The sequence below is a fragment of the Mesorhizobium sp. ES1-1 genome, assembly GCF_020164785.1.
Taxonomy (GTDB): Bacteria; Pseudomonadota; Alphaproteobacteria; order Rhizobiales; family Rhizobiaceae; genus Mesorhizobium.
Window position 1 is genome coordinate 112343 of record NZ_JAIUGX010000009.1, and the last position, 113681, is coordinate 226023.

At 63.4% G+C, this 113681-nt stretch carries 108 protein-coding genes, 1 tRNA gene and 1 pseudogene (2 of these 110 running past the window's edge); 53 read left to right on the top strand and 57 right to left on the bottom strand.

Features of this window, described 5'->3' with window-relative positions; translation table 11 throughout:
- The 4 genes from lptB to ptsN form a co-directional block, all read left to right on the top strand.
- On the top strand, nt 1–319 hold the 3' portion of the coding sequence (lptB, locus tag LB513_RS16830; RefSeq protein ID WP_224664628.1) for an LPS export ABC transporter ATP-binding protein. 500 nt of this gene lie to the left of the window's left edge; 319 of the gene's 819 nt are visible here — the last part of the coding sequence; its start codon lies beyond the left edge, outside the window; the stop codon is at nt 317–319.
- A gap of 190 nt (nt 320–509) precedes the next feature.
- Nucleotides 510–2036 (top strand): RNA polymerase factor sigma-54, encoded by a 1527-nt coding sequence (gene rpoN, locus LB513_RS16835; RefSeq protein WP_224664629.1) that lies wholly within the window; start codon nt 510–512, stop codon nt 2034–2036.
- Between the two features lie 243 nt (nt 2037–2279).
- On the top strand, nt 2280–2864 hold the full coding sequence (hpf, locus tag LB513_RS16840; RefSeq protein WP_224664630.1) for a ribosome hibernation-promoting factor, HPF/YfiA family: 585 nt from the start codon (nt 2280–2282) through the stop codon (nt 2862–2864).
- A 60-nt stretch (nt 2865–2924) separates the two neighbouring features.
- Complete coding sequence (gene ptsN / locus LB513_RS16845) at nt 2925–3389, top strand: PTS IIA-like nitrogen regulatory protein PtsN (RefSeq protein WP_006200387.1); 465 nt, start codon at nt 2925–2927, stop codon at nt 3387–3389.
- 112 nt (nt 3390–3501) lie between these two features.
- Here the strand turns inward: ptsN and LB513_RS16850 are convergent, their stop codons facing one another.
- Both LB513_RS16850 and LB513_RS16855 read right to left on the bottom strand, forming a co-directional pair.
- Nucleotides 3502–3756 carry a DUF1150 family protein gene (locus LB513_RS16850; protein WP_224664631.1) on the bottom strand — a complete coding sequence of 85 codons (255 nt, stop codon included), beginning with the start codon at nt 3754–3756 and terminating at the stop codon, nt 3502–3504.
- Nucleotides 3757–3820: 64 nt separating this feature from the next.
- Nucleotides 3821–4246 (bottom strand): Hsp20 family protein, encoded by a 426-nt coding sequence (locus tag LB513_RS16855; RefSeq protein WP_224664632.1) that lies wholly within the window; start codon nt 4244–4246, stop codon nt 3821–3823.
- A gap of 143 nt (nt 4247–4389) precedes the next feature.
- On the opposite strand from LB513_RS16855, the gene LB513_RS16860 reads away from it, so the two are divergent.
- Nucleotides 4390–5331, top strand: a complete 942-nt coding sequence (locus tag LB513_RS16860) for a nucleoside hydrolase (RefSeq protein WP_224664633.1) — start codon at nt 4390–4392, stop codon at nt 5329–5331.
- A 60-nt stretch (nt 5332–5391) separates the two neighbouring features.
- Here LB513_RS16860 and LB513_RS16865 read toward each other — a convergent pair whose 3' ends face one another.
- The 6 genes from LB513_RS16865 to LB513_RS16890 all read right to left on the bottom strand — a co-directional run bounded on the left by LB513_RS16865 (nt 5392) and on the right by LB513_RS16890 (nt 9239).
- Nucleotides 5392–5766: a hypothetical protein gene (locus tag LB513_RS16865; RefSeq protein ID WP_224664634.1), complete on the bottom strand. Its 375-nt coding sequence runs from the start codon at nt 5764–5766 to the stop codon at nt 5392–5394.
- A 3-nt stretch (nt 5767–5769) separates the two neighbouring features.
- Entirely contained in the window at nt 5770–6174 is a 405-nt protein-coding gene (locus tag LB513_RS16870; protein WP_224664635.1) for a hypothetical protein, read from the bottom strand.
- Nucleotides 6175–6252: 78 nt separating this feature from the next.
- The gene (locus LB513_RS16875) at nt 6253–6537 is read right to left on the bottom strand and encodes a hypothetical protein (protein WP_224664636.1); all 285 of its coding nucleotides are present in this window, start codon (nt 6535–6537) and stop codon (nt 6253–6255) included.
- An 86-nt stretch (nt 6538–6623) separates the two neighbouring features.
- The gene (locus LB513_RS16880) at nt 6624–7529 is read right to left on the bottom strand and encodes a ribokinase (protein ID WP_224664637.1); all 906 of its coding nucleotides are present in this window, start codon (nt 7527–7529) and stop codon (nt 6624–6626) included.
- Nucleotides 7530–7681: 152 nt separating this feature from the next.
- On the bottom strand, nt 7682–8560 hold the full coding sequence (locus LB513_RS16885) for a methylated-DNA--[protein]-cysteine S-methyltransferase (RefSeq protein ID WP_224664638.1): 879 nt from the start codon (nt 8558–8560) through the stop codon (nt 7682–7684).
- A 184-nt stretch (nt 8561–8744) separates the two neighbouring features.
- A complete protein-coding gene (locus LB513_RS16890; protein ID WP_224664639.1) occupies nt 8745–9239 on the bottom strand; it encodes a DUF2244 domain-containing protein in 495 nt (164 codons plus the stop codon).
- A 22-nt stretch (nt 9240–9261) separates the two neighbouring features.
- Here LB513_RS16890 and nth point away from each other — a divergent pair, with 22 nt between their 5' ends.
- Together nth and LB513_RS16900 are read left to right on the top strand one after the other, a co-directional pair.
- Nucleotides 9262–10068: an endonuclease III gene (gene nth / locus LB513_RS16895; RefSeq protein WP_224664640.1), complete on the top strand. Its 807-nt coding sequence runs from the start codon at nt 9262–9264 to the stop codon at nt 10066–10068.
- A gap of 146 nt (nt 10069–10214) precedes the next feature.
- The gene (locus tag LB513_RS16900; protein WP_224664641.1) at nt 10215–10778 is read left to right on the top strand and encodes a GNAT family N-acetyltransferase; all 564 of its coding nucleotides are present in this window, start codon (nt 10215–10217) and stop codon (nt 10776–10778) included.
- Between the two features lie 87 nt (nt 10779–10865).
- Here LB513_RS16900 and LB513_RS16905 read toward each other — a convergent pair whose 3' ends face one another.
- On the bottom strand, nt 10866–11636 hold the full coding sequence (locus tag LB513_RS16905; protein WP_224664642.1) for an IclR family transcriptional regulator: 771 nt from the start codon (nt 11634–11636) through the stop codon (nt 10866–10868).
- A gap of 187 nt (nt 11637–11823) precedes the next feature.
- On the opposite strand from LB513_RS16905, the gene LB513_RS16910 reads away from it, so the two are divergent.
- The 5 genes from LB513_RS16910 (at nt 11824) to LB513_RS16930 (ending at nt 17001) form a co-directional block, all read left to right on the top strand.
- A complete protein-coding gene (locus tag LB513_RS16910) occupies nt 11824–12801 on the top strand; it encodes a Bug family tripartite tricarboxylate transporter substrate binding protein (RefSeq protein ID WP_224664643.1) in 978 nt (325 codons plus the stop codon).
- A gap of 90 nt (nt 12802–12891) precedes the next feature.
- Nucleotides 12892–13428, top strand: coding sequence for a tripartite tricarboxylate transporter TctB family protein (locus LB513_RS16915; protein WP_224664644.1), 537 nt, complete (start codon nt 12892–12894; stop codon nt 13426–13428).
- A 4-nt stretch (nt 13429–13432) separates the two neighbouring features.
- A complete protein-coding gene (locus LB513_RS16920) occupies nt 13433–14956 on the top strand; it encodes a tripartite tricarboxylate transporter permease (RefSeq protein ID WP_224664645.1) in 1524 nt (507 codons plus the stop codon).
- 12 nt (nt 14957–14968) lie between these two features.
- Nucleotides 14969–16153, top strand: coding sequence for a CaiB/BaiF CoA transferase family protein (locus tag LB513_RS16925; RefSeq protein WP_224664646.1), 1185 nt, complete (start codon nt 14969–14971; stop codon nt 16151–16153).
- Nucleotides 16150–17001: a citryl-CoA lyase gene (locus LB513_RS16930; protein WP_224664647.1), complete on the top strand. Its 852-nt coding sequence runs from the start codon at nt 16150–16152 to the stop codon at nt 16999–17001. The genes LB513_RS16925 and LB513_RS16930 overlap by 4 nt, the downstream gene beginning before the upstream one ends.
- A gap of 2 nt (nt 17002–17003) precedes the next feature.
- On the opposite strand, the gene LB513_RS16935 is transcribed toward LB513_RS16930, so the two are convergent.
- Together LB513_RS16935 and LB513_RS16940 are read right to left on the bottom strand one after the other, a co-directional pair.
- Nucleotides 17004–17480, bottom strand: coding sequence for an NUDIX hydrolase (locus LB513_RS16935; protein WP_224664648.1), 477 nt, complete (start codon nt 17478–17480; stop codon nt 17004–17006).
- A gap of 145 nt (nt 17481–17625) precedes the next feature.
- Complete coding sequence (locus tag LB513_RS16940) at nt 17626–18018, bottom strand: hypothetical protein (RefSeq protein ID WP_224664649.1); 393 nt, start codon at nt 18016–18018, stop codon at nt 17626–17628.
- A gap of 463 nt (nt 18019–18481) precedes the next feature.
- Here LB513_RS16940 and LB513_RS16950 point away from each other — a divergent pair, with 463 nt between their 5' ends.
- Entirely contained in the window at nt 18482–26668 is an 8187-nt protein-coding gene (locus LB513_RS16950) for an autotransporter outer membrane beta-barrel domain-containing protein (protein WP_263482147.1), read from the top strand.
- A 32-nt stretch (nt 26669–26700) separates the two neighbouring features.
- Nucleotides 26701–27279: an invasion associated locus B family protein gene (locus LB513_RS16955; RefSeq protein ID WP_224664652.1), complete on the top strand. Its 579-nt coding sequence runs from the start codon at nt 26701–26703 to the stop codon at nt 27277–27279.
- A 66-nt stretch (nt 27280–27345) separates the two neighbouring features.
- On the opposite strand, the gene coaBC is transcribed toward LB513_RS16955, so the two are convergent.
- The 3 genes from coaBC to ubiE all read right to left on the bottom strand — a co-directional run bounded on the left by coaBC (nt 27346) and on the right by ubiE (nt 31319).
- Nucleotides 27346–28815 (bottom strand): bifunctional phosphopantothenoylcysteine decarboxylase/phosphopantothenate--cysteine ligase CoaBC, encoded by a 1470-nt coding sequence (gene coaBC, locus LB513_RS16960; RefSeq protein ID WP_224664653.1) that lies wholly within the window; start codon nt 28813–28815, stop codon nt 27346–27348.
- 82 nt (nt 28816–28897) lie between these two features.
- Nucleotides 28898–30472 carry a 2-polyprenylphenol 6-hydroxylase gene (gene ubiB, locus LB513_RS16965; RefSeq protein WP_224664654.1) on the bottom strand — a complete coding sequence of 525 codons (1575 nt, stop codon included), beginning with the start codon at nt 30470–30472 and terminating at the stop codon, nt 28898–28900.
- A 70-nt stretch (nt 30473–30542) separates the two neighbouring features.
- Nucleotides 30543–31319: a bifunctional demethylmenaquinone methyltransferase/2-methoxy-6-polyprenyl-1,4-benzoquinol methylase UbiE gene (gene ubiE, locus LB513_RS16970; protein WP_224664655.1), complete on the bottom strand. Its 777-nt coding sequence runs from the start codon at nt 31317–31319 to the stop codon at nt 30543–30545.
- Nucleotides 31320–31452: 133 nt separating this feature from the next.
- Here ubiE and LB513_RS16975 point away from each other — a divergent pair, with 133 nt between their 5' ends.
- The 3 genes from LB513_RS16975 to LB513_RS16985 all read left to right on the top strand — a co-directional run bounded on the left by LB513_RS16975 (nt 31453) and on the right by LB513_RS16985 (nt 33862).
- Nucleotides 31453–32427, top strand: coding sequence for an adenosine deaminase (locus LB513_RS16975; RefSeq protein WP_224664656.1), 975 nt, complete (start codon nt 31453–31455; stop codon nt 32425–32427).
- Between the two features lie 123 nt (nt 32428–32550).
- Nucleotides 32551–33180 carry a uracil phosphoribosyltransferase gene (gene upp / locus LB513_RS16980; protein ID WP_224664657.1) on the top strand — a complete coding sequence of 210 codons (630 nt, stop codon included), beginning with the start codon at nt 32551–32553 and terminating at the stop codon, nt 33178–33180.
- A 118-nt stretch (nt 33181–33298) separates the two neighbouring features.
- On the top strand, nt 33299–33862 hold the full coding sequence (locus LB513_RS16985) for a TIGR02281 family clan AA aspartic protease (protein ID WP_224664658.1): 564 nt from the start codon (nt 33299–33301) through the stop codon (nt 33860–33862).
- 69 nt (nt 33863–33931) lie between these two features.
- Here LB513_RS16985 and deoA read toward each other — a convergent pair whose 3' ends face one another.
- From deoA to LB513_RS17015, 6 genes are read right to left on the bottom strand one after another with little or no spacing between them, the layout of a single operon-like run.
- Nucleotides 33932–35251: a thymidine phosphorylase gene (deoA, locus tag LB513_RS16990; RefSeq protein ID WP_224664659.1), complete on the bottom strand. Its 1320-nt coding sequence runs from the start codon at nt 35249–35251 to the stop codon at nt 33932–33934.
- Nucleotides 35251–36060, bottom strand: coding sequence for a purine-nucleoside phosphorylase (locus LB513_RS16995; protein ID WP_224664660.1), 810 nt, complete (start codon nt 36058–36060; stop codon nt 35251–35253). The genes deoA and LB513_RS16995 overlap by 1 nt, the downstream gene beginning before the upstream one ends.
- Before the next feature lie 13 nt (nt 36061–36073).
- The gene (gene cdd, locus LB513_RS17000) at nt 36074–36466 is read right to left on the bottom strand and encodes a cytidine deaminase (RefSeq protein WP_224664661.1); all 393 of its coding nucleotides are present in this window, start codon (nt 36464–36466) and stop codon (nt 36074–36076) included.
- Nucleotides 36467–36525: 59 nt separating this feature from the next.
- Nucleotides 36526–37497 carry an ABC transporter permease gene (locus LB513_RS17005; RefSeq protein ID WP_224664662.1) on the bottom strand — a complete coding sequence of 324 codons (972 nt, stop codon included), beginning with the start codon at nt 37495–37497 and terminating at the stop codon, nt 36526–36528.
- 1 nt (nt 37498) lies between these two features.
- Nucleotides 37499–38638, bottom strand: coding sequence for an ABC transporter permease (locus tag LB513_RS17010; protein WP_224664663.1), 1140 nt, complete (start codon nt 38636–38638; stop codon nt 37499–37501).
- Nucleotides 38635–40167 carry an ABC transporter ATP-binding protein gene (locus LB513_RS17015; protein WP_224664664.1) on the bottom strand — a complete coding sequence of 511 codons (1533 nt, stop codon included), beginning with the start codon at nt 40165–40167 and terminating at the stop codon, nt 38635–38637. Before LB513_RS17015 ends, LB513_RS17010 begins: the two co-directional genes overlap by 4 nt.
- Before the next feature lie 197 nt (nt 40168–40364).
- Between LB513_RS17015 and LB513_RS17020 the strand changes: the two genes are divergently transcribed.
- Nucleotides 40365–40574, top strand: coding sequence for a SlyX family protein (locus LB513_RS17020; protein WP_224664665.1), 210 nt, complete (start codon nt 40365–40367; stop codon nt 40572–40574).
- A gap of 103 nt (nt 40575–40677) precedes the next feature.
- Here the strand turns inward: LB513_RS17020 and LB513_RS17025 are convergent, their stop codons facing one another.
- The 4 genes from LB513_RS17025 to LB513_RS17040 all read right to left on the bottom strand — a co-directional run bounded on the left by LB513_RS17025 (nt 40678) and on the right by LB513_RS17040 (nt 43744).
- Complete coding sequence (locus LB513_RS17025) at nt 40678–41667, bottom strand: BMP family protein (RefSeq protein WP_224664666.1); 990 nt, start codon at nt 41665–41667, stop codon at nt 40678–40680.
- Nucleotides 41668–41878: 211 nt separating this feature from the next.
- The gene (msrA, locus tag LB513_RS17030) at nt 41879–42541 is read right to left on the bottom strand and encodes a peptide-methionine (S)-S-oxide reductase MsrA (RefSeq protein ID WP_224664667.1); all 663 of its coding nucleotides are present in this window, start codon (nt 42539–42541) and stop codon (nt 41879–41881) included.
- 34 nt (nt 42542–42575) lie between these two features.
- Nucleotides 42576–42896: a hypothetical protein gene (locus LB513_RS17035; RefSeq protein WP_224664668.1), complete on the bottom strand. Its 321-nt coding sequence runs from the start codon at nt 42894–42896 to the stop codon at nt 42576–42578.
- A gap of 137 nt (nt 42897–43033) precedes the next feature.
- Nucleotides 43034–43744 (bottom strand): hypothetical protein, encoded by a 711-nt coding sequence (locus LB513_RS17040; protein ID WP_411962714.1) that lies wholly within the window; start codon nt 43742–43744, stop codon nt 43034–43036.
- Between the two features lie 361 nt (nt 43745–44105).
- Here LB513_RS17040 and LB513_RS17045 point away from each other — a divergent pair.
- The 4 genes from LB513_RS17045 (at nt 44106) to LB513_RS17060 (ending at nt 47172) form a co-directional block, all read left to right on the top strand.
- Nucleotides 44106–44195: transfer RNA gene (locus LB513_RS17045), tRNA-Ser, on the top strand.
- 147 nt (nt 44196–44342) lie between these two features.
- A complete protein-coding gene (locus tag LB513_RS17050) occupies nt 44343–45416 on the top strand; it encodes a hypothetical protein (protein WP_224664670.1) in 1074 nt (357 codons plus the stop codon).
- A gap of 336 nt (nt 45417–45752) precedes the next feature.
- Nucleotides 45753–46055, top strand: a complete 303-nt coding sequence (locus tag LB513_RS17055) for a DUF982 domain-containing protein (RefSeq protein WP_224664671.1) — start codon at nt 45753–45755, stop codon at nt 46053–46055.
- Between the two features lie 397 nt (nt 46056–46452).
- Nucleotides 46453–47172, top strand: a complete 720-nt coding sequence (locus LB513_RS17060; RefSeq protein WP_224664672.1) for a Crp/Fnr family transcriptional regulator — start codon at nt 46453–46455, stop codon at nt 47170–47172.
- A gap of 51 nt (nt 47173–47223) precedes the next feature.
- Here LB513_RS17060 and LB513_RS17065 read toward each other — a convergent pair whose 3' ends face one another.
- The 8 genes and pseudogenes from LB513_RS17065 to LB513_RS17100 all read right to left on the bottom strand — a co-directional run bounded on the left by LB513_RS17065 (nt 47224) and on the right by LB513_RS17100 (nt 53599).
- Nucleotides 47224–47721, bottom strand: coding sequence for a ferritin-like domain-containing protein (locus tag LB513_RS17065; RefSeq protein ID WP_224664673.1), 498 nt, complete (start codon nt 47719–47721; stop codon nt 47224–47226).
- A 184-nt stretch (nt 47722–47905) separates the two neighbouring features.
- On the bottom strand, nt 47906–49339 hold the full coding sequence (locus LB513_RS17070) for an MFS transporter (RefSeq protein WP_224664674.1): 1434 nt from the start codon (nt 49337–49339) through the stop codon (nt 47906–47908).
- Between the two features lie 246 nt (nt 49340–49585).
- The gene (locus LB513_RS17075) at nt 49586–50065 is read right to left on the bottom strand and encodes a DUF992 domain-containing protein (protein ID WP_224664675.1); all 480 of its coding nucleotides are present in this window, start codon (nt 50063–50065) and stop codon (nt 49586–49588) included.
- A gap of 132 nt (nt 50066–50197) precedes the next feature.
- The gene (locus LB513_RS17080) at nt 50198–50674 is read right to left on the bottom strand and encodes a DUF992 domain-containing protein (protein ID WP_224664676.1); all 477 of its coding nucleotides are present in this window, start codon (nt 50672–50674) and stop codon (nt 50198–50200) included.
- Nucleotides 50675–50909: 235 nt separating this feature from the next.
- Nucleotides 50910–51752 carry a tetratricopeptide repeat protein gene (locus LB513_RS17085; RefSeq protein ID WP_224664677.1) on the bottom strand — a complete coding sequence of 281 codons (843 nt, stop codon included), beginning with the start codon at nt 51750–51752 and terminating at the stop codon, nt 50910–50912.
- A 136-nt stretch (nt 51753–51888) separates the two neighbouring features.
- A complete protein-coding gene (gene rpsU / locus LB513_RS17090) occupies nt 51889–52167 on the bottom strand; it encodes a 30S ribosomal protein S21 (RefSeq protein WP_023671138.1) in 279 nt (92 codons plus the stop codon).
- Nucleotides 52168–52337: 170 nt separating this feature from the next.
- A complete protein-coding gene (locus LB513_RS17095) occupies nt 52338–52724 on the bottom strand; it encodes an SET domain-containing protein (RefSeq protein ID WP_224664678.1) in 387 nt (128 codons plus the stop codon).
- Nucleotides 52725–52841: 117 nt separating this feature from the next.
- Nucleotides 52842–53599, bottom strand: a pseudogene (locus LB513_RS17100) (SDR family oxidoreductase).
- A gap of 301 nt (nt 53600–53900) precedes the next feature.
- Here LB513_RS17100 and LB513_RS17105 point away from each other — a divergent pair.
- The 6 genes from LB513_RS17105 to LB513_RS17130 are packed head-to-tail and all read left to right on the top strand — an operon-like array spanning nt 53901 to nt 59787.
- Nucleotides 53901–55154, top strand: a complete 1254-nt coding sequence (locus LB513_RS17105) for a sarcosine oxidase subunit beta (protein WP_224664679.1) — start codon at nt 53901–53903, stop codon at nt 55152–55154.
- 2 nt (nt 55155–55156) lie between these two features.
- A complete protein-coding gene (locus tag LB513_RS17110; protein ID WP_224664769.1) occupies nt 55157–55582 on the top strand; it encodes a hypothetical protein in 426 nt (141 codons plus the stop codon).
- Nucleotides 55583–55594: 12 nt separating this feature from the next.
- The gene (locus LB513_RS17115) at nt 55595–55906 is read left to right on the top strand and encodes a sarcosine oxidase subunit delta (RefSeq protein ID WP_224664680.1); all 312 of its coding nucleotides are present in this window, start codon (nt 55595–55597) and stop codon (nt 55904–55906) included.
- Nucleotides 55903–58911: a sarcosine oxidase subunit alpha gene (locus LB513_RS17120; RefSeq protein ID WP_224664681.1), complete on the top strand. Its 3009-nt coding sequence runs from the start codon at nt 55903–55905 to the stop codon at nt 58909–58911. The genes LB513_RS17115 and LB513_RS17120 overlap by 4 nt, the downstream gene beginning before the upstream one ends.
- A complete protein-coding gene (locus LB513_RS17125) occupies nt 58904–59488 on the top strand; it encodes a sarcosine oxidase subunit gamma (RefSeq protein WP_224664682.1) in 585 nt (194 codons plus the stop codon). The genes LB513_RS17120 and LB513_RS17125 overlap by 8 nt, the downstream gene beginning before the upstream one ends.
- 59 nt (nt 59489–59547) lie before the next feature.
- Entirely contained in the window at nt 59548–59787 is a 240-nt protein-coding gene (locus LB513_RS17130; RefSeq protein ID WP_224664770.1) for a hypothetical protein, read from the top strand.
- A 31-nt stretch (nt 59788–59818) separates the two neighbouring features.
- Here the strand turns inward: LB513_RS17130 and LB513_RS17135 are convergent, their stop codons facing one another.
- Together LB513_RS17135 and LB513_RS17140 are read right to left on the bottom strand one after the other, a co-directional pair.
- Complete coding sequence (locus tag LB513_RS17135; RefSeq protein ID WP_224664683.1) at nt 59819–60064, bottom strand: DUF680 domain-containing protein; 246 nt, start codon at nt 60062–60064, stop codon at nt 59819–59821.
- 180 nt (nt 60065–60244) lie between these two features.
- Complete coding sequence (locus LB513_RS17140; RefSeq protein ID WP_224664684.1) at nt 60245–60928, bottom strand: TetR/AcrR family transcriptional regulator; 684 nt, start codon at nt 60926–60928, stop codon at nt 60245–60247.
- A gap of 174 nt (nt 60929–61102) precedes the next feature.
- Here LB513_RS17140 and LB513_RS17145 point away from each other — a divergent pair, with 174 nt between their 5' ends.
- A complete protein-coding gene (locus tag LB513_RS17145) occupies nt 61103–61804 on the top strand; it encodes a hypothetical protein (protein ID WP_224664685.1) in 702 nt (233 codons plus the stop codon).
- Between the two features lie 4 nt (nt 61805–61808).
- Here the strand turns inward: LB513_RS17145 and LB513_RS17150 are convergent, their stop codons facing one another.
- The 3 genes from LB513_RS17150 to LB513_RS17160 are packed head-to-tail and all read right to left on the bottom strand — an operon-like array spanning nt 61809 to nt 64191.
- A complete protein-coding gene (locus LB513_RS17150) occupies nt 61809–62843 on the bottom strand; it encodes a phosphotransferase family protein (RefSeq protein WP_224664686.1) in 1035 nt (344 codons plus the stop codon).
- On the bottom strand, nt 62840–63337 hold the full coding sequence (locus LB513_RS17155) for a MaoC family dehydratase (protein ID WP_263482148.1): 498 nt from the start codon (nt 63335–63337) through the stop codon (nt 62840–62842). The genes LB513_RS17150 and LB513_RS17155 overlap by 4 nt, the downstream gene beginning before the upstream one ends.
- Before the next feature lie 38 nt (nt 63338–63375).
- Nucleotides 63376–64191, bottom strand: coding sequence for an SDR family oxidoreductase (locus LB513_RS17160; protein ID WP_224664688.1), 816 nt, complete (start codon nt 64189–64191; stop codon nt 63376–63378).
- 114 nt (nt 64192–64305) lie between these two features.
- On the opposite strand from LB513_RS17160, the gene LB513_RS17165 reads away from it, so the two are divergent.
- The 6 genes from LB513_RS17165 (at nt 64306) to LB513_RS17190 (ending at nt 70175) form a co-directional block, all read left to right on the top strand.
- A complete protein-coding gene (locus LB513_RS17165) occupies nt 64306–65547 on the top strand; it encodes an acyl-CoA dehydrogenase family protein (RefSeq protein ID WP_224664689.1) in 1242 nt (413 codons plus the stop codon).
- Between the two features lie 52 nt (nt 65548–65599).
- Nucleotides 65600–66637, top strand: coding sequence for a zinc-binding dehydrogenase (locus tag LB513_RS17170; RefSeq protein ID WP_224664690.1), 1038 nt, complete (start codon nt 65600–65602; stop codon nt 66635–66637).
- Nucleotides 66638–66807: 170 nt separating this feature from the next.
- Nucleotides 66808–67974, top strand: coding sequence for a glycosyltransferase family 87 protein (locus tag LB513_RS17175; protein ID WP_224664691.1), 1167 nt, complete (start codon nt 66808–66810; stop codon nt 67972–67974).
- Nucleotides 67967–68956: a glycosyltransferase family 2 protein gene (locus tag LB513_RS17180; protein ID WP_224664692.1), complete on the top strand. Its 990-nt coding sequence runs from the start codon at nt 67967–67969 to the stop codon at nt 68954–68956. Before LB513_RS17175 ends, LB513_RS17180 begins: the two co-directional genes overlap by 8 nt.
- Complete coding sequence (locus tag LB513_RS17185) at nt 68953–69771, top strand: ChbG/HpnK family deacetylase (protein ID WP_224664693.1); 819 nt, start codon at nt 68953–68955, stop codon at nt 69769–69771. The genes LB513_RS17180 and LB513_RS17185 overlap by 4 nt, the downstream gene beginning before the upstream one ends.
- A complete protein-coding gene (locus LB513_RS17190) occupies nt 69768–70175 on the top strand; it encodes a GtrA family protein (RefSeq protein ID WP_224664694.1) in 408 nt (135 codons plus the stop codon). The genes LB513_RS17185 and LB513_RS17190 overlap by 4 nt, the downstream gene beginning before the upstream one ends.
- Nucleotides 70176–70181: 6 nt before the next feature.
- On the opposite strand, the gene LB513_RS17195 is transcribed toward LB513_RS17190, so the two are convergent.
- The 3 genes from LB513_RS17195 to LB513_RS17205 all read right to left on the bottom strand — a co-directional run bounded on the left by LB513_RS17195 (nt 70182) and on the right by LB513_RS17205 (nt 75489).
- Nucleotides 70182–73313, bottom strand: a complete 3132-nt coding sequence (locus LB513_RS17195; protein ID WP_224664695.1) for an efflux RND transporter permease subunit — start codon at nt 73311–73313, stop codon at nt 70182–70184.
- Nucleotides 73310–74461: an efflux RND transporter periplasmic adaptor subunit gene (locus tag LB513_RS17200; protein WP_224664696.1), complete on the bottom strand. Its 1152-nt coding sequence runs from the start codon at nt 74459–74461 to the stop codon at nt 73310–73312. The genes LB513_RS17195 and LB513_RS17200 overlap by 4 nt, the downstream gene beginning before the upstream one ends.
- Before the next feature lie 200 nt (nt 74462–74661).
- Complete coding sequence (locus LB513_RS17205) at nt 74662–75489, bottom strand: MurR/RpiR family transcriptional regulator (protein WP_224664697.1); 828 nt, start codon at nt 75487–75489, stop codon at nt 74662–74664.
- 142 nt (nt 75490–75631) lie between these two features.
- On the opposite strand from LB513_RS17205, the gene LB513_RS17210 reads away from it, so the two are divergent.
- From LB513_RS17210 to LB513_RS17250, 9 genes are all read left to right on the top strand, one after another.
- Nucleotides 75632–76444 (top strand): N-formylglutamate amidohydrolase, encoded by an 813-nt coding sequence (locus LB513_RS17210; RefSeq protein ID WP_224664698.1) that lies wholly within the window; start codon nt 75632–75634, stop codon nt 76442–76444.
- Nucleotides 76445–76464: 20 nt separating this feature from the next.
- Nucleotides 76465–78021, top strand: coding sequence for an amino acid permease (locus tag LB513_RS17215; protein WP_224664699.1), 1557 nt, complete (start codon nt 76465–76467; stop codon nt 78019–78021).
- Nucleotides 78022–78109: 88 nt separating this feature from the next.
- Entirely contained in the window at nt 78110–79480 is a 1371-nt protein-coding gene (locus tag LB513_RS17220; protein WP_224664700.1) for a glutamine synthetase family protein, read from the top strand.
- A gap of 184 nt (nt 79481–79664) precedes the next feature.
- Nucleotides 79665–81053: an aldehyde dehydrogenase family protein gene (locus LB513_RS17225; RefSeq protein WP_224664701.1), complete on the top strand. Its 1389-nt coding sequence runs from the start codon at nt 79665–79667 to the stop codon at nt 81051–81053.
- Nucleotides 81054–81070: 17 nt separating this feature from the next.
- Entirely contained in the window at nt 81071–82243 is a 1173-nt protein-coding gene (locus tag LB513_RS17230; protein ID WP_224664702.1) for an iron-containing alcohol dehydrogenase, read from the top strand.
- A gap of 241 nt (nt 82244–82484) precedes the next feature.
- Nucleotides 82485–83591 (top strand): ABC transporter substrate-binding protein, encoded by a 1107-nt coding sequence (locus LB513_RS17235; protein ID WP_224664703.1) that lies wholly within the window; start codon nt 82485–82487, stop codon nt 83589–83591.
- 69 nt (nt 83592–83660) lie between these two features.
- Complete coding sequence (locus LB513_RS17240; RefSeq protein ID WP_224664704.1) at nt 83661–84575, top strand: ABC transporter permease; 915 nt, start codon at nt 83661–83663, stop codon at nt 84573–84575.
- On the top strand, nt 84572–85363 hold the full coding sequence (locus LB513_RS17245) for an ABC transporter permease (protein ID WP_224664705.1): 792 nt from the start codon (nt 84572–84574) through the stop codon (nt 85361–85363). The genes LB513_RS17240 and LB513_RS17245 overlap by 4 nt, the downstream gene beginning before the upstream one ends.
- Nucleotides 85364–85393: 30 nt before the next feature.
- Entirely contained in the window at nt 85394–86458 is a 1065-nt protein-coding gene (locus LB513_RS17250) for an ABC transporter ATP-binding protein (protein ID WP_224664706.1), read from the top strand.
- A 52-nt stretch (nt 86459–86510) separates the two neighbouring features.
- Here the strand turns inward: LB513_RS17250 and LB513_RS17255 are convergent, their stop codons facing one another.
- From LB513_RS17255 to LB513_RS17270, 4 genes are all read right to left on the bottom strand, one after another.
- On the bottom strand, nt 86511–87128 hold the full coding sequence (locus LB513_RS17255) for a cysteine hydrolase family protein (RefSeq protein WP_224664707.1): 618 nt from the start codon (nt 87126–87128) through the stop codon (nt 86511–86513).
- A gap of 21 nt (nt 87129–87149) precedes the next feature.
- On the bottom strand, nt 87150–87368 hold the full coding sequence (locus LB513_RS17260; RefSeq protein WP_224664708.1) for a hypothetical protein: 219 nt from the start codon (nt 87366–87368) through the stop codon (nt 87150–87152).
- 346 nt (nt 87369–87714) lie between these two features.
- On the bottom strand, nt 87715–88437 hold the full coding sequence (locus LB513_RS17265) for a Crp/Fnr family transcriptional regulator (protein ID WP_224664709.1): 723 nt from the start codon (nt 88435–88437) through the stop codon (nt 87715–87717).
- A 159-nt stretch (nt 88438–88596) separates the two neighbouring features.
- Nucleotides 88597–88863, bottom strand: coding sequence for a DUF6894 family protein (locus LB513_RS17270; RefSeq protein ID WP_224664710.1), 267 nt, complete (start codon nt 88861–88863; stop codon nt 88597–88599).
- Between the two features lie 136 nt (nt 88864–88999).
- On the opposite strand from LB513_RS17270, the gene LB513_RS17275 reads away from it, so the two are divergent.
- From LB513_RS17275 to LB513_RS17290, 4 genes are all read left to right on the top strand, one after another.
- Nucleotides 89000–89290 (top strand): hypothetical protein, encoded by a 291-nt coding sequence (locus LB513_RS17275; RefSeq protein WP_224664711.1) that lies wholly within the window; start codon nt 89000–89002, stop codon nt 89288–89290.
- Between the two features lie 348 nt (nt 89291–89638).
- A complete protein-coding gene (locus LB513_RS17280; RefSeq protein WP_224664712.1) occupies nt 89639–91189 on the top strand; it encodes a cation:proton antiporter in 1551 nt (516 codons plus the stop codon).
- Nucleotides 91190–91297: 108 nt separating this feature from the next.
- Nucleotides 91298–92209 carry an endonuclease/exonuclease/phosphatase family protein gene (locus LB513_RS17285; RefSeq protein WP_224664713.1) on the top strand — a complete coding sequence of 304 codons (912 nt, stop codon included), beginning with the start codon at nt 91298–91300 and terminating at the stop codon, nt 92207–92209.
- Nucleotides 92210–92216: 7 nt separating this feature from the next.
- On the top strand, nt 92217–93062 hold the full coding sequence (locus LB513_RS17290) for an EamA family transporter (RefSeq protein WP_224664714.1): 846 nt from the start codon (nt 92217–92219) through the stop codon (nt 93060–93062).
- 89 nt (nt 93063–93151) lie between these two features.
- On the opposite strand, the gene LB513_RS17295 is transcribed toward LB513_RS17290, so the two are convergent.
- The 13 genes from LB513_RS17295 to LB513_RS17355 all read right to left on the bottom strand — a co-directional run bounded on the left by LB513_RS17295 (nt 93152) and on the right by LB513_RS17355 (nt 107858).
- The gene (locus LB513_RS17295; RefSeq protein WP_224664715.1) at nt 93152–93469 is read right to left on the bottom strand and encodes a Dabb family protein; all 318 of its coding nucleotides are present in this window, start codon (nt 93467–93469) and stop codon (nt 93152–93154) included.
- Nucleotides 93470–93486: 17 nt separating this feature from the next.
- On the bottom strand, nt 93487–95115 hold the full coding sequence (locus LB513_RS17300; RefSeq protein ID WP_224664716.1) for a GMC family oxidoreductase: 1629 nt from the start codon (nt 95113–95115) through the stop codon (nt 93487–93489).
- Between the two features lie 12 nt (nt 95116–95127).
- Nucleotides 95128–95889, bottom strand: a complete 762-nt coding sequence (locus LB513_RS17305) for a 3-ketoacyl-ACP reductase (RefSeq protein WP_224664717.1) — start codon at nt 95887–95889, stop codon at nt 95128–95130.
- Nucleotides 95886–97388, bottom strand: a complete 1503-nt coding sequence (locus tag LB513_RS17310) for an FAD-dependent oxidoreductase (RefSeq protein ID WP_224664718.1) — start codon at nt 97386–97388, stop codon at nt 95886–95888. Before LB513_RS17310 ends, LB513_RS17305 begins: the two co-directional genes overlap by 4 nt.
- Nucleotides 97389–97390: 2 nt before the next feature.
- Nucleotides 97391–98506, bottom strand: a complete 1116-nt coding sequence (locus tag LB513_RS17315) for an ABC transporter ATP-binding protein (protein WP_224664719.1) — start codon at nt 98504–98506, stop codon at nt 97391–97393.
- A gap of 4 nt (nt 98507–98510) precedes the next feature.
- Entirely contained in the window at nt 98511–99455 is a 945-nt protein-coding gene (locus LB513_RS17320) for a carbohydrate ABC transporter permease (RefSeq protein ID WP_224664720.1), read from the bottom strand.
- Complete coding sequence (locus LB513_RS17325; protein WP_224664721.1) at nt 99452–100408, bottom strand: carbohydrate ABC transporter permease; 957 nt, start codon at nt 100406–100408, stop codon at nt 99452–99454. Before LB513_RS17325 ends, LB513_RS17320 begins: the two co-directional genes overlap by 4 nt.
- Before the next feature lie 190 nt (nt 100409–100598).
- Nucleotides 100599–101852 (bottom strand): ABC transporter substrate-binding protein, encoded by a 1254-nt coding sequence (locus LB513_RS17330; protein ID WP_224664722.1) that lies wholly within the window; start codon nt 101850–101852, stop codon nt 100599–100601.
- 57 nt (nt 101853–101909) lie between these two features.
- Entirely contained in the window at nt 101910–103421 is a 1512-nt protein-coding gene (locus tag LB513_RS17335) for an aldehyde dehydrogenase family protein (protein WP_224664723.1), read from the bottom strand.
- A 13-nt stretch (nt 103422–103434) separates the two neighbouring features.
- Nucleotides 103435–104211 (bottom strand): enoyl-CoA hydratase/isomerase family protein, encoded by a 777-nt coding sequence (locus tag LB513_RS17340; RefSeq protein WP_224664724.1) that lies wholly within the window; start codon nt 104209–104211, stop codon nt 103435–103437.
- Nucleotides 104204–105805 carry an acyl CoA:acetate/3-ketoacid CoA transferase gene (locus tag LB513_RS17345; RefSeq protein ID WP_224664725.1) on the bottom strand — a complete coding sequence of 534 codons (1602 nt, stop codon included), beginning with the start codon at nt 105803–105805 and terminating at the stop codon, nt 104204–104206. Before LB513_RS17345 ends, LB513_RS17340 begins: the two co-directional genes overlap by 8 nt.
- Nucleotides 105802–106818, bottom strand: coding sequence for a Gfo/Idh/MocA family protein (locus LB513_RS17350; protein WP_224664726.1), 1017 nt, complete (start codon nt 106816–106818; stop codon nt 105802–105804). The genes LB513_RS17345 and LB513_RS17350 overlap by 4 nt, the downstream gene beginning before the upstream one ends.
- On the bottom strand, nt 106815–107858 hold the full coding sequence (locus LB513_RS17355; protein WP_224664727.1) for a LacI family DNA-binding transcriptional regulator: 1044 nt from the start codon (nt 107856–107858) through the stop codon (nt 106815–106817). Before LB513_RS17355 ends, LB513_RS17350 begins: the two co-directional genes overlap by 4 nt.
- A gap of 240 nt (nt 107859–108098) precedes the next feature.
- Between LB513_RS17355 and LB513_RS17360 the strand changes: the two genes are divergently transcribed.
- The 5 genes from LB513_RS17360 to LB513_RS17380 all read left to right on the top strand — a co-directional run.
- Nucleotides 108099–109253, top strand: a complete 1155-nt coding sequence (locus LB513_RS17360) for a dihydrodipicolinate synthase family protein (RefSeq protein WP_224664728.1) — start codon at nt 108099–108101, stop codon at nt 109251–109253.
- Nucleotides 109254–109350: 97 nt separating this feature from the next.
- The gene (gmd, locus tag LB513_RS17365) at nt 109351–110421 is read left to right on the top strand and encodes a GDP-mannose 4,6-dehydratase (protein ID WP_224664729.1); all 1071 of its coding nucleotides are present in this window, start codon (nt 109351–109353) and stop codon (nt 110419–110421) included.
- Nucleotides 110422–110428: 7 nt separating this feature from the next.
- A complete protein-coding gene (gene fcl, locus LB513_RS17370) occupies nt 110429–111397 on the top strand; it encodes a GDP-L-fucose synthase (RefSeq protein ID WP_224664730.1) in 969 nt (322 codons plus the stop codon).
- On the top strand, nt 111342–112823 hold the full coding sequence (locus LB513_RS17375) for a hypothetical protein (RefSeq protein ID WP_224664731.1): 1482 nt from the start codon (nt 111342–111344) through the stop codon (nt 112821–112823). Before fcl ends, LB513_RS17375 begins: the two co-directional genes overlap by 56 nt.
- A 535-nt stretch (nt 112824–113358) precedes the next feature.
- On the top strand, nt 113359–113681 hold the 5' portion of the coding sequence (locus LB513_RS17380; RefSeq protein WP_224664732.1) for a host attachment family protein. Its footprint extends 82 nt past the window's final position; 323 of the gene's 405 nt are visible here — the first part of the coding sequence; its start codon is at nt 113359–113361; the stop codon falls past the right edge of the window.

Genomic DNA, 113681 nt, shown 5'->3' on the forward strand with positions numbered 1-113681 from the left:
GTCGCTCTCCGGCGGTGAGCGGCGTCGCCTGGAGATTGCGCGCGCGCTGGCGACCCGTCCGGCCTATATGCTGCTCGACGAGCCCTTTGCGGGCATCGACCCGATCGCCGTAGCCGACATCCAGCAATTGGTGCGCCACTTGACGGCCCGCGGCATCGGCGTCCTCATCACCGACCATAATGTGCGCGAGACGCTCGGCCTGATCGACCGCGCCTATATCATCCATGCCGGCCAGGTGCTGACGCATGGCCGCGCGGACGAAGTGGTGGCAAACCCCGACGTGCGCCGGCTTTACCTTGGAGAGGGTTTCACGCTCTAGGCGCGAAGCACGACGCCCCACACTGTTTCGCCCGTTGGACGGGATTTTCCGCCGATTTTGCTCCTAGATCGTAGCGCGTATACGCGTTCTGCTCGCCTTTGCCTTGACAAGCAAAAGCTGGGCCAGTTTGTATGGCGCGTTGAAAGAGTTTCCCGTGCGGATGCGTAGACAAGGCGTTTGAAACCGAACCATGGCGTTGGCGGCGAAATTACAGCTACGACAGTCACAGTCGCTGGTGATGACGCCGCAACTGATGCAATCGATAAGGCTGCTGCAGTTCACCCATGTCGAACTCGAGCATTTCATCGACGAGGAAATCGAGCGCAACCCGCTGCTGGAGCGGGCCGAACCGCAGGACGACGCGGCAAGCGACCAGGCGCAGAAGACGGAGGCGGAGCCGCGCGCCACCGAGGATGGCGACTGGTTCGACAACGAAGCCCAGTGGAGCTCCGAAGCGATCTCCGAAAAGCTCGACACGTCGCTGGAGAACCTTTTTCCAGACGATCCCGGGACAAGCGAGCGGCTCGGGCCCGACCTTACGGCGCAATGGAAATCGGCGTCCGGCAATGGCGCGGCCTCCTCGTCGGAGGGCTTCGAGGCCGGCGACATGGCGGCAGCGTCAATCACCTTGCGCGACCATGTCGGAGAACAGGTGGCGCTTGCCTTCGCCGATCCGGCGGAGCGCCTGATCGCCGCCGATCTGGCCGACAGCCTCGATGAAACCGGCTATCTGCGCGCCGACCTGGCCGAGATCGCCGCTCGCCTCGGCACCGATGCCGCTACGGTGGGCAAGGTGCTGGATGTATGCCAGACCTTCGAGCCGGCCGGCCTGTTCGCACGCGACCTGGCCGAATGCCTGTCTCTCCAGCTTGCCGTGCGTGACCGGCTCGACCCGGCCATGAAGGCTCTTGTCGCCAATCTGGAACTGTTGGCGCGGCGCGATTTCCATACGTTGAAACGGATTTGCGGTGTCGACGAAGAGGATCTGCTGGACATGTTGGCCGAGATCCGGGCGCTCGATCCCCGGCCGGGCATGGCGTTCTCGGCGGGCGCCAGCGATGCGATCGTCGCCGATGTCGAGGTGCGCGCGGCCAATGACGGCAGCTGGACGGTCGAGCTCAATGCCGAAACGCTGCCGCGCGTGTTGGTCGACCATATCTATTTCGCCCAGGTCACGCCCCAGGCGAAGAATCAGGCGGAGAAGGATTTCCTGGCCGAGTGCCTGCAGAACGCCAATTGGTTGACGCGCAGCCTCGACCAGCGGGCAAAGACCATCCTCAAGGTCGCCTCGGAGATCGTGCGCCAGCAGGACGCCTTCCTCGTCCATGGCGTGCGCCAGTTGAAGCCGCTCAACTTGCGCACGGTAGCCGACGCCATCGGCATGCACGAATCGACGGTCAGCCGGGTCACCGCCAACAAATACATGCTCACGCCGCGCGGCGTGTTCGAACTGCGCTATTTTTTCACCGCTTCGATCGCCGCGTCGGGCGGTGGCGATGCGCATTCCTCGGAAGCCGTGCGCGACCGCATCAAGCAGATGATCGACGAGGAGAAATCCGCCGACGTGCTTTCCGACGATGCTATCGTCGACATGCTGCGCGAGAGTGGGATCGACATCGCCAGGCGCACGGTCGCCAAGTACCGGGAAGGCATGAATATTCCCTCATCGGTGCAGCGCAGGCGCGAGAAACGGGCGCTCGCCAGCGCCGGTCGGTGACGCCGCTGGATTTTCCGCCGGCCCGGCGCTTCATTGACAAGCCATGGTGAAGTGGCTAGAAGCCCGCCCGCATGAGATCGGCCAGATACCTGCGTGCGGATGGTCCGTCACAAAAGCGGCTTTTAATCAACCGGAAAGTTCGGATTTAAATCGGCGTGATTGACGCCGCGAAGCTTGTGCGCACGGACCACGAGTATAAACTCCGGCCAGTTTGAAGCCTGAGCAAGGAAGGTCAGTTTTCAGATGAATCTGCGCATATCGGGAAAACACATGGATATCGGTGATGCGTTCCGGACACGCATCAACGATCGTGTCGGCGAGGCGATCGGAAAATATTTCGATCGCGGCTTTGCCGGGCACGTCACTGTCGTCAAATCGGGTTCGCGCTATTCGGCCGATTGCATGATCCGGCTCGATTCCGGCGCTTCCCTGCAGGCCACCGGCGACGCCCAGGAACCCACGCTTGCCTTCGAGGCAGCGGCCGATCGCCTGGAGACCCGGCTTCGCCGCTACAAGCGCCGACTGAAATCTCACAATTCCGGTGCCGCCAATAGCGAGCCGACCGATATTGCCTACACGGTGATGGCGCCGCTGGCGGATGACGACGAGGAGATCCCGGAGGATTTCGCGCCGGCCATCGTCGCCGAATCAACCATGGTTCTGAAGACCATGTCGGTGGCGTCGGCGGTCATCGAACTCGACACCAAGGACAGCCCTGTCCTGGTCTTCCGCAACGCCGGAAACGAGCATCTCAACATCGTCTATCGCCGGCCCGATGGAAACATCGGCTGGATCGACCCGTCGACGACGAAGGTCGCGCAAGGCTAAAACCCGGCCGCACACGAGGGTGAGGACTGGTGGCGGCAGGCGAACAAGGAATTTTCAAGCATGGATCTGAGCGATCTGATCAACGTTCCGGCGATAATGCCGGCGTTGAAGGCGAACTCCAAGAAGCAGCTCCTGCAATTGCTGTCGGAACGGGCAGCGGCGATTTCGGGCATTCCGGAACGCGAGGTGTTCGACACCATCTTGCAGCGTGAGCGGCTAGGCTCGACCGGTGTCGGCAACGGCATCGCCATACCGCATGGCAAGCTGGCCGGCGTGAAGCGCATCGCGGGGGTGTTCGCCCGGCTTGAAACTCCGGTCGATTTCGAAGCACTGGACGACCAGCCTGTCGACTTGGTGTTTCTGTTGCTGGCGCCGGAAGGCGCAGGCGCGGACCATCTCAAGGCGCTGTCGCGCATCGCGCGGGTGCTGCGCGATGCCGACACAGTGGCCAAGATCAGGGGTACGCGCGACGCCGTGGCTATCCACGCGCTTTTGTCGGACACGCAGGCCTCGCACGCGGCCTGACATCCTCCTTAATTGCGGGCGGTGCGGGGCCGCCATGGGCGGCCCTATTCATTTTAGCTGGCAGTCGGGATCTACGCCCAATCGCTCGATGGGCGTCGAGGCTGGCAGGAGCTTAGTGAATGGCGACCGTGATCAGGTCGTTTTCCATGGCGCCGGCCAATGCGCGGTCGCGCGCGTCGGAGAGCAGGATCGGCTGGCCGTTGGCGGCAAACAGCGCCCACAATTGCATGCCGGGCGCGATTTCGCCGAGATTGGGGAACCGGCCGAGCAGTTCGTCGCTCGTAACCTTGCGTAGATAAGCGACGGAGCCTTCGCCGAGATGTGCGAATTCGCCATTGGTCATGGTGATGTTTTCAGTTCTGGTCATTTCAAGCCTCCTTGACGCGAGGACGCCGCTCAGGGCCATCCCGCATTAGAGCCATCGGCAAAGCTCAGTCTTTCACCGATATGTTTATTTTCCGTACCAGCCGTTCGGACTCCGGCCGATCGAGATCGATCGACAAAAGGCCGTTCTTCAGCTCCGCCGCGATCACCCGCATGCCGTCTGCCAGCACGAAACAGCGCTGGAACTGGCGCGCGGCGATGCCGCGGTGAAGAAATTCGCGCTCGGTATCGTCGGTCTGGCGACCTCGCACGACCAGCTGGTTTTCCTCCGTGGTGACATCGAGATCGCTTTCGGCGAAACCGGCGACGGCCAGCGTGATGCGCAGCCTTTCACTGTTGCCGTCGACGCCGCTGAGGCGTTCGATGTTGTAGGGAGGATAGCTGTCGCCGGACTTCGCCAGGCGTTCCAGCGTCTTTTCCATGGCATCGAAACCAAGGAGAAGCGGACTGGAAAAGGGCGTCATTCGGCTCATGTTACACTGTCCTCTCAAGAGCGACATAAAGTGGAAAAACCCAGATGGCATTTTTCCCGATGGCCCTGATATGGTCCGCCCCGCGACCAAGTTCAAGCCGTCAGAACACCCGCCCAAAAAGACTCGCCCAGCAAGGAAATGAAATGCCCCAACCTCGCAAGATCATCATCGACACGGACCCCGGCCAGGATGACGCCGTCGCCATTCTGCTGGCGCTCGGCAGCGCCGAACTGGACATTGTCGGCATATCGGTCGTCGCCGGCAACGTGCCTTTGAAACTGACCGAGAAGAATGCCCGCAAGATCTGCGAACTGGCCGGCCGGCCGGATATCGATGTCTATGCAGGAGCCATCCGGCCGCTGATACGCGAATTGGTCACCGCCGAGGAAGTGCATGGCAAAACAGGTCTGAACGGGCCGCAACTGCCCGAGCCGACGATGAAGCTGCAGGAGCAGTATGCGGTCGATTTCATCGTCGAGACGTTGATGAAGGAAGAGAGTGGCACCATCACGCTCTGCGCGCTCGGGCCGCTCACCAATGTCGCGCTGGCGATGATCCGCGAACCGCGGATCGCATCGCGCATCAAGGAAATCGTTTTGATGGGCGGAGGTTTCTTCGAAGGCGGCAACGTTACGCCGGCTGCCGAATTCAACATCTATGTCGATCCGCATGCCGCCGATATCGTGCTGAAATCCGGCGTTCCGATCGTGATGATGCCGCTCGACGTCACCCACAAGGCGCTGACCACCGCCAAACGCACGCAGGCGTTTCGGGCGCTGGGCACCAAGGTGGGCCTGGCGACCGCCGATATGCTGGAATTCTTCGAGCGTTTCGACGAGGAAAAATACGGCACCGATGGCGGGCCGCTGCACGACCCCTGCGTCATCGCCTATCTGCTGAAGCCCGACTTGTTCAAGGGTCGTAGCTGCAATGTCAGCGTGGAAACCGCCTCGGAACTGACCATGGGCATGACGGTGATCGACTGGTGGGGCGTGACCAAGCGGCCGAAGAACGCGATGGTGATGCGCGACATCGACCATGACGGGTTCTTCGCCCTGCTGGTGGAGAGGCTGGGGCGGCTTTAGTTTTTGCTTCGATGCGGACTGTCCACTGCTGTGCTGTCTGGATGGCCCGCACTCAGCTGTTCAATCGAGGGCCAGTCGAAAGGTGTCGGTTCCGTTCTTGTGGTGTTGCCGTTCGATCGTCACTTCCGATCCGATGACGTGCGGTGTATCCAGTTCGCCGTCGACAAAAATCAGGGCATTGTCGTTAAGACGGATACCATACTGGTAATAAAGCCCGCGGCCGGAAACGGCCCTGGGGGCCACGGGCATAGGCGTAGCGTTTTCAACGATGCCCTCAATGCGTTGGGTGCCGACAACGGGATTGTTCTGGTCCATCACAATCGGGATCAGTGCCGCCAGAGGCAGTGCGCAGAAAAGGGCGACGCCTACAACCGCCTCGCGATATTCGGCTTGAATCAGCAACAAGCGGCTTTTGACAGAAAATCCTGTCGCCATATCTCACTCGGGAAACCTGTAAAAGACGAAGCCGTTGTCGCGTGTGACGCGTTCGATGGTAACGTCTGAGCCGATTATATGCGGCCGGTCGTCGCCGATGACTACAGACGAGCCATCATGGAGAAAAACCACATAGAGCATGTACTTACCGTCTCTCGATTGGGCACTTTTGACGGTTGCGCTCATGGCACTGACGGACCGGATAGGAATCGCGTCGTTGGTCGAGCTGTTTGCGGCCAACATGAGCATGATCACAACCGCACCGACGAACAGGATTACGCCAGGCGCATCCCTCTTGCATCCATCCCAAGTCCAATAACCAGGCATCATCCCCTCAATGCCGATCATGTGGTGCGAGGAAACTTGGGTTTCAAGAAAGGAAGGGTAGCTACGGAACCGCGAAACCAATTTGTACGTCCCCGCCCACCTTGGACGTGTGGCCCACCACGGGATTTCCGGCTCCGCGCGCAGCAGTCGGAATGGCTCTTACCGCTCTCTCGGTTGATAGAGAGACGCACGGTGCTCCATGACCTGCTTGTAAACCGGGGCAATGTCCAGCGGGCCGAACACCGTCTCGCTCGCCTTGATCCATGGTTGTCTGCCTTGATGGACATCCATGTTGTCGACGGCGAAGATCACCGCATCCTCCAGTTTCCACCAGGGTTGCGCGTGCAGTTCAGGCGCGTCAAAACTCTCGAGGGTCGACGGGTGGACATCGCTTGGCAACCAAACCAGGACGGCCGCTGCTTGCAGCGGAATGTCTTGCGGCATCGAAAACTCCCTTAACTCTACGCCTTCCAGTTACGAAGTCGAAGCGACGCTTGCAAGGTTGGGCGGCATCCGAGCATCGGGCGTCCTCAGCGGGCTTGCGAAAGGGCCTGATCGACATCCTTGGCCAGCGGAATGGCTGGCTGGGCGCCGGGTTTCAGGCAGGCCAGCGACCCCGCGGTGGCGGCGCGCGCGAGCGCGTCCTCGAGCGCGAGCCCCGACGCCAGACCGGCGGCGAAATAACCACAGAACGTATCGCCGGCGCCGACCGTGTCGACTGGGGTGATCTGCATCGCCGCAGCAGTCAGGAAATCGTCCGGCGTCGCCGCCATTACACCATCGCCGCCGAGTGTGACGACGATCGTGCGTCCGGTCCGCCCGGCGTAATCGCGCATCCGCGCCGCACGGTCGCTGCCCTTCAGCGACATCGCCTCGGCATAGAGGTCGAACTCGGTTTCGTTAGCGACCGCGTAGTCGGCCTTGCCGAGGAAGCCAGCCGCGTCGCCTTGGAAAGGCGCCGTGTTGAGCACGGTGATCGCGCCGGCCTCTCTAGCCTGGTCGAGCGCGGCCTCGACGGTCGCCATTGGAATTTCGTGCTGCAGGAGCACGACGTCGCCCTTCTTCAAGAAGGTCTTGGAAAGGTCGCCGGGCACGACGGACGCGTTGGAGCCGGGGACCACGGCGATGATGTTCTCCCCGTCGGCACCGACCATGATCAACGCCGTACCGGTCGAGGCGAAAGTCTCGCCGACGCCCGACAGGTCGACCTTGGCCTCGCGCAGCAATGCCAGCGCTTCATTGGCGAAGCTATCGCGGCCGACCGCGCCGACCATGCGGACGGGTACGTCGGCGCGTGCCGCCGCCAGCGCCTGGTTGGCGCCCTTGCCGCCGGGCGCGGTGGCGAAGCTCGAGCCGCCCACTGTCTCGCCGGGACTCGGCAAGCGGTCGACATTGGCGATGAGGTCGAGGTTGATCGAGCCGATGACAATGATCAAGGAATGCCTCCCGTGGAACAGACAGGGAAGCTATCCTGTAAGGTCTTCGGGTTCCAGAGCGGTCTGTTTGATCAAATGCCGCGTTCGGGCCAGGCGGCATCATTTGGTGCCGATGGGGAAGCGCCGGCGAAGAGCTTCGCCGTACCGAGCCATCAGGAGGCGACTTGCCCCGCTTCCCAGCCCAGTATGGCGCGCTTGCGTGTCAGGCCCCAATGATAGCCGGTGAGGTCGCCGGACTTGCCGATGGCGCGATGGCAGGGAACGACGAAGGACAGCGGGTTGGCACCGTTGGCGGCGCCGACAGCGCGGCTGGCACCGGGCGCTCCGATGCTGGCGGCGATCGAGGAATAGGTGCGAGCCTTGCCCATAGGAATTTCGAGCAATGCCTCCCAGACGCGGACCTGGAAGTCCGTGCCGATCATGACGACATGCAGCGGCTGGTCGTGGCGCCACAAGGCCGGATTGAAAATGCGCGCGGCATGCGGCCCTGTCGCCGCCATGTCCTCGACATAGCGGGCGTTCGGCCAGCGGCTCGACATGTCGGCAAAGGCATCGCGCTCCTCGCCCGGGTCGCTGAAGGCAAGGCCGGCGAGTCCACGGTCGGTGGCCATGATCAGGGCGGTGCCGAAGGGCGAAGGATGGTACCCGTAGCGGATGGTAAGGCCCGCACCGCGCGTCTTGTAGTCGCCGGGCGACATCGCCTCGTGGGTGACGAACAGGTCATGCAACCGGCCGGGGCCGGACATGCCCAATTCGAGGGAGGTTTCGAGCAGCGGCAAGCCGGAATCGAGCAGCCTTCGCGCATGGTCGAGCGTCACTGCCTGCAGGAACGCCTTGGGCGACAGGCCGGCCCAGCGGGTGAACAGCTTCTGAAGGCCGGTCGGCGTCTCGCCGACCTCTTCGGCCAGATCTTCCAGGGACGGCTGATCGCGATAGTCGAGGCTGATCTTTTCGATGGCTCGGCGCACGATCTCGTAGTCGCTGCCTTGCGGCGTGATGTCCTTCTTGAGGACTGCGGTCTGTGGGCTCATGGGATTGTCTCCTTGGCCGCAATATCGTCCCTTCGAGCGGCCGTCGCCACCCGAAACTTACCTTTATGCGGCGTATTCCCGGGGAGCTGGGTTGCCAGCCGAGGAGCCGGGTGCCGAGGCCAATCCGACGTGTTCAGCCGGCGATCGCTGGCCGCCAACGGTCAGGGCTTGCGACGGGGACGACTCAGCGCGCCTTCGCCGTCGCCAACGCTCGCGAAAAGGCGGTGGCGAAGCTCTCGCGAGACTCCGGGTCGAGGAAAGTCCCGATCGGCACATTGCGGCCTTGGCCCTCTACCGTCATCCTGGTGATGCCGATCTCGGCGTGGCGGGCCACCGAGAATTTCGTCCAGAAAGGATTGAAGCGATGCGCTTCCGATTTCCCGGACGGAGCTGTCTTGCGGATATCCAGGCTGGTTCGCGACACCGACACTTCCTCGCGGGCGCGGGCAGCGCGATAGTTGGCGCGGAAGGCGATGTAGACCGCGATTACGTCCAGGCCGAAGAACCCGAATACCGGCCAGGCGCCACGTGACAGGAAAAACGCGCCCGTCACCAGCCAGCCGAACAGCAGCGCACCCATCAACAGGGCAAAGCCGGTCCTGCCCAGCGACCGGTGCGGCGTCAGCAACGCCTGGAAGAAAGGTTCGTCGGCCTGGAAAGAGGCGTTTGTGTCGCTCATGAGGGGATATTATAGGAAGGAAATGGCGCCCCCCAAGTCCAAAGAGTCCCCCGATCGAGAAAATGAGACGCCGCCCGGGCGGCGCGACGGCTCCAATGCCAAGCCGCGTCCACGGCCGGTTCGTCGCTCGCCGCGCTACAGCCGGGCTGAGGTGCACGAGATATTCCGGCGGTTTTCCGTCCAGCGACCGGAGCCGAAAGGCGAGCTTGAGCATGTCAACGCCTTCACGCTGCTGGTGGCGGTGGTGTTGTCGGCCCAGGCCACGGACGCCGGCGTCAACAAGGCGACGCGGGCCTTGTTCAAGGCGGCCGACACGCCACAGGCGATGCTGGAGTTGGGTGAGCCCAGGGTCGGCGACTACATCCGCACAATCGGGCTTTGGCGCAACAAGGCCAAGAACGTCATCGCACTGTCGCAGGTGCTGATCCGTGATTATGGCGGACAGGTGCCTGACGACCGCGAGGAGTTGATCAAGCTGCCGGGCGTCGGGCGCAAGACCGCCAATGTCGTGCTCAACATGGCCTTCGGCCAGCACACGATGGCGGTCGATACGCACATTTTCCGCATCGGCAACCGCCTTGGTCTGGCCCCCGGCAAGACGCCGGAGCAGGTCGAGCAGGGGCTGTTGAAGATCATCCCGGACGACTATATGCGCCACGCGCACCACTGGCTGATCCTGCACGGGCGATATGTCTGCAAGGCGCGCAAACCCGATTGCCCGGCCTGCGTGATCGCCGACATCTGCAAGGCCGATGTGAAAACGACCAGCATTCCCGCACCCCTGGTGCCAATCGCTCCACCCCAAACGGCGGTGGCCGAAACTCAATAGTCAGAGCGGAGCGCGCTATCGCGGCATGACCGCCGGGCTGTCGAGGATATTGCGAGCCGGGTTCTGGATGGCCGCGTGCCTCCTACTGGCCCTTGCCTCGCATCTGTTACTCGTTAGAGGCTGCTCCCTCATCAAAGCAGGGTCCCATGGACAATTCACACGGCGTTCCGGTCATCGAAACAGCGCGGGTCCTGCTGCGGCCGCACCGGATCCAGGATTTCGATGCCTATGCCGCCATGTGGAGCGATCCGGTCGTCACCCGCTTCATCGGCGGCAAGCCGCGCACAAGGGAAGAAAGCTGGATGCGCTTCCTGCGCCATGCCGGCCTTTGGTCGCTGCTCGGCTACGGGTTCTGGGCCATCGAGGAGAAGGCGACGGGCAGGTTCGTCGGCGAGGCCGGATTTCACGACCTGAAGCGCGACATGGCACCGTCGATAGAGGGGGTTCCAGAGGCCGGCTGGGCGCTGGCCCCGGCGGTGCACGGGGCCGGCTTGGCCACCGAGATCGTGCGCCGTGTGCATGAGTGGGGGGACTTGCAGTTCGGACATGCGCGCACCGTCTGCATCATCGATCCCGGCAATACCGCTTCCCTGGGCGTTGCCATCAAATGCGGTTACAGCGAGGTGGTGCGGACGCTCTATCACGATGCTCCAACCATTCTGCTGGAGCGACGGCCAAGAGCGGCTGCGGAGGACGTCGCTGAAACCTAGCCAAACAGCGGACCTGCTCGCGCCAGTGCCGGCCTTGCTGTTTAAGAACACCACTTGGCTCAGCCGATCGCTGCCGCAAGCCCGCTGTTAAGGCACCGCTTCCGCCTCGAGGCCCGCCCGCTCAAGCATTGACGCGTCTTCGCCGAAGGCGCGGGTCGCACGGGCAGCGGCCTCGAGCAGGGGCCGCCGCATGCGCCCAAGGAAAGCCGCGTCGACGCGTGTGCTGGGGCCGGCCAGAGTCAACGCGCCGATAAGGGCATGTCCCGGCCCCAAGACCGGGGCCGAGAGCCCCGCTGTATCCGGGTCGCGATCGCCGACACCGAGAAAAGTGCAGGTCCTGCGGATCGTCTCGTAAGGTTCGCCCTGCTGGCCGGAGAATGCCGCGAGCACGCGCCCGCCCGAGCCGGCCAGCAGAGGCAGCACGTCGCCCTCACGGACCGTGTAGCGGATCGGATGCTTGGATTCGACCCGATAGAGGCAGGTGCGAACGTCGCCGGAGCGGACATAGAAGGCAACGCTTTCCAGGCTTCGCTCGGAAAGATCGCGCATGATCGGCAGCAGTATATCGACAGCCACGACCGAGCGCTGATAGAGCGCGCCGAGGCGGAAAGCCCCGGCGCCGACACGGTAGCGTCCATCGTCGAGACGCTCGAGCAGCCTGCCGCGCAAAAGAGAGTTCGCCAACCGCAGGATCGTGCTCTTGTAGAGGCCGGTGCGCATCGCGATCTCGGCAAGGCTGAGCGAGCGGTCGGCGGTGGTGAAGGCATCCAGAATGGCCATCGCGCGATCGAGAGCGGCAACGCCTTCGGCAGGCGCGCGCCGGATTATCGCGTTCGTCGATTTGCCTGGAGAGTCCATCGAGGGTCTCGAATTTAAGATGGGTGGTTCGCAGCACCCGTGTCGCGCCGCCACGTCGTTCTGTCCAGCAGAATATCGTTCCCGTTGACAGAACTCGGTAACATCTGATTGAACTCGGGGTCACGTGCCTCGATGCAGGCGCGTTTTGGCAGGCACCGGAGGAGGTGTCGTGATTTGGAGGAATCCCATGCTGAACAGACGCAGGTTTTTGACCGGCACGGCGGTGGCGGGTGTCGCCGGCATTGCGGGGCTTCGCTTGTCACCCGCTTTCGCTCAAAGCGCTCCGCAGCTGCAGATCTTCGTGCCGGCGGCGCCCGGTGGCGGCTGGGACCAGACGGGGCGCACCATGGACCAGGTGATGCACACGGAAAAGCTCATCTCGGGCTCGCAGATCACCAATGTCGGCGGCGCCGGGGGCACGGTCGGGCTCCCGCAATTCATCAGCCAATGGAACGGCAAGGGCAACTCGCTAATGGTTGCCGGCATGGTGATGGTTGGCGCCATCATCGCCAACAAGGCAGCCAACAACCTGACGCAGGTCACGCCGATCGCTCGGCTCACCGGTGAATTCGAAGCCCTGGTAGTGCCGGCAGAATCGCCGTTCAAGACAGCGGCCGATTTCGTCGCGGCACTGAAGGCGGACGCGACAAAGGTGCCTGTCGCCGGCGGCTCGGCCGGCGGTTCGGACCATATTCTCTTCGGGCTGATCGCGAAGACGGTCGGCGTTGCGGCAACCAACCTGTCCTACGTACCGTTTGCAGGCGGCGGCGAGGCGCTTTCGGCGCTGCTGGGCAACCAGGTGGCTGCCGGCATCTCCGGCTACGGCGAGTTCTCCGAGCAGGTCAAGGCGGGGGCGCTCAGGCTGCTCGCCATCTCGGCCGACAAGCGCCAGGATGGCATCGACGCGCCGACGTTGAAGGAAGCCGGCATTGATGTCGAACTGTTCAACTGGCGCGGTGTCTTCGCGCCTCCCGGTATTTCGGATGCGGACAAGGCGGCGATGATCGCGCTGGTCGAGACCATGGCCAAGAGCGAGGCCTGGGCGAGCGAATGCAAGAACCGCAACTGGACGCAAATCCTGCTCACCGGCGACGATTATGCGAAATTCGTCGCCGAGGATTCGGCGCGCATCGAAGCCATCCTGAAGGATCTTGGCCTCGCCTGATTTCCCCAAGGGGCGGTCCGATCCGCCCCTTTTCGCCATGCTCGGTAATCACGTCTGTATTCTTGGTCGACTATCCTGGGGAGGACGTCCATGAGCACCACTAGCCAGCCATCGCCGCCACCTCGCCTTGCCGTGCCGGAATTGCTGGTCGGTATCGGGCTGCTGGTCTGCGCCGGGGCCGTGGCCTGGCAGACGCTGGCGATCCCGGTGTCACCACTCTACTCCAAGGTCGGTCCCACCGTTTTTCCCTATCTGACCATGGTGGGCCTGGCGGTTCTTTCCCTGCTGCTGATCCTCGCAGCGTTCCGTGGCGGCTGGCAGCCCGAAGAGGAGAAGGAAACGCCGACCGACTGGAAGGCGATGGGCATCGTCGTCCTCGGCCTGATCGCCAATTTGCTGCTGATCCGGCCGCTCGGCTTCACCGCCGCATCGGTCGTCATGTTCGTTCTCGTCTGTTTCGGTTTCGGCTCAAGGCGCACAGTGCGTGACGCGTTGCTTGGCCTAATCCTGGCGCTTGCCGCTTATTTCGGCTTTGCCCGGGCGCTGGGGGTCAATATCGGCGCCGGCTTCATCGAGAATCAGCTCAACACGGTGGTCGACGCGATCATCGGCGCGGTCGGAGGCTGACGCCATGGACACGCTGGGCCATCTCGCGCACGGCTTTGCCGTCGCTTTAACCCCGATCAACCTCATGTGGTGCCTGGTCGGCACGACGCTCGGCACGGCAATCGGCGTGCTGCCCGGGCTGGGGCCTGCATTGACCATCGCGCTCCTCCTGCCGATCACCTACCAGGTGGCTCCAGAGGCGTCGTTCATCCTGTTCGCGGGAATCTATTACGGCGCCATGTATGGCGGCTCGACGACGTCGATCCTGCTCAACACGCCGGGCGAAAGCGCCACCATCGTCACGGCGCTGGAAGGCAACAAGATGGCCCGATCGGGCCGAGGTGGCGCCGCACTTGCAACCTCTGCGATCGGCTCTTTCGTCGCCGGCACGATCGGCACGATGGGCGTCGCCTTCCTGGCGCCGGTCGTGGTCAAGTTTGCGCTGGCCTTCGGACCGGCCGAGTATTTCTCGCTGATGGTGCTGGCCTTCATCACCGTTTCGGCCGTGCTCGGTTCGTCCTCGGTGCGTGGCCTGACCAGCCTGTTTGGCGGTTTCGTCATCGGCTTGATCGGTGTCGATCTGCAGACCGGGCAACCGCGCTTCACCTTCGGCTCAACCGAGCTGCTCGACGGCGTCGACGTCATCATCGCCGCCGTTGGCCTGTTCGCCGTCGGCGAGACCCTCTACATGGCCTCGCGCCGTTATGCCGGCCGTGACGAGATCGTGCCGCTGAGGGGCTCGCTTTACATGACGGGCGCCGAATGGAGGCGTTCCTGGAAACCCTGGCTGCGGGGCGCCGCGATCGGCTTTCCGATCGGCGCCATGCCGGCCGGTGGGGCCGAAATCCCGACCTTCCTGTCCTATGCCATCGAGAAGAAGCTGTCGAAGCACAAGCATGAATTCGGCACGGTCGGCGCCATCGAAGGCGTCGCGGGTCCCGAAGCCGCCAACAATGCCTCGGCCGCCGGCGTGCTGGTGCCGATGCTGACGCTGGGCCTGCCGACCTCGGCGACGGCCGCGATCATGCTGTCGGCATTCCAGAGCTACGGCATCAATCCGGGACCGCTGCTTCTCACGACCCAGGGCGATCTGGTCTGGGGGCTGATCGCCAGCCTGTTCATCGCCAACATCATCCTGGTCGTGCTCAACCTGCCGCTGATCGGCCTTTGGGTGCGGCTGCTGAAAATCCCGGCGCCGCAGCTCTACGCCGGCATTTTGGTGTTCGCGACCGTCGGCACCTATGGCATCTCGCAATCGCCTATCGACCTCGTCATCCTCTATCTGCTCGGCGCAGCCGGCTTCCTGATGCGGCGCTTCGATTTCCCGACGGCCCCGGTCATCATCGGCATGATCCTGGGGCCGCTCGCCGAAACCCAGTTCAGGCGGGCGATGACCATCTCCAATGGCGACTGGTCCGTGTTCTACAAGCATCCGCTGTCGCTGACACTGCTGACGCTGGCCTTCATCGGCCTCGTCGGGCCGCATATCTGGGCCTATGTCGAGCATCGCAGGCGCGGCGGTCCGGAACATGTGCCCGGCGATGCCTGACCGACCAGCGAAATGACAGATTTGCTTTCCGGCATCCGCGTCCTCGACCTGACAAACGTCCTGGCCGGGCCCTATTGCGCCTATCAGCTGGCCCTTCTCGGGGCCGACGTGATCAAGGTCGAGGGGCCGAAGGGCGGCGACCTGGCGCGCCAGCTCGGCGGGTCGGAGAGGTTGAACAGCGCCGGCATGGGCGCCTCGTTCCTGGCGCAGAACGCCGGCAAACGGTCCGTCGTGCTCGATCTCAAGAACCCGGCCGACCGCGAACGCTTCCTCGATCTGGTGGCCAGCGCCGATGCTCTGGTGGAGAATTTCCGTCCCGGCGTGATGGGCCGGCTGGGCCTTGGGTTCGAGGCGCTGAAGGCGGTCCGTCCCCAACTTGTCTATTGCGCGATATCGGGTTTCGGCCAGACCGGGCCGATGCGCGACAACCCCGCCTATGACCAGATCATCCAGGGCCTTTCGGGCATCATGAGCATCACCGGCACGCCGGAAACGGCGCCGCTGCGCGTCGGCTATCCCGTCGCGGACACGCTCGGCGGGCTGGTGGGGGCGTTCGCAATCGCCTCGGCGCTGGTCCGGCAAAAGACGAGCGCAGAAGGCGCCTTTATCGATGTCTCAATGCTCGAATGCACGCTTTCGGCACTCGGCTGGCCGGTCTCCAACTATCTGACGGCCGGCATTGATCCACGGCCGATGGGCAATGAGAACATGACGGCAGCCCCGTCCGGCGCCTTCCGGACCGGAGATGGACTGCTCAACATCGCCGCCAACAAGCAGGAGCAGTTCGTGACATTGTGCAGACTGATCGGACGGCCGGACCTCGCCGCCGACATCCGTTTTGCGGGGCGCGAAGTGCGCAAGCTCAACCGGGCTGCGCTTACGCTCGAGATCGAGGCGGCGCTAGCGGGTGCATCGGCGGCGGCCTGGGAGGATATTTTCAATCGTGCCGGCGTGCCTGCTGGCAGGGTGCTTACGATCCCGGAAGTGCTGGCCGAGCCACAAGTGCTTGAACGTCAGGTAACCCAGAGTTTCAGCGGCGTGCCAGACATGGACGGGCCGCTGACCGTCTTGCGCGGCGGGTTCATGGTCGACGGCCAGGCGCCGCTGCCGAGACTGCCGCCGCCGGCGCTGGGCGAACATATGGAAGAGGTGTTCGGTGGCCTGCCTCGCCGAGCTCAGGCAAAGGCACGGCCATGACCGACACGAAGACCGGACGTGAGCGAGGCGAGGAATGGTGGCGCACCGATATCATCGAGATGCGGCCCGGCGTCATCCGGCTGCGCGGCTACGAGATCCAAGACCTCATCGGCCGCGCCAGCTTTCCGGCCGTCATCTGGCTGATGCTGCGTGGCGAACTGCCCAGCGAGGACCAGGCGGCGCTGCTCGGCATCGCCTTGGGCGCGGCCGTCGACCACGGCCCGCAGGCGCCATCGATCGCCATAGCGCGCATGGCAGCGACTTGCGGCGTCGGCATCAACAGCGCCATGGCATCGGCCATCAACGTCCTTGGCGATATCCATGGCGGCGCCGGTGAACAGGCGCTCTCCTTTTACGGCGATGTCGCCGTGATGCTCGACGCCGGGGTGGCGCTCGGCGATGCGGTATCGGCACGGCTCGACCGCTTTTTCGCCGAGGAGCAGGGCTATGTGCCCGGGCTTGGCCATCGCTTCCACCCGGTCGATCCGCGCGCGCCGCGGCTGTTGGAACTGACCCGGGAGTTTGCGGCGCGCGGCGTGGTCGCGGGACGCTTTGCCGACATCGCCGAGGCGATCGAAGCCGACATGGCGCGGCGCAAGGGCAAGAGAATACCCCTCAACATCGATGGCGCCACAGCCGTGATCTACGGCGAACTCGGCTTTCCACCGCCGCTGACCCGCGGACTGTTCGTCCTGTCGCGCTCGGTGGGGATCCTTGCTCACGCCTGGGAACAGTCGCAGCAGTCCGACCGCAACAAAGGCCCGTTGCCGCGCGAATGGCTATGGGCCTATGGCGGCGTGCCGGTGCGTCCGTTTCCCGGCGCTGATGACGCTGACAGAGGAGGCTGATCTCACTTGGAGGCTGTGGGCGCGGGCCGCTCGATGGACAATGTCCGCACCAGCGTGGAAAGATCGGGTTCGTCGATGAGGATGGCTGCGTCAGCCGGTGCAAGCCAGGCCCGCTGGCGACGGTTGCCTTCCTGCCAGTTCTCCAGTTCCTCGCTGACCTCGAGCAGGTAAACGATGACGTCGACACGGGCAAAGCGGCTGGCCAGCCGTTTCCAGTAGGAGTAGGTGCCCGCCGGCTCCTTCAGCGTCTTGCCGAGCACGCCGGCTTCCTCCCGCGCCTCGATAGCGGCGGCCTTGTGGCCGCTTTTGCCCTTCATCGGCCAACCCTTGGGCACGATGAAACGCCTGGTCGTTCGGGACGTAACCAGCATCACCTCGATATCGCCGCGCGCGTTCAGCCGGAAGGGAACGGCCGCCACTTGGCGGATCCTCTCGCCCTTCTTCGCCTTGCGCACCGCCTTTTTCTTGGTCACGGCCATTCAATGATCCAGTCGACGGAGGGCGCATAGCGCGCCGCGCCATCGTTGCAAAACCAAAACTTTCGCGTGTGCCGAAACAGACGCAATTCCATAAGTCGGCTAATAAATCAAAAATGCCGGATTGTCAGCCGCAATGTGCCCGATGTCAGCGGCAATTGGTGACGGCGGTAGTGCCGATTATCTGCGTCTGGCAACTTGGCTTCAGCGTCGGCACCTCCGGCCGGGCAGGCTGCGCGACCTGGCGGTCCTGCGCCCGATATTGTTGCTGTTGCTGCTGGTATTGCTGCCGCTGTACCCGGTTCTGAAGGATCTGCAGGTCATTCTGACGGATCAGCGCGTTATCGGTTGGGGTATTGAGGATCTGCGCGGAAGCGGGCAGGCATCCGCCCGCCAGGCCGGTCATGGCCAGCAATGCCGTTGCTGAAATCGTTATCCGTCGAAGGAATGACATCGTCTGCTCGCGCTGTGGAAAACTATACAGCACGATATAGGGCGTCTGACTGGCGATGCCATGGGGCAAAGGCGTGAATTGCGTCAAGAATGGGCTCCGGCAGGGCCCCGTCACGGCTTCGCGCCGCTTATTACCGTCATATGACGACTATCAAACATTATTGGGTTTGCTAGGTCTCGTCGCGTAAGTTTTCTGTTCCATCCAAAATAGGTTGATGTATTCTCATTGAGTCAGCTCTCCAAACTGGAGATTCCGATCCGCTGGCACCAATGCATTGAGCTTATTTAGGAAGTGCAGACCGTCTTGTTGCGTGGGGCAGACAATAGCGGTGGCGCCAACTCAAGGAGCGATTGAGGGCGGCCACCGAAGGGGGTATGGCATGGCTTCATCGTCAGAGCGCAATGCTGGGCGCGGGACTTCTGGATCGGCTGGCCGAAATTCGGACGGATTGGATCGGGGACTGCGTCGTTGCGAGCCCCTGCTGCAAGAGGGAACGCCTGCGGGCGCGGGCAACCATCTCGCCATTCTGCCGAAAAGACTAGCCCTCCTGTTGGGTGCGACGGCTCTGTTCGGGCTCGTCTCCCTTCACGCTCAATCCCCGGCCCATGCGCAGCAATTGTCGATCAACACGGATGGTGCGCCGGGCCCTAATGGTGATGACGGGATCGGCAGTGCCGATGCCGGAAACGGCCACTCGCCCGTGGCGCCGGCCACGGGTACGAACACGATTGGCCGCACAACATCCGGGCAGGCCGCGTTCGTCGGCAGTTCGCGTGGCGGGCGCGGCGGAGACGGCGGATCGGCTATCCATGGCACGCTCACCCCGCCTTTTGTGGAGATCAAGGGCGGCAAGGGCGGTGATGGCGCTACGGGCGGAACCGTCGATATAACAAACAGTGCGTCCGGCGCTCTGGAGACATCGGGGGATAATGCGCCCGGCATAGCGGCCGACGCCGGCGGTGGCGATGGCGGCAACGGCGCGTGGGCATTCGCCGTCGCGGTCGGCGGCGAGGGTGGCGTCGGCGGCCGGGGCGGCGATGGCGGCACTGCGACCGTGACCACCACGATCGACAGCAATATCATCACCCATGGCAACAATTCCAACGGCATCACAGTCAATTCAAGTGGCGGCCGCGGCGGCAATGGCGGCCTGGGTGCTGCGATTGGTGCCGGGGAGGGCGGCAATGGCGGCAATGGCGGGTTCGGCGGCACCGCGAAGGGCGATAATGCCGGCACAATATCCACCGACGGCACGTTCTCGAAGGGCATGCTCGTGCGCTCGGCGGGCGGCGTGGCGGGCGATGGCGCAAGCGGTTTCGGCATCGTCGGAGATGGCGGCAATGGCGGCCTGCCGACGATCGGGGGCAATGCCGAGGGGATAAATTCGGGCAACATCACGACCCGAGGCGATTTTGCCAGCGGTATGGTCGTTCAGTCTGTGGGCGGCGGCGGCGGGGACGGCGGCGGCGGCCTGGGGCTGTTCGGCGGAGGTGGCGCAGGTACGGATGGCAATGATGGCCAGGCCGCCACGGGCACCAACACAGGTAACATCACCACCAATGGCGTGGGCGCAATCGGCATGTTGGTGGAATCTGTGGGCGGCGGCGGCGGCGATGGCGGCGGTGCCGCGGGTCTCGTTTCAATCGGTGGCAAGGCTAGCGGCGGCGGCAAGGGTGGGACGGCAACCGGCAATATCGGCGGCATCATCAAAACCGGGGCCGATGGCAGCGGTGACGGCGCGCATGGCATATTGATCCAGTCGGTCGGCGGTGGCGGCGGCAATGGTGGCTATGCGCTCGGTGTGGCGCCAATGATCTCGGTCGCCATCGGTGGTGGTGGCGGTACCGGCGGCAACGGTGGCTTGGTGAACGTCAACCAGGCCGGTGACGGTGTGACTGTCGAAACGAACGGCAATTCTGCCAGCGGCATCATCGCACAATCGGTCGGTGGCGGCGGCGGCAATGGCGGCGGCGCCATTGCCATTGGCGGCTTGGTGGGGGTGTCGGTAGGCGGGTCTGGGGACGCGGCCGGCAACGGCGAAGGGGTGAACTACAACGTTGCGAACGCGAAGGTCACCACGCTGGGCGACGATTCCATCGGCGTGCTTGTGCAATCGGTCGGCGGCGGCGGCGGCAACGGCGGGTTTGCGCTTTCCGGCTCGACTGTCGCAGCGGTGAGCGTTGGCGGCAGTGCCGGCAAGGCGGGAGAAGGCGGCGTGGTCGACGCGACTGTCGGCGGCACTGTCAACACCTTCGGGGATCGGTCAACCGGCATGGTTGCCCAGTCCATCGGCGGCGGCGGCGGCAATGGTGGCTTTTCCGGCGCAGCCAGTTTCGGCGCCAGCGTGGGCGTCGGCGGCAGTGGCGCGGGCGGCGGCGATGCCGATACCGTCACTCTGCGTACGGCCGAGGGCGTTACACAATCGATCACGACGGACGGAGCGGATTCCGCTGGCCTGATCGTGCAGTCGGTCGGTGGCGGCGGTGGCAATGGCGGGTTTTCCGGGACCCTGTCGGCGCTTGCCGGCTTCGGCATGGGCGGAACAGGCGGCGGCGCCGGCAAAGGAGTCGCGACGGAAGCCACGTATAACGGCTCGGTCGAAACCTTTCGCGAAAGGTCGGCCGGTATCATCGTGCAGTCGATCGGCGGCGGCGGCGGCAACGGCGGCGGCCAGTTCGGTTTGAGCCTCAATGCCAGCGTAGGCATCGGTGGTTCGGGCGCCGGCGGCGGCGAATCCGGGACGGCCAAGTTCTTTTCGACCACGGGCCTTAACGTTACGACGCATCGAGAGGATTCCGCCGGCGTCATCGTGCAGTCGGTCGGCGGCGGCGGCGGCAATGGCGGCTTCTCGCTGAACGGCGCGGGGTTCGTGGCTGCGGTCAGCATCGGCGGCAAGGCCGGCACGGCCAGCGATGCCAAGGCGGTGACGGTCGGCATCAATTCAGGACTGATTCACACCATTGGTGATCGCTCCACGGGCATTATCGCCCAATCGATTGGCGGCGGCGGTGGCAATGGCGGCGGCACGGCCTCGGCCGGCCTCGGCGCCAACGTCACCATCGGCGGCAAGGGTGGCGGCGGCGGGAACGGTGCGACCGTCGATGTCACCAATGGCGCGGCGGTACACACCGAAGGCGTCCAGTCGCACGGCATCATGGCGCAGTCGATCGGCGGCGGCGGCGGCTCGGGCGGCTTCGCCATCTCGGTCGGCGGGCCATCCTTCTCGCTCGGCGGCAACGGCGCGTCGGGCGGTCGAAGCGAGAGGGTCTATGTCGAAAACACCGGCCAGATCAACACAGACAGGGACATGTCCGTCGGCATCTTCGCGCAATCGGTTGGCGGCTCTGGCGGCGATGGCGGGTTCGCACTGGCGGCGGGCGCCTTTGCCGCGGTCGGCATCGGGGGCCAAGGCGGCGCCGGCGGCGAGGCCGGCGTCGTCGAGGTCAAGAACACGACCAACATCACCACTTCAGGCTCACTCTCGCACGGCATACTCGCACAGTCCGTCGGTGGCGGGGGCGGCAATGGCGGATCAGTCGGAACGTTCGCCGTCGGCGTCTTCGGCGCCGCGTCGGTTGCGATCGGCGGTGGCGGCGGCGAAGGCAATCTGAGCAACCAGGTCACGGTTAACCACAAGGGTGACATCCATGTCGGCGGCATGGGCTCGAAGGCTATTCTCGCCCAATCGGTCGGCGGCAGTGGCGGCAATGGCGGTTCGGCCTATTCCGGTGCCGTCAGCGCCGGTCTCTATGTCTCCGCTTCGGTCGGGGTTGCCGTGGGCGGCGAAGGCGGCAATGGCGGCAATGGCGGCAAGGTGACGGTTCGGGCCGACGGCAACCTGATTGCCGACACCGACGCGGCCGGCTCCGGCGGCATCGTCGCCCAGTCCATCGGCGGCGGCGGCGGCAATGGCGGCCGCGCGGCAACGATTTCGGGAGCAGCAAGCACTGGGGTCAGCGTTGCGCTCGGCGTCACTGTTGGCGGCTGGGGCGGCGACGGCGGCAAGAGCGACCTGGTCGTCGTCGATAGCGGCTTGAACGGCGGTGGCAGCATCGTCACCAAAGGTGCCAACGCAATCGGCATCCTGGCGCAATCGGTCGCCGGCAGCGGCGGCAATGGTGGCGATTCCTGGGGAGCCGCAGCGGGCTTCGGCGTCAACGCCAGCATCAATGCGACAGTCACGATCGGTGGCGGTGGCGGCAAGGGTAACATCAGCGGCGATGTCGCGGTTCACAATGCCATGACGATCGACACGAGCGGCGACATGAGCGCTGCGATCGTGGCGCAATCGATCGGCGGCGGCGGCGGCAATGGCGGGGCCACCAACGGTGCGACGGCCGATCTCGGCACCAAAGACGGCGTCAACGTCGCGGTCAATGTCGGCGTTGGCGGCGCGGGCGGCACGGGCAACAAATCCGGAGCCGTCGAGGTTACGAACACGGCCAATCTGACGACCGCTGGCGACTATTCGTCGGGCATCGTTGCTCAGTCGATCGGGGGCGGCGGCGGCATGGGAGGCGCTACCAACACGCAGGCCTTCCATGTCGCCGGCACAGCCGGCACAAGCGTTACCGCGAATGTCAGCATCGGCGGCAGCGGCGGCGGCGGCAACGACGCCGCATGCGCGGCGGACGAGGACGACAATCCCACCTGCTTCGATGGCAAGGTCGGCGTCAAGGTCGACAATTCGGGTGAGATCCGCACCAGCGGGTTCAACTCCGTAGGCATCCTGGCCATGTCCATCGGCGGCGGCGGTGGCGGCGGCGGTTCGGCCTCGACCAAGGAGGATATCGTCGGCTCAGGCGACGCCGGCGAGACTTCGGTCGGCATCGGCGCGGCGATCGCGCTCAACGCCGGCGGTGCCGGCAGCGGCGGCACTGTGTCGGTCACCAACCGCAACGTGATCATCACGGACGGGGCCGATTCCTATGGCATCAGCGCGAATTCAATCGGCGGTGGCGGTGGCGTGGGCGGCTCGTCCAGTTCGGGCGTGCTTGGCAATTATGCAATCGGCGGCGCGCTTGGCGGCAAGGGTGGCGGGGGCGGCAACGGCAACCAAGTCGATGTCTTCAACCTGGCCGGCGCCACCATCTGGACCAAGCAGGAGCGTTCAATCGGCATCTTCGCGCAGTCGGTCGGCGGCGGCGGCGGCGCAGGCGGCGCCGGCGAAAGCAAGGGCAAGAGCGATGGCGGTGAAGTGGCGGTCAACCTGTCGCTCGGCGGCGCGGGCGAGGTCGGCGGCAATGGCGGCAAGGTCAATGTCGAAAACAGCGGCATTGTACAGACCGACAAGGCCAATTCGCACGGTATCCTGGCGCAGTCGATCGGCGGCTCCGGTGGCGTCGGCGGCGCGTCCGGCACGTCATCCAACGACTCCAAGATCGCCATCACGCTCAGCCTTGGCGGCGCCGGCGGCGCCGGGGGAAGCAGCGACAAGGTTCACGTCCAGAATTTCGCGAGCGGATCGATCCTGACGAAGGACGACAATTCGCATGGCATCTTCGCGCAGTCGGTCGGCGGCGGAGGCGGCGCGGGCGGCGCCGGCTCGACGGAGACGGGCAAGGCCGAGACGGCCATCACGATGTATATTGGCGGCCAGGGCGGCAGCGGAAGCACCGGCGGCGAGGTCGAGGTCAACAATTTCGGCAAGATCGAAACGCTGGGCTATATCTCGCACGGCATTCTCGCGCAGTCGATCGGCGGCGGCGGCGGCGCCTCGGGTGCGGCGACCGGCGCATCGGAAGCCGACATGACCATAGGCGGCGGCGCCAGCGTCCCCAATGGAATTCCGATACCGGTGATCGGCGGTCCCCAAAACAAGGCCGATGGCGGGAAAGTCACCGTCACCAATGATGGCGAGATCATCACCCACAAGGATGGTTCATACGGCATCTTCGCCCAGTCTATCGGCGGTGGCGGCGGGTATGGTGGCACGGTTTCGTCCGACTTCGCCGGATCCGATTCCTTTGCCCTCAGCCTCGGCGGCAAGGGCGGCAACGGCGGTGATGGCGGCGATGTGAGGGTCGAGGTTTCCGGCTCGATCGAAACTTTCGGCGATCGCGCCCATGGCGTTGTCGCGCAGTCGGTCGGTGGCGGCGGCGGCGTCGGTGGCGATGCCAAAGGCAAGACGTCCAACGCCCTGGCTGTCGGCGGCCTGGGCGGCAATGGTGGCGATGGCGGCAATGTCACCGTCATCCGTACTGGCACAATCATTACCCATGGTGCGGACTCTGTCGCCATCATCGCGCAGTCGGTAGGCGGTGGCGGCGGCGTCGGCGGTGCCGGCTTCGGACGTTTTGGCGCTTCGGAGGACGGCAGCAGTGGTCTCGACAACAACGAGATCGGCTTCACCATGTTCAGCGGCGCCCAGGGCAACGGCGGCACGGTGACCATCGAGCAGGATGGCGAAATCATCACCGATGGCGCGCGGGCGCATGGCATCGTGGCCCAGGCGGTCGGCGGCGGCGGCGGCCTGGCCGGTACGCTCTCGACCGGCGCCGCCGGTTCCGGCGGCGGCATCGGCGACGCGGCGGCAGCCTCGGCGACGGCGATGAGCCAGGTCTGGGTCAAGGGCGCGAGCTCGTATGCGATGTTCGGCCAGAGCGCGACCGGGCAGGGCAATTCCAGCCTCGTCCACCTGACGGCCGAAGGTAATCTCTTCGCCCAGGCGGCGGATTCCGTGGCCGCCTATGCCGAATCGACATCCAATCTCGGCTTCGCCAAGGGCAATCTCACTCTCGACCTGAAGGGTTCCTACGCCATCGGCGGCGGCGCCACGGGCGTGGCCGCCATGTTGGTCGGCGGTGCGGATAACGTCCTGAACAACAACTCCATGACCTTCGCCATGGGCCAGGATTTCGTCGAGAGCTATGTCGCGGCAGCGCTCGCTCCACTGGCGAAACAGGCCGGCTTCTCTATCCAGACGCTGGATCTGTCAGATTTCACGGCCGCCGACCTCCGGCACGAGGTTCTCGAGGGGCTGCTGCCCGGCTTCAGCGCTCTGTCGATCACGGGCACATCCGGCAACGACAAGGTCCAGAACCAGAAAATCGATGACGACCATCTCGGCCGTGTCATCGGCAATATCGACCTCGGTGATGGCATCAATGAGTTCGACAATTTCGAAAACTCCTCGATGGTGGGTCTCAAGAGCATCAACCTTGGCGCCGGCGGCCTGTTCAAGAATCAGGGCCTGATGACGAACAAGGGCATCGGCGTGGTGGCCACCTTGGACATCACCGGCGGGTTTACACAGTTGGGCACCGGCGACTTCGTCACCGATATCGACCTCAACAACCAGATCACCGATGCGTTGACCTTGACCGGGGCCGGCAATTTCGACGGCACGGCGCCGCTCAACTTCCTGTCGATCGACAAGCTCTTCACCCAATATGTGTTGGCGACCGGCTCTTCGATGGTCGATAATTACCTGACGCCGCAGACGCTGCATCCGGCGGTCGGCTTCAACTTCCAGACCAAGGTCGTGGGCGGAACGGATCTCGTCCTCTATGCGGACAATCCAACCTTCCTGGAACTTGCTCAGAGTCCCGGTTCTGGCACCACGGACCCCGGCGTCTATCAGATGGCGCAGTATCTCGATGACGTCGAGGCCGCGTCCACCCCGGACAATCCGATGGCGCGTCTTATCAACCTGCTGCGCTTCTCGCCCACGGAAGAGGAACTGGGCGCTGCGTTGACGCGGCTGACACCGCATTACGCCGTGCATACGTTCGACATGATCAATCGCGAAGCCGACACCATGCTGGAGACGGCCCGCGAATGCACTGGCGTTCCCGCCTACAAGAACCCCGACGGCCGCTGCATCTGGGGAACGATCAGCCCGCAGGCCGAGTACAGCCGCGACGCCGGCGCAGGGACCACCAGCCGCGACGACATCTTGAAGACGATGTCGCTCGGCGGGATCAGTGAGATCGGACAGAACTGGTCGCTGGGCGCCACCATAGGCCGCACGGAGTTCGACTCCAAGATCGACTTCAACGGAGCAAGGCTGTCGGAAACCACCGGCGAGGCCTGGCAGGCCTATGCGTTGGCGAAATACGCCAACAAGAACTACTTCGTCGATTTCGCGCTGGGCGGCGGCACCGGTTCGTTCGAGGGCGAACGCGACACCCATATCGCCCCGGTCGCCTTCATTCCCGGTGAAATGCTAGACGGCACCTATCTCCAGGAGGAATTGCTGCCTGGCGTGGGCGACAGCGTGACCTACACGCAGAGGACAGCGCAGTTCGGCGGCTCGGCCCGGCTCGGCTTCACCCAGCAGATGGGGTCATTCTATCTGCAGCCGACCGTGCAGTTCGACGCACGCTGGTTGCGGGTCTCAGGCAAGGAGAAAGGCTCGGGCACGGCGGAGGAATCGGTTGCCGCCTTCAACTTCGATGGCTCGGCAAACACGTACTATTCGGCGACGCCGGCTCTCGAACTCGGCACCGACATCCCCCTCAGCGACATTGCCAGCCTGCGTCTCTACGGGAAGGCCGGGGTCGAATTCTCGAACAAGGAATGGGAAATCGAAGGACGCTTCGCCGCAGCGGAGAATTTGCCCGGCAACCCCGCATTGCACTTGACGGAAGCCGTGGATTCGCCGCTCTATCGCGTCGGCGCCGGCGTTGAGCTGAACGGCGTCAATGGCGTCGGCATGTCGGTCCGGTATAATGGCGCCTTCGGCGAAACGGTGAAACAGAACGCTGTGAGCGCCTCTTTCAAAGTCAACTTCTAGTTGGCTCGAGACGGAGCGTGAGGGGGGTCTTGATGGCGAAGTACACATATCTGGTGGCTATGCTGGGTGTAGCCTGCATTGCAGGTTCGGCGGCCTTCGCGGCGCAAGGCAAGAGCGACAAGGCCGCTGTGGGCGCACCCGCCGCCAACGCACCGCGGCTGCCGGGCGGGGCTTCCGCGCTGTCGGAAACCCATGGCGACTGGACCGTCAATTGCCAGATAGCGGGCACGACAAAGACCTGCAGCCTGTCACATCAGCAATTCAACAAGCAAACCAACCAGCGGCTGCTGGCGATCGAACTGACGAGCAAGACCGGCGACGATGCCAGCGGCACTCTTGCCCTTCCGTTCGGCCTGGCGCTCGCCAAGGGCATCAATTTGACGATCGACGAGCAGAAGCTGGACGGCAGCCTGCAGTTCAATACATGTCAAGTCGTCGGCTGCCTGGTGCCGGTGGCGTTCGACGCGAATGTCACCCCGCTGCTCAAGGCGGGCACGACGCTGAAGATCGAGGGCTTCGCGGCCGACACCGGACAGGCGGTGAGTTTTTCTATCCCGCTCAACGGGTTCAGCGGCGCGCTTGGCCGGACCGCGGAGCTGCTGGCAAACTGACGATCGATATCGCAACTGGGCACGCCACGTTGCAGCAGCAGTTGTGAGCGAGCCAGGGCCGGCTGCTCAAACGACGATCGTTTGCAACCGTTCGGCGATCAAAGTGGCAAGCCGCGCCGCCACCTCGTCCTTGCTCATCTCCGGCCATTCCTCGACGCCGGCCTTCGACACGATCCGCACCCTGTTGCGGTCGCCGCCCATCACGCCCGAAGCACCGATGCCGCTTTCGCGCGACACGTCATTGGCGACGATGAAATCGGCACCCTTCCTTGCCAGCTTGGCCTCGGCATTGCGCAGAAGGTCCTGTGTCTCTGCGGCGAAGCCGATGACAAGTGCGGGCCGCAGGCTGTGATGACCGACCCCGGCGAGAATGTCCGGGTTCTCGACCATGCGCAGCACTGGAGGACCTTCGCCCGCCAGCTTCTTCATCTTCTCGCCGGCTGCATTCTCGGTGCGCCAGTCAGCGACGGCGGCGACGAAAACGGCCGCGTCGGCTGGCAGGAGTTGTTCGACCGCGTCGCGCATCTCCCGCGCGCCTTCGACATGGACGGTCTGCACGCCGGCGGGGTCGGCGATCCCAACCGGACCGGAGACGAGATGCACGTCGGCACCGAGCCTGGCGAGAGCCGCCGCGATGGCGTGGCCCTGCTTGCCCGATGACCGGTTGGCGATGTAGCGCACGGGATCGATAGGCTCATGCGTTGGGCCTGACGTGACAATGATCCTGCGCCCCGAGAGGGGCTTGGCACCGGGATCGAGCAGCGCGTCGATCGCGGCGACGATCTCCAGCGGTTCGGCCATGCGGCCCTCGCCGGCCTCGTTGCTTTCTGCCATCTCGCCTTTGGCAGGGCCGACAAAGGCGATGCCGTCCTTTTGCAGGGTCGTGCGATTACGGCGCGTGGCCGGGTGCGCCCACATCCGGGGATTCATCGCCGGCGCCATCAGCACCTTCTTGTCGGTTGCGAGAAGCACGGTGGAGGCAAGGTCATTGGCGAGGCCGTTGGCAAACTTGGCCATCAGATCGGCGGTGGCCGGCGCAACCACCAGCAGGTCGGCCTCGCGCGATAGCCTGATATGACCGACATCGTGCTCGTCGTTGCGGTCGAAGAGCTCGGTGAAGACATGGTCGGCGGACAGGGTGCCGACCGAAAGGGTGGTCACGAAGTGCTGCGCTGCGGCAGTCATCACAACCCGCACCGAGGCGCCGCGCTCGCGCAACCGGCGGATCAGGTCCAGTGCCTTGTAAGCGGCGATGCCACCGCCGACGATGAGCAGGATGCGTTTGCCGGAAAGCGCGCCTCGCGGAGAGGTCCTACCTGCCGGGGTGGGAACCGTGGTGCCTGCGCCGTGCACGTTTGTCAGTTCACGCAGGGTTTTCTCGATCTGGTCGATACGGCCCGGACCGATCTGGCCGCTTACAGCGGCCCGGATCATGACCCGCGCCTGCTCTTCCATGGAACGGTCGTTCTCCGCCGCAAGCCGGCGCAGCAGCTCCTTGACCTCGGCGTCCAGGTTCCGGATGGTGATGCTGGCCATTTGATTGCACTCGGCTGAAGAGTTGTTCTGCAATGATAGCAATGCAATCAAAGTCCAGCAAGGATCCGGACGCGGGCCCGGCCTAGATGACCTTCCAGGCGATATAGACCAGCGTCAGCGCGATCACCCACAGTGCGACGCGGCCGGAGCGGCTGTAACGGGCCTCGGCCTTGCCGATGGTCCGCGCCGTGGTTTCATCGAAGCGCAGGCCGTGCTCGGCCATCAAATCGATCTCGCGTGACAATCGCTCCGCACGTGCAGCAAGCTCGGGCACCTGGCGGGCCAGCGTGACCAGCGCCTTGGCGCCGTCCCGGGCATCGATCATCATGCCGCGCGGCCCCAGATTGCCGGCGATCCAGTCACCGACAACCGGTTCGGCTGTCTTCCACATGTTGAAAGCGGGATCGAGCGTGCGCGCCACGCCCTCGACCACCACCATGGTCTTCTGCAGGAGGACGAGTTCGGGGCGCGTCGCCATGTCGAAAAGCTCGGTCACCTCGAACAGCAGCGTCAGGAGCTTGGCCATCGAAATGGTCTCGGCCGGCTGGCCGTGGATCGGCTCGCCAATGGCACGGATCGCCTGCGCGAAAGCCGCGACATTGTGCTGGCGCGGCACGTAGCCAGCCTCGAAATGGACTTCCGCGACGCGCAGATAGTCGCGCCTGATGAAGCCATAGAGAATCTCTGCCAGGAAACGGCGCTCCTTCTTGCCCAGCCTTCCGGCAATGCCGAGATCGACGGCGACGATGGTGCCGTTCGCCTCGACGAACAAATTGCCCGGATGCATGTCGGCGTGGAAGAAGCCGTCGCGCAGCGTATGGCGCAGGAATGATTGGATGAGATTGGCGGCAATCGCCTTGAGGTCGTGACCGGCGGCTTCGAGGCCGGCGATGTTGTTCATCTTGACGCCGTCGACCCATTCCATGGTCAGCACGTCACGGCCGGTGCGCTCCCAGTCGACGGAGGGGACGCGAAAACCGGGATCATCCCTGGTGTTCTCTCCAAGTTCGGAGAGTGCCGCCGCCTCGAGGCGCAGATCCATCTCGATCTTGGTGGTTTGGGCCAGCGTCTGGGTGACCTCAACCGGCCGCAGCCGGCGCGATGAAGGGATGTACTTCTCCTGCAAGCGTGCGGCGAGGAAATAGCTTTCGAGATCCTGAAAGAAGCGGCGGCGCACCCCCGGCCTGATGACCTTCACCGCAACCTTGGTCGCCGCGCCCTCATGCATGGTTTCGGCGGCATGGACCTGGGCGATGGATGCGGCGGCGACGGGGTCGCCGAATTGCGTATAGAGGTCGCCGATCCTGCGTCCGAGGGAGGCTTCGACGGCAGCGACCGCCTCCGCTTTCGGGAAGGTGTGCATCTTGTCCTGCAGCATGGCGAGATCGAGCGCCATGTCATTGCCGACAACATCCGGTCGTGTCGCCAGGAACTGGCCGAGCTTGACATAGGACGGTCCGAGCCGCACGACCGCCTTGGCCAGGCGGTCGCTACGCTCGTAGGCCAAGGCGCGGCGGCGCGTGAACAGCCGTGCCAGCCGCCAGCCGAATTTTGGCAGGCCCGACAGTTCCTCCCCGGGAAGAGCGGCAACGACGCCCTCACGCACCAGCACCCAACCTGCCCGCACGAGGCGAAATCCAGCACTGATGGTGCTCATGGTCGCGCCCACCCCACCGGTTTCATCAACCCGCCCACGCTAGCTCTGGGCCGAGAAAAGCGGTGCGGCCTCAAAGCTTCCAGCCCGAATGCAGCGCCGCGATACCGCCGGAGTAATTGCGGAAGGAGACGCGCTCGAAGCCCGCACGCGTGATCATGGCGGCAAAATTCGCCTGGTTGGGAAATCTGGCGATCGATTCGACGAGATAGGAATAAGGCTCGCCGTCGCCCGTGACCATCTTGCCGATCCTGGGAATTGCGTTGAAGGACCAGGCCTCGTAGGCCTTGTCGAGCAGCGGCATCTCGACTTCGGAAAATTCGAGGCACAGGAACCGTCCGCCCGGCTTCAGCACGCGAAAGGCTTCACTGAGAGCAACATCGATGCGCGGCACGTTGCGGATGCCGAAAGCGATGGTGTAGGCGTCGAATGTGGCCTCAGGAAAGGGCAATTCCTCGGCATTGGCCTCGACGAAATCGGTGTTGCCGGACAGGCCTTTCTTCTCGGCGCGGTCGCGGCCCACGGCCAGCATCGAGCCATTGATGTCGAGCACGGTCGCATGCGCATTGCCGTGGCTCGCATCGACGATGCGGAAGGCGATGTCGCCCGTGCCGCCGGCCACATCGAGGACCTTCCAGCCCACCCGCCTGGGAGGATTGAGCCAGGTGACCACGGCATCCTTCCAGACCCTGTGCAGGCCGGCCGACATCAGATCGTTCATAAGGTCATAGCGGTTGGCGACCTTGTGAAAAACATCGTTGACCAGGGATTGCTTCTCGCCTTCCCCGACACGCTTGAAACCATAGGAGGTTTCCATGCCGCCTGCGGCCGTCGTTCTCTCAACCGACATTTTTTTGATCCGTCATAAAACCGGCGGGACCATAGCCGATCGATGGTGCGGGCGCTATTGTTTAAGGCGCGGTGTTCAGCCGCGCTTCCAGGTGGTGGGTTTGGAGACCTGGACTGACCGACGGGATGTTTGAATGCCATGGAAAGCGGAACTGCACTGCCACATCGAAGGGGCAGCAGCGCCCGAACTCGTCATCCGCCAAGCACAGAAATACGGCAAGGACACCTCGCCCTTTATTCAAAATGGCTCGTTTGTCTGGCATGATTTTACGTCTTTCCTCGCGGCTTACGACTTTTCCTCCGACCTGTTCCGCACCGAGGAGGATTATGCGCGGCTGGCCGACCACTATCTGACCAGCCTGGCTCGCGACGGGGCGATCTATTCGGAGATCTTCACTTCGCCAGACCACGCAACCAAGGCCGGCCTGTCGCCCAAGGCCTATACCGATGCACTGGGCGAAGGCATGCTGCGCGCCAAGGCCAAGACCGGCATCGAGGGGCGCATGATCGTCACCGGGGTGCGCCATGTCGGCGTCGAGTCCGTCGAGCGGGCGGCGCGCTTCGCGGCGCGCTGCGGACATCCGCTCGTAACCGGCTTCGGCGTCGCCGGCGACGAGCGTGTCGGCGACATGGAAGACTATGTCAGGGCGTTCGAGATCGCCCGCGAGGCCGGGCTCGGCATCACCGTCCATGCCGGCGAACTGACCGGCTGGGAGACCGTGCAGGCGGCTCTCGACCACATCCGTCCGTCCCGCATCGGCCATGGCGTGCGCGCCATCGAGAATCCGGATCTGGTCCGGCGCATCGTCGACGAAGGCATCGTGCTCGAATGCTGCCCCGGCTCCAACATTGCGCTGAAGCTGTTCGAAAGCTTTGCGGATCATCCGTTCCCGGCTTTGCATGCAGCGGGCTGCAAGGTGACGCTTAACTCCGACGACCCGCCCTATTTCTGGACCTCGCTGAAACGAGAATATGATATTGCGGCGGAGCATTTCGCGATGAACGAGAAGGCGCTTCTCGCCGTCACCAAAACCGCCATCGAGGCTGCTTTCGTCGACCGCAAGACCAGGACGGCGCTTCTTGCCCGGCTGAACGGGCCCGCGCGCTGATTAAACCGACAAAGCTGTGGTCGAGGTAGCCAAGCGGTTCCTTGATCCAAGCTTAGACGCTAGGGTCCTCCCAGCACCCTGAAGCGCGTTCGCGCGCCGGGCGACATGCAGTAGGAGAACACCATGAAGGGCGTCACCGTCGTCGACCATCCGCTTGTCCAGCACAAGCTGACCATCATGCGCAAGAAGGAGACCTCGACGGCCGGTTTCCGGCGGCTGCTGCGCGAGATCTCGCTGCTGCTCGGCTATGAGGTCACCCGCAATCTTGAACTGACCACGACGACGATCGAAACCCCGATGGAGACGATGGAAGCCCCGACGCTGGAGGGCAAGAAGCTGGTCTTCGCCTCGGTGCTGCGGGCCGGCAACGGACTGCTCGAAGGCCTTCTCGATCTTGTCCCGGCGGCTCGCGTCGCCCATGTCGGCCTCTACCGCGACCACGAAACGCTGGAAGCGGTCGAGTACTTCTTCAAGGCACCGAGCGATCTCGGGGACCGGCTGGTCATTGTTGTCGATCCGATGCTGGCGACCGCCAATTCAGCGATCGCCGCGATCGACAAACTGAAGGAACGCGGCGCCACCAACATCCGCTTCCTGTGCCTGCTGGCGGCGCCCGAAGGCATCGAGCGTTTCACAAACGCGCATCCGGATGTCCCCGTCTTCACGGCCTCGATCGACCGCCAACTCAACGAGAAGGGCTACATCATGCCCGGCCTCGGCGATGCCGGCGACCGAATGTATGGGACCAAGTAGTGCCGAACAGCTTTGTAGGCGTAATTTACCAATCGTTTACGCAAAGGCAGGGTAGCGGCGCGCGTTAAAGCGCCGAACACCATCCGCGCGTAAGGATCGGCTCTCACGAAGGCCGATCATGCTGCGCAATATCCTCATCCTTGGCGTTTTTGCCGCCATGTCGGCCTCGGTCCCGATCATTTATCAGGCGAATCCGCAGCTCATCCAAACCCTGCTTGGATCGCCGATGACGGGCAAGGTCGCCGTCGAACCGCAGCCGGATGTCACTTTGGCATCGGTTCCCGGCAAGCCCGCCGCGCCACCCTCTACGGGCCGCAAGGTCGTTATTGCGGCCGACGAGCGCGGCCATTTCATTTCGCCTTTCAAGGTCAACGGCCGCCAGATCGAGGCGATGATCGACACCGGCGCGACGCTTGTCGCCGTCAACAGCTCCACGGCGCGCCGTGTGGGCCTGTCATTGAACCCGTCCGACTTCAGCCATGAGGTCAACACCGCCAACGGAACGATCAAGGCGGCCGTGGTGACGATTGACCGGTTGCAGGTCGGCGGCATTACCGTCAACGATGTCCAGGCCATCGTGCTGGACGACAAGGCGCTGCGGATTAACCTGATCGGCATGAGTTTTTTGCAGCGGCTGGCAAAGTACCAGGTCGAAAGTGGCAGTTTGCTGCTCGTGCAGTAGGGCCGGGCCGCCGGCCGGAGGTCACAATCATGTTTCCAGCTATTGTGCCAGAAAACTCCCCTTAATTCATCATCCGCGCGGCAGTATCCGGCGGATAACGGACCTGTCGGCGGCCGGCTTCGAAGCACCGACGGCATAGGCTGAAAGCACGGCGGCGGCGGCAGCCTCCGCGTCCGATCGCGAGCGGGCGTGGACGAGCGCCAGCGGGTCGCCGACCCAGACCTCCGCGCCGATCGGCAGCAGCCTGGTGATGCCGACGGCGGGGTCGACCTTGTCTTCGGGTCGCGCACGTCCGCCGCCGAGGCCAACCACTGCCAGCCCGATGTCCCGCGTCGCTATGCCGGTGACGAAGCCGTTCGTCGTCGCCCTGACCGGGACCTCCGTGTCCGCGACAGCCAGGTATTTCTCCGGCCTTTCAATGATGTCCGCCGGGCCTCCGAGCGCGGCGACCATGCGGCCGAATGTGGCGGCGGCGCGGCCGCTGGCGAGCGTCTCCGAGGCGCGTCGCATGCCGTCCTGGTTGGACGAGGCCAGCCCGGCGGCCTGCAGCATTTCGGCGGCCAGTGCCAGCGTCACGTCCTCCAACCGATGGTCACGGCTGCGGCCGGTGAGGAAGTCGATGGCATTGCGCACCTCGACGGCGTTGCCGGCGGCCGACGCCAGCGGCTCGTTCATCCCGGTGATCAGCGCCGAGGCCTTGAGCCCGGCGCCGCTGGCGATTTCGACCAGGCTGTTGGCAAGCGCGGTGGCGTCGCGCGACTTTTCCATGAAAGCGCCGTTACCCACCTTGACGTCGAGCACCAGTGACCGCAGACCGGCCGCCAGTTTCTTCGAGAGGATCGACGCGGTGATCAACGGCACGGATTCAACGGTTCCGGTGACGTCGCGGATCGCATAGAGCCGGCGATCGGCGGGCGCGAGGTCGGCGGTCTGGCCGATGATGGCGCAGCCGGTCTCGAGCACGGCCTTGCGGAACAGCGCAACGTCGGGCTGGCTGACATAGCCGGGAATGGCATCCATCTTGTCCAGCGTGCCGCCGGTGTGACCGAGGCCCCGGCCGGAAATCATCGGCACATAGGCGCCGCAGGCGGCAACGATGGGTGCCAGCATGAGTGAAACATTGTCGCCGACGCCGCCCGTCGAATGCTTGTCGGTGACCGGGCCGGGCAGGTCGGACCAGTCGAGCACATCGCCGGAATCGCGCATGGCCAGGGTCAGCGCCACGGCCTCGTCGCGGTTCATGCCATTGAAGAACACCGCCATGGCAAAGGCGCCGATCTGGCCATCGGAAACCACGCCCGATGTCACGCCGCCGACGAAGGCGGCGATCTCGGGCGCCGACAGCCTCATGCCATCGCGCTTGCGGCGGATGATCTCCTGGGGAAGCATCAGCCCTCCAGCGATCGGTCGCGGAACAGGCGCTGCAGGATCGTGGCCAGCCGCGCGCCCCCGACCGGCGCCATGTCCTTGGTTTCCTGGTGCGAAAGCTCGGCGCCGGTCATGCCCGCCGCCAGATTGGTGACCACCGAGCAGGCGGCCACACGCAGGCCAAGAAAGCGGGCAAGAATGACCTCCGGCACGGTCGACATGCCGACGGCGTTGGCGCCCATGATGCGGGCCATGCGGATTTCGGCTGGAGTCTCGAAGCAGGGGCCGGAGAACCACATATAGACGCCCTTGTGCAGCGTGGTGCCGGTCGCCTTCGCGGCCTGTTCGATCGCCGCGCGCATGCCGGCATCATATGCGCCGGTCAGGCCGACGAAGCGGCGGTCGCTGGGTTCGCCGATGAGCGGATTGGTACCGGAGAAATTGATATGGTCGGTTATCAGCATCACCGAGCCCGGTGGCATTTCGGGATCGACCGAGCCGGCGGCGTTGGTGAGGATGAGCCTGGTGATGCCGATGCCGGCCAGCACTTCCAGCGCTGGACGCATCGCGGCGGCGTTGCCGTGCTCATAATAGTGCGCACGGCCGGACAGCATCAGCACCGGCATGCCGGCAAACAGGCCCGCCACCAACTCGCCAGCATGGCCGGTGACACCGCTTTGAGGAAAGCCCGGCAGGTCCGCGTAGGAAATACGGAGGGGGTCGTCGATCCGATCGACAAGGTTGCCCAGGCCGGAACCCAGCACCAGCGCCGTGGCCGGCGCCAAGCCGCCGAGCCTTTCGATGAGATGGTCGAGCGCCTTTTGCGTCATCGCAAGCAGGTCTTCATTTGAGCATATCGCCGCGAAAACCATAGGGCAGCATGTCGCCCATGGTCACCGTCTCGGCGACGCCGGCATCGTCGCAGAGATATAGCGTCGTTTCCCGCCGGCAGAATTCAGCCAGCCGCTGGCGGCAGCCGCCACAGGGCGAACATTTCGCCATGCGTTCGGCGAATACGGCAATCTCGACGATCCTGCCGCCGCCGCCCATGATATATTGGCCGAGCGCCGTGGTCTCCGCGCACCAGCCTTCAGGATAGGAGGCGACTTCGACATTGGCGCCGGTGAATACGCGTCCGTCCTCGGTGCGCAAAGCGGCCCCCACCGGAAATTTCGAGTAGGGCGCATAGGCCTTGGCCATGGCGGTTTTGGCCGCTTGGAACAGATCATGCGACATTTCCGTGTTCTCTCCGATGATCGTGTCAAAAAAGCCGATACGGATTGCGCTTTCGACGTTCAACGTTCCTTGACGTAGGGCACGCCGCCGGCGCGAGGCGGGATTGCCTTGCCAATGAAGCCGGCGAGCAGGATGACGGTGAGGATATAGGGCAGGGCCTGCATGAACTGCACGGGGACCTTGCCGATGATGGGCAGCGGCGAGCCCTGCAGCCGGATCGCCGCAGCATCGAGGAAGCCGAACAAAAGGCAGGCGAACATGGCGTTGACCGGCTTCCATTTGGCGAAGATCAGTGCGGCCAGCGCGATGTAGCCCTTGCCCGCGGTCATGTCCTTCACGAAGCCGCCATTTTGCACCATCGACAGATAGGCGCCGGCGACACCGGTGAGCACGCCCGTGCAGATCAGCGCGCGGTAGCGCAGCCAGGCGACCGAAATGCCGGCAGTGTCGACGGCGGCCGGGTTCTCGCCAACGGCGCGCAGCCTGAGGCCGAAACGGGTGCGAAACAGCACCCACCAGGTGAAGGGCACCATCAGGAAAGCAAGGTAGACCAGAATCGAATGGCCTGAAATCAGTTCCGCATAGATAGGCCCGATGACAGGCACGTTCCTGACCGCGTCGGCGCCGGGCCAGACTATGGCGTCGAACCTCTCGCCCGGCCCGAGTGCCGGCGTGCGGCCGCCCTGCTGGAACCATGCCTGACCGAGGATGATGGTCGAGCCGGCGGCGATGAAATTGATCGCGACGCCGGAGACGATCTGGTTGCCGCGATGGGTGATGGAGGCAAAGCCGTGCACCAGCGCGAAGGCTACCGAGATCAGGATCGCCATGCCAAGGCCGAGTAGAGCCGAATGGAAGACCGAGGCAGCAGCCGCGCCGGCGAAGGCGCCGACCAGCATCTTGCCCTCAAGGCCGATGTCGAAAATGCCGGCGCGTTCCGAATAAAGCCCGGCCAGACAGGCCAGCAGCAGCGGAACCGAAAGGCGCACGGTCGAATCCAGGACCTGGATCACGGCGTTGAAAACATCCATCTCAGGCGCCCTTTTCCTTGACGGCTTCCATGCCGACGGACCTTGGATTGAACGAGGCGAACAGTGCCTGGACGTAGGGCCTGAACATGTGTTCGAGCGCGCCGGCAAACAGGATCACCAGTCCCTGGATGATGACGATCATGTCGCGGCTGATCGCCGGCATCTCGAAGGCAAGTTCGGCGCCGCCTTGATAGAGCATTCCGAACAGGATCGCCGCCAGGACGATGCCGATGGGGTGGAGGCGCCCCATCAGCGCCACGGCGATGCCGACGAAGCCGGCGCCGGAAACGAAATCGATGGCGACATTGTGCTGGTCGCCCATGACCGGATTGAGCGCCATCATGCCGGCGAGCGCGCCCGAGATCATCATGGCGGTGATGATGATGCGGGTTTCGGAAATGCCGGCATAGCGCGCCGCCTTCGGGCTGTGGCCATAGGTGCGCATCTCATAGCCGAGCCTGGTGCGCCAGATCAGCAGCCAGACCAGGAAGGCCATGACCAGCGCCAGCAGGAAGGTGACGTTGAGCGGGGCCGAGCGGATCTTGGCGCCGAACAGCTCGATAATCCAGTTGAGCTTGGGCAATTCGGCCCCGGCCAGGAAGTTTCGGGTCTGCGGCGCCTGCGAGGCTGCCGGCTTCAAGGGTCCGACCAGCAGATAGACCATGATGGAGGCGGCGATGAAGTTGAACATAATGGTGGTGATGACGATGTGCGAGCCGCGCTTGGCCTGCAGATAGGCAGGTATCAGCGCCCATAGCGCGCCGACGAGCGCTGAGGCCGCGATGGCGAGCGGAAAGGTCAGCCACCAGGGCAGCACGGTGTCGAAGGAAAGACAGACGATGGCGATGCCGAGGCCGGCAATGTAGGCCTGCCCCTCGGTGCCGATGTTGAACAGGCCGCAATGCGCCGCCACCGCCACCGAAAGCCCGGTGAAGATGAAGGTGGTGGCATAGAAGAGGGTGAAGGCAATGCCCGTGCCCTTGCCGAAGGCGCCCTCCACCAGGATGATGGCGGCGCGGAACGGATTTTCGCCGACCAGAACCACAACGAAGCCGGCAACGATGAACGCAACGAGCAGGTTGATCAGCGGGATCAGGCCGTAATCGGCCCAGGCCGGCAGCTTGGCGTAAGGCGTGCTCAAAGTGCTGCCTCCTGGTGTTCGACACCAGCCATCAGCAGGCCGAGTTCGCCTTCGGTCGTTTCCGGGCCGCGCTCGCCGACGATGCGGCCGGCGAACATCACCAGGATGCGGTCGGAGAGCGAGCGGATCTCATCGAGTTCGACCGACACCACCAGCACGGCCTTGCCCTGGTCGCGCATGGCGATGAGGCGCTTGTGGATGAATTCGATGGCGCCAACATCGACGCCACGCGTTGGCTGGCCGACGATCAAGACCCCCGGGTCTTGCTCCATTTCCCGCGCGAGCACGATCTTCTGCTGGTTGCCGCCGGAGAAATTGGCGGTCTTCAACCGGCAGTCCCCAGGGCGAATATCGTATTTGGCGATCTTGTCCCTGGCATCGTCGCGGATGGCATCGATGTTGAGGAACGGCCCTTTGAGATAGCGCGGGTCGTCATGATAGCCGAGGATCGAATTCTCGTTCTCCTCGAAGGCCAGTACCAGCCCGACGTGATGGCGATCCTCCGGCACATGGGCCAGCCCGCGGTCGCGCAACTCGCCGGGATCGGCAGCGCCTGTCAGGTCGATTGGCTTGCCATCGAGCATGACCGAGCCGGAAACGGCGCGCCTGATGCCGGAGATCGCCTCGAGCAGTTCGGATTGCCCATTGCCAGCGACACCGGCGATGCCGACGATCTCACCGGCGCGCACCTCGAAGGAGATGTCGTCGACCATGGTGACGCCGCGCGTGTCCCTCACCGTCAGGTTCTTGACCGAGAGCTTGACAGCGCCGGCCGCCGCCTCGCCTTTCTCGACACGGAGCAGAACGCGGCGACCGACCATCAGTTCGGCCAATTCCTCGACAGTGGTCTTCTTTGTCTCGCGTGTCGCCACCATCGTGCCCTGGCGCATCACCGACACGGTGTCGGTGATGGCCATGATCTCGCGCAGCTTGTGCGTGATCAGCACCACCGTCTTGCCTTGTTCCTTCAGCTGCCTGAGGATGCGGAACAGATGGTCGGCCTCGGCCGGGGTCAGCACGCCGGTCGGCTCGTCGAGGATCAGGATCTCTGCGCCGCGATAGAGCGCCTTGAGGATTTCCACGCGTTGCTGGAGCCCGACCGGCAGTTCTTCGACGATCGCATCGGGGTCGACGTCCAGCCCGTATTCGCGCTCGAGCCGGTTCAGTTCCGAACGAGCCTTGGCGATGCTTTTCTTCAGCAGCGCATCGCTCTCGGCCCCCAGGATGACGTTCTCGAGAACAGAGAAATTGTCGACCAGCATGAAATGCTGATGCACCATGCCGATGCCGAGCGCGATCGCGTCGTTGGGCGTCTTGATCGAGGCAGGCTTGCCGCCGACACGGATCTCGCCGCTGTCGGCCTGATAGAAGCCATAGAGGATGGACATCAGCGTCGACTTGCCGGCGCCGTTCTCGCCAACAATGCCGTGGATGGTGCCGCGTGTGATCTCCAGATTGATGTCGCGGTTGGCGCGAACGGCGCCGAAACTCTTGTTGATGCCGTTCAGCTCGATCGCGGCTTGCGCCATGCAGCTGTCCCACTCATATTTTTTTATCGGTTGGTCAAACGCCTAGCATGACGCCCCGCCTAAGCCAATCGGCCGGAGCGGCGTTCACTCTCGACAAATCCCCGCATGCTTGTCAATTTCGAACGTGGCCGGAGCCTCGACATTCGCTAGCATGGCGAACTGAAATTCGTACCACGGATGCTACACCAGGAGGTCTGATGACCATGCCCGCCGACCGGTTGACGACTCTGGAAATCCGCGCTGCCGAGCAGGAAAAGACGATCGACGAACTGTCGGGCCAGATCGCCGAGCAGTGGAAGGTGATCGAGCGCATGCAGCGCAAGCTCGATGCGCTGACCGACCGCTTCCTGGAACTGGAGGAACAGGCCGCGCCTGAAGTTCCGATCACCAAGCCGCCGCATTGGTGAGGGCGGGCCATACAATCCTACGCGGACCGATCTGGTCAGCCACGGCTCGCCAAACAAAACCGCCGGGCTTTCACCCGGCGGTTCATATTCAACTATTGGCCGCTCAATAGGGGCAGGCGTTGTCGGCCGTGTAATCGTGAACCTGGACCTTGCCGGAGATGATGTCGGCCTTGGCCTTCTCGACGGCCGCCTTCATCTCGTCGGTGACCAGCGCCTTGTTGTTGTCGTCCATGGCGTAGTCGACGCCGCCTTCCTTGAGGCCGAGGTTTTCGACGCCGCCTTTGAACGTGCCGTTCTTGCCGTCCATGAAGGCGGTGTAGACGGCGACGTCGACGCGCTTCAGCATCGAGGTCAGGACCTTGCCGGGCTGCAGGCCGTTCTGGTTGGAATCGACGCCGATGCCGAGCTTGCCGGCATCCGCCGCTGCCTGGAGCACGCCGACGCCGGTGCCGCCGGCTGCCGCATAGACGACATCGGAGCCTTGGTCGATCTGCGTCTTGGCGATTTCGCCGCCCTTGGCCGGATCGTTCCAGGCCGCCGGCGTGTCACCGGTCATGTTCTGGATGACATCCGTCGCTCCGGCAGCCTTGGCGCCGCCGACATAGCCGCATTCGAACTTGCGGATCAGCGGGATGTCCATGCCGCCGACGAAGGATACCTTCTTCGACTTCGATGCCATCGCGGCCATGATGCCGACGAGGTAGGAGCCTTCGTTCTCCTTGAAGACCAGGGAGCGGACGTTGGGCATGTCGACGGCGTCGTCGATGATGGCGAAGTTCAGGTCGGGATATTCGGCGGCGACCTTCTTCAGCGCGTCTTCCCAGGCGAAGCCCGCCATGACGATCGGGTTGTGACCATCCTCGGCGAAGCGGCGCAGCGCCTGCTCGCGCTGCGAGGCGTTCGACACTTCGAACTCGACATAGGCGACGCCGGTTTCGGTCTTGAACTTCTCGGCGCCATTGAAGGCCGCCTCGTTGAAGGATTTGTCGAACTTGCCGCCCAGATCATAGAGGATGGCCGGCTGCACGTCGGCTGCGAAAGCCGGAAAAACCATTGCGGTTGCGGCCAGGAGGCCGAGAACGATACGTTTCATGTGATCCACACCCTGTCGGTTGTTTTTTCCGTTACGCATCGCCTGTCCGGCCGGTGCACCGGCAGCCACGCGACATCAGCCAGGAGTGTATTTTCCTCCCGCTCGCGGGCAATCTGGCACGGCCCGAAACAAAACTCACGCGGAATTTTGACCCTTTGGAAAAGCATGCCACCGGCAGGCCGTGGCGCGACACGATCCTTGCGCGATAGCCTCAGCCTGTGGCGGCGGGCATGACGCAGGCGATGCCGGTCCCCTTGCGGTTGGCATAGCTGGACGGGTTCCTGGCCAAATATTGCTGCTGATGACCGTCCGCGAAATAGAATTCGCCCGCCGGTGCGATCTCGGTGGTGATGGCGCCGAGACCGGCGGCTCGCAGCGAGGCTTCATAGCTATCGCGGGAAGCGATCGCGGCCCGGTGCTGCGCGTCGCTATGCGTGTAGATCGCCGAGCGGTAGATGGTGCCGATATCCTTGCCCTGCCGCATGCCTTGCGTCGGGTCGTGGCTTTCCCAGAACAGCTTCAGAAGATTGCCATAAGTGACGACCCCCGGATCGAACACGACCAGCACCACTTCGGCATGGCCGGTGAGGCCGGTGCGGGTCTCCTGATAGGTCGGATTGGGGGTGATGCCGCCGGCAAAGCCGGCCGCCGTGACCCAGACGCCGTCGAGCTGCCAGAACAGGCGCTCCGAGCCCCAGAAGCTTCCCATGCCGAACAGCGCCGTCTCGAGCCCCTCGGGGTAGGGCCCCTTCAACGGCCGTTTCAGGACCTCGTGGCTGGATGCCGTCGGGATCGCGGCGGCGCGGCCTGGCAGCGCCTCGGACGGCTTGGGCAGGTTCAGTTTCCTGTTCAGCATGTCACTGAGAAAGAACATGCCCGGTCATCCTTTTCCTTGAGCAACAGCAGGATCAGGTGGCGGCGAACTGGCTTGCGCGCCGCCGCCTGTAACCGATCGCATAGAGCAGGAGGGCAAGCACGGCGAACACGGCGAAGCCCGGCTGGTTGAGCACCCAGGCGATGGCGCCGTCCCACAGCAACGGGCTGGCCTTGGTTCGCACCAGCGTTTCGAAGGCGGCGCGCGTATCCGGCGAGACGGCCAGCCAGCTGGTGTTGAGCGGGGTCAGCACCAGCGTCGAAGCCGCGACGGTGCGCGTCGTGTCGAGCACCGCCATGATGACGGCGATCGACAGCGCGACCATTGCAGCGAGCCGGAAGATGAAGCGAAACATTCGAGACCTTTTCCCCGCCAGTCCCCAACTTCCCTGAGGCGTTCCGGCATGTGTTTCGACTTGAGAGATAGAACGCGCGCTCCCGGTTCGCAATCGCGATGTGCGAATGAACCCGACGCCGTGCGATCTCTCCTAGTCTAGGCCACCCGCTCGCGCCGGCGCCGATGGACGAGCCAGACGGCGATGATGCCGCCGGCTATGGCGCCGACGACCAGCCCGACCAGTCCGATGAGCGCGGCGAAATAGCCGCAGCCGCCTTCGAAGCAGCTTATCTCTGCGACCTCGACGATGAGAGAACCGGCCAGAAAACCGGCGACCGCGCCGACGATGGCGCCAAGCACAATGCCGAGCAGGGCGGCCATGACCGAAACGAAGGTCCGTGGCGCTTCGGTGCCCGGCCTGGCATAGACGGCCTCGGCGCCGGAGCCGCGCCGCAGCAGATAGATGCAAAGCAGGCCGATGCCGATCTCGATTGCCGTCATGCCAAGGCTTCTGGCGGAGAAAACGAAATCCGGCACTGCGAGCACATAGGCTTGCCGCGCCAGCAGCCAGACGATGGTGGCGGTCTGCCAGACGATGAAATGGCGGGGGAAACGCGCGGATCGGCCGAGGGCCATGCCGAGCAGGTAAAGTCCCCACAGGATGGTGACGACGTCGACGATAAGGCCGGCAACAAAAAAATAGAACACCGCGTCCGGCAGGCCGGTATTCCCGACCAGCCACCATGCCCAAGACAGGCCGTAGACCGACCACGCCATGATGAAGAGGAGCCAGCCCAGCGGCACGTATGACAATCCGCTGTCCGGGTGCCCGGCAGGCGGTCCCAGGTCTCCGCTGTTCAACGCCATATCCGGACCGTGCCCCCGCTAAGTTCTCCATCCCTCGACAGCCGGCTTTGCGAAGTCAAGCGCGACCGAGTTCGCGCCTTTGCCTGTGCACATCATTCGGACGAGACCGCCTGACCAGAAGGACGCAGGCAGCCGGCGCAAGCATGCATGGCCGGCAAAGCGAATAGACTGTCGTTATGGCTTGGCATTCGGCGCCGGATCGACTAGATGAGCCCCGCGCCTGTTGCTTCGAAGCCCCGGGCGCGGGGGAAGGGCGCGTGCTGGTTGGCGGCGCCGATGGCGGAGGTTCCGCATCGCACCCCGAGGGAGTTGCATCTCCCCAACCCGCGCGGCGAAACCGGCCGGCGCGACATGCAAGGACGGAGAGGTGGCCGAGTGGTTGAAGGCGCACGCCTGGAAAGTGTGTTTACGGGAAACCGTAACGCGGGTTCGAATCCCGCTCTCTCCGCCAGTTACCCAATGACAGAATAACCATCTGTTATCACAAGATTAATTGCTGTAGCCTCCCTTGGCTGCACCAAAATCGGTCCCCAAAATTCGCTTACGCCGTGTCGATGATTTAGCTATCGTTCTCATTCGGAATCGGGTTGGGGGTGAGATGCCAGGATTGTCGAGGCGCTGGGCGGGCGCTCTATTCGGAACCAACACAGGCAACATCTACTGTGAGTTGGCGGGCGAAGACGTTGAACTAAAGGTGCGGCTCCGCGTGATGGATCAACTGTTCGGCCTTGTACTCTACGAGGGGTATGGGAGCTTTGATGGTTCGAACTTTCGCTTCACGGCAAAGCCCATACAGGCTGATCCAAACGTTAAGACGGCTCCGATCCGGGCGAGCGGGGAGCTGAACTCAAAAGGGTCTATCGCTGGCGACTGGGAGTCGGAGCTAGGCACGGGAGGAACATTTCTCCTTCATCCCCACGACTCCGCCACCGTGGGCGAGACCGCGAACGAGCTGACGGAAACGCTTCATACCGAGAACAGACCCCTTGGTGCTATTCGTCTGTTCCGGTCCGATTTTCACGAACTTGTCGCCGCCATTCGCAAAGACTTTAAGGTTGGCCAATTGTTCATAACATTCAGCGACAGGAAGTCTCTACGGACTATGCCCCTTGAGCAGTTCCTTGAGGCTAGCAAAAACCTTGCGACAATCGACTATTTGCGACTGAATGTACAAGAGAAGGAAACAACAAACCTTAATCGGATAGCCGTGGTGGAGCTGAATTCAAAGGGCGGAAGTGCGATCTTGGTCCAAGGTGGTCAGGAATCTTGGGTGCGCGGCGAGGCTGATTTTCTAAAATCTGTAGTAGATCGCGGTTTAACGAGAACAATCACCTCTATCAAAAAGTTCGGGCTGAATGTCAACGGGCTGCTACTGCTTGTGGGGATCGCCGCCCTGCCGGAGCTGACATTCGGTAGGCGCCTTGGATTTCTGGCGATCCTGTTTGTTATAATGGCTGTGATAATGCAGCTGCATAAGGCCTTTGTGAGCAATGCAAAGATCTTCATGAATGAAGAACGCCCGCGATCACTGCAGGTTTACTCTGAGCAGGCGATATCGGTTGTAATCGCCACCGTGGCCGGCACTCTCGCGGCGGCGGCCTACGGCGCTCTGAGCGGTAAGCTTTCACTCGCCTTGGGGGCCTTGGCTGGTTTTTTCACTCCAAACCCGTGAATGTGTTCCGCTATCTCATTGCCGTTCTAAGCGCGTTGAACGCTGTGCGGCCATGTCAGCATATTTCGCTGCACAATTTTCGAACCTGGATTGCTATAAATTCTGACTCCGCTTCGCCATAAGCCATTAAGATAACAAGGCTACCAAGCATGTCGGCCGCCTTCCGACCTGACATCCTTCGCATGAGATCCACCGGTGCCATAGGAATTGCGAAGTGCATTCCACATAAACCCGGACCCGCCTGGAACCTCCCGCCGCACCGTACGTTCTCCGGCATCCCGTCAATGGATCCGCCTCGATATCTGTTCCTGGCGCTGCGATAATCAGGAGCTCTCCATGCACGACAAGCTGTTTCATACTCCGGTCTCGTTGACCGTCGGCCTAGGCTTCAAGCGCGAGATCACCTCGCTGGCCGAGATGCACGATTTCCTGACCAACTGGACGACGTCGCGTCGAGGTCCTCTCTATCGCAACGCGGTGAAGGCATGTGACCTCGCCGTTCCCGGCTACGTGACGATCGAGCAGGCGCGACGGGCGCTGATTGAATTCGCCCAGGCCGCCGGCATTCTTTGGCCCGAACTGGAGCCCGTCGTCGGCGTGCACGCTGTTGCGCGGGGTCATGGCGGCTACGCTGCCTGAGCAATAATACGCATCCGTGGCGGCAGATCTTTTGAGCCGCCACCGAAAGTCCGGCGTGGCCCTCCCCAGCCGGACTTTCACTTTCTTCTGCGAAGCCTTCGAGTGTCTACGACCTTCGAGCCATCAATGAGTCGCGCCTTGTGCGAGGATTGACCTGGCTGCGGCTTTCGCGCGCGTTCAGGACGCGACGACACTCGTTGTGCCCGGGCATGGACGAGACGCCGATTTCAACGTTTTGTGCAGGTGAGGAGCGGCTTCACGGCATGGAGTTGCATCCTCCGAGCTGTGGCATCCAACTATGAATAAGAGCACGCTAACAAATGTTAATGCCGAGTCAGCCTCGCTTCCGACAGAAGGCTTTGCGTTCGGCGCCTTGAGCCCTTCGCTGGAGTCCAACGTGTTAAGAAGCCTATACCTGAATCTGGGTCAGCATGACGCGCTTTCCGACGCGGAGAAGGCGTTGCTGGCCGGCGCGATGACTTTCGAAAGAAGCTTCGCCATTGGTCAGGACATCGTCGCCTCGGGCTCGCGACCAACCTACAGCACGCTGATCGTCGATGGACTGGCGGCACGTTACAAGGTTCTGGAAAATGGCGGCCGGCAGTTCACCTCGTTGCAGGTGCCCGGCGACTTCGTCGATCTCCACGCCTTCCTGCTGAAAACGATGGATCACGGCATAGTCGCGCTGTCGCCGTGCCATGTCATCTTTGCCGACCACAGCCGGCTTCGCAGCATCACCGAAGAGGCCCCGCATCTGACCCGGCTGCTGTGGCTGGACACGCTGGTGGACGGGGCCATCCACCGGGAATGGATCGTTGCCATGGGGCGACGCTCCAAGACCTCGCATCTCGCCCATTTGCTATGCGAATTGTTCGTGCGCCTGCAGGTGGTGCAGCGCACCAATGACATGACCTTCCATCTGCCGCTGTCGCAGGCCGAAATGGCCGACGTGCTCGGCCTTTCGGTCGTTCACATGAACCGGGTCATCGGCGCTTTGCGGAAAGTCGGAGTCGTCACCTGGACAAGCCACACCGTCACGATTCTGGACTGGCAGAGGCTTCAGGAAATCGCGGAGTTCGACCCAACCTATCTGAGCATGACGCGGGAGCCACGCTAGCGCATCGCAGCGTGGCTCGCCGATCATATCTTGCACGGTCGAGTGATGACGTTAGGCCGCCTCGGCGGCAATATTGACGGCTGACTCGGCGAGCTTGGTCAGGGTCTCGTCGGTGGTCTTCTCTTCCGCCAACGTTGCCTCGAGCAGTGCGACGGCGTCCTTCAGGCCAAGTTCGTCAGCCCAAGTCCGCAGCGTGCCGTAACGCGAGATCTCGTAGTGCTCGACAGCCTGAGCGGCGGCCAGCAGCCCTGCGTCGAGCGCGGGCGATCCCTTGTACTCCTCCATGATCTCGGCACCTTCCTCGGTAATGCCCATGATCGCGGCGCACGTCTTGCCGACGGGCTTCTTGCCGATCGCGCCGAACACGTCTTCCAGCCGGGCGACATGACCTTCGGTCTCGGTGCGATGCTTTTCGAAGGCGGCCTTGAGCTCGGCGCTTTGCGCGGCCTTGGCCATTTTCGGCAAGGTCGCCAATATCTTCTTTTCGGCGAAATAAATGTCCTTCAACGTGTCGTGGAAAAGGTCTTCGAGCATTTTCTGCTTTGCCATTGTCATATCCTTCGTTGCGTGAGCCCTCAGGCTGACAATCCCCTGCTAACGGGTTTGTTCCGATATTCCTCAAGCTGTTGCCGGGTCTTGCGGATTCGCGACCGGCCGAAAGCCGCCGGCCATAAGCAGACAGGGGTCGGCTATCGCCTGCGAGAGGGCGAATAGCGCGACTGGCGGATACGGACTAACCGGCACTCCCCCGCGGCCGGTCCGTCGCCGATGCCCGCAAGGCGGCAAGACAGCCGACGATCCCGAGCGGCACGAAGGCGAGGAACAGCCAGCTGGCGACATTGGCGGCGGCTTCCCGATTCAGGCCTTCTGAAAAGCCGCTGGCATTGGCGACGATGCCCGTCAGGGCCGCGCCCACCGCATAGCCGATGCGCTGCATGGTCGGCACAGCGGCCGAGGCGATGGTCTGTTCATCGCGACGCGCCGACGTCACGATGATGCGCGTCAGGAACGGCCAGGCGACGCCGAAGCCGCCGCCCTGCAGCAGGGCGCAAAGCAGGATCAGCGGGATCGAGCCCGCCGGCACCGTATAGGCGAAGCCGGCTATACCCGCCGCGATCATCACCGCGCCGCCGACGATGATCTGACGTTCGCGTCGCGGCGGCGCGTTGGCAACGAGGATCGACAGGATCGACCAGGCAATCGATTCAGCCGCGATGATGTAGCCGGTGGTCAGGATCGGAATATCATGCAGGCTGGTCAAAAGCAGCGGCCCGTAGACTCCGAAGGAACAGGTCGCCACGGAAAAGGCGGCGACCATGGTCATGCCGGCGCCCACCGGCGTGCGCCACGAAAACAGCTGCGATGGAAAAAGGCGCGAGCGCGGCTTCAGCGCATCGACGGTGAAGAACAGCGCCAGGCCTGCCAGGCCAAGGACCATCAACAGCGAGGAGCGCAGCGGCGCGATGTCGACGCCCGCCGACGCGATGAGCACAACGGCCAATGTGAGGCAGGAGAGGGCAGCGACCGGGAAGGGGGGAGCCTTGCCGATGCTCGGCCGCGGCTTCGTTGCCTCCGGAGTGTTGAGCACGATCAGGCTGGCCAGCGCCATGGCTGCCCCGCCCAATGTAAAGATGCCGAAGGCCCAGCGCCATGACAGAAGCTCGGTCATGATGGCGCCCAGCATCGGACCGCTGAACGCTGCGACGCCCCAGACCGCCGACATGATGCCGAACAGCTGCGGCCAGACAGCCCGTTCGAACAATCGCTCGACCGAGACGTAGGCGAGCGACACCAGCGCGCCGCCGCCAAGGCCCTCGATCAGGCGGCCGGCGAGGAAGAACTGCATCGAAGGGGAGGCGGCGCAGATCAGCGCCCCGGCGGCATAGAGCAGAGCCGCAACCATCATATTGGTGCGCAGTGCCACGTAGCTTACCAAACGTCCGGCGGCGGCGCCGGCGACGATGGCTCCGAGCTCGTAGATGGCAAGCGACCAGCCGACGAGCTGTACGCCAGCCATTTCGCCGACCATGGCCGGCATGACCGTGGCCACCATCGTCTCGTTGGTGGCGTGCAGCAGGATGCCCAGGCTGATGAAGCAGAAGCGCGCGAGGTCGCCGCTCGCCCAGAGCGCGCGCCAGTCGACCCTCCTTGTACCGCTTTCAGCCATTTCTATCCTTGCCTTGCTAGCTCGATGACGATGCAGCGCACCAGAAGGCAGCGACCACCCCCGGAGGACCATGCTCGCCTGCGACGTCGGGTCCAGGCGCTGCTCAGTCAGGATAGGGTCGTAAGACCTCAATCATGGTTGAGCTCAAGCGGTTCATGTCCGTGGCCCATCGCAACGTTCGGGATTGGCCGAAGCGTATCGGCCTAGTCATTCCGGAGCGAAGTGGAAAGCAACAGCAAAGGGAGCTCAGTTCTCGGTGCTTCGCAGCTGGAACTGACTGACGCCGATGGCAAGGTTGACGCCAGTCTGGGTCTGCAGGCTGAGGGGCTGCAGTGTGAAGGCCTGCGAGGAGCCGCCGACCAGGAGGTTGGCGCCCGCGCCGACTGCCGCGGTTACTTCCGCGCTGGCACCGATATAGTCTCCGGCGAGCGCGCCAGGCGCGTAGATGTTATTCATCGGCGTCAGCACCAGCCACTGCATGAGGGTCTGCTTTGTTGTACCGATGTCGAGGCCGAACTTGTTGACGGCGCCGAAATAGGCTTCCGGCGCGAAGCTCTTGTCCGCGGGGCTGAAAGTACAGCTCAGATCCTTGCTTGAGCCCAGGATGAAACCTGTGCCGCCGCCGATAGCGCAATCGAGCACGCCGAGCTCGACGCCCTTGTCCTGCGCCCGCGCGGCGCCGCCACACGCCATCAAGACCATGGCGACGATCGTTCTCTTCAGCATGGTGACCCCCGAGCGGTCTGGAACCGCTCTACACCTTCGCCGCAACCGTTCAAGAAATCAAACGGCGCGGAACCATGCTTGTCGGTTCCGCGCCGCGAGGGGTGAAATTATGGAGCGCCTGGCTCCGTGCATTCACTTGAAGGAATGGATCAGCTCGAGCGAGGTCACGGCGACGGCGAGATTGACGCCGGTCTGCGCCTGGACGCTGAGCGGCTCGAGCATGAACGCGCTGTTGAGGCCACCGACCAGGAGATTGGCGCCGCCACCGGTCACGACGCTCGCCTCGGCGTTGACGCCGTAATAGCTGCCTGCAAGGTCGCCTCCGTCATGATCGCGGGTCGCCGCCAGCACGGCCCAGACCAGCTGACCCTGGTGTGTCTGACCGACATCGAGGCCGATCTTGGAGATGACGCCCGTATAGGTCTCCGACGGGCCGTGGTGATAGGGACGGAAGGTGCAGGACACGCCCTTGTTGGAGGCGACGATGTAGGCGGTGCCGCCATCGATGGTGCAGTCGAGCGTACCGAGCTGCAGCTTGCCGGCGCTGGCCGGGGCGACGGCGAACGCCGTGGTGACCAGGGCGGCTGCACAGACGAGTTTCTTGATCATGGGACAGTCCTTTTCACGAATAATTCGACAACAGCCTGAGAGGCAGACCGTTTCAAACGGCTTTGATGGCCAGACCGTTCCGTTGAAAACTTGGCGTGAACAAGGCGGCAGAAGACCTATTGCCGCCGGGGTTAACGCGTGGTTGCCTCGGCGGGTCCTTTTGGACACACCGAGGCTCGCGCTACAATTCGACGGATTTGCGACCTCGCACGGCCGCGATCTTTTTGGGCCGGCCTCAGCTGACGCGGGCGAGGCCATCCTTGGCCGGCTGGTAGGTCGGGTCGAGGTGAACGGCTTCGCGGTAGGATTTCGACGCCCTGACCTTATCGCCGCGACGCTCGTAGATCAGCGCCTGGTTGGCCCAGGCCTCGGCGTTCTTGCCGTCGAGCTTGATGGCCATGTTGAAGTCGGAGAAAGCGTTATCCTCGTCGCCAGTCGCCAGATAGGAAAGGCCACGGCCATTGTAGGGCTCGGCGGCATCCGGAGCCAGCGAGATGGCGGTCGAAAAGTCCTCGATGGCGAATTTGTGCTGCCCCTGGCTCTGATAGATCAGGCCGCGATTGTGGTAGGCGCGCGCGTCGGTGGTGTCGAGCTGGATGGCCTTCTGGAAGTCGTTGAAGGCATCCTGGGTGCGGCCCGCCTTGCGGTAGAGGTTGCCGCGGCCGATATAGGCGGCGTCATAATTGCCGTTGATCTGGATCGAGCGGTTGTAATCCGCGAGAGCGGCTTCCTGGTTGCCGAGGAAACGCTGGATGAGAGCCCGGTTCGAATAGGCCTGATAGAAATTCGGATTGATCTGGATGGCCTGGTTGAAGTCCTTCAGCGCCGCCTGATACTGGCCGCCACGTCCATAGGCGGAGCCGCGGACATTATAGCCCTCGGGATCCTGCGGATTGCGCTGGATGACCGCCGAGAGCGAGGAAATATTCTCGCTCGATCCCTGTGCCTTATCGACATTGTTGAACTCGCCGGGCGGTCCGTTTGTCTGGCAGCCGGCAAGCACGAGCCCGGAAAGCAGGGCCGCCGCCAAGGCGAAGCCGCGACATGCGGTTTTGCGCTCCACCGAAATTACGTTCATGTCTGCCGTCCTCACTGCCGCCGCGCGTTCAGTCCGGTTCCCCCCTCCGGGCCGGGTTGCAACCAAAACAAAAAGGTGGCGGCGATTTCGCATCGCGCCACCTTCGGTATCCTTCGAAAAGGACGAAAAATTGGCGTTAGAACCGCGGCGGACGCGGAGCACCACCAGGACCGCCTGCGGCGCCAGCGGCAACCGGGCGCGGGGTCATCGGCAGCAGGCCTTCGCGCTGTGCGCGCTTGCGGGCCAGCTTGCGGGCGCGGCGAACGGCCTCGGCCTTTTCACGGGCGCGCTTCTCGGAAGGCTTCTCGTAGTGGCCGCGCATCTTCATTTCGCGGAAAATGCCTTCGCGCTGCATCTTCTTCTTGAGAGCGCGAAGCGCCTGATCAACATTGTTGTCGCGGACGAGTACCTGCACGGGCAATCCTGTCTTTCGGGTTTGATATCAACAGGCAAGCGGCCATAGCCACTAGCCAACGCGGCGATCTACACCACGAATTGTGGCGGCTGATAGCAGAATCATCCCACGCTGTCCACAGCGGAAATGAAACTCGGACAGCCAAAACACGGCTGTTTTGCCGGGCAGGATTACGCCGTGGCCAGATGCAGCCTCTCGAAATCCTCGAAGAACTCGCCGTAGTCGCAGGTGATCTCCTCGCCTGCCGCGATGTCGCGCGTGGCGGTCGCGCCGCCATATTGCGAAAAATCCGTATTCGGATTCGGGGAATGGTTCATGAAACGCCCATTGTCGACTTCATAGACCATGAAGCCCGGCCGGTCCGGGCTAGGATAGGCATAGCGGTCGAGCAATTCCCTGAGCGGCGGGGCCGCGGCTTCATATTTGTCCATCGGTATCAACCGGTCGAAGTCCGGATCGAGCCGCCAGATGGAGGCCCCCTTGCTGACCGGCTCGGCCGCGAACATGCCGACGCCTTCGATCGCGCTCTGTGCGACATAGGTTCGGATCAGCATCATGGTTTAGGACCTGTCATTCGACGACCGCTTATGGCTACGGAATCGCCAAAATGCGGGGAAAAAGCAAGAGCCATGGGGCTGCGGCAAAGCTGCAAGCCGGCGGCCGCCGCGAAAACCTCATGTACGATTGATCGAGACGCCTCCATCGGCAAACAGTGCGGTTCCCGTGGTGAAGCTGGAGGCGTCGGAGTTTAGGTAAAGCGCCGATCGGGCAATCTCGTCTGGCCGAGCCATGCGCTTCAGGGCATGGATACTCTCGACGAAGGCGCGAGCCTCGGGCGTCGTCGTCGTGGCGCCCGGCGTGTTGGTGCCGCCGGGCAGCAATGCATTGACGCGTAACCCACTCGGTCCATACTCGGCGGCCAGAACCTGCGTCAGCCCGATCAGACCGGACTTGGCGGCGGCGTAGGCGGCCATTCCCGGCATGCCGGCGGTGTAGCCAACAAAGCTCGACGTGAAGATCAGCGAGCCGCCGCCGCGCTGCAGTAGGCGGGTATCTGGTACTTCGCGCCGAGGAAGGCGCCGGTCAGGTTGATGTCGATCGTCTCGTGCCAAGTGGCCGGGAGCATGTCCGGCAGCGGGCCCAAAACGCCGACGGCGCCGGCATTGTTGAAGGCGATGTCCAGGCCGCCGAAGCTTTCGACCGCCAGAGCGACCAGCGCCTTCGCATAGGCTTCGTCCCTGACGTCACCGGCAAGTGCGACAGCGGTGCCTTCCGCGTCGAATATCTCGGCGACCAGCGCGTCGAGCTCTGCCTGGCGCCGGCCGGAGACGACAATCTTGGCACTTTGCTCGGCGAAGAGTTTTGCGGTGGCGCGGCCGATGCCGGAACTGGCGCCGGTAACGATGGCGATCTTGTTGGCGAGTGCGAGCATATCCTGCATCCTTGTTCGCGCCGGCTGTGCCGGCAATCGGCATGCTGATCGCAGCCTGGGGCGGCACGAGCCACCCGATACGTGCGAAGCCTTCAGCCGCGCCTTCGCCTTGTGCGGCGAGCGCATCAGAAGGGGTGCACGGCGAAGCTCAAACAGCGGCCTTTTTGTCGCGGCGCAAAACGGCAAGCGCCGTCGCAAACAGCGCAAGGGTGGAACCGCCGTTTCGCTAGTGATACACCTCGCGCGCCGGGCCGAAGGCCGATGGCTGTTGGCGAGAGCTTTTTGGCGAGAGGCTGAGACGTTGAAGAAATATTCGGTATTCGCCATCGCCCGGGAGGCAATCCGCAGCCACAAGGGCTGGGAGGAACAATGGTCCTCGCCGGAGCCCAAAAAGGAATATGACGTCATCATCGTCGGCGCGGGCGGCCATGGACTGGCCACCGCCTATTACCTGGCCAATGTGCACGGCATCACCAATGTGGCGGTGCTGGAAAAGGGCTGGCTCGGTGGCGGCAACACCGGGCGCAACACCACCATCATCCGTTCCAACTATCTCTATGACGAGAGCGCCGGGATCTACGACCATGCGCTGAAGCTGTGGGACGGGCTCAGCCAGGAACTGAACTACAACGTCATGTATTCGCCGCGCGGCGTCATGATGCTGGCGCATAATGTGCACGACATCCAGGTGCTGAAGCGCCATGTCCATGCCAACCGGCTGAACGGCATCGACAATGAATGGCTGACGCCGGAGCAGGCCAAGGCGTTCTGCCCGCCGCTCAACACGTCAAAGGACGCGCGCTATCCGGTGGTCGGCGCGGCGTTGCAGCGGCGTGGCGGGACGGCGCGCCATGACGCGGTCGCCTGGGGCTATGCGCGCGGCGCCTCGGCGCGCGGCGTCCACATCATCCAGAACTGCGAGGTGACCGGGGTCAAGCGGGCGCCGAACGGCGCGGTGATGGGCGTCGACACGACGCGCGGCTTCATCGGCGCCAAGAAGGTCGGCGTCGTCGCCGCCGGCCATTCCTCCGTCATCATGAACATGGCGGGCGTGCGCATGCCGCTGGAGAGCTATCCGCTGCAGGCGCTGGTGTCGGAGCCGGTCAAGCCGGTTGTGCCCTGCGTGGTGATGTCGAACACGGTCCACGCCTATATCTCTCAGTCCGACAAGGGCGAACTGGTGATCGGCGCCGGCACCGACCAGTATGTCTCCTATTCGCAGACCGGCGGGCTGCACATATTGCAGCACACGCTGGACGCCATCTGCGAGATGTTCCCGATCTTCACGCGCATGAAGATGTTGCGCTCCTGGGGCGGCATCGTCGACGTGACGCCCGACCGTTCGCCGATCCTGGCCAAGACGCCGGTCCCCGGCCTCTATGTCAATTGCGGCTGGGGCACCGGCGGTTTCAAGGCGACGCCGGGATCCGGCCATGTGTTCGCCCACACCATTGCCCGGGACGACCCGCATCCGATCAACGCGCCTTTCACGATCGAGCGCTTCCGCACCGGACGGCTCATCGACGAGGCGGCGGCGGCGGCGGTGGCGCACTGATGATGATGGCCGAGATGGCAGTCGCAGTGCCGCTCGTGCTGGCGGCGGGGGAGCAGGGCATGTTCCATTTGCCCTCGCCGGAAGAGGTCCGGGTGCAGCCGATCGCGCGCGCCGGCAATGAGGTCGCGTGGCCGTTTTCTGTCGATGAGGGAACGCTCTCCTGCGTGTGGAGCGCCGGCCAGAAGATCGTGATGTTCTTCGAAGGTCGGCCGAAAGAGCTCAAGCCGGACGACGCGTTCGAGCCGCGCGCCGTCTTCGTTACCACCGACCCGATGCAATTAACCCTCGGCAACATGGCCAACCGATCGCTGTTTCGCGATGCCGCGACGGTGGAGGAGCGCCTGCGGCTTGTCGCGCCGTTCGTGACCCTGGGCCAGAAGCTTTGCGACCAACCTGCCGGCGCCCGCGTCGGCCATGGCGAATTGTAGGGAAAGAACCAGATGCTTCTCATCCGCTGCCCCTATTGCGAGGAAGAACGTCCGGAACTCGAATTCCGCAACGCCGGCGAAGCGCATATTGCGCGCTCGGCCGATATTGCGGGCGACAGCGACGATGATTTCGAAAAGTTCTTTTTCATCCGCTCGAATCCCAAGGGCATCATTTATGAGCGCTGGCGGCATATCCATGGCTGCGCGCGGTTCTTCAACGCCGTGCGAGACACGATCACCGACAAGTTCGTCATGACGTACAAGGCCGGCGAGCCGAAGCCGTCGAAGCTTCCCAACAACTCCAACGATGTGGTTGCCAAATGAGCGGCGCGTTCCGTATTCCGAGCGCAGGACGGTTGAAGCAGGCGAAGACCGCGCGGTTCAGCTTCGACGGACAATCCTACACTGGCATCGAGGGCGATACTCTGGCGTCGGCGCTGCTCGCCAATGGCGTGCATCTGGTCGGCCGCTCGTTCAAGTACCATCGCCCGCGCGGCATCCTGTCGGCCGGCGCCGAAGAGCCGAACGCGCTGGTCGAGATCCGGCGCGACGCGGCGCGCAGGACGCCGAACGTGCGCGCAACCGTCCAGGAGCTTTACGACGGGCTTGAAGCGCAGTCGCAGAACCGTTGGCCGTCGCTGTCTTTCGACGTCGGCGCTGTCAATGACATCGCGTCGCCGATGCTTTCGGCCGGCTTCTACTACAAGACATTCATGTGGCCCAAGGCGGCGTGGAAGAGCCTTTACGAACCCCGCATTCGCCAAGCCGCCGGCCTGGGTGTTTCGCCTGACAAGCCCGATCCCGACCATTATTCGTCGCGTTACGCGCATTGCGACGTGCTGGTGCTGGGCGGTGGCGCGGCCGGCATTGCGGCGGCATTGGCGGCGGCCGACGCCGGCGTGCGGGTGATCCTGGCCGACGAGCAGGCCGAGTTCGGCGGCAGTCTTCGGTTCGAGGCCGCGGCCAAGATCGATGGGCAGGACGGTTTTTCCTGGGCGCAGGCGGCTGTCGCCCGGTTGAGCGCGATGGACAATGTCCGCGTGCTGTCGCGTACGACAGCGTTCGGCTATTACGCGCAGAATTTTGTCGGCCTCGTCGAGCGCGTCAGCGATCATTTGAAAAACCCCGGCCATGATCTGCCGCGTGAGCGGCTATGGCAGGTGCGCGCAAAGCGCGTCGTGCTGGCCTCTGGCGCCATCGAGCGGCATATGGTGTTCGCGGACAATGACCGGCCGGGCATCATGCTGGCGGGCGCGGCGCGCACCTTCCTCAACCACCATGGGGTGGCGGTCGGCAGGAATGTCGGCGTCTACACCGCCAATGATTCCGCCTACTCGGCGGCAATCGATCTCAAAAAGGCCGGTGTCAACGTGGCGGCGATCGTCGATCTTCGCGACAACCCGACCGGGCCGGTGATCGACGAGGCGAGGGCGCTCGGCATCGAGGTCAATTTCGGCCGCGCGGTCATCCGCGCCGGCGGAAAGCTCAGAGTGAACTCGATGACCGTTCAGCCGAAGAATGGCGGCGGCGAACGCACCGTTCCGGTCGACGCGATCCTGATGTCGGCTGGTTGGACGCCTTCCGTGCATCTGTTCTCGCAGTCGCGCGGCAAGGTCGCCTTCAATGACGAGACCAAGCGCTTCGTGCCGGGCATCTACGCGCAGGACTGCGTCTCCGTCGGCGCCTGCAACGGTACGGACGGCCTGTCGGCGAGCATGGATGAAGCCTACGCCGCCGGCGCCAAGGCGGCGAGGGATGCCAGTGCCGGAGATCTTGGCGCGAAGGCCGGCAAGGGCACCAAGCCGAAGGTCGACGCCTCCGAAAGCTGGTCGCGCGGCATGCTGGGCGCGGCGCCCGGCGCCGGGCCGGGCACGACGGTGAAGGCGTTCGTCGACTTCCAGAACGATGTCACCGCCAAGGACATTCGCCAGGCCGTGCATGAGGGCATGCGCTCGATCGAGCACGTCAAGCGATTCACCACCAACGGCATGGCGACAGACCAGGGCAAGACCTCCAACATGCACGGACTGGCGATCGCGGCTGAGACGCTGGGCAAGCCGATCCCGGCGGTCGGGCTGACGACGTTTCGCGCGCCCTATACGCCGGTGACCTTCGGCGCGATCATCAGCCACGCGCGCGGGCCGCTGTTCGACCCGACGCGCAAGACCGCGATCCATCCCTGGGCCGAGGCGCAGGGGGCTGTGTTCGAGGATGTCGGCCAGTGGAAGCGCGCTTGGTATTTCCCCCAGGCTGGCGAAGACATGCATGCCGCCGTCGGCCGCGAATGCGTCGCGGTGCGCACCAATGCCGGCCTGTTCGACGCCTCAACCCTGGGCAAGATCGAAGTGGTCGGGCCGGACGCAGCCAAATTCATGGAACTGCTCTACACCAATCCGTGGGAGAAGCTGGAGCCCGGCCGCTGCCGCTACGGCATCATGCTGCGCGAGGACGGCTTCATCTATGATGACGGCGTCGTCGGCCGGCTGGCGCCGGACCGTTTCCATGTGACGACGACGACGGGCGGCGCGCCGCGTGTCATGAACCACATGGAAGATTACCTCCAGACCGAATTCCCGCATCTCAATGTCTGGCTGACCTCGATCACGGAACAATGGGCCGTCATCGCGGTGCAGGGACCGAAGTCGCGCGACATCATCGCGCCGCTGGTCGAAGACATCGACGTTTCCGACGAGGCGATGCCGCATATGTCGGTGCGCGAGGGCAGGATCTGCGGCGTGCCGACCCGGCTGTTTCGCATGTCGTTCACCGGCGAGCGCGGCTTCGAGGTCAATGTGCCTGCGGATTACGGCCAGGCAGTCTGGGAGGCCCTGTGGGCCGAGGGCCAGAAGCATGGGGCCACCGCCTACGGCACCGAGGCGATGCACGTGTTGCGCGCCGAAAAGGGCTACATCATCGTTGGCCAGGACACGGACGGCACGTTGACGCCGAACGATGCCGGCCTCGACTGGGCGGTCGGCAAGAAAAAGACCGACTTCGTCGGCATCCGCGGGCTGACGCGGCCGGACCTTATCGCCAAGGGCCGCAAGCAATTGATCGGCCTTAAGACCAAGGATCCGAAGGTCGTGCTGGAAGAAGGCGCGCAGATCGTCGAGGATCCCAAACAGGCGATCCCGATGAAGATGATCGGTCATGTCACCTCGAGCTACTGGTCGCAGAATTGCGGCCGCTCGATCGCGCTGGCGGCGGTCGCCGGTGGCCGCGACAGAATGGGCGACACGCTCTACGTGCCGATGCCTGACGGGGTGATCGAAGTGGAGGTTACAGGCATGGTGTTCTTCGACGAGACGGGAGGGCGCCTCAATGGCTAAGGCCGTCGCAAGCAAGGCCGATACGGCGGTGTTGCCGTCGGTCGAACGTCGCCCGGCGCTGGCCGGACGCGCCGCCTCCGGGCCCAGCGTCAAGGTCGAAATGCTGCCGCCCGCACAACGCATCTCGCTGCGCGCCCCCGAGACTGCGATCGCCGCGCTTTCCGATGCGCTGGGCGTAGCCTTGCCCAACAAGCCCAAGACGTCGGCCGCAATGTCAGGGCGAACGGCGCTATGGCTCGGCCCCGAGGAATGGCTGGTCATCGACGAGGCCGGCAATGATCCGCTCGCCGATTGCGCCAAAGTCCCACTCCTCCATTCCGCCGTAGGCATATCGCACCGCAATGTGGCGATTGCCGTGACTGGCGCCGGCGCCGCCGCGACCATCAATGCAGGCTGCCCGCAGGATCTGTCGCTCGATGCGTTCCCCGTTGGGGCGGCTTCGCGCACCATCCTGGGCAAGGCGGAGATCGTGCTGTTGCGCAACGGGCCCGACGACTTCCGGGTCGAGTGCTGGCGTTCCTTCTCGGACTATGTCTTTACTTTCCTGTCCGAGGGAGCGCGCGACGCGGCGGTCTGACTTAGGAACGTTTTGCCGGCCAATTCCGTTCTGCGTCCTCATGCCGAGGGAGAATGCCGATGCCGTCGAAATCCGAGCTCAACCCGCCGCCAGAATTTCCGACGAAAACCGCGGCTGTCCGCTCGCTCGAACAAGAGCGCGACAGCAAGTTGACCGCGGAAGAAGAACTCGACGAGGGTCTCGAAGACACGTTCCCGGCCAGCGATCCCATATCGATCACCGGGTCGGCAATCCCCGGCGGACCCGCAAAACCCGGCAGAGCCAAATCCGTGACCGGACGAAAAAACCGTAATCCCTGATTGCCGCGGCTGTCCTACCTGACAGCTGGCGTCAGAACGTGCTTGGAAGAATCCAGGGATCGATGCTGATGCCGAGCCGTGGCTCCTTGCTTTCAGCCGGCCTTTGCACAGCGCGTTCCTTCTTCAACGATCCTGTCGGGGCGCAATCAAGCTCCACATGGGTCTTGGCGTCAACGCAGATCGGTGTGTGCTCCTTTACGGGATGAGTGGAATTGGCGGCAAAGGCTGAACTCGAAAGGGCCAGCACGGCGGCGAGGGTGAGGAGAGTGTATTTCATTTCCGACTCCGGCTTAAGCGGCTCAAACTTTCGTACATGTACGATACAGCGTGTAAATACGCCTGCTTGAAGCGGGATTCAAGGTCCTAATCGTACGTGTACGAAAATTGATATGCCTTCGAGCAATCGCTCCGAACGCCAGGCGCCTAGCGCAATCTCAGGAGATTTGAAGGATGTGGCTCAGCAGCGGACCGGGCTGTCGGTCAATGGCGGCACATTTTGCGTGCTCAAGGCGGCGAGGGTGGCATCGCACATCCTCTTCACGAAGGCCTGGGGATCGCCAAACGGATAGAAGGGAAATGTAATCAGCAGCGAAATCGTGCCATGGCCGACCGCCCAGAGCATGGTGGCTATGGCGCGGGGATCGCCTTGCAGCTTGCCGGCCGCGACACAGGCCTCGACCCGCCCTATAAGCGCCTTCATGGCCGGATTGGCTTCATGCATCTCTTCGAAACTGCGGCCCTCCGGCGGTCTGGTCTTCTCGGTCATGAAGACGGTCCGGTATTCGTTGGGGTTGCCGAGGCCGAAGGCGGCATACTCGGTCATGACCGCTTGCAATGCCGCGATGGGATCGTCGGAGGGATGCGCCTCGATCTTCTTGGCCAGCGTCTCGAACGCATCCTCCGCCAGCGCGAACAGGATGTCCTGCTTGTCGGCAAAGTAGGAGTAGACCGACATCGGCGCGTAACCGACCCGCTTTGCCAGTTTGCGGATGGTCAGGCCCTCATAGCCTTCTTCTTGGACAAGCTTGTGCGCCGCATTGACAAGTTCGGCGCGCAGTTCGGCCTTTGGCTTTTCGCGGCGTGTATGGGCCCTCGGCGGCAATCTGGTGGCCTTTGTCTGGATCGGGATTCGCTGACTCATATACGCTGTACGAAACGAGCAAGGAATGTCAAAGGTTCCAGGCGGCGGCCGATCGGCCCCGTACTTTCCTGGCTTCACATGTCGGTAATCCTGCGTTCGGTCAGCCAACATCGAGCTGTTACAAACAGACCTTATTGGGCGGCTCTTGCAAAAATCCGGAGTGAGGAGGCCGGCATGGCCATCAGCGAGGTTGCGCCGCGCGGGGCGGGTGCGCATCCACTTTCTCATAGCGCCCGACAGGCGCTCAAGAGAGTGGCCATGGTGGCATGGCTCGCCATTGCACTCGGCTTCGCCATGGAAGCCCTTATTTTGACGGTCAGGGTGGCTGCGAATTCCCAGCCGGCTTCCACGCAAGTCGTCATCGAATTGGTGCAAGGCGTGACGTGGTCATTCTTCGTCTGCGCCGGTGTTGGTCTGGGGACAGCCATAGGCAAGGTGCGAACCTCGCTCGGAGGCTTGATCGGTGCGATTTCCGCGCCCTTGGCGATGGGAATCGCAAAAGGCACGCAGAAAGTCATGGTCAGCGCGCTTGATCTGTCCGTGAAGCCGACAATCGTTCCGCTCACCACGCTTGGCGTGTTGCGGGCGCTCGAATACGGCCTGCTCGGCTGGATGCTGGCCCGGCTGGCCTCGAGGGAGAAAGCTCACCTTCTGCACTTCATCCTGGCGGGAGCTTTGATTGGTGCTGTGTTTGGCGGCGGCGTCACCGCGTTGACCATACAGGCTGCGTTCGCGCAGGACGTCGCCCTTGCACTGCCGCAGGCCATTGCGACCGGCCTCAATGAGATTGTGTTCCCGATAGGCTGCGCGCTGGTCGTCTACATCACCCTGCAGGTCAGCCGGAACATGAAGTTCATCGCCGGCGACACCCACTAGTTCTTTACGGATTGCTGTCGATGAGTTCCGCCGCGAGACGCGACAGCAGCTTCACCGCCGCGCCATAAGTTCTGGCCTTCTCAGGATTGGAGGCGTTGCCGTCCAGGGCACGCTTGTAGACGCCCTGGCAGATCGCGGCCAAACGGAAGAAGGAGAAGGCGAGGAAGAAGGTCCAGTCGCCGACGCCGGTGAGTCCGCGCCGCCGGCAATAGGCGGCGACATAGGCCTCCTCCGAGGGCAGACCGACGGCAGGACGGTCGATGCCGCCCAAGCCGCAAAAACCGGAGGCATGCGGCAGGCGCCATTGCATGCATTGGTAAGCCAAATCGGCCAAGGGGTGGCCCAACGTCGAAAGCTCCCAGTCGAGCACCGCGGCGACCCTTGGCCGGTCCGTCGCAAAGATCAGATTGTCCAGCCGGTAGTCGCCATGGACCAGCGAGACGCGGCCGTCCTCGACTGGCAAGTGTGTCTCCAGCCACGATACCAGCCGGTCCATGTCGGCGACGGTGCCGGTTTCCGACGCATGATACTGGCTGGTCCAACGCGCCAACTGTCTCTGGAAATAGCTGCCCGGCCGGCCGAAGTCGGCGAGCCCGACTGCCGCGACGTCGACTTCGTGCAAGGCAGTGAGAGTTTCGTTCATGGCATCGTAGATGGCGGCGCGTTCATCGGTGTCGCGCGCTTCCGGCAAGGCCGGATCCCAGAAGATCCGCCCGTCGACGAAATTCATGACGTAGAACATGCGGCCGATGGGCGAGTCCTCGGCCGAGAGATGCAGCATCGCGGGCACGGGCACGGCGGTGCCGGCGAGCGCGCTCATCACCTTGAACTCACGGTCGACCTGATGCGCCGATTTCAGCAATTGCCCCGCCGGCTTGGCACGCAGCACGTAGCGGCCGCTTGCCGCGGTCAGCAGGTAGGTTGGATTCGACTGGCCGGTCTTGAATTTCTCGATCTCGGCGAGCCCGCGAAAGCCGGGTATGTTCGCCTCCAGATAAGGCGCAAGCGCCGACTGGTCGAGAACGTTCGGGTCGCTCATGCAGTCTCGGGGGTGGTCTCGGGCTGGCGTTCGACCAGGGTCAGGGTCAGCCAGCGAGCGGTCAGCGCCGGCTTCTTGGAGCCCTCGATCTCGATCGTCACGTCATGCGCGGTCTGGACCCAGCCGGACGGCCTGATCTTGACGTCGGCCAGCACGAAACGGGTGCGTATACGTGCGCCTGTCTTCACCGGCGCCAGGAAGCGCAGCGAGTCGAAGCCGTGGTTGACGCCCATCTTGCCGTTTTCCAGCGGCGGCATGGTCTCGAACGTCATGGCCGACAACAGTGACAGCGACAGGAAACCATGGGCGATGGTGCCGCCGAACGGCGTCTCCAGCCTTGCCCGCTCCGGGTCGCAATGGATAAACTGATGGTCGTCGGTGGCGTCGGCGAACTGGTCGATCATGCGTTGCGTCACAACGCGCCAAGGGGACACGCCGACCTCCTTGCCGACGCTTGCCAGAAGCACATCGAGACTGATTGGTTCCACGCCCATGTCCTCCATTTCACTCCCGGTTCGACAGCCGGGAAATGTCATTCCTTGAACAGTGTCAAGCCATGCTGAACCGACTGCCCGCCGTCGATCGGCAGGATGGCGCCGGTGACATAGCTGCCCGCACGGCCGCACAAATAGAGTGTTGCGCCGGCAATGTCATCCGGCGCGCCGATACGGCCGATCGGAACATGGTCGCCGACGTGCCTGGCCTGTTCGTCCGTAGCGGTGGCAAAGGCCGTCATGCGGCTTTGGAATGGGCCGGGAGCGAAAGCGTTGACGGTAATGCGGCGGGTGGCGAATTCCGACGCCAAAGTTCGCGTCAGGTGATGAACGGCAGCCTTCGACGCCGTGTAGGAATAGGCGTCATCGGCCAGCGGCTGCGTGCCCATCACGGAGCCCAGATTGATCACCCGAGCCGGATCGCCGTCGCTGGCCGCGGCATCGAGCAGCGGCAGCAATTCACGCGTCAAATGGAAGACTGCGGTGACGTTGACGCCGAACACCTTGGCCCAGGCATGGTAGGGAAAACTCTCCAGCGGCGCGCCCCAGGAGACGCCGGCATTGTTGACCAGGATGTTCAGCCTGTCGGTGCGCGCCTTGACCTCGGCGACGAGTGCGGCGATGCCAGCCTCGCTGGAGACATCACCGGCAAAGCCTTCGGCGCCGCCGGAAGCTCCAAGGCCGTTCAGTTCGGCAGCGACCCTGATGCAGTCCTCGCCCTTGCGCGACGCGATCATTACGCTGGCGCCGGCCCTGACCAGGGCGGTCGCCGCCATGCGGCCAATGCCGGTCGCGGCGCCCGTTACCAGCGCCGTCTTGCCGGCTACCGAAAACAGCTCGTCCAGATAGCTCATCCAAGTCCTCGCGTTCGGCATGCTGGCAAACAGTTCGCGTTGACAAGGCTATCCGAAGTACGGTCATCCTCGCCACGGGTAAAATGCCCGGCGTGCATGAAGGGTTAGCGACGGATGACGGAGATGAATCTCGGCATGACCGAGCGGCTGAAGCCGATCCACGCGCGCGTCGCGGCCATGGTGCGCGACGAGATCATGCCGCTCGACAAGGAATTCCTGGGCGAGGTCGGCAAGGCCGGCGACCGCTGGACCTACAGCGCACGGCAGACGGAAATTCTCGAAGGCCTGAAGAGGACGGCGCGGGAGCGCGGCCTGTGGAATTTCTGGCTGACCGGCTCGGAACGCGGCTACGGTCTTTCGACGGTCGAGTACGCCTATCTCGCCGAGGAAATGGGCAAGGCGCATCTCGGAGCGGAGACCTTCAACTGCTCGGCCCCCGACACCGGCAATATGGAGGTGCTGGAGCGCTACGGCTCGGCCGATCACAAGCAGGCATGGCTGGAGCCGCTGCTCGACGGCAAGATCCGCTCGGCCTACCTGATGACCGAGCCGGATGTCGCGTCATCCGATGCCACCAACATATCGATGCGCTGCGAACGACAGGGCGGCGAGTATGTGCTCAACGGCGAGAAATGGTGGGCGTCCGGCGCCGGCGATCCGCGTTGCGCGATCTATATCGTCATGGTCAGGACGGGAGATGACAGCGAGCCGCGGCATCGCCGCCATTCGATGATCCTGGTGCCCGCCGGGACGAGGGGTGTGACCAAGGTCCGGGCCATGCAGGTCTATGGCGACGACGACGCACCGCATGGCCACATGCATCTGCGTTTCGACAATGTGCGGGTGCCGGCAACCAACCTGATCCTGGGCGAGGGCAGGGGTTTCGAGATCGCGCAAGGGCGGCTCGGCCCGGGCCGCATCCATCATTGCATGCGCGCCATCGGCCAGGCCGAGATGGCGCTCGAGATGCTCTGCCAGCGTTCGGTGCGGCGCGAGGCTTTCGGTCAGGCCCTGGCAAAGCTCGGCGCCAATTTCGACATTATCGCCGAATGCCGCATGGAGATCGAGATGGCCCGCCTACTCTGCCTCAAGGCGGCTTGGATGATCGACCAGGGCGATGCGCGCGCCGCGGCACCGTGGATCAGCCAGATCAAGGTCGTGGCGCCGCGGGTTGCGCTGAAAGTCACCGACGAGGCAGTGCAGATGTTCGGCGCACAGGGCATTAGCCAAGACACGCCCTTGGCGCGCTCTTGGACGCATCTGAGGACGTTGCGGCTGGCCGACGGACCAGACGCCGTGCATCGCCGGCAGGTGGCTCGCGCCGAATTGAAGAAGCACACGCAGGAAAAGGTCTAAGCTTAACGAGAGTGGGCGGCGTTGCTGTTTCCCGGTATCAAAGAGAGGTCCGATGACTATGCCGTCCGAGATGAAAGCTCTGCTGCTGATCGGCGACGGCTATGCGAGGACACCAACCGCCAGCGTGCTGGAGGCGATGGAACCCTATCTGCGGCCCGGCCGCATCGCCGTGCCGACGCCAGGGCCGACGCAGGTCCTGATAAAGGTCGGCCTGGCTTCGATCAATCCGTCCGACGTCATGTTCGTCAAGGGCCAGTACGGCCAACCTCGCGTGAAGGGACAGCCGGCCGGCTTCGAAGGGGTCGGCACGGTCGTTGCCAGCGGTGACGAAGCCTATCCCAAGAGCCTGATCGGCAAGCGGGTCGCTTTCGCCACCGGCGTCAGCAATTGGGGCTCATGGGCCGAATATGCCCTCGCCGAGGCGGCAGCCTGTATCCCGCTGCTCGATACGGTGCGCGACGAGGACGGCGCGGCAATGATCGTCAATCCCCTCACCGCGCTCGCCATGTTCGATATCGTCAGGGAAGAAGGCGAGAAGGCTTTCATCATGACCGCCGGCGCCAGCCAGCTCAGCAAGCTGATCATAGGCCTGGCCAGGGAAGTGGGCTTCCGGCCGATCGTCACCGTGCGGCGCAACGACCAGATCGCGTCGCTGAAAGAGCTTGGCGCGGCGCACGTCCTCAACGAAAAGGCATCGGATTTTAAAGCCGTGCTGCGCGAGGTGATCAAAGCCGAGCAGCCGCGCATCTTCCTCGACGCGGTGACTGGGCCATTGGCCTCGACCATCTTCGATGCCATGCCTAGACGGGCGCGCTGGGTCATCTACGGCCGGCTCGATCCCGAGCCGACGATCATCCTTGAACCCGGCCAGATGATCTTCCAGCACAAGCATATAGAAGGCTTCTGGCTGAGCGAGTGGATGCGCCAGTTCCGCGACCGCCGCGGCCCGGCAATCCTTGAAGCACAGCAGCGCTTTTCCGACGGACGCTGGTCGACGGATGTTACGGCTATCGTGCCCATCGCCGAGGCGATGGCGCGGATACCGGCGGAACTGGCGAAGCCGAACGGGAAGGTGTTCCTCAGGCCTTGAATGCGCGGCGAACTTGAAGAAACGCCCTCAGCTTCAAAGCAGCGTGAAGGCGTGGCGACCGAGCCATCAGCCCCCTATGCCACGCTGCTTTGTCCGTGATATGTCGCCGCCATCGAATGCCGGACGGGCGCGGGCATCGGCGTGTTCGGGAAGTGGTGTGGAGTGCCTCGATGACGATTTCCAAGCCGGTCTTCGACCGTTTGGGCTTTACCCTGTGGGTCGGGGCGCTCCTGGTCGTCCTGGTGCTGGTGCTTTTGGCGCCAGACACACGCACGGTGCAACTCGCCTACCGATACGGCAGCGAAGAATTCCTGGCAGGCCGGCCGCTCTACAATCTCCGGTCAGAGATGGGATATCTCTACGCGCCCGCCTTTGCTGCGCTTTATGTCCCGATGGTCAAGCTCGGCCCGCATCTCGGGGGCCTTGTGTGGCATCTGATCGGCTTCGCGGTGCTCACCTACGCCGCCATGCGGCAGGTGCGCAAGCTCGGCGGCGGGGAATTGACATGGCTGATCTCCTACGGCCTTTTCCTCGCCTTGCCGCTGGCGCTTGGGGCGATCCGCAACGGTCAATCAACGATCCTTTTGACCGGGGCCTGTTGGCTTCTCACCCTGTCGGCCCTTGAGGGGCGGCGCGCCGAGACGTTCTTCTGGGCGTCGCTCGCCATCATCGCCAAGCCCACCGCGCTCATCATGATGCTCCTGGCGGGCGCGCTGCGGCCGCGGCTGATACCGATGCTTGTTCTGTCGCTGCTGTTCGTGCTTGCCCTGCCTTACGCGTTTGCTCCCGCCGCCTACCTCAATGACCAGTATCGGGATTTCGCCCACATGCTGACGTCGATGGCGGTCGAGGACGGCAGCCACTTCGTACCCACCGATTTCACCGCACCCTTCACCAGAATGGGACTGCCCATTCCGGAATTCTATGCCACGATGGTGCGCGTCTTCATGGCCCTGTTCACGCTCTCGGCGGTCATCTGGTTCGATCGCAGGCTCGAGGATGGCACCACAGGATTGGCGATCTTCCTGACGGCAACCTTCTACATGTGCGTCTTCAACCCGCGCGTCGAGCCCAACACCTATGCCATGATCGCCGTGCCCGCCGGTGTCGCCGTTGCCCTGTTGTGGCGCGAAGACCGTGGCGGCGTCCTGGCCTCGGTGCTGTCCATGATGCTGTTCCTGACTGGGCTGACCGGTGTCGAGGCCCATGTCCAGACGTTGCTCTACCCCTGGTTCCGGCCGATCGCGGTCACCTTCATTGCCGGATCGCTGCTATGGTGGTTCTGGGCCGGCGCGGGGCAGAAGATTGCGAATGCCGGACCTGCCGCAAATGGCTGATTTGCCGAAAACCCTCGATATCGTGGCGCCGTTCTTCAACGAGGCGCAATCGGCATCGGCCTTCGCCGAACTGCTCGCCGCGCTGGAGGCAGAGGTAGGAAGCCGCTTCGGCATGACCGTCCACAAGATCCTTGTCGACGATGGCAGCCGGGATGATGGCGCCGTGCGGTTCGCGCAGGCGCTGTCCGGCTCGTGGCAAGTGGTGACACTCAGCCGCAATTTCGGCAAGGAGGTCGCCGTGCTCGCCGGTCTCGACCAGTCAAGCGCCGACATGGTGCTGATCATGGACTCCGACCTCCAGCATTCCATGGATATCAGCCTGAAGCTGATCGCCGAGCTGGTGCAGAGTCCGGATATCGATGTCGTGTACGCGCAAAATGACAGGCGCGAGGCGAGCTGGCGGCGCAGCCAGCTGGCACGGCTGTTCTACAGTCTGATCAACAGCAGCCAGCGTTTCGACATCCCCGAGAACGCCGGCGATTTTCGCGTTATGCGCCGCGCGGTGGCGCGCGCCCTGACCAGCCTGCGCGACAAGCGGCGCTTCAACAAGGGGCTGTTTGCCTGGGCCGGCTTTCGCCAGAAGGCTTTGCCCTACTCGCCCGAAAGCCGCGCCAGCGGCACCTCGAAATGGAGCCGGCTGAACCTGATTGCCTTCTCGCTTGAGGGCTTCACCTCCTTCTCGGTCATTCCCTTGCGCCTGATCAGCCTCAGCGGGTTGCTGGCGGCATTTGCCGGCGCACTCTATGGCGCCAAGGTGCTCTTCGAGGTGGTCTTCTTTGGCATTGCCGTTCCGGGCTATCCAAGCCTTCTGGTCGCCGTCGTCCTCTTCGGCGGCCTCAACCTGACGCTGCTTGGCCTGATCGGCGAGTATGTCTGGGTTGCGCTGAGTGAAAGCAAGGACCGGCCCGTCTACATCGTGCGCGATGTCGTGCGCAGCGAGAACGCTGCCAGCAAGCCGACTCCGGGTCTTCTCGACGGATGACGCGCCGCATCCGCCTGATTGCCGACGATTACGGCCTGGCGCCTGGCGTTTCCGCGGGTATCCTCGATCTGCTCGAGCGTGGACGCCTGACCGGCACCAGCTGCATGACCGGCTTTCCGGAATGGCCGGAGGAGGCGGCTCGTTTGGCGCCTCTCATCGGCCGCGTCGCTGTCGGGCTGCATCTCACCTTGACCGATCAGCAGGCCGTGACAGGCAGGTCGAGCCTGGCGCCGGAGGGCAGGCTGCCCATGCTCCGCACATTGGCATTGCCGATCCTGCGCGAGCGTGTCGACGAGCGCGATGTCCGCGCCGAGCTCGACGCCCAGTACCGCCGCTTCGTCGAGGCATTGGGACGCCCGCCGGCGTTTGTCGACGGGCATCAGCATGTGCATTTCCTCCCCGTGGTGCGCCAATGGCTGCGAACGCGTTTCGCCGAAGTCGCCGACAGGCCGGCGCTGCGTGGGGGGCCGGCGCTGAGCGGTGCCGCTGTGGCGCCAAAGGTCGCGGCGATCGCCGCCGTGGCGGCCGGTTTCGACCGCTCGATGCAACGCGCCGGCTTCTCGGTCCTCAGACCCCTGGGCGGCATCTATGATTGGCGTCACCCCGAGAGATTTGCCCCATTGTTGAAAGCCGCGGTTGAAGACTTGCCTGAGGGCGGCCTGTTCATGTGCCACCCCGGCCATGTGGACACGACGCTGGGCGCACGCGACCCGATGCGGACCGTGCGGGAGGTCGAGTTCGCTTTCCTGGCGTCGGACGAATTCGGTGCCTTCCTGAAGGGTGCCGACGTCGAGATCAGGATCGGCGGCAAATGAGCGGCGCCCTCCAGTCCCGGCGTTCGACCGCCAACAAGATCATGCGCTTCGCCATTGTCGGACTGGTGAACACGGCCATCGACCTGGCGGGCTTCTTCCTGCTGCTAAAGCTGCAGGTCCCGCCGCTGCCCGCCAATATCGTCTCCTGGTTCGTTGCCGTCGTTTTCTCGTTCGTGGCGAATGGCTTCTGGTCGTTCGAGCGCGATCCGAACATCCGGCTGCGTGACGCCTTCCTTCGCTTCGCCTCGCTTGGAGCGGCAATCTCGCTCGGCGTCTCCAGCCTTTCGATCGCGCTGCTCGCCGGGGCCATAGGCGTGTGGCCGGCGAAGATCGGCGGGGTCATCGTGGCGGCGTTGCTGAATTTCCTTGCCGCCCGCTGGTCGATCGAAGGCCGTCTGAAATAGTCCGGACTATTCGGCGGGCTCGACGCCGCTGTAGGCGGCTTCCTCGAGCTCGCGCTTCAGCCGCGCTTCCTCATGGGTCTTCGGCGTTACGAAGCGGCCTAGCAGGAGGTAGGCGACGGGGGTCAGGAACAGCGTCGATATGGTGGCAAGGCCAAGACCGCCGACGATGACCCAACCCAACGCCACCCGCGCCTCGGCGCCGGCACCGCTCGCCAGCACCAGCGGCAGGCCGCCGAGCACCGTGCAGATCATCGTCATCATCACCGGCCGTACTCGGATGATCGATGCCTCCTCGATCGCCTCGCGTACGCCGAGCCCGCGATCGCGCAGCTGGTTGGCGAACTCGACGATGAGGATGCCGTTCTTGGCCATGACGCCGACCAGCAGCACCAGGCCGATCTGGCTGTAGGCGTTGAGGCTGGTACCGGAGAGAAGCAGCGCGAAGATGGCGCAGGCGAGGCCCAGCGGCACCGTTGCCATGATGATGACCGCGCTGACGAAGCTCTCGAACTGGGCGGCGAGCACCAGCAGGATGATGACCAGCGCGAAGCCGAAGATGGTGATCATGGCGCTGTTGGTCTCGCCCAGCGTCGCGGCCTCGGCCAATGGCAGGATGCGGCTGCCGGGCGGCAGCAGCGGCGTGGCGATCTCCTCCGCCCGAGCCAGCGCGTCGCCCAGCGCGAAGTCTCCGGTGAGATTGGAGGTGATGGCCACGGATGGCTGCTGCTGCTCGCGTGACAGGGACGGTGGCACGGCGCGCTCGGTAAGCGTGGCGATGGCCGACATCGGCACGAAGCGGCCGTCGGCTGTCTTCAGGAAGACGTTTTCCAGATCGGTCGGGTCGTTGATGGGATTGGTGGTCGAGACCAGCTTCACGCCATAGCTGCGGTCGGCGATGTAGACGTCGACGACATCATTGCCGTCGAGCATGGCCTGCATGGTGTTGGCGAGACCTGATATGTCGATGCCGAGGTCGGAGGCCCGCTCGCGGTCGATGGCGACGGCGAGTTGCGGCTGCGTCGGATCGATGGACAGGCGCGGCGTCTGGAAGCGCGGGTCCTTCCCCATTTCCGCGATGATCTTCACCGCGGCGTCGCCCAGCGCCTTGCGATCGTTGCCGACCAGCGCGAACTGCAGGCCGTTGCCGGCGCCGCGGATGCCAAGGCTGTTTGGCTGAACCGGGAAGATGCGCACGCTCGGCACCTGCTTCGTCAGCCGGCTGATCTCGGCCATGATCTCCTGCTGGCTGCGGCTGCGCTCATCCCAGGGGGCCAGCGTCATCACCATGAAGCCGGAATTGTAGGAGCCGTTCTGGCCGGCATTTTCAAAGGTGGCGCGGATCTCGCCGGAATCGCGCATCGGCTGGATCAGCTTCTCGATCTTCTGCATCTGCTGGGTGGTGTAATCAAGGCTGACGCCTTGCGGGGCGCTGATGCGCAACAGCACCGCGGCGCGGTCCTCGATAGGCGTCAACTCCTGGCGAATGGTGCCGAACAGGGTGAAGGCTATACCCGCAAACAGCACCGCGACCAGGACGACGATCCAAGGCGCGCCAAGGCAGGCGTGCAGGCTGCGTTTGTAGGCAGAATTCAGTGCGCCGCCGATGCGGGCGCCGATGCCACGGCGGCCCTCATGGTGCAGCGATGCGCCGGTCAGCATGCGCGAGGCCAGCATCGGACAGAGCGTCAGCGCCACCACGCAGGAAAGAAGCACCGACATGGCGAGCACGAAGCCGAATTCGCGGAACAGGCCGCCGGTCTGTCCGGGCAGGAACGAGATCGGCACGAAGACTGCGACCAGGGTCAGCGTCGTGGCAATGACGGCGAAGAAGACTTCCTGCGCGCCGAGCACGGCGGCCGCGCGCGGCCCCATGCCTTCGTTGCGTCGCCGCACGATGTTCTCCAGCACGACGATGGCGTCGTCGACGACCAACCCCGTGGCCAGCACCAGAGCGAGCAGGGTCAGGATGTTGACCGAGAAGCCGGCCACGTAGATGGCGGCAATTGTGCCGATCATGGCAACGGGCATCGACAGGCCGGGGATGAGCGTGGCCCGCCAATCCAGAAGAAACGCGTAGATGACGATCAGCACCATGGTGACCGAAAGGGCGAGCGCAATCTCGACCTCGTGAACGGCGCCCTTGACGAAAACCGCGTCGTCGCTGGTAACCTTGATCGCCATGCCCTCGGGCAAGTTCTCCTGCAGCTTGGCCACGGCGGCCTGGACGCCGGTCGAAATGTCCAGCGTGTTCGATTCCGCCTGGCGGATGATGCCGATACCGATGCCCGTCTTACCGTCCGAGCGCAGCGTCGTCTGGCCGACGTCGGGGCCGAGGGTGACGGTCGCGACATCGCGGATGCGGGTGGCGCCGCCGATGATGATGTTCTCGAATTCCTCGGGCGTCGTCACGTCGGCCGTCGTGCGGACGATGAGGTCCTGGTTGGTCGTGGTTATCGAACCGGCCGGCGAGTCGAAAGCGACGGAGGCAAGGGCCGCCCTGAGGTCGGCGACGGTGAAGCCGAGGCTGGCCAGCTTGTTCTGGTCGACGTCGATGCGGAAAATCTTGTCGCGATCGCCATAGACCTGGACGTCGGCTACGCCCGGCACGGCGGCAAGCTCGTCCTCGATCTGGTCCTGGACCACGACGGTCATGTCCTGGATCGACATGTTGTTCGAGGTCACCGCCAGCCGCATGACCGCGTCGGAATTGGCATCGGCCTTGACGATGCGCGGCGGATCGGCCGTCTCGGGCATCTGGTTGGCGACACGGCCGACAGCATCGCGCACGTCGGAGGCCGCGACATTCAGATCGACGCCATCGTTGAACTCGATGGTGACGCGGCTCGAACCGAAGGAGGAGGATGATGAGATGGACTTGACGCCGGAGACGCGGGCGACGGCGCCTTCGATCGTGTCGGTCAGCTCGCGGTCGACCGTTTCGGCGGCGGCGCCTTCGAAAGTAGTTGAGACGGTGACTACGGCCCGGTCGACATCGGGCAGCTCGCGGATCTCGACGCCGTAGAAAGCCGCGAGACCGGCGACCGCTATCAACGTGTTCAACACGAACGCCATCACCGGTCGGCGGATGAACAGCGCTGTGAAGCCGGTATCCCTGGCGGCGTTGGCTGTGTCGCTCATGATCCTTCGGCCGCGTTTTCCGAGCGCGGCTTGTCGCCGGCGACACGAACCGCGCCGCCTTCGCTGACGCTCTGCGTGCCCTCCGTCACCACCATGTCGCCGCTGTCGATCTGGGCGTCGATCAACACGGTTTCGGTGTTGCGCTGGATTATGCGCACCGGCACCCGCCTGGCCTTACCGTCCTCGACCTGCCAGACATAGGCGCCGTCCGAACCCCAAAGGATGGCCAGCGGACTGACGGCAGGATAGGTCTGCCCCGGGAATTTCATCGTGATGCCGAAAGACATGCCGGCACGCAGGGAATCGGCAGGGTTGGCGATCTTGGCCTTGACCAGCAAGGTGCGGCTCTTTTCGTCGATGCGGTTGTCGATGGCCGAGACCGTGCCGGTATAGATGTTGCTGGGGTTGGCGATCGGTGTCGCCGACAATTGCGCGCCGACCTTGACGGCGGCGGCGAACCGTTCCGGGACAAGGAAGTCGACCAGGATCGAGGAGCGGTCGTCGAGCGTGGCTATCGCCGACTGGCTGGTGACATAGTTGCCGGCGGAGATGGGCAGGATGCCGACGGTCCCGGCGATCGGTGCCAGGATCGACCGGCGCTGCAGTGCGAGCTCCGCATCCTGGAGCGCGAGATTGGCGCCCGCCAGAACCAGTTCGGCATCGGCAACGGCAACGGGTGTCGCGGCGTTGGAAGCGCGCAACGACCTGACCCGTTCAAGCTTGGCCTGCGCGTCCTGCAAAGCCAGTTTGGCGCGGTCCTGAGCAATCGTTTCGGTCTCGGAATCGAGCGTCGCGATGATCTGTCCCTTGTCGACATGGCTGCCGGATTCGACCCGCAGTTCCGCAAGGCGGCCGGCGCTGTAGGGATTGACGGTCACCGAGGCATCGGCGCGGCCGGTGCCGATCGCCTGGAGGCGGTCGTTGATGACAGCCGAAGCGGCTGGCAGCACGACCACATTCACTTGGCGGTTACCGTCGCTTTTGCCGGCTCTGCCGGTATTGGTCTCGGCCGGGGGTGTTGCGGCTTGGGCCCAATCTAGGCCCCAGCGAGCCAGGAGTTCCGGCGCGCCCGGGAAAAATCGCAGCCACGTGGCGGCTGCCACGACCAGCACGACAAGCGCGAAAAGTATCTGTTTCCAGGCGGCCATTGACCCTCCGGTTGGCAAAATATCCTTCCGTCCACCGGCTTTCGGAAATGAAGCAGACGCAGCGAGGCTATTTTAGGGCGATAAGACCCTCGATATCGCGCCCTTATGGCAAGTCTCCAGTGCGCGGGCACATTAAATATACGTAACCTTCGCGGTCGCAGCTCTTGCTTGATACATGCGTTCTATGGACATCGCGGCGGCTAGCGCAAATCTTCCATCTCCCGGATCCGCCGGGCGCCCTCCGCCTCCAGCTGCCGTGTGACGGCGCCGATAAGTGTTTCCGCGACGACGAAAAGCGCGGCCGACGAATCCCATGCCGATGGCACGGCGGTTCGTCCGGCGATGACGTGGCGGGCAAAGCGCGCGATTGGGGACAGCCACTGGTCGGTGAACAGTACGATCTGGACACCACGCTGATGTGCCTTTTCGGCGAAGCGGGCGAGGCTTTCCTGGTAGCGCCGGATGTCGAAGATCACCAGAACGTCGCGTTTGCCCATGTCGATCAGCCTGTCTCGCCACATGCTTTCCTGGCCGGCCAGATGGAAGACATCGGATTGGATGACGGCGAGGTGGGCGGCCATGTAGCGCGCCAGCGGATCGGTGAAGCGACCGCCGATCAGGAAGGTCTTGCCGCGCCGGTCGGCGAGACGCCCGGCGATGTCGGCGAGTTGCCTGTCCGAGAGGTGCTTGAAGGTCTCGCGCATATTGTCGAGCGTCGCCTCCAGCATCGGTGGCGCCGTGCCACCGCCAGGCGATGGCGCAATGAGCGTCCTGGTCGCAGGCGACTGGAGCTGCGCCGCCAGTTCGTCCTGCAGGCTGGACTGGAATTCCGGGTAGTTCTGGAAGCCGAGCCGTGAAACGAAGCGCAGGATCGTCGGCGAGGAAACGCCCGCGGCGGCCGAGAATTCGGCAACGGTCTTCAGGCCGATCATGGGGTAACTGGCGACGAGAGTCTGGGCGGCGCGTCGCTCCCCGGCCGGCATGGTGCCGATGCGGTCGGCAATCAATTCGGCGATGCTGGAAATCATCCTCTTCCTACCCCGGCCCGGCCTACGGTGTTCCCGAAATCATATTTGACAAAGCCGCGTAAACTGTATGAAATCATCCGCAGGGACGCAATGAGACAAAATACGTAACATACGGTACAGCGCTCCCCGGGGACGGCAGAGTATGGAGAACGTTAGGCAGGCAAGCCTTGCGGCATCTGATACCGTAGGGGTTTCCAACCCCGGCGGTTCGAGCCCGTTCGTCCTGACCTGCGATCATGCGTCGAACTTCCTGCCGCCCGAATTCGGAACGTTGGGCCTTGCCGCGGCGGATCTGTCCCGCCACATCGCCTGGGACCCGGGCGCGCTGCCGGTTGCCCGCCGCATGGCGCGGGCGCTGGATGCGACCCTGGTCGAAAGCCGCATTTCACGGCTGGTGATCGATTGCAACCGGCCACTCGACGCGCCTGACTTGGTGCCGCAGATCAGCGAGACCACGCCGATACCGGGCAATGCGGGCCTTCCGGAAAAGCAGCGCGCCGAGCGGGTGGCGCTTTCGTGGCGCCCATTCCACGACACGATCGCAAGAATCATCGACGAGCGGCAGGCGCGTGGACAGGAGACGCGTCTGGTGTCGGTGCATTCCTTCACCCCGATTTACAAGGGCAAGAACCGGCCCTGGCATGTCGGAATCATCCATGATGACGATCGGCGGCTGGCAGGCCCGCTGATCGCGGCCTTGCAGCGCCTCACCGGTGTCACCGTCGGCATCAACGAGCCTTACTCGCCGGCCGATCGGGTGTATTTTACTCTGGAGCGCCATGCGCGCTCGCGCGGGCTGCCCTGCGCAATGATCGAAATCCGCAACGATGAAATCTCCGGCGAGACTGGGCAGCGGAAATGGGCGGATCTGCTCACCGGCATTTTTTCAGACCTGGAGCCCGCCACCGGCTCCCGGCAACGTGCAATGGGAAAGTCAGTTCAATCCGCCAGCTAAGAAAGTAAAGGGGACTTCAAATGGCAGCACCGGGTTATACAGATACCGACAAGGCGGAGGACGTAAAGCACCTCCACAGCATGGGCTATGCCCAGGAACTGGAGCGGCGGCTCAGTCGCTTCTCGAATTTCGCGGTTTCCTTCTCAATCATCTGCATCCTGTCCGGTGGCATCAATTCGCTGGCCCAGGCGACCTCCGGCGCTGGCGGCATCGGCATCGGCATCGGCTGGCTGGTCGGCTGCTTCGTCTCGCTGACCTTCGCGGTCGCCATGTCGCAGATCAGCTCGGCCTATCCGACCGCCGGCGGCCTTTATCACTGGGGTTCGATTCTCGGTAACCGCGGCACCGGCTGGGTGACGGCCTGGCTCAACCTGCTCGGCCTGATCACCGTGCTCGGCGCCATCAATGTCGGCACCTGGACGTTCTTCCTCGGTGCCTTCGGACCGACGCTCGGCATCGAGGGCACGCTGACCAACCAGATGATCTTCCTTGTCATCATCACCGGCGCCCAGGCGCTGATCAACCATCTCGGCATCAAGCTGACGGCCAAGCTGACCGACTTCTCCGGCTACCTGATCTTCTTCGGCTCCATCCTGATCGCGGTCGTCTGTCTGCTTTCCGCCGAGACCTGGGATTTCAGCCGGCTATTCACCTTCCACAATTATTCCGGCGACGCCGGCGCCGGTGTCTGGCCATCTGTGTCCAATGCTTGGGTGTTCGCACTTGGCCTCCTGCTGCCGATCTATACGATCACCGGCTACGACGCTTCGGCCCACACATCGGAGGAAACCATCAAGGCGGCATCCTCGGTGCCGCGCGCCATGGTCATGTCCGTGATCTGGTCGGCCGTCTTCGGTTATCTCTTCCTGGCAGCTTTCGTGCTGATGATCCCGAATATGGATGATGCAGCCAAGCAGGGTTGGAATGTGTTCTTCTGGGCATTCGATCAGCGCGTCAGCCCCGGGCTGAAGGAGTTCGTCTATCTCGTTGTGTTCATCGCGCAGCTCCTTTGCGGCCTCGCCACCGTCACCTCGGCCTCGCGCATGATCTTTGCCTTCTCGCGTGACGGCGGCCTGCCCGGCTCGGCGGCGCTCGCCAAGGTCAGCCCGACCTACCGCACGCCGGTGGCGGCGATCTGGACGGCGTCGATCCTGTCGGTCCTGTTCGTCTGGGGGTCGACGCTGGTGTCGGTCGCCGGCACCTCGGCCTATACGATCGTGGTGTCCTGCACAGTCATCTTCCTATTCCTGTCATTCACCGTGCCGATCGTGCTGGGCATGCTGGCCTGGGGCACGCCGAAATGGGACAAGATGGGCCCGTGGAACATGGGGCGCGGCGTGTTCATGCTGTTTGCCTTGCTGTCCCTCGTGTCGATGATCCTGATCTTCATCATCGGCATTCAGCCGCCAAACGACTGGGCGCTCTACATCACCGTCGGCTTCTTCATCCTGACTGCGATCGTATGGTTTGCCTTCGAGCGCAACCGCTTCCAGGGTCCGCCGCTCGGAGATATCATCGCGGCGCGCCAGGCGTCGATCAAAGCGGCAGAACAGGCCGTCGGCGAAACCGGCCACTGAGCAGTCTCCATCGGACCATGGCTGGTTTCGTGCCGGCCATGGTTCCTCTTATTTCTTTCAAAACGACAAGCGCTGGAGTGCCAAAGGAATGGCCGGAAATTTCTCGTTCGATCAGTTGAAACAGGCGGTCTCCAATGGCGAGATCGACACGGTGCTGGCTTGCATCGTCGACATGCAGGGCCGCCTGGCGGGAAAACGGTTCCTGGCTCAGTACTTCGTCGATTCCGCACATGACGAAACGCATGGCTGCAACTATCTCCTGGCCGCCGACATCGATATGGAGCCGGTGCCGGGCTATAAGGCGGCGAGCTGGTCGAAGGGCTATGGCGACTTCGTCATGAAGCCGGATCTGGCCACGTTGCGGCGCATCCCGTGGCTGGAAAAGACGGCGCTGGTTATCTGCGACGTGCTCGACCATCACACGCATGACGACCTGCCGCATTCGCCGCGCGCTATGCTGAAGAAGCAGGTCAAGCGGCTGACCGAGCGCGGCTATATCGGTTATTTCGCCTCCGAGCTTGAATTCTACCTGTTCAATGAAACCTACGATTCCGCCCGCAAGAAGCATTGGCAAGGCCTCGAGACGGCGTCGCCCTATATTGGCGACTATCAGATCGGCATCACCACCAAGGAAGAAGGCGTCATGCGCCGGCTCCGCAACGAGATGGAGGCGGCCGGCATCCCGATCGAGAATTCCAAGGGGGAGTGGGGCCCGGGCCAGGAAGAGATCAATGTGCGCTATGCCGAGGCCCTCGACATGGCTGATCGCCACGTCATCCTGAAGAATGGCGCCAAGGAGATCGCCGAGTCCGAGGGCAAGGCCATTTCCTTCATGTCCAAGTACAATTACGGCCTGGCGGGCAACTCCAGCCACATCCACAATTCGCTGTGGAGCGCCGACGGCAAGACGCCATTGTTCTTCGACAAAGGGGCCGACTGGACGCTGTCGACGCTCGGCCAGCAATGGGCGGCGGGGCAGCTCAAATACGCCAAGGAGTTCACCTGGTTCCTGGCGCCTTACATCAACTCCTACAAGCGCTTCCAGGCCGGCACATTCGCGCCGACCAAGATCATGTGGAGCGAGGACAACCGGACCGCCGGCTTCCGCCTGTGCGGCGAGGGCACCAAGGGCATCCGCATGGAATGCCGCATCGGCGGCGCCGACCTCAATCCTTATCTCGCCTTCGCGGCGCTGATCGCCGCCGGCCTTGCCGGCATCGACGAGAAGCTCGAGCTGCAGAAGCCCTTCGTCGGCGACGCCTATCAGGCGTCTCGTCTGCCGGAGATCCCGAAGACGCTGCGTGACGCTACCGAGACCCTGGCGAAGTCGAAGATGCTGAGACAGGCGTTCGGCGATGACGTGCTCGAACACTATGTCCACACCGCCAAGTGGGAGCAGTTCGAGTACGACCGCCGCATCACGGATTGGGAACTGCACAGGGGGTTCGAGCGGTACTAAGGGTGCCGGCGAAAGTTGACGCCGCTCCTCACCCTTACCCTGTCCCCGTCAAGAACGGGGAGAGGGGACAACGCCGGAGCGTTCCTTTCTCCCCGTCACTATACGGGGAAAGTGCCGGCAGGCTTATGAGGGAAAGCGCCAGCCATATGATTTTTGATTGTTGCAGAGTGTGAGGACTTACAAAATGACCGAAACGGTCAAGATCATATCCCCCGTCGACGGCTCGACCTATGCCGAACGGCCCGTTGCGACGGACCAGGGGGTCAATGCCGCTGTCGAGCGCGCCAGGGCGGCGCAGGAGAAGTGGGCCGGGACGCCGATCGTCGAGCGCGGCAAGTACATGCTGGCGATGCTGGAAGCCCTGGTCGCGATGTCGGACGAGATCGTGCCGGAGATTGCCTGGCAGATGGGGCGTCCGGTGCGCTATGGCGGGGAGTTCAGCGGCGTCAAGGAACGCACCAACTACATGGTCGAGATCGCCGAACAGGCGCTGAAGTCCGTGCCGGCCTCGAACCCTAAGGATGGCTTTCGCCGTTATGTGAAGAAGGACCCGCTCGGCGTGGTCATGGTGATCGCGCCCTGGAACTATCCCTATCTGACAGCAGTCAACACCATCGTGCCGGCGCTGATGGCCGGCAACGCCGTCATCCTAAAGCATGCGGCGCAGACGCTGCTGGTCGGCGAGCGTTTCCAGCAGGCTTTCGACAAGGCAGGCCTGCCGAAGGGCATCTTCCAGAATGTCGTCCTCAGCCACTTGCAGACGGAAAAGCTGCTCGGCTCGGGTAAGATCGACCATGTCAACTTCACCGGCTCGGTTGCAGGCGGCCGCGCCATTGAAAGGGCGGCTGCCGGTACCTTCATGACGCTTGGACTAGAGCTTGGCGGCAAGGATCCGGCCTATGTGCTGCCGGACGCCAAGATGGATCACGCGGTGGCCAACCTGGTTGACGGCGCCTTCTACAATTCCGGCCAATGCTGCTGCGGCATCGAGCGCATCTATGTGCACGAAAAGGTCTATGACGAGTTTGTCGAAGGCTTCATCGCCGAGACGAATAACTATGTCGTCGGCAATCCGCTGGAACAGGCCACGACGATGGGGCCGATGGCGCAGGCGCGCTTCGCCGACCTCATCCGGGAGCAGAAGGCCGAGGCGCTACGCAAAGGCGCCAGTGCTCGCATCAATATGAAGGTGGCCAACGACAGACCGGGCTCGCCCTATCTGGCGCCCGAAGTTCTGACCGAAGTCGATCACCAGATGAGCGTCATGCGCGAGGAGAGCTTCGGTCCCATCGTCGGAATCATGAAGGTGCGCAACGACGAGGAGGCGATCGCGCTGATGAACGACAGTCCCTACGGGCTGACGGCCTCGATCTGGACCCGTGATACCGAGCATGCAGTGGCGATCGGCGACCGCGTCCAGACCGGCACCGTGTTCATGAACCGCTGCGACTACCTCGATCCGGCCCTGGTCTGGACCGGCGTCAAGGACACCGGAAAGGGCGCGGGCCTATCGGCCATCGGCTATGACAATTTGACGAGGCCGAAGTCCTTCCACCTGCGCGAAGCCATCTGATTTATTGAAAGACAAAAATGTCCAAGCTGATCTCCAAATGGAACTACCCCACCACCGTCCGCTTCGGCGCCGGGCGCATCAAGGAACTGCCTGAGGTTCTGGCGGCCACCGGTATCAAGCGCCCGCTGTTCGTGACCGATCCGGGCCTGGCGAAATTGCCTGTCGTCGCCTCGACCCTGAAGATCCTCGACGACGCCAAGGTGCCCTACGGCGTCTTTTCGGAAGTGAAGCCCAATCCTGTCGATTCCAATCTGACCGCCGGCATCGCGGTGTTCAAGAACGGCAATCATGACGGCGTGATCGCCTTTGGCGGCGGATCGGCGCTCGACCTTGGCAAACTGATCGCCTTCCAGGCAGGGCAGACGCGCCCGGTGTGGGACTTCGAGGATGTCGACGATTGGTGGACGCGCGCGAACTCCGATGTGATCGCGCCGATCATCGCCGTGCCGACCACTGCCGGCACCGGATCGGAAGTCGGCCGCGCCGGCGTCATCACAAACGAGGCGACGCACACGAAGAAGGTCATCTTCCATCCCAAATTGCTGCCGGCCATCGTCATCGCCGATCCCGAACTGTCGGTCGGCATGCCGAGCTTCATCACTGCCGGTACCGGGATGGACGCGCTCGCCCATTGCCTCGAGGCCTATTGCGCGCCGGGTTATCACCCGATGGCCGACGGCATAGCGGTCGAAGGCATCAGGCTGGTGTTCGAAAACCTGCCCAAGGCCTATGCCAACGGCAATGATCTCGTCGCGCGCGCCCATATGATGAGCGCGGCGGCGATGGGGGCGGCCGCCTTCCAGAAGGGGCTCGGCGCCATCCATTCGCTGTCGCATCCGATCGGCGCCCTTTACGACACCCATCACGGCATGACCAACGCCGTTTTCATGCCCTATGTGCTGGCCTTCAACCGCGAGGCCATCGAGGTTCGCATTGCCAGGCTCGCAGCCTATTGCGGCATCGAAGGCGGCTTCGACGGATTCGCCGAGGCGATCATCAAACTTCGCAAGGATTTGAACGTGCCGCATGCGCTGCCAGACCTGATCAAGGGACTGGACATGGACAAGGAGCGCAAGGACCTGATCGCCGACATGGCGATCGTGGATCCGACCGCCGGCGGCAATCCGGTCGAGCTGACCCGCGAGGCGGCGCTGACCTTGCTCGAAAACGCCATCGCCGGTGCGGTGTGAGGCGGTTCAGCTATCGGAACGATCTCAAAAAGGGGGGAAGGATCGACGTTAAAGAATGAGGGGTAACGAAGAAACCTGTTAGCCGGAAAAAGAATCGTCAAGCGATTGCTACATCAGGTTAAAAAGAGTTTACTTTTTCGCACTGCGAGCATCCGGTTTCACAAAGCTTTCATCTGGCTGTCACATGAAAACGATACCGGATCGCAGGCGTCCAACGGCGTCAGTTCAACGGAGAGAACACATGTTCAAATTCACGGGGAAATTGCTTTCCCTTTCAGCCGCGACCCTGATGGTGTCGTCGGTGCTTTCGTCCGCCGCTTCGATGGACGATCTCGTCAAGGCCGCGAAGGCCGAAGGCCAGCTCACCACGATCGCTTTGCCGCATGATTGGTGCGGTTACGGCGACGTCATCGCCGGCTTCAAGGCGAAGTATCCGGAAATCACCGTCAACGAACTCAACCCCGATGCCGGATCCGGCGACGAGGTCGAGGCGATCAAGGCCAACAAGGACAATAAGGGCCCGCAGGCCCCCGACGTCATCGACGTCGGCCTGTCCTTCGGTCCGACCGCAAAGGCCGACGGCCTGATCCAGCCCTACAAAGTGTCGACCTGGGATTCGATCCCGGACAGCGCCAAGGATGCCGACGGTTACTGGACAGGCGATTATTATGGCGTTCTGTCCTTCCTGGTGAACAAGGATCTGGTCAAGGAATCGCCTGCTGACTGGGCCGATCTGCTGAAGCCGGAATTCGCCAACACGGTCGCGCTTGCCGGCGATCCGCGAGCCTCGAACCAGGCCATCCAGGCCGTCTACGCCGCCGGCCTTTCGGGCGGCGCCGCCGCCGGCGAAGCTGCCGGAACCGCTGGTCTCGACTTCTTTAAGAAGCTCAACGCCGCCGGCAATTTCGTTCCGGTCATCGGCAAGCCGGCCACGCTTGCCCAGGGCCAGACGCCGATTCTGGTGACCTGGGATTACAACGCGCTGGCCGGTCGCGACACGCTGAAGGGCAATCCGCCCGTCGACGTCGTGGTGCCGAAGACCGGCGTCGTCGCCGGCGTCTACGTGCAGGCCATCAGCGCCTATGCGCCGCATCCGAACGCCGCCAAGCTGTGGATGGAATACCTCTATTCCGACGAAGGCCAGATCGGCTGGCTGAAGGGCTATTGCCACCCGATCCGCTTCAACGATCTTGCCAAGAGCGGCAAGCTCCCGGCGGATGTGATGGCCAAGCTGCCGCCGGCTGAAGCCTACACCGCTGCTGTGTTCCCGACGCTCGACGAGCAGGGCAAGTCGAAGGAAGCGATCACCAAGAACTGGGACGCTGTCGTCGGCGCCAACGTCAAGTAAGTTCAGACACCAAATACCGGGCGGCTTCGCGGTCGCCCGGTTCTTTCTCTCGAAGACGGTAGCCGGCGCATGACCGATCTCTCCTTGTCCGATCACGCTGTTGCCGGCAAGACCGCGCCGCCCGCCGAGGCGCGCAGCCTCAGGTTGCCGACCCAGTGGCTTGGGGTCGCGCCTTTTTTCCTCTTCGCCATCATGTTCCTGATCCTGCCGACGCTCTACCTGATGCTTGGCGCGTTCCAGAATGATGCGGGCGAGTTCACGCTGGAGAATATCGCGGCGCTGGCGCAACCCTCGATCGTTTCGGCCTACTGGATTTCGATCAAAGTCAGTCTGGCCTCGTCGCTGATCGGCGCTTTTGCTGGCCTGGCAATCGCCATCGCCATCGTTCGCGGCGGCCTGCCGGACTGGATACGCTCAGCCACCCTGACCTTCTCGGGCGTGGCTTCCAATTTCGCCGGCGTGCCGCTCGCCTTCGCGTTCATCGCAACGCTGGGACGGCTGGGGCTCGCCACGGTAATCCTGAACACCCTGTTCGGCCTCAACATCTATGCGCACGGGTTCAACATCCTGTCTTTCTGGGGCCTCACGCTAACCTATGTCTACTTCCAGATTCCGTTGATGGTGGTCATCATCGTGCCGGCCATCGACGGGTTGAAGAAGGAATGGGGGGAGGCCGCCGCGACGCTGGGCGCGACCATGGCGCAGTACTGGCGCATGGTGGTCATCCCGGTGATCTGGCCAAGTTTCCTTGGCACCGTCATCCTCCTGTTCGCCAACGCGTTTGGTGCGATCGCCACCGCCTACGCATTGACGGGCTCTTCTTTGAACATCGTGCCGATCCTGCTCTATGCCCAGATACGCGGCGACGTGCTGCACAACGCCCATCTCGGCTATGCGATCGCCTTCGGCATGATCGTCATCACCGGGCTCGCCAATGTCTTCTACATCTGGTTCCGAACCCGTTCGGAAAGGTGGCTGAAATGAAGTCCGGTAAATTCTGGGCCTGGGTGGTTTTCGCTCTGGGCGCCGCCTATTTCTTTATCCCGTTGATCGCGACGGTGGAATTCTCGCTGCGCATGCGGCGCGGCGCCTATTCTTTCGACGCCTACCAGATCGTGCTGGGCGACCCTCGCTTCCAGGCGACGTTCGGCTATTCGGTAGTTGCGGCGATCGCCACCATCATCCTGGGCGTGTTGATCGTGGTGCCGGCTGCCTACTGGATAAGGCTTCGCCTGCCGCAATTGCGGCCGGTCGTCGAATTCATCACCTTGCTGCCGCTGGTCATCCCGGCCATCGTCATCGTTTTCGGCTATATCAGGATGTACGGCTCGAATTCGCCGCTGCCGTTCCTGGCTAGCGACATGGGCACCAATGCACTGCTGGTCATCGGCTATGCCATGCTTGCACTGCCCTACATGTATCGCGCGGTGGACACGGGATTGCGCACCATCGACGTCAGGACGCTCACCGAAGCCGCCCAAATCCTCGGAGCCGGCTGGGGAACGATCATAGGCCGTGTGATCCTGCCCAACGTGCTGATCGCGGTCCTGTCGGGCGCCTTCCTGACCTTCGCCATCGTCATTGGCGAGTTCACCATGGCCAGCCTGCTCAACCGGCCCGCCTTCGGCCCGTATCTGCAGAATGTCGGCGCCAACCGCGCCTATGAACCGGCGGCGCTCGCCATAATCGCCTTCGCCATTACCTGGGGCTGCATGTCGCTTATCCAGATCCTGTCCCGCTTCGCGCCGAGATCTGCGAACCGCCCGAATTGATCGAAAAGCACTGATCGAAAGAACAAGACCATGGCCGACCCGTTTCTCTCCATCCAGCACGTGCGCAAATCCTTCGGTCCCACGACTGTGGTGGAGGACTTCAATCTCGACGTCGAGCGGGGCGAATTCGTCTCCTTCCTCGGGCCGTCGGGCTGCGGCAAGACCACCGTGCTGCGCATGGTTGCCGGCTTCGAGGAGCCGAGCGCCGGCAAGATCGTCGTCGGCGGCAAAGACATTACGAGGCTGAAGCCCAACCAGCGCAATGTCGGGATGGTGTTCCAGGCCTATGCACTGTTCCCGAACCTGACCGTGGCGCAGAACATCGGCTTCGGCCTGAAGGTCGCGGGCATGCCGAAGGCGGACATCGATGCCCGTGTCGCCGAGATGCTCGGCATCATCAAGCTGCCGCAGATGGCCGACCGTTACCCCTACCAGCTGTCGGGCGGCCAGCAGCAGCGCATTGCGCTCGCGCGCGCCATCGCACCGAAGCCGAAGCTGCTGCTGCTCGACGAGCCGTTGTCGGCGCTCGACGCCAAGGTGCGCGTATCCCTGCGCGAGGAAATCCGCTCGATCCAGAAGAAACTCGGCATCACCACCATCTTCGTCACGCATGACCAGGAAGAGGCGCTGTCGATCTCGGACCGCATCGCGGTGATGTATGGCGGGAAGGCGGAGCAGGTCGGCACGCCGTTCGAGATCTACAACCGGCCGGCGACCAAGTTCGTCGCCAATTTCGTCGGCACGCTGAACGTCCTCGAAGGCAAGGTCACCGACGCGGCGGCCGGCACGGTGCAGGTCAACACGCAGGAAGTCTCGCTCAAAGGCAAGCTCAACGGATCCAAGTCCGGTGACACTCTGTCGCTGGCGTTACGGCCCGAGGCGATTTCGCTCGGCCGTCAGCCCGGCCGCGACTCCAGCCTTTCGGGCGAAATCTCCGAAGTGCATTTCCTTGGCTCGGTGATCCGGGTCCGCGTCGGAATCGGCGGCAATATGGTCTCGCTGGACACGTTCAACAGCCCGGCCACGCCACCGCCAGCAGTCGGCGAAAGGGCAGAGATCTCGTTCTCCTCGAACGATATGCTGGTGTTGCACTAAGGCGCCTGCCGCATTCAGGCCGGATCACCGCGGCCTGTATGTCGCCTGCGACTTACGGCGCTGTCCAGCGCTCCAGCAATTGGTCAACCACCGTCGTTTCGATGTGCTGGCCGTAGCGTTCACTGAACAGTTCGATCATGGCATCATGGGCCGTATCCGAGGCGCTGCACAACGCATCCTGAACAACGATTGTGCGCAGCCCGTAGTCGGCCGCGCCCAGCACGGTGGAGAGCACGCACATGTCGGTTTCGCCGCCGGTCACAATCAGCGTATCGCAATGCCGTTGCGCCAAATGTTCATGCAGGTTCGTCCCGAGCCAGGGTGAATAAACCGGCTTGTCGATGACCGGCGCAGGCGGCGCAAACCTTCGGAGTTCCGGCACGAGGTCGACCTGCTCCGGTCCAAGGTGTTCCAGCGTCATGTCGGCCCACCGCTCGTAATAGCGTTTCCATGTGCCTTGGCCGTCTCCCGGGCGGCGGGCCGGGATGAACCGTGTGAACACCAGCTCCGAGGGGTGTGCGCTGCACAGGTCAACGATCCGAGGCAACACCCTGTCCATCCAAGGCATCGACCATGGCGACGCCTCGCGGAACATTGCCTGCATATCGACGCAGATGTGCACTGCGTTGGCGCCAATCGGATCGTCGCGTAGGGTGGGGTCGGCGGCCATGTCGGCGTGCTACCTTGTGGTTCAGGCGGTGGTATCGAAGGCGACGCCGAGGCCATGTGCCAGAGCACTGGCCGCGATCATGTCGTCGAGCTCTCTGCCCGACACGGGGCAGTCGCGGAGGACCGAAAGAATGGCCCTCTCGGCTTGGCTGAGCGACACGACGTCATGCCTCTTCTTCCTCACCTCGACATATTGCTCGATGAGCATCTTAAGTCGACGCGCTTGAATCTCGGTTGCCATATCCTTGCCTCCTCCCCGTTGTCGATGCGCTCCCAGGGGAACGACATTTTCCTAATCTGCCACCGAAAACCTTGTTCCATCGATTGCCGCGGAGGGGCGGCAATGTTGCCAAGGCGGGCAAGCGCGCCAGGTTTGGCCGGAGGCAGCCGGCGGCACTGCCGGATATACTTAGGTTGCTATGGTTGGCTGAACTCACGGACGGCCGCACACTGAAGCGCGGAGCACTCCACGACCCCAAGCTGAAGGCGAGCTCTCTATCAAGCAGCGGTGCCGTCTTCAGGTGGTCAGGGGCACCGACCCGTAGGGGATGATGTGAGAGTTCTTCGAGACCTCTCTGCCAGCCCAATCAGGAAGCATGGGCAGGGGCCAATACCAGGCGCTCGTATTCGGCCTCGGGAACACCATAGGAACCGTTGGCCAGCTCGATTAGCCCCGCACGGTCGCGAATGATGATCTGGCCACGCCGAGATTGGATCAGGCCATCCGATTCGAGCAATTGAATTGCAACGGTGACGCCCGGCCGCCTGACGCCCAGCATGACGGCAAGAAAATCATGAGTAATAAACAAGCGATTGCCCACCACCCGGTCGTCGCACATCAGCAACCATCGCGCCAAACGCTCGTCCGTCTTCGATCGTGCGTTCACCAGGGCGGTGTAGCTTGTCTGGATGTGAAACGCATGGACGTAGCGGAGGAGGAAGGGCCGTAAGGTCTTGCTTCGCCGGAGGGCTGAGACAAATGTCTCCGCATCAACCCGAAATGCTTCGCACGTCATCTGGATATAACAATCATGGATGGCGCGATCGTCCCCCATGACGAGTGCGGAGCCCGTCATGCCTTCATGCCCGATTATTCCAACCTCGGCGTCGAGATTGGGGCCTTTGTTGGCCACCATCGAAGCAAGGCCGCTCACGGGGAAATAGACGGATTCAATGGGACCGCCAGCCGTTTCGAGGCGCGCGCGCAACTCCAGGAACACCTCATCCAGATGCGGTTCGAAAAGTTTGAAATCTTCGCGCGAGAGCGCTTCCAACAGCCTGTTTCTTGGTCGTGCGCCCTTCGCAACCATGCATGCTCCCAAAGGGCGAGAGCACGACCACTCCCAGCGTTTGAGGCCCCGACTATTCAAACGATGGATGTGACTAACAGTTACCAGACCACAAATGTGATTTGGTATGAAACCAACATTCAGGAGCGAAATGATACGATCATGAATGATTTCGGACAGTCAGGAGTATCGCTGGGTGCGGTGCATATCCGAAAGATCGTCCGACTCGACGTCAAAGTTCAGCGCCAGCCGCAAGACCACGTTCCCGCTGTCGTTGCGCACCTTGATTTCAAGTCTGTGGTGGTCGCCGTCCGGAAGGCTTTCCCCGATCATTCCGACGAGCGCCGAGATGGCTTCGCGTTTCACGTCCAGACCGGTGCATTCCGTTCCAACTTCGTCCGGGAAGACGGATCCGTTGTCGTCGATGTCGAAATAATAGATCGCCATGGCACCTCCGAGAAATGTCTACTTCTTACCAAAGCCGCTCAGATATCTCATATGATGTATCCTTTGTTGTTCCAACGCGGGAATCTTGAGGGAATGATACCCGATTGACGGGCTCACCCAGTCCAGCGGGGTTGGCATGAACGCAAGATTTTTGAATACCTGCGGCCTGGCACCCGGCGATCTGACGATTTGCCGCAATGTCTTTGATCAGGTTGTCGCCGAGTACGAAGTGCTCCAGCACGAGATCGACCCGGCTGCCCTGGCACTGGCCGTACTCGCCGCCATCCGCCAAGGGATTCCGCAACCAACCGGGGCAAACCTGCTGATAGCTGTGCGAATGCAGCGCGAGAAATTCGTCGTTGAACGGGGCTGCGCTGCCAGGGACAGGCCAACGCATTCGATCCCTGGATCAGAGCTGCGGCAATGAATAGCTGCGCATCAGGACTTTATCCCACTGACCTTGAAGTCTTGAAGCGGGTGTTCGACCAGCTTTGCGCTGAAAGCAGCTGCCTGCCGGGCTCGCCTGCAGCCGAGGCAATGGCGATCAGGTTGATTGCCCTGTTTCAGGGCGGGTGCACCCGGGAAGACGAACTGCTTGCAACCGCGCGCCCTAGCAGCCATCTCAGGCAGGCGGCGTCCGCCTGAAACAAGCTTCGCGTTAAGCCGGATAGGGTTGGACGTGAAACTGGCCATAGGAATCGTGCAGGAGATTTACATCGGGCCAGGGCGTGACTTTGTCTCTGCCAATCGTCTTGTTTCGCCGCTACGATGAGGCATGGCTCTCTTTGAACTGACGCTTATCCTGCTTCTGGTCGCCGTTGCGCTGACGGCATTGTCTCGGCGCGTTCAAGTACCCTATCCGTCCTTGCTGGCACTGGCGGGCGCCGGGATCGCCTTCCTGCCCGGCGTGCCTAAGATCGAGATCGATCCGGAACTCGTGCTTGCCCTGTTCATTGCGCCGGTGCTTCTCGACGCCGCCTATGACACGTCGCTGCGCGACCTCAATCGCTACAGGGTATCGCTTGTCATGCTGGCGCTCGGCGCGGTTGTCTTCACGACGGCGACGGTGGCTTTCGTCGGCTGGAAGCTAGCCGGCCTGCCTATCGCCGCTGCGGTAGCGCTCGGGGCCATCGTCGCCCCGCCCGATGCTGTCGCCGCGTCGGCCGTGCTCGGACAATTCAAGGTCCCCTACCGCATCACCGCCATCCTGCAAGGCGAAAGCCTGCTCAATGATGCGACCGCACTGCTGATCTACCGCATCGCCGTCGCTGCGGCCCTTGGCCCCGTGCTGTTGAGCAGCGCCGCGCCCGTCATTGTCCTGTCCACGGTTGGAAGTCTTGCCGCCGGCTATGTGCTCGGCCGGCTGTCTCTCGCCGTGCTTGTGCGAATCGACGACGCGGCGAGCGGCACGGTGGTGCAGTTCGCGGGCACTTTCGGCGTCTGGATCCTGGCCGACAGGCTCGGGCTTTCCGCCATCATTACCATCGTCGTCTATGCCATGACCATAGCGCGCACGGCGCCGCGCCGCATGTCGGCAAGGAAGCGCGTCAGCTCCTATTCCGTCTGGGAAACCGTGGTCTTCGTGCTCAACGTGCTCGCCTTCGTGCTGATGGGCCTGCAGGCGCGTTCGATCTTCGAGCGGCTCGCCGGTGATGGGCAGGCCCAGGCGTTCCTGTTCGCCGCCGCCGTGCTGGCGGTCGTCATCGTTTCGCGTCTCGTCTGGGTGCTCGGCTACGGCGCGGTCATCAGAGGACTTGCGCGTTTCGGCAGCGGCGAGCGACGCGCGGGAGCCCCGACAGTTCGCGGCGGCATCCTGGTCGGCTGGTGCGGCATGCGCGGCCTGGTGACGCTGGCGGCCGCGTTCGCCCTGCCCGCTGATTTCCCCGGGCGGGATCCGATTGTGCTCGCGGCGTTCACGGTTGTCCTTGGAACCCTGGTGCTGCAGGGCATGACCCTGAGGCCGCTGCTGGGTATCCTCGAACTCGGGCTTGATGGAACGGTCGACAGAGAGGTTGCACAGGCCGGTGTGGTGGTCGCCGAAGCAGCGCTCGATATATTGAGCGGCAAGACGTCGAGTGCCGCGGCGGTGGTGCGCGAGCAATATGCCGCCCAGCGTGCGATCGCGGAGAATCCGGGCGATGCAAAGGCGGTAACGGAATTCGACCGGCTGCGTCTCTATGCGATCAAGAGCCAGCGTGACGCGCTGGAGGAATTGCGCCGCAACGGCACGATCGGCGATGAGGCCTATCATCGCCTCGAGGAGGAACTGGACTGGACCGAACTCGCGGTTTCGCCACCTGGACGCTTCCAGCCGCTGACGACGTGATCCGGCCGCCGCCCGAACATGCTCTGGCCCAAGGGCGGGCGTCGTCCACACATTGCAACCGACCCGCCGAGCCGCTACTGCCATCCTCAAAAGTGAGCCGGGTAAGCAATGAAGCTGATCAGCTACAACATCCAGTACGGGTTTGGCGGCGATGGTCGCTACGATCTTTCGCGCGCCGCCGGTGTCGTGGCCGGAGCCGACATCATAGCCTTGCAAGAGGTCGAACGTAACTGGCAGCGCAGCAATTTCGACGACCAGCCTGAACTGCTTTCCCGTCTGCTGCCGGACTATCATTGGGTCTACGGACCGGCCTTCGACATGGACGCCAGCGAAAGGCGGGACGGCCATGTCGTGAACCGCCGTCGGCAGTTCGGCACCATGCTCCTGTCCAGGCTGCCGATCGTGTGGTCGCGGCTGCACGCCCTGCCGATGCGGCGCACGCTGCGGCCCCTCAACACCCGCAACGCCGCGCTGGAGTGCATGATCCGCACCCCGGCCGGCCCGGTGCGAGTACTGTCGCTGCATCTCGCCCATATCGCGGCCGAGGAACGGCTGGAGCAGATCGATTATCTGCTTGGCGAACATCGCCGGGCGCCGTCCGACGGCGGGCCCTGGAGCGGCATCGACGACGAACCGTCGCGTAACTGGACCAGCGGCGAAGCGGAGCCGGAAAATCCGCTGGCGGCAATCTGGATGGGCGACTTCAACATGGAACCGGGCAGCGCGGAATATCTTCGCATCTCCGGCAGTACGCCCTATCATCGGGGAGCGGCCTATATCGACGGCTTCGTCGATGCGGCCGCCGTCGCCAGCGAGGCGACCACCGATTTCCATACGCATGTGAAGACGATCGACGGCAGGCTTGCAAAGCGCCGGCTCGACCATTGCTTCGTCGGCGGCATGTTTGCGGGGCGCGTGCGCTCGGTCGGAGCCGATATCGGCGAAATCGCTTCCGACCATTTCCCATTGCGGGTCGATATCGACCTCGAGACGCCACTCCCCATGCAGCACGGCGGATGAGCCAGAAATGACCTTGTTCGTTTTCTTCGCGGTGCTTTCCGCCGCCGCCATGCATGCGATCTGGAACGCTTTGGTCAAGGTCCATCTCGACCGCTTCCTGTCGATCACGCTGATGACGTTCGGCATGGGCACCGCAGCGCTTGTGGTGCTGCCCTTCGTCGAAGTGCCAAAGGCCGAGGTGTGGCCCTACATCATCGCGTCCGTCTTCTTCCATATGGGCTACCGGACCTTCCTGATCGGCGCCTACAAGGCCGGTGATTTCGCCCAAACCTACCCGCTGGCGCGCGGCACCGCGCCGCTGCTGGCCGCGCTTGGCGGCATCCTCCTGGTTTCGGAAATCCCGGGACCATTCGCAATTCTCGGCATCGTTCTGTTGTCGGCGGGCACGTTGGTGATGTCGTTTCGCGGCGGTGCGCATCTGGAAAAGCTCAATCTGCGGGCGGTCGGCTTCGCGCTCGGCACCTCGATCTTCATCGCCAGCTACACGCTGTCCGACGGCAGCGGCGCACGGCTGGCGGCGTCAGCACAAAGCTATGCCGCCTGGCTGTTCATCTGCGATGCGTTCGGGGCGCTGGTCTTGTGCCTGATATTTCGCGGGCCGAAGGCGTTTCCCGTCCTGGCGCGCGACTGGAAGACCGGGTTGTTCACCGGCGTGCTCAGCGGCGCGGCCTATTGGATCGTCATGTGGGCGATGACCAAGGCGCCGATCGCCTCCGTCGCCTCCTTGCGGGAGACCTCTATCCTGTTCGCGATGCTGATCTCGGTCTACGCGCTTGGCGAGAAGATGACGGGCTGGCGCGGCGTCGCCGCACTCAGCATCGTCGCCGGGGTGTTCGCGCTCAGGATGGGTTAAGCCACACTCTTTGCATCTCCAAGTCAGCGATATGTCGTCCGTCCGGCAAAAGAAAACAGCGGCTTAGCCGGCTTTCGAGAGAGAAGCGGTCACTTTTTCGTAAGGTCGAGATCGACGACCATCAGTCCATCCGTGCCGCCCTCGAGGGCTGCGACCAACCGCGCGCCGGCCCGCTTGTGCGCCTCATGCACGAGATAGGCGTCGCGGGCGGTCGCATCGCGGAAATCGACGGTGAAGCCATGGCTAAAACCGCGCGCGAAAGGCTCCGGGCTGACATTGGCGCTGAACAGCACCGTGTCCATGCCGTCGATCACCTGTCGCAACGCTTCCAGGTCGGCGTGGATCGCCTCGCGTTCTTTAGCTGCGACATCGGCGCGGAATTTGACGAAGACACAGTGCCTGATCATGGGGTGTTCCTTCCAGTTTAGGCTGCCCGATTGCCGGAAAACACCGCCGGCGGCAGCGGCTCGCGGCCGAGGATGAGGTCGGCGCCCTTTTCGCCAACCATGATGGTCGGCGCATTGGTGTTGGAGGAGGGGACGCGCGGCATCACCGATGCGTCGCAGACGCGCAGGCCCTCGATTCCGCGCAGGCGCAGGTCCGGCGTCACCACGGCCATGTCGTCATGGCCCATGCGACAGGTGCCGACCGGATGGTGGTCGGTTTTGGAACTGCGGCAGGCGTAGGCGATCAGCTCTTCGTCGCTGGCGAGGGACGGGCCCGGCAGCACTTCGCGCAGCACATACGGCGCAAGCGCCTTCTGGCGCATGATCTCCCGCGCCAGCCGCAGCCCCTTGAGAGACATGTCGCGATCGTAGGGATCAGACCAGTAGTTCGGGTCGATCAGAGGATGGTCGGCCGGATCGCCGCTCTTCAGCCGCACCGTGCCGCGCGAGCGCGGGCGCAGGAAGGCCGAGTTCAAGGTGACGCCCGGATTGTTCAGCTTCTCGACCCCAGCCTCGATCCCCGAGCCAAGACCGAGATGGAACTGGATGTCGGGCGAGGCGGCGGTCGGGTCGGCGTACCAGAAGCCGCCGGTCTCGAACAGGCTGGAGGCGACCGGCCCCTTCTTCAGCAGTAGATATTGCAGGCCGGCCCAAGCCGTGCGGTGCAGCTTGGCGTAGCTGTCATAGGTGTGGTCGCCGGTGCATTCGGCTATAACGAACAGATCGAGATGATCCTGCAGGTTGGAGCCGACGCCGGGCAAGTCGTGCAGCGGCGTCACGCCGACGGATTTCAGATGATCGGCCGGGCCGATGCCCGATTGCATCAAGAGTTTCGGCGATCCGATGGCGCCGGACGAGACGATCACCTCGCGCTCGGCGCGCAGGATTGTCTTCTGCCCGCCCGGCCTGTCGACGATCTCGACACCGATGGCGCGACCTTTCTCGATGACGATGCGGGTCACCAAGATGTCGGCCCTGACGGTGAGGTTCTTGCGCGCGCGGATGGGCTTCAGATAGGCGACCGAGGCGGAGGAGCGGCGGGCATCCTTCTGGGTCAGTTGATAGTAGCCGACGCCTTCCTGCCTGGCGCCGTTGAAATCCGGATTGAAGGGAATGCCCATCTCCTGGCCGGCGCGGAAATAGGCCTCGCAGATCGGCAGCGGTGCGATCGGGTTGGAGACGCCGAGCGGCCCCTCGTCACCATGAAAGTCGTTGGCGTAGCGCTGGTTGTTTTCGGCGCGCTTGAAATAGGGCAGCACGTCGCGATAGCCCCAGCCCGCCAGGCCTTCTTCCTTCTCCCAGGCATCATAGTCGCGGGCATTGCCGCGTGTGTAGATCTGGGCGTTGATCGAGGAGCCGCCGCCGACCACCTTGGCCTGCGTGTACCAGAAGACGCGGTCCTTCATATGCTTCTGCGGCACGGTCGACCAACCCCAGGACGCGATGCCCTTGGTCATCTTGGCGAACCCGGCCGGCATATGGATATAGGGGTGCCGGTCCTTGCCCCCGGCTTCAAGAAGGAGAACCGAAGTGCCGGGATCCTCGCTCAGCCGATTGGCCAGAACGCATCCGGCCGGGCCGGCGCCCACGATTATATAGTCCGTCATGAGCCCATCCATTTACAATCGCGGCACGGACAGCGCGCCGTCGACATTGATGACCGAGCCGGTCGAGAAGCCGAGCTTGCCGCCGGCAAGCGTGGCCACCACCGCGCCGATGTCGGACGCCTCGCCCCAGCGCCTGGCCGGCACCAGCCCGCCATCGATCAGCCCATCGTATCTGGCGGCCACGCCGGCGGTCATGTCGGTGCGGATGATGCCGGGCCGCACCTCGAAGACACCGATATTCTCGTCGGCAAGCCTGAGCGCCAGGTTCTTCACCCACATGGAAAGCCCGGCCTTCGAGACGCAGTAGTCGGAGCGTTCCGGCGAGGCCATGTCGGCGCTGACTGAGGTGATGGTGATGATCGATCGAGCGTGATCGCCGGGCGTGGCCAGCATAGCCTTGGCGACGGCCTGGCTGAGGAAGACCGTGCCGCGCAGATTGATGCCCAGGATGCGGTCGAAATTTTCGGGCTGCAGCTCCAGCAGGTCGCCGCGAACGGCAGCGCCCACGCCGGCATTGTTGACAAGGCAGTCTATGCGGCCGAAGGCGCGCATGGCCGCGTCGACGAGCGTTGCGTGAACCGAGAGATCGGCTATGTCGCACCGGACATAGGCGAAGTTCGCGCCGCGCGCTGTGAGGTCAGCGGCGAGTTCGCGCGGAGCGTCTTCGGCAAGGTCGGCGACCAGAATGTCGAAACCGGCTTCCGCCAGCGCCTGGGCACAGGCGAGGCCAATGCCACGCGCGCCGCCGGTGACGATGGCGGTGGGGCGGGTCATGCAACCAGCTCCACCCTGCGGATGTGGTCGGCGACGCGCAGCGCTTGTGCCGCGATCGACAGTGCCGGATTGACCGCTGCAGAGGTTGGCAGGAAACTGCCGTCGACGACGAACAGGTTGCGGTGATCGAAGGCGCGGCAGAAGGGATCGAGCGGCGCGGTGGCGGGATCGTTGCCCATCCTGACGGTGCCGCACTGGTGCGACGGCGTGCGCTTGTCGAATGGGCGCGACAGGACGATGGGGTAACCGCAGGCGCGGAAATTCTCGCGCATCACCTTGGTCAGCCCGTCGAGCGACTGCATGTTGGAACGCCGCCACTGCATGACGATGTCCTTGCCGTCGACCATGATACGGCTTTCGGGGTCGGGCAGGTCCTCGCACATCAGGTACCAGTCGACGGCATGGCCGGCCATGAAATCGAGTGCGAACCGCGGCATTCGCTTGACGTTGGCCTGCAGCATGTTGCCGTCGATCTTGCCGAGCAGCTGGACGTTGCCGAGCGGCTTGCCGCCCTTGCCGTCCGACAGGTAATAGTCGTTCACCATAAGCGTTTTCTGGTAGACGGAATTGTTGCGGCGGCGCGGATCGATCGCCAGCATGGCGCTTGAATTGTGGTTCATGAAATTGCGGCCGACCTGGTCGGAGCGGTTGGCGAGGCCCTTGCCATCGACTGACGGCGAACGCATCAGGATGACGGCGGAATTGACGGCGCCGGCGGCAAGGATGACCAGCTTCGGCGACAATTTCTTGAGTTCGCCATTTTGCCGGTAGTGGACAGCAGCGATGGTCCTGCCGTCGGGTGCCGCTTCCAGATACTCGACATGGCAGCCGGTCTCCAGCTGGATGTTGCTGTCCTTCAGCGCGGCCGTCAGCGGCCCCGTCTGGGCGTCCACCTTGCCCTGGCCGGTGTTGGGGAAAGCGTCCCAGCCGGTCTTGCCCTCCGTCAGCCAGGTGTCGATGTCGACACCGAGCGGCAGCGACGCCGGATGGAGGCCGAGCGCCTTGAGCTCGGCGCGGGCGCGCGCGATCGGCGCCTCGTCGGGCACCGGCTTGAAGGCGTAGGGGATCGAATGGAAGGGTTCGGTAGGATCCTCGCCCAATGCGCCGCGCACGCGAAACAATTGCTCCGCCTTCGAATACCAGGGCTCGAACTCGTCATAGGAAAACGGCCAGGCGGGAGAGACACCGCCGAAATGCTCCATCTCGGAGAAATCTTCCTTGCGGTAGCGGATCAGAACCGCGCCGTAGAATTTCGAATTGCCGCCGACATAGTAGTAGTTGCCGGGATTGAAGGCCGCCCCGCCTGCCTCGCGCCACATCTCCTTCGGCCGGTAATGCCCGTGAACGAAAATGGAGCGGGTGTCGCGCGCATGCGGTGTCGCCGGCAAAGGTTCGCCGCGCTCCAGGATCAGGATCGAGGCGCCGCTGCCGGCAAGGCCCGACGCAATCGTGGCGCCGCCGACGCCCGAGCCGATGATGACGATGTCGGGATTTGTCATGGTTAGCGGATGCGGGTTTCGGTCGCCGGATCGAAGAACACCGCCTTGGTCAAATTGAAGGCGAGCGGAGTGTTCGTGCCGGGCTGGATGTTGGCGTCGGCGCGCAGACGCGCCACCACGCCCTTGCCGCCCAGATTGGTGACGGCGAAAGTGTCCGAGCCCGCCGGTTCCACCACTTCGATGTGGCAGTCGGCGGTGGCGATGTTGGAGGCGTTGCGCTCGGCGCCTTCCGGATCGGTCAGCGCCTCGGGCCGCACGCCGAAGATGATCGGCTTGCCCTGGAATGCCGAAAGACCCGCCGGCGCGTTGGCCATCGGCAACGAGATCGGCTCGCGCGCCTCGCGCTGCAGCACGACGGACAGCGCGTTGCCCTCGGCCCCGATCGTCGCCGGTATCAGGTTCATCGCCGGCGAACCCATGAAATCGGCGACGAAGAGGTTACTGGGGTTGTTGTAGATCTCGGCCGGGGTGCCGAACTGCTGTACCTCGCCGTCACGCATGACGGCGATCTTGGTTGCAAGGGTCATGGCCTCGATCTGGTCGTGGGTGACGTAGACGATGGTGGTGCCGGTCGTGGCATGGAGGCGCTTGATCTCGATGCGCATGTCGACACGCAGCTTGGCGTCGAGATTGGACAGCGGCTCGTCGAACAGGAACAGCTTGGGGTCGCGTACCAGCGCCCGGCCCATGGCGACGCGCTGGCGCTGGCCGCCGGAAAGCTGGCTCGGCTTGCGCTGCAGGAGATGGCCGATCTGCAGCACTTTCGCCACCTTGTCGATGGCCTTTTGCCGCTCCGCTGCCGGCACGCCGCGCATCTCCATGCCGAAGGAGATGTTCCCGGCGACCGTCATGTTCGGATAGAGCGCGTAGCTCTGGAACACCATGGCGATGTCGCGCTTGGAGGGATGCAGATCGTTGATGGTGCGGCCGTCGACGCGGATTTCGCCGGCGGTGATGGTTTCCAATCCGGCGATGGTATTGAGCAACGTGGACTTGCCGCAGCCGGACGGACCGACCAGCACAAGGAAGCCGCCTTTTTCGAGGTCGAGGTCGATTCCTTTCAGGATCTCCACCTGGCCGAAGCGCTTGCGCAGACCATCGATTTCAAGAAAAGCCATCGAATTATCCTTTGACGGCGCCAGCCATGAGACCGCGCACGAAGTAGCGGCCGGCGAGCACATAGACGAGCAGGGTGGGGAGGGCGGCGATCATCGCGGCCGCCATGTTGACGTTGTATTCGACGACGCCGGTCGAGGTGTTGACGACGTTGTTGAGCGCCACGGTCATCGGCATCGCGTCGCCGGTGCCGGCATAGGCGGAGGCGAACAGGAAGTCGTTCCAGATGTTGGTGAACTGATAGATGACGGTGACGACGATGATCGGCAACGAGTTCGGCAGCATAATGCGGCGGAAGATCTGAAAGAAAGAGGCGCCGTCGACCTGGGCTGCCTTGACCAGCTCGGTCGGGAAGGCCTCGTAATAATTGCGGAAGAACAGGGTGGTGAAGCCGATGCCGTAGACGACATGGACGAAGACGAGGTTGACCGTCGGGTTGCCGAGGCCGAAGCTCGTGCCGAACGTGTTCTGCAGCGTCACGCCGAAGCGGCCGAGACTTCCCAGTATGGTCGCCATCGGCAGCAGCACAGACTGGAAGGGGATGAAGCAGGCAAACAGCATCAGGCCGAACACCAGTGTGGCGCCGCGAAAACGCCATTTGGTCAGCACGTAGCCGTTGAGCGCGCCGAGCATGGTGGAGATCAGGACGGCCGGGACGACCATCTTTATGGAGTTCCAGAAATAGCCCTTGATGCCTGCGCAGGTGAGACCGACGCAGGTTTCGCCCCATGCCTTGAGCCATGGCTCGAAGGTCGGTGCCCGAGGCAGGGCCAGCATGTTGCCGTTCTGGATCTCGTCCATGGTCTTGAAGGAGGTGACCAGCATGACGAATAGCGGCATCAGGTAAAAGACCGCGAACAGCGCCAGCAGCCCGTAGATGACGATGCGGTTGGCAAGCTTGACGTTCATGCCGCCGGGGGCCTGGCGGGTTGAAGTGGCAACGGCGCTCATCGCGGCTTCTCCCGCAGTTCCGAATAGAGATAGGGGACGATGATGGCGACGATGGTCATCAGCATGATCACGGCGCTGGCCGAGCCGACGGCCATTTCGTTGCGCTTGAACGTGTATTCATACATGAAGTTGGACGGCAGCCAGGCCGAGCCGCCGGGCCCGCCGCTGGTCAGCGCCACGACAAGGTCATACGATTTGATGGCGAGATGGGCGAGCACGATGAAGGCCGACAGGAAGATCGGCCGCAGCAGCGGAATGACGATGCGGCGATAGAGCTGGAAGGTGGTGGCGCCGTCAATTTGCGCCGCCTTCATGATCTCGCCATCGATCCCGCGCAGGCCGGCTAGGAACATCGCCATGATGAAGCCGGAGGCCTGCCAGACGCCGGCAATGACGACGGTGTAGATGACGAAGTCCTTGTTCTTGATCCAGTCGAAATGGAAGCTCGTCCACCCCCATTGATGCAGGGTCTGCTCGAGGCCGAGGCCGGGATCGAGGAACCATTTCCAGGCCACGCCGGTGACGATGAAGGACAGTGCCATCGGGTAGAGGTAGATGGGGCGCAAAGCGCCTTCGCCGCGGATCTTCTGGTCGAGCAGTATGGCCAGGAACAGGCCGAGAGCCAGACAGATGAAGATGTAGAGAAAGCCGAATATGCCCATATTGGTGATGGACGTGTACCAGCTCGAAGGCGGGTCGGTGTCGAAGGTCCACCTCCACAGCCTCTGGTAGGCGCGCGAGCCGGTGATGACGTAGGACGGGAAGGTCTTGGAGTTGGTGAAGGACAGGTAGACCGTCCACAGGATGAAACCATAGACGAAAACGATTGTTATGGCGAAACTCGGCGCCAGGACAAGCTTCGGCAGGGCGTCCTGCAGGCGCGATCGCACGGAGACCCGCGGCCGGGTGCGCTCCGGGGTCAGCTTTATCTGTGTCGTCGCTACCGAGCTCATGAGTTCCTCCCGTTACGGGCCGTCAGGTCCCCGCCGTCAGCCGGCAAGGACAACGCCGCGCGGACGGGTTGTCGATCGACGCCAGAGAGGCCGACCGTTCGTTTCAACGCTGCATTGCCTCGGAGCCGGGAAGCCCAGGCAAGAACGACAGCCTTCCCCGCCGGGGCGGGGAAGGTGTTTCGTACGGCGCTTACTTCGCGTCGTCGATTGCCTTGACCAGTTCGGTCACGGCTTCGTCCGAGGTCTTGATCTGACCGTGGACGAACTTCGACACGACATCCTTGTACGCATTGGCGACCGCCGGAGGCGCGCCATAGCCCTGCGCCAGCGAGCCGAACAGCTTGCCGCCGTCATTGGCCGCCTTCAGGTCGGCGATGCCCTTCTTGCCGCAAGCATCGAAATCGGTATCCGGAACGTCGGTGCGGGCCGGGACCGACCCCTTGACGACGTTGAAGGCCGACTGGAAGCTCTTCGACAGGGTGGCGGTGGCAAGTGCGATCTGGGCGGCCTTGCGGTCTTCCGGAACGTTGAACATGCCGAACATATCGGAGTTGTAGATCACCGAGCCGTCGGTGCCGGGGAAGCGGTAGCACAGGAAGTCGGTGCCCGGAGCCTTGTTGGCGGCGTGGAATTCGCCCTTCGCCCAATCGCCCATGACCTGCACCAGGGCGTCGCCCTTGATGACCATTGCGGTGGCAAGGTTCCAGTCACGACCCGAGAAGTTCGGATCGACATAGGTGACCAGCTTGGCGAGATTGTCGAACGACTTCTTCATCGTGTCCGACTTCAGCGATTCCTCGTCGAGGTCGTTCATGGCCTTCTTGTAGAAGTCGGGCCCGCCGGTCGACAGCACGACGGAATCGAACATCGTCGCTTCCTGCCAGTTCTGGCCACCGAGCGCGAGCGGGGTCACGCCGGCCGCCTTGGCCTTGTCGAGCAGGGCAACGAAGTCGTCGAAGGTCTTCGGCTCGGTGCCGCCGATCTTGTCCATCACCGCCTTGTTGATCCACAGCCAGTTGACCGAGTGGACGTTGACCGGGGCCGCGACCCACTTGCCGTCATAGACCGAGAACTTCTGGAGGGCCGCCGGAACCGACTTGTCCCAGCCTTCCTTCTTGGCCGTCTCGGTCAAGTCGCCCATGACGCCGGCAGCCGCGTAGTCGAGCACGGTGTAGCCGAGCATCTGTGAGGCAGTCGGATAATTGCCGGCCGCGACCATGGCCTTCAGCGCGGTCATGGCGGCGTCGCCGCCGCCGCCGGCCACCGGCACGTCCTTCCAGGCGTAGCCTTCCTTGGCCAGGTCACCCTTGAGGACGTTGAGAGCAGCCGCTTCGCCGCCCGACGTCCACCAATGCAGCATCTGCACTTCCTTGACGTCCTCGGCGTGGGCCGCGAAAGCCAGGCCGGATGCGAGAGCCGTTCCGATAAGCAGTTTGCGCAACATGTACTACCTCCCTTGTTGCATTAAACGACCGGTGGAGCCCACCGGGTTCTTCCCAACTCAGCCGACCCACCATCCGGTGCGTTGGCCGCGATGAAACTGGATTGTCTTTTCCTCGGTATAATCCTCGACGGCGCGCTTGCCGAGTTCGCGCCCAAGGCCGGACTGCTTGTAGCCTCCGAAAGGCAGTTCGGGATAACCTTCCATGAATGTGTTTACCCAGACTGTCCCCGAACGCACTCCCCGCGCCACCGACATGCAGGTGTCGATGCTCGCGCTCCAAACGCCGGCAGACAAACCATAAGGCGTGTCATTGGCGATGTGCAACGCCTTTTCAATCGATTCAAAAGTCAGCACGGATAGCACCGGGCCGAACACTTCTTCGCGCGCGACGGCCATGTCGCCGGTGATGCCGCGAAGGATGGTGGGGTCGAGATACTGGCCGGCATTCGAGGCCAGCCGTCCGCCGCCGCTGTAGACTCTGCCGCCGGCACTGGCGGCCGCCGTGACATACCCGGTCACCTTGTCCAAATGGTCGGCCGAGATCATGGCCCCGACCTTGGTGTAGTCATCCAGCGGGTCGCCAACCGTGACCCTGGCGGTCAGTTCGCTGACCGCAGCAAGGAAATCATCGGCGATCGCCTCATGCACGATCAGCCGGCTGCCGGCGTTACAGCATTCGCCGGCATTGAAGAAGCCGCCGAACACCGCCGCGTCGGCGGCTGCTTCGAGGTCGGCGTCGGGAAAGACGATCTGGCCGTTCTTGCCGCCCAGTTCCATCGAGACCTTCTTCAGCGATTGCGCCGCCGCCGCCATGGTCAGCTTGCCGACGCGGGTGGAGCCGGTGAACGAGATCATCTCGACCAGCGGATGGCTGACCATCGGCGCCCCGACATCGGCGCCAAGACCAGCGAGGATGTTGACGACGCCCGCAGGCAGGCCGGCCTGCATGAGGATGTCGCCGAGCACGAAGGTCGAGGCGGAGGTCATCTCGCTCGGCTTGACCACGGCCGTGCAGCCGGCGGCGAGCGCGAAAGGCAGTTTCTGGCTGACGATCAGGAACGGGAAATTCCACGGCGTGATGATCGAGACGACGCCGATCGGCTCGCGCAGCACGACGCCCAGCATGGCGTCGCCAAGATTGGCGTAGCTCTCGCCATGGAGGGTGCGGGCGAGCGAAGCGGCATAACGCCAGATGTCGACGGCGCCGCCGATCTCACCGCGCGCCTGGGCAATCGGCTTGCCGGATTCCAGGGCGTCCAGCCTTGCGATCTCTTCCAGCCGCGCCTCTATCAGGTCGGCCGCCTTGAGCAGGATCGCGGCCCGCTCAGACGCTTTCATGCGCGACCATGGGCCGGTCTCGAACGCCTTGTGCGCCGCCTGCACCGCCGCTTCCACCTCGGCCTCGCCCGCCTGGGCATAGTGCGAGACGGTAAAGCCGTGGCCGGGGCTCTTGCGCTCCAGCGTGCGGCCGTCGCGGGCCTCGACATGCTGGCCGTCGATCAGCAGCCGATAGAGTCTCGGCGCTGCGGATGCCTCGGCGGGCATGGCGATATTCAGGGGCGCGTTCATCAGGACTGTTTCTCTAGCTTCTCGAAAATGCTGGTTTCTGCTTGGCCTTAAAGGCGCTCACGCCAGCCTTGAGGTCGCCGGTAAGCGCGATGAAGCTGCTGGCCAGCGCTTCCGTCGCGGCAGCACTCTCCTCGCCTTCGGCGACCGCGATCATCAGCTTGGCTGCCTCCGTCGCCAGCGGGCCGCGGGCGGCGATCCTTTCGGCCCAGGCCTTGGCTTCGGCCAGCCCATTGCCGGTCTCGGTCACCCTGTCGACTACACCCAGAGCAAGTGCTTCGGTCGCCAGAAATGCCTCGCCGCCGAGCGCCATGCGGCGCACGGTCTGCGCGCCGAAGCGGCGCACGGCGCGCTGGGTGCCGGACCAGCCGGGCACGACGCCGATCGAGGTTTCGGGGAAGCCGAGCTTGATTTGCGTTTCCGCGACGCGGAAATCGCAAGCGACCGCCAGTTCCAGACCGCCGCCCAGCGCATGACCGGACAGGACCGCAATGGTCGGCTGCCGCAAACGCGCCAGCCGATCGAACACACGGTGGCCGTAGCGCACCCATTGCACCTGGAAGTCGGCGGCGTTCATCTGCGCCCAGGCCTCGACATCGCCGCCGGCGCAGAAGCCCTTGCCTTCGCCGCAAAGCAAGACGACGCGCACGCCCCCGGCCATCTCCGCTTCGTCGAGCGCCGTCTCCAGCGCGCGCAGCATCGGGATGTCCAGCGCGTTGAACTTGTCCGGGCGACGCAAGGTGATGATGCCGATGGCATCGTCCTGCTCAAACGTAACGAGGCGTTCAGCCATGCGTGCCTCCAAGTGAGGCGCCACCATTCAACGACAGGCCGATCGGGGCGTCGTGGTAGAGGGCTTGCGGTGTGGTCTTCAAATCCCTGGCGACGGAGAGTGGCGTTCCAGCCTGCGCCAGCACATCGCGCTCCAGGTCGATGCCCGGCGCGAGTTCCGTCACCACCAACCCATCCGGCGTCAGCTTCATCACGCAACGTTCGGTGACATAGGTGATGTCCTGCCCCTGCGCGACGGCCCGCTTGCCGGAGAAGGAGATATGCTCGACCTCGTCGATCACCTTCTTGACCTTACCTTCGGCGTCGATGCGAATGCCGCCATCAGCGAGAGAAAGTTTCGCGCCGGCATTGAAGAAGCCGGAGAAGACGATCTTCCTTGCCCGTGCAGTGATGTCGACGAAGCCGCCGGCGCCGGCGGTGACATGCGGTCTGGCAGAGAGCTTCGAGACGTTGACCGAGCCGTGACGGTCGATCTGCAGGAAGGACAGGAGCGACGCATCGAAGCCGCCGGCCTGGAAATAGATGAACTGGTGCGGCGAGGGCATGATCGCCTCGGCGTTGGACGCGCAACCGAATTTGAAGTCGAGCAATGGCACACCGCCGACAGCGCCCTGTTCGATCACCCAGGTGACCTTGCCATGCTGGCCTTCCTCGAGAAGGATGCGCGGGACATTGGCCGAAATGCCGAAGCCGATATTGACCGCCATGCCGTCGCGCAACTCCATGGCGACACGTCGCGCGATGACCTTCTGCACGTTCATCTCGGCATTGCGGAAGGTGGATAGCGGCCGGAAGATTTCACCTGATATGGCCGGGTCGTAAGGGGTCAAGGTCGTCTGCAACTGGTCCGGCGCGACGACGATGTGGTCGACCAGAACTCCCGGCACGCGCACGTCATGCGGCTTCAGCGTGCCGTTCTCGACGACGCGCTTGACCTGCGCAATGACGACGCCGCCATTGTTGCGGGCCGCCAGCGCCTGTTCGAGGCCGCCGAGATACGCGCCCTCATGCTCGTAGGTCAGGTTGCCACGTTCGTCCGCCGTGGTAGCGCGGATGATCGAGATTTGGGGCACGATGGAGCGGAAATAGAGCCATTCCTCGCCATCGAACTGCTGCACCGACACGATGGGCTCGCTGGCAGCCGCGTTCATGGCGCAGCCCTGGTGCCGCGGGTCAGCGAATGTGTCGAGGCCGACCTTGGTCAGCACGCCCGGGCGTTTGGCGGCCGCCTCGCGGTGCATGTCGAACAGGATGCCGGATGGCACATTGTAGGCGGCGACCGAATTATCGCCGATCATCTTCCAGATCTGCGGCGGCTCGGACGAAGAGGGGCCCGACGGATAGGATCCGCACAGCGTCCGCTTCAGAAGGCCGGGTTTGGCCAAGTGATCTATGCCCTTGATGCCATACATGTCGCCGGCGGCGATCGGGTGCAGCGTGGTGATGTTCTTGGGATGACCTTCCGCGTCGAAGCGCTCGCCGATGGCGGCCAATACCGCGTCCGGGCAGCCGAGGCCGCTGGACGACGACACGGACACGACCATGCCATCCTCGATGAGGCTCGCGGCATATGCTGCGGAGACGACCTTGCTCAATTGGCACTCCCGAGTTTCGGGTCGATCGCGACAGCTTGGCCTGATTTCGACGATTGCAAAGCGGCTTCGGCCGCGCTCAGCGACCAGACGCCGTCCTCACCGGTGGCCGAGGGCTGCCCTTCGCCACGAATGGCGGCGTGAAACTGACGCAACGACCGGGTATAGAGGTCCTCGCGGTCGAACTGAATGTCCTCCTCGCCCGCCGCCGTGCGCAGGAGCACCGAGCCGACAGGCCTTTGCGTCATCACGTTCCTGGCGATCAGCGAGCCTTCGGAGCCATGCACCTCGAATCCGGTGTCGGCGAATTTTGTGGTGAAGCCTTCATGCGACTGGGCAATGACGCCGGTCTTGAAGCGCCAGACGCACATGGCGCCGTCCTCGAGCCCGGCTCCGGCCATCCCGGCCGATTGCGTGAAGCAGGAGATCTCCACAGGGTCGTCGCCCAACACAAAGCGCAGCGTGTCGGCATCGTGCACGGTGATGTCAAGCACCACGCCGCCGCCCGCCTCCGGCCTGGTGATGCGCCAACCCTGCAGGTTCTCCGGAAGGTAAACGGAGTGGAAGACGCGCGCCGCAATCGGCTTGCCGATGCGCCCGGCGACAATGGCGTCGCGCATGGCGCGGTGTGCGCCGGCGCTGCGCAGATGGTGATTGGTTCCGAGGACGACGCCGGCCGCGTTGGCGGCTGCGATCATCTGGCGGGCATCGGCGCTGGTCAGCGCCAGGGGCTTTTCGCACAGCACATGCTTCCCCGCCTTGATGGCGGCGAGTGCCTGCTCGAGATGCAACTCATTGGTGGTCGAGATGTAGACGGCGTCGATGCCGCCCTCAAGCAGGCCGTCGAGTGTCGAGACAGCCAGCGGGATGCTGTTTTCCCTGGCGTAGGCCGTTGCCCGTTCAGGGTTGGAACTCATCACCGCCGCGATCTCGCCATCGGACTGTGCGCGGATAGCGTCGATCATGAACTGTTTGGCGATCGTGCTCGCGCCGATCAATCCCCATCTGACGGTCATGCAGCATCTCCTGTTTCCGCGAGCCGATCCGGACCGCTGCTTTCCCTGATCACCAGATTGACCGCACCGATGTGGTCCTCGGCTCGCGTGGTGCGTGACTGGATCATCTTCAACATGGCATGGGCGGCGCGTTCACCGAGGCCGGCGGTGTCCACCGAGACGCTGGTCAGCGCCGGCATGTAATGCTGCGCCTCGACCACGTCGTCGAAGCCGACGACGGCGAAATCAGCGCCCGGCTCTAGCCCGCGCTTGCGCAGCGCAAGCATGACGCCGAAGGCGACGGCGTCGTTGAAGCACAGCGCCGCCGTCGGAGGCTCGTTCCCAGACATTGCCGTTTCCAGGCAGGCCATGCCGCCCCTGCGGCTGGTCTCGCCTTCGACCACTGTGATGTCGGCAGCGGCAATGCCAAGCGCTTCGCAGGCCTCGCGAAAACCGCCAAGCCGCTCATGGTAGACGACAAGGTCCGATGAGCCGCCGAAAAAGGCCAGCCGGCGATGCCCCTTGCCTATGAGATGGGCGGCCGCCAGCCAGGCGCCGCGATGGTTGTCGGGCGCGATCACCGGGATGCGGCTTTCCGGCAGGCGGCGCATGGCAAAGACGACCGGGACGCCCGCCGTTTCCAGGCGATGGAAGGCGCCCGGCGTCGTGCCGCGCGCCGGCGACACGATGAGGCCGGCGACGCCTTGCTCCATCAGCGACTTCAGCACTTCTTCCTGGCGCACCGGATTCTCCGCCGTGTTGGCGATGAAGGGCACGATGCCTGCCGATTGGAAGACCCGCTCCATACCGACCGCCAGTTCGGCGAAAAAAGGATTGGTGAGATCGTTGATGACCATGCCGATGACGTTGGAATGGGCCTTGCGCAGATTGGCGGCGCCGCGGTTGTAGACGTAGCCGACATCCTCGATCGCTTTGCGAACCTTGACCGCGGTTTCAGGCCGGATGAGCCCGCTGCCCTGAAGCACGAGCGACACCGTCGATTTGGACACGCCAGCTTCGCGGGCAATGTCGAAGATCGTGGCCTTGGCCCGGCTGGCCATCCCTGAGCGTCCTCCCGACTTACGCAGCCAAATTATTGGAACGTTCTAATCCTGTGTCGATCTGTGAGTCAATCGGATTCCTTTTGGACCTGGGCGACACTTCCAATGATGGCAGCATTACTTGGTATGCAAAGGCCTCGTTCTCCAGGAGCGTCATTCCCAAAAGAGTGGAGAGCTGATTCCTCGCCTTCTTGATTCATTGGAACGTTCCATTTATAGAGGGGACAAAGGGAGCGATCTATGCACATTGTCTTGCCCAGCGAGGGGAGAGTAGGCACTCGCTACACGCTCATCGGCCGGCCTGTGCAGCCGGTGATCGGCGCGCGCTTTTCACGCATCGCCTATGCCGCCGCGCATGTCGTCTCCGATCCGCTCGGCATGAACGATCCGTGGTCCAGGCCGGCGGTGGACTGGGAAAGCACGACGGCCTTCCGTCGTCATCTGTGGCGGCTCGGCTTCCGCATCGCCGAGGCGATGGACACGTCGCAACGCGGCATGGGTTTCGACTGGGCAAATGCGAAGGAATTGATCCGCCGCTCGATCGCCGAAGCGAAAACGGTGGATGGCGCCGATCTGGCTTCCGGCGCGGGAACCGACCATCTGGCGCCCGGCGCCGCCGACACGCTTGCCGACGTGGTTGGCGCCTATGAGGAGCAGTTCGCCTTCATCGAGGGGCAGGGCGGCAAGGCGATCATGATGGCCAGCCGCGCGCTGGCCGCCGTCGCCAACGGACCGGACGACTATGCACTTGTGTACGATCGCATTCTCCGCCAGGCGTCCGGCAAGGTCATCCTGCACTGGCTGGGAGACATGTTCGACCCGGCGCTTAAGGGCTATTGGGGCAGCGACGATTTCGAGACCAATTTGGATACGGTGGTCGCCATCATCGAGCGCCACGCGGCCAAGGTCGAAGGCATAAAGATATCGCTGCTCGATGCCGGCAAGGAAATCATGCTGCGAGACCGGCTGCCGGACGGCGTCATCATGTTCACCGGCGACGACTTCAATTATCCCGAACTGATTGCCGGCGACGGCAACAGGCATTCGCACGCTTTGCTTGGCATTTTCGACGCCATCGCGCCGGTCGCCAATGCCGCTTTGGCGAAATTGGCGGAGGGCGACCGGGCCGGCTACGACGCGCTGATGGCGCCGACCGTGCCGCTGTCGCGAAAGATCTTCGAGGCGCCGACCGGATATTATAAGGCCGGCATCGTCTTCATGGCCTGGCTGAACGGCCATCAAGACCATTTCACGATGGTCGGCGGCATGCAGTCGGCTCGCGGCATCCGCCACTATGCCGATGTTTTCCGCCTTGCCGACCAGGCTGGATTGCTGGCCGATCCCGATCTGGCGACATCCAGGATGAAGAGCTTGCTCGCGGTCGCGGGCCTGTAGAGCGGAAGAAGGCGCACCGGAAAAGGGTCCTGCTCCCTGATTTGCCTTCGACATGCAAATCTGTATCGGTATGCGCTGCTAAAGCGGACGATATGGCATGACGGACAAAGTGGCTCTCATCACCGGGGTGACCGGGCAGGACGGGGCTTATCTGGCGCAGTTGCTGCTGGGCAAAGGCTATGTCGTCCACGGCGTGAAGCGCCGTTCCTCTTCGTTCAACACCGAGCGCGTCGACGACATCTATGTCGATCCGCATGAGCAAGGCGCTCGCTTCTTCCTGCATTATGGCGACCTTACGGACTCGACCAATCTGATCCGCCTGGTGCAGGAAACCCAACCGAGCGAGATCTACAATCTCGGCGCTCAAAGCCACGTGCAGGTGAGTTTCGAGACGCCTGAATATACCGGCAATGCCGATGCGCTCGGCACACTCAGGCTGCTGGAAGCCATCCGTATCCTGCGACTGGAGAAGTCGGTGCGCTTCTACCAGGCGTCGACTTCGGAACTCTACGGAAGGGCACGAGAGACGCCGCAACGCGAGACTACACCCTTCCATCCGCGTTCGCCCTATGCGGCCGCCAAGCTCTACGCCTACTGGATCACGGTCAACTATCGCGAAGCCTATGGCATGTTCGCGGCCAACGGCATTCTGTTCAACCATGAGAGCCCGACGCGTGGCGAAACCTTTGTCACCCGCAAGATCACGCGGGCCGTCGCCGCGATCCACCATGGGCTGCAGGAGACGCTCTATCTCGGCAATATCGACGCCAGGCGCGACTGGGGCCACGCTCGCGACTATGTCGACGGCATGTGGCGGATCCTGCAGCATGAGGTGCCTGACGATTTCGTGCTGGCAACCGGCGAGGCGCATTCGGTGCGCGAATTCGTCGAACTGGCCTTTGCCGAGACCGGACGGGCGATCCGCTGGCAGGGGCAGGGCGTGGACGAAATCGGCGTCGACGCCGCTTCGGGCGCTGTCCTGGTGCGCATCGATCCGCGCTATTTCCGCTCGACCGAGGTGGACAAATTGCTTGGCGACGCCTCGAAGGCCAGGTCAGAGCTTGGCTGGTGGCATACGACTGGCTTCAAGGACCTCGTGACGGAAATGGTTCAGGCAGATCTTGCGCTTGCCGCCAGCGGCAGGTGGCGCAGCGGCAATACCGCCTAGGATGATGATGAACGACGGCTTCGACCTCAGGGGCAAACGTGTCTTCGTCGCCGGCCATCGCGGCATGGTCGGGTCGGCCATCGTGCGCCGGCTGGCGCGCGAGGATTGCGAGATCGTGACCATATCGCGCGAGGAACTCGATCTTCTCGACCAGGCCGGCGTGCGCCGATTCATGGCCGATCGGCGGCCGGACGCGGTGGTGCTGGCAGCGGCCAAGGTCGGCGGTATCCTGGCGAATGACAGATTTCCGGTCGATTTCCTCCAGGACAATCTAATCATGCAGACCAACGTCATCGACAGCGCGTTCCGCGCCGAAGTCGGCAAGCTGCTGTTCCTCGGGTCGTCCTGCATCTATCCGAAACTCGCGGCGCAGCCGATCCCGGAGGACGCGCTGCTGACCGGGCCGCTTGAACCCACAAACGAGTGGTACGCCATCGCCAAGATCGCCGGCCTCAAGCTGTGCCAGGCCTATCGGCGCCAGCACGGCGTCGACTATATCTCGGCGATGCCCAGCAATCTTTACGGGCCGGGCGACAATTTCGACCTCGATTCAAGCCACGTCATACCGGCTTTGATGCGCAAGGCGCACGAGGCCAGGCTTTCCGGCGGCAGCTCGCTCGAGGTCTGGGGCTCGGGCGAGCCGATGCGGGAATTCCTGCACGTCGACGACGCCGCCGACGCGCTCATTTATCTGCTGAAGAATTACTCTGGCGACAGTCACGTCAATGTCGGAACGGGTGAGGATATCACCATTGCCGAACTCGCAAGGACGATCATCTCCGTCGTCGGCGGCGACACCCACGTAAGCTTCGATCGCACAAAGCCCGATGGCACGCCCCGGAAGCGCATGGATGTCTCGCGTCTCTTTGGCAAGGGCTGGCGACCTCGCATCTCGCTGCGCAACGGACTGGCGCAGACATATGAGTGGTTTGTCCGCCACGTCGAAAAAGGCCATGTCCGTCTCGGCGTCGCGTGACCCGGCGTCGATGCTGATCGTCTCCACCCGGAAGGACGGGCTCGGCGGCCGCCTGCTGGCGATGGCCAATGCGAAGGCCTTGGCCGACAGGCTCGGTTATCGTTTCGGCTTCACATGGAGCGACAGGAAGATCACCGACGAAGGCTCCCACACCGTCGATGTGGTGCAAAACATCTTCTCGTCCGACTTCATCGAGAGGCACTGGCTGGGAGAAAAGATCAAGGCCGCCAATTTTAGAGTTCTCGGCGATGCCGCCTTCACGCCGTCCGACCTTGCAGCCATCGCGGGGCGGCAAAGCGGCTGGATCTGCAATCAATTCAACGCAGTCGATTTTTTCCGCGACGATGGCGCCGAGCCGGTGCGAAGGTCCGATGCGCTGCGAAGCTTCGGTTTCGCACCGGCGGTGCGCCAAGCACTTGAAGCCGCCGGGAAATGCCCGTTTCCCGGCCCGATGGCCGCTTTGCATCTGCGCAGCGGCGATATCGTGCATGGCAGCAACCGTAGAAGGCTGATTTTCGCCGACAAGGTCATTCCCTCGACTCTGGGCAAGGCAATCGTGTCGGAGCTTTCATTGAAGGGCCTGACGACGCTGCTCATCGGCCAGGATCGCGCGATGCTCGACTATCTGCAGACCGAAACCGGGGCCATGCGGACCGACGATTTCGGCGCGGGCGAATTCGAAGAAGATGAAACGCTGCGCGCATTCTTCGAAATGGCGTTGATGGCAAGCTGTGAGCAGATCCATGCCGGCAAGAGTATCTACGCAGAACTGGCATCGGTTCTGTCCGCCGTTCCATGCACCTACGTCGATGCGCTTTTCAGCAGGGCGCGCGCGACGGAGATCATTCTCGGCGAGGTGCAGGCGCACGGGTCCCACTACGGGCCGCTCGAATGCGCCTTCGCCTATCAATGGACCTTCCTGACCCTGGAAGACGAGATCAAGCCAGCGCAAGCGAGGGAACTTCTCGGGAAGGCCCAGGCGCTGGATCCTGAAAACGAGGCCTATGGGCTAAAAATGGCCGTGGCCCATTATCGCGAGGGTGACCCTGAATCGGGCGAGGCGATCCTGGAATCCTTGATGAAAACCCAATGGGGAGCCCGCTCCAAGCTTCCGTTGCCGATGCTGGACATCATGACCAATCTGTTCGGAGGGTGGCTTGCGCTGGCAAGAGACTTCGACGTTTTTTTCGCAGCGGCGAAAGCTGGCCATCCCTACGCCATGGCATGTTCGGCTTACATCATGCACGAAGTGTTAGGGGAGAAGTCCTCGGCTGTAGAAACGGCGGCCAGGCTCGTGAAGATGGAGCCCGCAAACCCGATATTCAGGGAAATCAGACGGCGCGTGAGGTGGGGCAAGAAGCCGAAAACAGGAAGACTGGCAAAGGCAATATGGCGGCTTAGACGAATTAAGGGGCACTGGCTGTGAGCCGCGCCATTCCCCGCGCGCCATCACCCACGGGGCATTGCACAACCCCGCCGCACCTTACGCCTTCAACACACAAGCCCCGCCCGCTTCCGACGCGAGGGCTCTGCTTGAACAGATATTATACGGGGGTCTTCGAGATAAAAGACGCGGCAGTAACCGCGTCCAAACGCTCGCGCCGAGTCAGCACCGGCTTTTCATAAGTCTTCTTCATGGGGTCCTCGCTTTCCTCAACAGAAGAAATGCCTCACGGCAGCAGAATTTGTCAAGCCGGCGCAGAAATGCTCGTTGGCGGAGGCAATGGATGCAGTCTTGCCTTGCAGTCGCAATTAAAACAAAAAGCCCGCTGTCTGGGGGGAGCAGCGGGCCTCATGCTGTGCATGGAGTTGAGGGGACATCTCCTAGCAGACGGATAACTACGTCCGCGAAAGAAGGTTCCATGCGACAGAAAAGGGCGGCAGGCATCCAATATCATTCTGAGGCGTTCACCTTGGATGCCAACATTGGCGCAACCCACACCCACCCGGAGATTTGCAGAATGGATATTCCCAAGGGCGCTACGGTCGCCGTGGCCGACGGCGAGCGGTTGAACATGTTTCAGAATTCCGGCGACGAAGCCAATCCCAAGCTGACAGCCTCGACTGTCGACCATGTCTCGAACGAAAACAAGGGTTCTGGCGCGCGCCACCAGAGCAGTGCGGCGAACCCCGACAGCAGCCAGATCGAGGAAGACAGCTTTGCCGCCGGGACAGCCGATTTGCTCAATCGACAGGTGCTCGGCGGACACATCGCCAAATTGATCGTCATCGCCGCACCCCGGACTTTGGGCGAGCTTCGTAAGCACTATCATCAGAAGCTGAA

Coding starts and splice junctions, on each gene's coding strand:
- rpoN (WP_224664629.1), top strand. CDS start 510: ATGGCGTTGGCGGCGAAATTACAGCTACGACAGTCACAGTCGCTGGTG.
- hpf (WP_224664630.1), top strand. CDS start 2,280: ATGAATCTGCGCATATCGGGAAAACACATGGATATCGGTGATGCGTTC.
- ptsN (WP_006200387.1), top strand. CDS start 2,925: ATGGATCTGAGCGATCTGATCAACGTTCCGGCGATAATGCCGGCGTTG.
- LB513_RS16850 (WP_224664631.1), bottom strand. CDS start 3,756: ATGACCAGAACTGAAAACATCACCATGACCAATGGCGAATTCGCACAT.
- LB513_RS16855 (WP_224664632.1), bottom strand. CDS start 4,246: ATGAGCCGAATGACGCCCTTTTCCAGTCCGCTTCTCCTTGGTTTCGAT.
- LB513_RS16860 (WP_224664633.1), top strand. CDS start 4,390: ATGCCCCAACCTCGCAAGATCATCATCGACACGGACCCCGGCCAGGAT.
- LB513_RS16865 (WP_224664634.1), bottom strand. CDS start 5,766: ATGGCGACAGGATTTTCTGTCAAAAGCCGCTTGTTGCTGATTCAAGCC.
- LB513_RS16875 (WP_224664636.1), bottom strand. CDS start 6,537: ATGCCGCAAGACATTCCGCTGCAAGCAGCGGCCGTCCTGGTTTGGTTG.
- LB513_RS16885 (WP_224664638.1), bottom strand. CDS start 8,560: ATGAGCCCACAGACCGCAGTCCTCAAGAAGGACATCACGCCGCAAGGC.
- LB513_RS16890 (WP_224664639.1), bottom strand. CDS start 9,239: ATGAGCGACACAAACGCCTCTTTCCAGGCCGACGAACCTTTCTTCCAG.
- nth (WP_224664640.1), top strand. CDS start 9,262: ATGGCGCCCCCCAAGTCCAAAGAGTCCCCCGATCGAGAAAATGAGACG.
- LB513_RS16900 (WP_224664641.1), top strand. CDS start 10,215: ATGGACAATTCACACGGCGTTCCGGTCATCGAAACAGCGCGGGTCCTG.
- LB513_RS16905 (WP_224664642.1), bottom strand. CDS start 11,636: ATGGACTCTCCAGGCAAATCGACGAACGCGATAATCCGGCGCGCGCCT.
- LB513_RS16910 (WP_224664643.1), top strand. CDS start 11,824: ATGCTGAACAGACGCAGGTTTTTGACCGGCACGGCGGTGGCGGGTGTC.
- LB513_RS16915 (WP_224664644.1), top strand. CDS start 12,892: ATGAGCACCACTAGCCAGCCATCGCCGCCACCTCGCCTTGCCGTGCCG.
- LB513_RS16920 (WP_224664645.1), top strand. CDS start 13,433: ATGGACACGCTGGGCCATCTCGCGCACGGCTTTGCCGTCGCTTTAACC.
- LB513_RS16925 (WP_224664646.1), top strand. CDS start 14,969: ATGACAGATTTGCTTTCCGGCATCCGCGTCCTCGACCTGACAAACGTC.
- LB513_RS16930 (WP_224664647.1), top strand. CDS start 16,150: ATGACCGACACGAAGACCGGACGTGAGCGAGGCGAGGAATGGTGGCGC.
- LB513_RS16935 (WP_224664648.1), bottom strand. CDS start 17,480: ATGGCCGTGACCAAGAAAAAGGCGGTGCGCAAGGCGAAGAAGGGCGAG.
- LB513_RS16955 (WP_224664652.1), top strand. CDS start 26,701: ATGGCGAAGTACACATATCTGGTGGCTATGCTGGGTGTAGCCTGCATT.
- coaBC (WP_224664653.1), bottom strand. CDS start 28,815: ATGGCCAGCATCACCATCCGGAACCTGGACGCCGAGGTCAAGGAGCTG.
- ubiB (WP_224664654.1), bottom strand. CDS start 30,472: ATGAGCACCATCAGTGCTGGATTTCGCCTCGTGCGGGCAGGTTGGGTG.
- ubiE (WP_224664655.1), bottom strand. CDS start 31,319: ATGTCGGTTGAGAGAACGACGGCCGCAGGCGGCATGGAAACCTCCTAT.
- LB513_RS16975 (WP_224664656.1), top strand. CDS start 31,453: ATGCCATGGAAAGCGGAACTGCACTGCCACATCGAAGGGGCAGCAGCG.
- upp (WP_224664657.1), top strand. CDS start 32,551: ATGAAGGGCGTCACCGTCGTCGACCATCCGCTTGTCCAGCACAAGCTG.
- LB513_RS16985 (WP_224664658.1), top strand. CDS start 33,299: ATGCTGCGCAATATCCTCATCCTTGGCGTTTTTGCCGCCATGTCGGCC.
- deoA (WP_224664659.1), bottom strand. CDS start 35,251: ATGCTTCCCCAGGAGATCATCCGCCGCAAGCGCGATGGCATGAGGCTG.
- LB513_RS16995 (WP_224664660.1), bottom strand. CDS start 36,060: ATGACGCAAAAGGCGCTCGACCATCTCATCGAAAGGCTCGGCGGCTTG.
- cdd (WP_224664661.1), bottom strand. CDS start 36,466: ATGTCGCATGATCTGTTCCAAGCGGCCAAAACCGCCATGGCCAAGGCC.
- LB513_RS17005 (WP_224664662.1), bottom strand. CDS start 37,497: ATGGATGTTTTCAACGCCGTGATCCAGGTCCTGGATTCGACCGTGCGC.
- LB513_RS17015 (WP_224664664.1), bottom strand. CDS start 40,167: ATGGCGCAAGCCGCGATCGAGCTGAACGGCATCAACAAGAGTTTCGGC.
- LB513_RS17020 (WP_224664665.1), top strand. CDS start 40,365: ATGACCATGCCCGCCGACCGGTTGACGACTCTGGAAATCCGCGCTGCC.
- LB513_RS17025 (WP_224664666.1), bottom strand. CDS start 41,667: ATGAAACGTATCGTTCTCGGCCTCCTGGCCGCAACCGCAATGGTTTTT.
- msrA (WP_224664667.1), bottom strand. CDS start 42,541: ATGTTCTTTCTCAGTGACATGCTGAACAGGAAACTGAACCTGCCCAAG.
- LB513_RS17035 (WP_224664668.1), bottom strand. CDS start 42,896: ATGTTTCGCTTCATCTTCCGGCTCGCTGCAATGGTCGCGCTGTCGATC.
- LB513_RS17040 (WP_411962714.1), bottom strand. CDS start 43,744: ATGGCGTTGAACAGCGGAGACCTGGGACCGCCTGCCGGGCACCCGGAC.
- LB513_RS17050 (WP_224664670.1), top strand. CDS start 44,343: ATGCCAGGATTGTCGAGGCGCTGGGCGGGCGCTCTATTCGGAACCAAC.
- LB513_RS17055 (WP_224664671.1), top strand. CDS start 45,753: ATGCACGACAAGCTGTTTCATACTCCGGTCTCGTTGACCGTCGGCCTA.
- LB513_RS17065 (WP_224664673.1), bottom strand. CDS start 47,721: ATGGCAAAGCAGAAAATGCTCGAAGACCTTTTCCACGACACGTTGAAG.
- LB513_RS17070 (WP_224664674.1), bottom strand. CDS start 49,339: ATGGCTGAAAGCGGTACAAGGAGGGTCGACTGGCGCGCGCTCTGGGCG.
- LB513_RS17075 (WP_224664675.1), bottom strand. CDS start 50,065: ATGCTGAAGAGAACGATCGTCGCCATGGTCTTGATGGCGTGTGGCGGC.
- LB513_RS17080 (WP_224664676.1), bottom strand. CDS start 50,674: ATGATCAAGAAACTCGTCTGTGCAGCCGCCCTGGTCACCACGGCGTTC.
- LB513_RS17085 (WP_224664677.1), bottom strand. CDS start 51,752: ATGAACGTAATTTCGGTGGAGCGCAAAACCGCATGTCGCGGCTTCGCC.
- LB513_RS17095 (WP_224664678.1), bottom strand. CDS start 52,724: ATGATGCTGATCCGAACCTATGTCGCACAGAGCGCGATCGAAGGCGTC.
- LB513_RS17110 (WP_224664769.1), top strand. CDS start 55,157: ATGATGGCCGAGATGGCAGTCGCAGTGCCGCTCGTGCTGGCGGCGGGG.
- LB513_RS17115 (WP_224664680.1), top strand. CDS start 55,595: ATGCTTCTCATCCGCTGCCCCTATTGCGAGGAAGAACGTCCGGAACTC.
- LB513_RS17120 (WP_224664681.1), top strand. CDS start 55,903: ATGAGCGGCGCGTTCCGTATTCCGAGCGCAGGACGGTTGAAGCAGGCG.
- LB513_RS17125 (WP_224664682.1), top strand. CDS start 58,904: ATGGCTAAGGCCGTCGCAAGCAAGGCCGATACGGCGGTGTTGCCGTCG.
- LB513_RS17130 (WP_224664770.1), top strand. CDS start 59,548: ATGCCGTCGAAATCCGAGCTCAACCCGCCGCCAGAATTTCCGACGAAA.
- LB513_RS17135 (WP_224664683.1), bottom strand. CDS start 60,064: ATGAAATACACTCTCCTCACCCTCGCCGCCGTGCTGGCCCTTTCGAGT.
- LB513_RS17140 (WP_224664684.1), bottom strand. CDS start 60,928: ATGAGTCAGCGAATCCCGATCCAGACAAAGGCCACCAGATTGCCGCCG.
- LB513_RS17145 (WP_224664685.1), top strand. CDS start 61,103: ATGGCCATCAGCGAGGTTGCGCCGCGCGGGGCGGGTGCGCATCCACTT.
- LB513_RS17150 (WP_224664686.1), bottom strand. CDS start 62,843: ATGAGCGACCCGAACGTTCTCGACCAGTCGGCGCTTGCGCCTTATCTG.
- LB513_RS17155 (WP_263482148.1), bottom strand. CDS start 63,337: ATGGGCGTGGAACCAATCAGTCTCGATGTGCTTCTGGCAAGCGTCGGC.
- LB513_RS17160 (WP_224664688.1), bottom strand. CDS start 64,191: ATGAGCTATCTGGACGAGCTGTTTTCGGTAGCCGGCAAGACGGCGCTG.
- LB513_RS17165 (WP_224664689.1), top strand. CDS start 64,306: ATGACGGAGATGAATCTCGGCATGACCGAGCGGCTGAAGCCGATCCAC.
- LB513_RS17170 (WP_224664690.1), top strand. CDS start 65,600: ATGACTATGCCGTCCGAGATGAAAGCTCTGCTGCTGATCGGCGACGGC.
- LB513_RS17175 (WP_224664691.1), top strand. CDS start 66,808: ATGACGATTTCCAAGCCGGTCTTCGACCGTTTGGGCTTTACCCTGTGG.
- LB513_RS17180 (WP_224664692.1), top strand. CDS start 67,967: ATGGCTGATTTGCCGAAAACCCTCGATATCGTGGCGCCGTTCTTCAAC.
- LB513_RS17185 (WP_224664693.1), top strand. CDS start 68,953: ATGACGCGCCGCATCCGCCTGATTGCCGACGATTACGGCCTGGCGCCT.
- LB513_RS17190 (WP_224664694.1), top strand. CDS start 69,768: ATGAGCGGCGCCCTCCAGTCCCGGCGTTCGACCGCCAACAAGATCATG.
- LB513_RS17195 (WP_224664695.1), bottom strand. CDS start 73,313: ATGAGCGACACAGCCAACGCCGCCAGGGATACCGGCTTCACAGCGCTG.
- LB513_RS17200 (WP_224664696.1), bottom strand. CDS start 74,461: ATGGCCGCCTGGAAACAGATACTTTTCGCGCTTGTCGTGCTGGTCGTG.
- LB513_RS17205 (WP_224664697.1), bottom strand. CDS start 75,489: ATGATTTCCAGCATCGCCGAATTGATTGCCGACCGCATCGGCACCATG.
- LB513_RS17210 (WP_224664698.1), top strand. CDS start 75,632: ATGGAGAACGTTAGGCAGGCAAGCCTTGCGGCATCTGATACCGTAGGG.
- LB513_RS17215 (WP_224664699.1), top strand. CDS start 76,465: ATGGCAGCACCGGGTTATACAGATACCGACAAGGCGGAGGACGTAAAG.
- LB513_RS17220 (WP_224664700.1), top strand. CDS start 78,110: ATGGCCGGAAATTTCTCGTTCGATCAGTTGAAACAGGCGGTCTCCAAT.
- LB513_RS17225 (WP_224664701.1), top strand. CDS start 79,665: ATGACCGAAACGGTCAAGATCATATCCCCCGTCGACGGCTCGACCTAT.
- LB513_RS17230 (WP_224664702.1), top strand. CDS start 81,071: ATGTCCAAGCTGATCTCCAAATGGAACTACCCCACCACCGTCCGCTTC.
- LB513_RS17235 (WP_224664703.1), top strand. CDS start 82,485: ATGTTCAAATTCACGGGGAAATTGCTTTCCCTTTCAGCCGCGACCCTG.
- LB513_RS17240 (WP_224664704.1), top strand. CDS start 83,661: ATGACCGATCTCTCCTTGTCCGATCACGCTGTTGCCGGCAAGACCGCG.
- LB513_RS17245 (WP_224664705.1), top strand. CDS start 84,572: ATGAAGTCCGGTAAATTCTGGGCCTGGGTGGTTTTCGCTCTGGGCGCC.
- LB513_RS17250 (WP_224664706.1), top strand. CDS start 85,394: ATGGCCGACCCGTTTCTCTCCATCCAGCACGTGCGCAAATCCTTCGGT.
- LB513_RS17255 (WP_224664707.1), bottom strand. CDS start 87,128: ATGGCCGCCGACCCCACCCTACGCGACGATCCGATTGGCGCCAACGCA.
- LB513_RS17260 (WP_224664708.1), bottom strand. CDS start 87,368: ATGGCAACCGAGATTCAAGCGCGTCGACTTAAGATGCTCATCGAGCAA.
- LB513_RS17265 (WP_224664709.1), bottom strand. CDS start 88,437: ATGGTTGCGAAGGGCGCACGACCAAGAAACAGGCTGTTGGAAGCGCTC.
- LB513_RS17270 (WP_224664710.1), bottom strand. CDS start 88,863: ATGGCGATCTATTATTTCGACATCGACGACAACGGATCCGTCTTCCCG.
- LB513_RS17275 (WP_224664711.1), top strand. CDS start 89,000: ATGAACGCAAGATTTTTGAATACCTGCGGCCTGGCACCCGGCGATCTG.
- LB513_RS17280 (WP_224664712.1), top strand. CDS start 89,639: ATGGCTCTCTTTGAACTGACGCTTATCCTGCTTCTGGTCGCCGTTGCG.
- LB513_RS17285 (WP_224664713.1), top strand. CDS start 91,298: ATGAAGCTGATCAGCTACAACATCCAGTACGGGTTTGGCGGCGATGGT.
- LB513_RS17290 (WP_224664714.1), top strand. CDS start 92,217: ATGACCTTGTTCGTTTTCTTCGCGGTGCTTTCCGCCGCCGCCATGCAT.
- LB513_RS17295 (WP_224664715.1), bottom strand. CDS start 93,469: ATGATCAGGCACTGTGTCTTCGTCAAATTCCGCGCCGATGTCGCAGCT.
- LB513_RS17300 (WP_224664716.1), bottom strand. CDS start 95,115: ATGACGGACTATATAATCGTGGGCGCCGGCCCGGCCGGATGCGTTCTG.
- LB513_RS17305 (WP_224664717.1), bottom strand. CDS start 95,889: ATGACCCGCCCCACCGCCATCGTCACCGGCGGCGCGCGTGGCATTGGC.
- LB513_RS17310 (WP_224664718.1), bottom strand. CDS start 97,388: ATGACAAATCCCGACATCGTCATCATCGGCTCGGGCGTCGGCGGCGCC.
- LB513_RS17315 (WP_224664719.1), bottom strand. CDS start 98,506: ATGGCTTTTCTTGAAATCGATGGTCTGCGCAAGCGCTTCGGCCAGGTG.
- LB513_RS17320 (WP_224664720.1), bottom strand. CDS start 99,455: ATGAGCGCCGTTGCCACTTCAACCCGCCAGGCCCCCGGCGGCATGAAC.
- LB513_RS17325 (WP_224664721.1), bottom strand. CDS start 100,408: ATGAGCTCGGTAGCGACGACACAGATAAAGCTGACCCCGGAGCGCACC.
- LB513_RS17330 (WP_224664722.1), bottom strand. CDS start 101,852: ATGTTGCGCAAACTGCTTATCGGAACGGCTCTCGCATCCGGCCTGGCT.
- LB513_RS17335 (WP_224664723.1), bottom strand. CDS start 103,421: ATGAACGCGCCCCTGAATATCGCCATGCCCGCCGAGGCATCCGCAGCG.
- LB513_RS17340 (WP_224664724.1), bottom strand. CDS start 104,211: ATGGCTGAACGCCTCGTTACGTTTGAGCAGGACGATGCCATCGGCATC.
- LB513_RS17350 (WP_224664726.1), bottom strand. CDS start 106,818: ATGACCGTCAGATGGGGATTGATCGGCGCGAGCACGATCGCCAAACAG.
- LB513_RS17355 (WP_224664727.1), bottom strand. CDS start 107,858: ATGGCCAGCCGGGCCAAGGCCACGATCTTCGACATTGCCCGCGAAGCT.
- LB513_RS17360 (WP_224664728.1), top strand. CDS start 108,099: ATGCACATTGTCTTGCCCAGCGAGGGGAGAGTAGGCACTCGCTACACG.
- gmd (WP_224664729.1), top strand. CDS start 109,351: ATGACGGACAAAGTGGCTCTCATCACCGGGGTGACCGGGCAGGACGGG.
- fcl (WP_224664730.1), top strand. CDS start 110,429: ATGAACGACGGCTTCGACCTCAGGGGCAAACGTGTCTTCGTCGCCGGC.
- LB513_RS17375 (WP_224664731.1), top strand. CDS start 111,342: ATGAGTGGTTTGTCCGCCACGTCGAAAAAGGCCATGTCCGTCTCGGCG.